Origin of the sequence: Rhodovulum sp. PH10 (assembly GCF_000293785.1) — a bacterium.
Taxonomy (GTDB): Bacteria; Pseudomonadota; Alphaproteobacteria; order Rhizobiales; family Xanthobacteraceae; genus Rhodoplanes.
Map to the genome: position 1 here is coordinate 1 of NZ_AKZI01000007.1, position 87320 is coordinate 87320.

The window sequence follows — 87320 nt, forward strand, 5'->3', positions numbered from 1 at the left end:
TCGCGCCGCAACGCAGCCCGCGTCCGAGTTTCCAAACGGGCTCTCAGGCCGCGGGCGGCCCCGCCGCCGGCGAGACGCACACGCCGAACGGGTGATCGTCGACGGCACACGCGGATGCCGCTCGGTGGTGCCCCGGTCGGGAGCGGCCGGGTCGGGAGCGGCCGGGTCGAGGGCGACCCGGTTGAGGACGAGCGGCACCGGTGGTAGGGAAGGCACCGCCCGCAGCCACCGAGGATTTTTCCGATGAAAGCCCGCGTCACCGTCACCCTGAAGTCCGGGGTCCTCGACCCGCAGGGCAAGGCGATCGAGGGCGCCCTCAAGGCGCTCGGCATCGAGGGCGTGGCGAGCGTGCGCCAGGGCAAGGTGTTCGACGTGGAGATCCCCGGCACCGACCGCCGCACCGCCGAGGCCGCCCTCTCGGAAGCCGCCGAGCGGCTGCTCGCCAACACCGTGATCGAGGATTACCGGGTCGAGTTCGTCTAGGAGACTCGTCTCCCCGGCCTCGCCCCTCTCCCGGACCACCCGCCGGCTCGTGAAAACGGGGCAGCACACCGTGCCGCCCCGTTCGTCGTCGCAAAGCCGTCGCCGGAAAAGCCGGTCAGCTGCTGTAGGGCCGCACGCTCTCGGCGACCGAATCGGCGATGTGCTCCTTGTCGATCACGCCGACCACCTGGCTCGGCCGCGGCCGGCTCTTGGCGGCGGCGACGATCGCCATCGGCGCCTTGTGCTTCCACATGCGGTCGACCACGTCGAACACCACGTCCTCCGGACGGGCGATGGTGAAGCCGCGCCGCCGCACCAGCTCGCCGAGCGTCACGCCGGTATAGGCGTCCTCGAGGCCACGCCGCAGCTCCGTGTTGACCCGCAGCACGCCGACCACGCGATCTCCGCGGGTGACGACGATGTGCTTCAAGCCCTCGTCGCAAGTGTCCCGCAAAAACTTGGCGAACGGCGTCTCGGCCGGCAGCAGCACGAAGTCCGCATCCATCACCTCGGAGGCGTGGCGCACCAGGAACATGTTGGCGTGCATCGCCTTCGGAATCGTGTGGCCGCGCCCCACCAGCTTGATCGTGTAGATGTTCTCGCGCGACAGCAGGCGCCTGATGCCGATGCTGACCGCCACCGCGACGATGATCGGCATGATCACCTCGTAGTCGCGGGTCATCTCGAAGATCATGGTGACGGCGGCCATCGCGGCGCCGGTCGCGCCGCCCACCATCGCCGCCATGCCGACCATCGCGCAGGTGACCGCGTCGACCCCCGGCACCGGGTGCACCAGCGTCACCAGCGCGCCGAACGCGCCGCCGAGCGTCGCCCCCATGAACAGCGACGGCGAGAAGATGCCGCCCGACGATCCCGACCCCAGGCTGACGCAGGTCGCGAACAGCTTGGCGAAGAACAAGAAGAGCAAGAAGCCGAAGCTCGCGCCGAGATTGTCGTTGAGCAGCGCCTGAATGGTGGCGTAGCCGACGCCCTGCACGTAGTAGTGCCCGGCGAGCTCGAACAGCGCATAGATCAGCACGCCGACCATCAGCATGCCGACGACGTGGCGGAGATACGGATTCTTCACCACCAGGAAGGCGTCCTCGGCCCACGACAGGCTGCGCACGAAGGCGGTGGCGCCGAGCCCGGCGAGGCCGCCCAGCACCGCGAACAGCAGGAGCGCGACCAAGGGCTCCGGGGTGTTGGTGGCCGAGAACGCCGCCGGCACGTCGAACGCCGGGCTCATGCCGAGGAAGAAGCGACCGACGAAGGTGGCGGTGCCGGTCGCCAGCGCCACCGGCAGAAAAGTGCGAGCGCTGACCTCCGGCATCATCAGCTCGATCGCGAACATCACGCCGCCGATCGGCGTGTTGAAGGTGGCGGCGATGCCGGCACCGGCGCCGGCCGCGACCAGCGTGATGCGCTGCCACGGCGGCATCGCCATCGACTGGCCGAAGGTGGAGCCGAGCGTCGCGCCGATCTGGATGATCGGCCCCTCGCGGCCGACCGCCGCGCCCGAGCCGATCGAGAAGGCCGAGGCGAGCGACTTGATCGCCGCCACCACCGGGCGGATTTTTCCTTCCTTGTAGTAGATGGCGTCCAAGACCTCGGGCACGCCGTGACCGCGCGCCTCGGGCGCAAACGTGGTCACCAGGAAGACGACGATCAGGCCGCCGATCACCGGCACCAGGATGATGAACGGTCCCCACGGGCTCGCCGGGGTGAACTGGTTGGCGTCGAAGGCGAAGGTGAAGGTGCCGAGAAAGAAGGCGTTGTGGATCACCGCGATCAGTGCGCGAAACACCACCGCGCCGACGCCGGTGACGGCGCCGACCACCACGGCGAGCAGAGAGAGGCCGAGCAGGCCCATGCGTTGGCGGGGAAGTCTCATCGGGGAAGGGTCTCTTATCGGGGGCGTGCTGTCGACTCCGGGGCGCCGCCTCGAAGCAGCGGCCCACCGGGCGGAACCGCGGGCGGTATAAGAAAGTTGCACCGCAAATGTAACCGCCTGGCGCGGTCGAGCTGCGATGCAGCAAATCATGGGTGGTACGGTCTCACCGCCCGCTGCGCGCGTATCGCGCCTTTCTCCGTGAACGGAGCCGATCGGCCGCGTGTGCACCGCGGCGACGGAGGTGCGCTGGCGCACCAAGTTCGGCTTGCGGGCGCGGCCCCCCCACACTAGACAGAGGGCCATGAAATCGGCCGTCCTCGTCTTTCCCGGCATCAATCGCGAGCGCGACATGGCGCGCGCGTTGCGCCTGTGTGCCGGCAGCGAGCCGGCGATGGTGTGGCACACCGAGACGTCGCTGCCGGACGGCACCGACCTCGTGGTGCTGCCGGGCGGCTTCTCCTATGGCGACTATCTGCGCTGCGGCGCGATCGCCGCGCGGGCGCCGATCATGGACGCCGTGCGGGCCTTCGCCGCAAACGGCGGGCTGGTGCTCGGCATCTGCAACGGCTTCCAGATCCTGTGCGAGAGCGGGCTTCTGCCGGGCGTGCTGATGCGCAATGCCGGGCTCAAGTTCATCTGCAAGGACGCCTATATCCGGGTCGAGCGGGCCGACACGCCGTTCACCTCCGGCTACACCACGGGTCAGGTGATCCGGGTGCCGGTGGCCCATGGCGAGGGCAACTACATGGCCGATTCGGAGACGATCGCCCGGCTCGAGGGCGAGCGGCGGATTCTCTTCCGCTACACCGCGCCGGACGGCGCGCTGTCGCCCGAATGGAACATGAACGGCTCGATCTATGCGATCGCCGGGATTCTCAACGAGCGCGGCAACGTGCTCGGCATGATGCCGCATCCCGAGAATCACGTGGAGCCGGAGATCGGCCTCACCGACGGCCGCGGCCTGTTCGCCGGGCTCGGCCACTGGCTCGACGGCGCGCACTGACGGCTTTTGCCGTTTTTCGCGAGAAGAGACTCACCAGCGCAGCATTTTCCGGCCGAGCGCGGCACCCGCCGCCGCGGTGAGCGCGGCCGCGAACGTGTACCAGGTGGCGACGAACAGGGGCGAGTCGTCCCGGCAGTGCAGCGCATAGAGCGCCGCCGCCGCTGCCGCGCTGAACAGGCCGGCCACCGCCCCGGCGAGCGCCGGCCGCAGCGGTGCGCCGTGCCGTAGAGCGAGGAGCGTGGCGGCGAGCAGCGGCGCGGCGAGCAGCGGCACCGCGGCGACGCACACCCCGGCGCTCGACCCGACGAGGCGCGGCACCCAGGCGGACGCCGGTACCGCCAAAAGCTCGCCGAGCACGGCGGCGACGAGCAGCGCCACCGCGGCGAGCAGCAGGCCGAGCGGCGGCCGCAACGCGGCGCCGGGGGTGGCGAGCCGCACCGCGAGCCAGCCGGCGGCGCCGGCGAACAGCAGCATCTCGACCGGCTTCAGCACGAACCGCACGGTCGCCAGCGCCTGGAAAAAGTCCGGGCGAAAGCCGAGCACGGCGAGAAAGATCGCGAACGAGACGAGGAGCCCGCCGAAAAACCACGGCGCGAGCGCCGAGCCCGGCAACCGCTCCCGCGTCGCCTGATCGGCCACCAGTCCCCGGATGAGATCGTCGGTCTTCATCGCCGCTCGTGTCCGCCCTTCGCCCGTGCCGCTGGCGCCTCCGCGCCGCCCCGAAAATCCTCGTCGGCCGCCTCGGCGAGCCGGGCGAGCCGGCGCAAGCCCCGATGCAGCGCCACCCGCACCGCCCCCGGGCTGGTGCCGAGCTTTTGCGCCGTCTCGGCGATTCCCGCCCCGTCGACCGTGATCGCCTCGACCGCCGCCCGCTCGGCCGCCGAGAGCTTCTGCAGCGCCCGCTCCACCTCGAAGCCGCGCGCCGCCGGCTCGGCCTCCGGCGCCGGCAAGACATCCGCCAGATCGTCGAGCGGCAAATCGGTGCGGCCGCCGCGCCGGCGCATCGCGTCGATCACCTTGTGGCGGGCGATCGCCTGCAGCCACGGACCGAACGGCCGCGTCTCGTCCCAGGTGTGCCGCTTGAGATGGACCGCCAGCAAGACCTCCTGGACGATGTCCTCGGTGTCGGCCGCCGCGAGGCCGGAGCGCCTCACGCGTGCGCGCAAAACACCGGCGATCGAGCGCAGGCAGCGGTCGTAGGCCGCCGCATCGCCCGCGTTCGCCGCCCGCATCAGCGCGGTCCAGTCGGTCTCGTGTCGGCTCACCCTTTGTCGGCTCACCCCTCCTGCCCCTTCGGCCGCGACCGTGCGATCGTTACAAGGGCGTCCGCAGGCGCCCCGCACGATAACCCGCCGCAGGCGAGCGGGACACGCACGTCCGCGGAGGCGCGTGTCCGGAAGCTCAGGCGGTTTGGCCGACGGCGGTTCGGGCGGTGGCGGCTTGGCCGGCGGCCGGGGCGGGCACCACGGCCGTCTGGGCGCGCAGAAGGGCGGCGCCGCGCGGGGTGAGGGCGAAGCCGGCCGAGCGCCATTTGAGATCGCTCTCCTCGAACCGCTCGGCGACGGTGATCTTTCGCGCCCGCATCAAGGTGCCGGCGTGGTCGACCACCAGCGGCTCGACCCAGCCGTGCAGCAGGCAGTAATAGCTCGCCGGTCCGCAGCCCTTCGGCCGGCGGTCGCCGGCGGCGACGGCCTCCAGGAACTTCAGCTCGCGGGCGGTCGGGTCGCGACGCTTGCGGCGGCGAGCGGGCGTACGGCGTTGGCGGACCTCGAACAGGAACGACATGGGTCGGCTCCGGACACGACGCGCCGGGGGACCTTGGCGGTCCCGACGGCGAGAGAAGAAGGGCGCCGGGTGGCGACGACTCTGTGCACACGAAGCCACCCGGCGCACGGCGTGGGCAGCGACACCCCACGCCGGAGTCTCTTGGTTTCCACCCGCTCGGGTGGGCGAAGGCCCGCATGCGGGCGAGCCGTGGCGATCAGCCGCCGCGGCGCTCGGCCTCGGCCTCCTGGCGCCAGCGCCGCGACTCGATCTCGACCTCCTCGATCAGCGCCTGCCGCTCGATCCACAGCAGCGCCCGCGGGGATTGCGCCGCGGCGACCGCGGCGCGGATGCTCGCCGCCGCCTCGGTCGGGACGCGGATGCCCGGCACGCCGCGGGCGGCCAGGCCGAGCGAGACGAGGTGGCCGAACGGCATCACCACGCCCCCGACCTTCACCAGAACTTCGGAGGCGGCCTCGACCTGCCGCTCGAGCCGGCGGCGACGGAATCCTTCGGGTGCGAGCGCGTCGCGCCACGCGGCGAGCGTGCGCAACCCGTTCGACAGGAGGCGGAAGATCGGCATGCCGTCGTCCTCGCTCGGTTTACGGCGGACGGCGGCAAATCCTTCGGTCGTCGTCCGATGCGGGTCCGGAAAGGCTTTCGGGGCGGCGATTCGTCGGGCCTTCGAAGCACCGCCGGGCGGGGTCCGCACGGGGTTTGCGCCGAGCCCGCTTCGGGTGCGAGAACGGGTCGACGGCGAAGCGCCGAAGACGCTGGGGCGACGGATCGTGGGGGACCTCGAAAAACCTCTCCGGTGGTTCGCTCTGGAAGAAGATGCTACATACCGACCGTATGTATGTCAATCGGGGGGCCCGATGAGACGCACCAAGCAGGGGGCGGAGGAGACGCGCGACTGCATCCTGGCTGTCGCCGAGCGGCTCTTTCTCGAGCACGGCGTGGTCGAGGTCTCGCTGGAGCAGATCGCCTGCGCCGCCGGCTTCACCCGTGGTGCCGTGCACTGGCACTTTCAGAACAAGCAGGGGCTGCTGCTGGCGCTGCTCGACCGCATGGGCGGACCGCTGGCCGAGCTGGAGAGCCAGCTCGAGGTCGACGAGACGCTCGATCCGCTGGAGGAGCTGTTGGCGACCACCGCCGCAAAACTCAGCGACCTGCAGATGGATCCCAAGCGCAAGCGGCTGGCGAGCTATCTCGTCAATTTCGCGATGGTGGAGGCGCCGGAGCGTCAGCACGACTTCGATCGGCGGCTGCGCAGCTCGCTGCGGGCGATTTTTCGCCAAGCGGAAAAGCGCGGGCGGCTCGCGCCGCACTGGCAGCCGGAGACGGCGGCGCTGGCCTTTTGCGGGATGATGCACGGCCTGGTCCACCAGTGGCTGACCGGCGAGACCGAGTTCGACGTGGCCGGCGACGTCGCGGCGGCGATGCGGGCGTTCGTGATCTCGCTCTCCGCCGGCAAGCCGCCCGGCTGAGACCGCTCGAAGCCGGCGGTCAGCGCAGCTCGCGGAGATCGCGCACCACCGTGCGCCGCACCGCGATGGCGTCGCGCCGGGCGGCCAGCGCCCCCTTCAGGAAGGTCGTCGCATTGTGCTTGCCGGCGCCGCCGAGCGAGCGCACCGCCTGCTCGGCGATCAGCCGCACCCGCTCGACCCGCGGATCGAGATGCACCGGCAAGGGCCCACCAACCGCGAGTGCATCCTGCCGGGCGGCGGCGAGCTGCTCGATCCGCCGATAGACGCCGTAGCCGGCATCGAAGCCGGTGCGCCGCTCCGGCAAGAGCCGCACGTGACGCGCCGCGCGGGTGAAGCCGAGCCGGGTGCGGCCACGCGAGCGGAGCTGGTCGAGCGCGCAGGCGAAGGCGACGACGTCGCCGCCGTCGGCCGCGGCCTGGATCCGGATCTGCCGCAGCGCCGCGATGCGCGCCCAGAAGATCGCGCCCATCAGGCTGCGCGCCCGGATCAGCGCGCGCAGCGCCGAGACGATGCGGGGCTCCCGCACGCCGGCCGGTACCGCGAGCGGCGCCGCCATCCCCGCCGTCACCGTCCCGGGCGCCACCATCCCGGGCGACATCGTCCCGGACGGGCGCGGGTCGTCGCCGTCGGTGGTGATCTTCACCACCCGGTGGACCAGATCGACCACGCCGACGACGTCCTGAAAATTCTCCGCCTCGGCGCGGGTGCGGTCGAGCCAGTCGGTGTCGAACACCACGCCTTCGGCCGTCACCACCACGATGTCGGCGTGCGGCGCGACCACGGCGAGCGCCGCCGGCACGAGATCGGCATCCGCCGCCGTCACCGGCTCGACCGAGGGCGCCGCGGCGAGCGCGGCAAAGGCGTGCTCGCGGCCCTTCGGCACCGCCAGCACCACCCGCGCCGGCGCCGGCGTCCAGGCCTCGATCGAGGCGAGCGTCGCCCGCACGAGCCGCGGGTCGCCGCGCGCGAGAAGCACGATGCCGAACAGCAGGCCACCCTCGGTCATGAAACGCCACGCTCACGGCCGGCGGCGAGCCGCCGCCAGGCGCCGACGAACACCGCGGCGACCGCCGCGGGCGCCGTCCGGGCGATCGCGTCGTCCACCCCCTCGAAGGAGAACGGACGGTTGTCCCAGGCCTGCGTCATCACATTGATCGCCATCGCCAGATGATAGACGCTGTCCGGCGGGTACAACAGGCCGCAGCGGCCATAGTCGACGATCTCGGTCGCCGCACCGGTGTCCGGCACGATCACGCTTTTGCGTGCGCGGAGGGCCGTGACGATGGTCGGAAGGACACGGTCGTCGGCACGCGGCACCACCAGAACGTCGATCGCCCGCACGAACTCGTCCGCCGTCGCCGCCGCGACGAAGGTCGCGCCGCTGCGCGTTTTCGCCCGCCCGGAAAGCGACTCGGGCGCGAGGTGGAGCGAGAAGGTGCCGGCCTGCCCGGTCAGCGCGACCGCCTGAAACAGCATGTCGAGCGCCGCCCCATCGGCCTCGGGATCGAAGAAGCCGAGCACCGGGCCGCTCTCGCGGCTCCGGCGGGGCGCGGCCGCGGCCGCAGCCGCGGGCCGGGCGCGCGGGATCGGCGGCGGGGCCACCACCGAGAAGCCGGCGCGGGAGAAGAAGCCGTGGCGAAAATGGCGGCCGAGATCGGCGCGGTTCGAGCCGACCACGCCGGCGACGTGCCGCGAGGCGATCCGCGCGTGCCAGTGCGCGAGGGTGCCGCGGGGACCGGAAAAGTCGGAGACCACCGGGACGCCAGGCCGGCCCGTACGCTCGCCGACCGCGCCGGCCGAGCCGACGAAATGCACGAGCGGCACCGCGGCGCGCGCCGCGTCGTCCCACACCGGCCCGAGATCGGCGGTGGCGCCGAACGTCTGCACCACGGCGGCGTGCTCCTGGGACACGATCAGCGCCAAGCGGTCGGCGTGGTTGCGGTAGCTCACCACCCCGGCGACGGCGCAGCCGGGGCTCGCGAAGCGCGCGTCGGCCACCACGTCGAGGTCGATCAGCACCGGCTCGATCCCGGCCTCGGCGAGCGCGCCGAGAAAGCCCGGCGCGCGATACGCCCCACACGATGCCGCAGCGGTGCTGCCGGCGAACACCAGGGCGGCCTTCATCCTCGGTCCTGCTCGGTTCGCGTGCTCGGGCGGCGTGACCCGCCGGAGCCGCGATCATAGCCGAACCGTCGGCCTCGGCCAGCCCGCAGGCGTCCGCCCCCCTTCGGGGCTCGGGGCGCGGATGCCGGCGGTGCCGGACCGGCCGGACCGGGGGCACCGCCGGCCCGACCGGCAGAAGCCTTCGCTCACTGGTCGATGACGAACCCGTCGGCGTGCGGCCGCATCGAGATCGGCTTGGACAGCGGCGGCCGGATCTTTTGGGCATCGGGCAGCAGGTTCATGCCGAGACCGGGACCGGCCGGAATGTCGACGAAGCCGTTCTTCGGCAGCGGCACGGCGTCGACGATGTTGCTGCCGAGATGGATCGGCAGCGACTCGAAGGTCCCGGCCTCGAACCCGGTCGAGTATTCCTGGATCGCGAAGTTCGGGATCGCCGCATCGAGCTGCAGGCAGGCGGCGAGGCCGATCGGCGACAGCGGGTTGTGCGGCACCACCTGGACGTTGTGGGCCTCCGCCATCGCCGCGACCTTGCGCGCCCCGGTGATGCCGCCGCACACGCACGGGTCGACCCGGGCGTACTCGGCGGTGTCGCGAGCCATGATCGCCTCGAACTCGTAGATCGTGGTGAACCGCTCGCCGGTGGCGATCGGCACCTGGATCTTGTCGGCGACGCGGGCCATGTGGGCGGCGCTCTCGGGCCGCACCGGGTCCTCGATGAACATCGGGTGATACTGCTCGATGCCGCGGGCGAACACGATGGCCTCCGCCGGGGTGAGGCGGCGATGCAGCTCGATCAGCAGGTCGACCCGGTCGTCGACCACCTCGCGCATCCGGCGGACATTGTCGATCGCGTCCCGCATCTTCTTGATGTGGGTCTTGAACCAGACCTTGTCGTTGCCCTCGTCGAGGAACGGGTTGAGATGGCCGAAGGCGGTGAAGCCGGCGTCCATCTTGCGCTTGCACTCCTCGAGGATCTTCTCGATCGAGCTCTCGTAGATGTGGCCGTAGATGCGCGCCTTGGAGCGCACCTTGCCGCCGAGCAGCTCGTAGATCGGAACGCCGAGCGCCTTGCCCTTGATGTCCCACAGGGCGATGTCGATCGCCGAGATGCCGGAATTGATCGCGATGCCCTGGAAGTAGCCGAAGCGGTGCATCACGTTCCAGTGGTGCTCGATCGCGAACGGGTCCTTGCCGGCCAGATACTCGCCGAACCGGACGATCGCCGCGGCCGACGCCTCGAGCTGGCCCCACGAGCCGCCTTCGCCGACGCCGACGATGCCCTCGTCGGTCTCCACGCGGGCGAACATGAACTGCCCGACGTGCAGGGGCTCCACCTTGGTGATTTTCATCGAAGTCTCCTCGGAAAGAACGAACCGGGTGCGTCCGCTCACCGGGCCGGGGCGGAGGCCGGCAGCGGGGCCGGCGGGGATCGGTCGGGCTCGTCGCCGACGTCGTGCATCGGCACGCCGCGGGTCTCCGGGCCGAGCAGCACGGCGACGCCGGTGATCACCGCGAGGGCGACGACGTACCAGGCGACGAGATGCGGCGAGCCGTTGCCGGCGGCGAGCAGGGCGACGGCGATCATCGGCGCGAGACCGCCGGCGATCGGCGAGGTCACCTCGCGGGCGAGCGCGAAGCCGGAGTAGCGCACCCGCGCCGGGAACATCTCCGCGAGCCACGGGCTCTGGGCCGACGTCATCATCGTCTTGGCGATCGAGGAGACGACGAACAGGCCGAGATAGATCAGCACCACGTTCCTGGTCTGCAGCAGGTAGAAGAACGGGAACACGGACAGGCCGGACAATAGCGCCCCGCCGATATAAACCGGCTTGCGGCCGATCTTGTCGGACAGCCAGCCGAAGCCCGGCACCGTCACGAACTGCGCCGTGGTCGAGAACATCAGCGCGGTGACGATCATGTCGCGCGGCAGGCCGAGCTGCTTGGTGACGTACACGATGACGAACGACTCGTAGACATAAGCGAGCGAGTTGTCGCCGAGCCGCGCGCCCCAGGCGCACAACAGCGGGCGCAGCGAGGTGCGGAAGACCTCCTTGACCGGCGCGCGGGCGCGCTTGTTGCGCTCCTTCAGCGCCCGGAACACCGGGGTCTCCTTCAGGGTGGTGCGGAAGATCATGCCGATCGCCACCACGACGGCGCTCAGCAGGAACGGGATGCGCCAGCCCCACTCCTCGAACTGCTCGTGCGACAGGAGCGACGACAGGCGGAAGGTGACGAGCGAGAGAAGCAGGCCGAGCGCCACGCCGATATAGGGCATCGCCCCGTAGAGGCCGCGGCGCTGCGGCGGCGCGTACTCGACCACCATCAGGACCGCGCCGGCATATTCGGCGCCGGAGCCGAGCCCCTGCAGGGCGCGCAGCACGCACAGGAGGATCGGCGCCCAGATGCCGACCGTCTCGTAGCTCGGCAACAGCCCCATCGCGGTGGTCGAGCCGCCCATCAGCAGGAGCGTCGTGATCAGCACGAACTTGCGGCCCATGCGGTCGCCGATGTGACCGAACACGACGCTGCCGATCGGCCGCACGAAGAAGCCGATGGCGAAGCTCGCGAACGCCAGCAGCGTGCCGGTGAGCTGATCGTAGGAGGGAAAGAACAGCTTGTTGAAGATGGTCGCCGCGGCGGTCGCGTAGAGATAGTAGTCGTACCATTCGACCGCGGTGCCGACGATGGCACTCAGCGTGGCGTTTCGGATCGCCCGGCTTACCTCGGGACTTCGAGGCGATGTCTGTTCCACAGCAACGTTCCCTTGTTCGACGGATGCCGCCAGAGCCAGTCTCGGGGGATTTGATCGTGCGTGTTACGATCGCGCCCGAGTCGAGGCGCGACCATCGTCGTCGTACCGTGCTTTCGAATGTTGAAGACGCGAAATACTTCCGCTATCCCTGTGAGGGACAGGCTACCCTTCCGGAATTACGTGTGTGTCGATGACGATTTCGCTTACGCCATTGTCGTTCCCTCGTTCTCGTTGTTTTGGAAACGATTCCGGAAACGTTTCCAACTTTCGAGCGCCCTCCCGCGTTTGTCAAGCGGTCGAGCAGAAAAAGCCGTGAGCAGGAAACCGACGGAACAGGGAACGGGGCGGCCGGGCATCCGCCAGGTCGCCGAGCTCGCCGGGGTGGGTATCGCCTCGGTGTCGCGGGTGCTGTCGGGACAGCCGGGCTCCAGCACGCAGCTCACCGAGCGCGTGCTCGAGGCGGCGCGCCAGCTCGGCTATGCCCCGAACGTCTTGGCGCAGAGCCTGAGGCGGCGCACCACCCAGTCGATCGGCTTCGTGTGCGCCGACATCACCAACCCGCTCCTGTCCTCGATCGTCGCCGGCGCCGAGAGCGCGCTGAGCTCGGCCGGCTACTCGGTGCTGGTGACGAACTCGGGCGGCGTCGCCGCCTACGAGGCCGAGCGGATCAAGGCGCTGCTGCAGCGCCAGGTCGACGGCCTGATCCTGCTGCCGGCGCTCGAGAACGATCCGGCGACCCTCGCCGCGCTGCGCTCCGCGACGGTGCCGATCGTCGTGATCGACCGCACGATGCCGGCCGATCTCGGCGCTCACGGCGTGCTGTCGGATCACGAGGCCGGGCTCGGCGAGGCGACGCGGCATCTGCTGCGGCTCGGCCACCGCCGGCTCGGCCTCGCGGTCGGCCGCCACGTCCGCCCGTCGCGCGAGCGCGTCCGCGGCGTCGAGGCCGGCTATCGGGCGCTCGGGCTCGAGCCGGACCTGATGGTCGATTCCGGCATGCTGTCGGTGGAGCACGGCGAGAACGCGATGGAACGCTTCCTGAGCGATCCGCGGCCGCCGACGGCCGTGCTGCTCGGCGGCATCCAGCTCCTCGAGGGCGCCTTGCGCGCGGTTCGCCGGCGCGGGCTCCGGCTCGGCGACCAGCTCTCGCTGGTGTGCTGCGACGACAGCCCGCTCAGCCGCTTCCACGACCCACCGGTCTCGACCGTGCACCGCGACACCGCCCTGCTCGGCCGCCGCGCGGCGGAAACGCTTCTGGCGCAGATCGAGCGCCCGGCCCCGAGCGAGCCGCTGGTGCTGCCGACCTGGTTCGAGGCGCGCGGAAGCTGCGGGCCGGCGCCCGCCGCGGCGGCTTCGACATCCGTGGCGGCGCCTCCGGCGCGGCGCCGCAGTCGCAAGCGCGCAGAAACCTGACGCGGCCGCACCGCCCTCGCCCGCGAAACGGCGGGGGAGACCGATGCGGCCGGGCGAGCCCGCTCAGAGCGCGGCGGCGACCGCCTTGCCGCACGCCGTGGTGTCGGCGTTGCCGCCGAGATCGCGGGTGCGCAGGGTCTTCTCGGCGAGCACGCGCTCGATCGCGGCGACGATGCCGGCCGCGGCCTCCCCCTCGCCGAGATGGTCGAGCATCATCGCGCCCGACCAGATCTGGCCGATCGGGTTGGCGATCCCCTGCCCGGCGATGTCCGGTGCCGAGCCGTGCACCGGCTCGAACACCGAGGGGAAGATGCGCTCCGGATTGATGTTGGCCGCCGCCGCGATGCCGATGGTGCCGGCGCAGGCCGGGCCGAGATCGGACAGGATGTCGCCGAACAGGTTGGAGCCCACCACCACGTCGAACCAGTCGGGATGCAGCACGAAATTGGCGGTGAGGATGTCGATGTGGAACTTGTCCCACCGCACCTCGGGATAGGCTTTGGCCATCTCGGCGACCCGCGAGTCCCAGAACGGCATGGTGATCGAGATGCCGTTCGACTTGGTGGCGGCGGTGAGGTGCTTCTTCGCGCGCTTCTGGGCGAGATCGAAGGCGTATCGCAGCACCCGGTCGACGCCGAGCCGGGTCATCACCGTCTCCTGCACCACCAGCTCGCGGTCGGTGCCGGCGAACATGGTGCCGCCGATCGAGGAGTACTCGCCCTCGGTGTTTTCGCGCACCACCACGAAATCGATGTCACCCGGCTTGCGGCCGGCCAGCGGGCACGGCACGCCGGGCAACAGCTTCACCGGGCGCAGATTGACGTACTGGTCGAACTCGCGGCGAAACATCAAGAGCGAGCCCCACAGCGACACGTGGTCCGGCACCTTGCTCGGCCAGCCGACCGCGCCGAAGAAGATCGCGTCGTGCGTGCCGATCTGCGCCTTCCAGTCCTCCGGCATCATGCGGCCGTGCTTCTCGTAATAATCGCACGAGGAGAAGTCGAACCAGTCGAACGTCACCTGGAAGCCGAAGCGCTCGGCCGCCTTCTCCAGCACCCGCACGCCCTCCGGCACCACCTCCTTGCCGATGCCGTCGCCGGGGATCACCGCGATCCGATACGTCCGTGCCATGCCGTCACCTCCGGCGCCGAGGGCGCCCGCTCTGCCGAAATCGTGGGGACATCACCGCGCGAGGATCGCGCCGAACCGGCGGCGCGGTGCCGAGAGGCGAAAGGGTCGATCCGACGTCCATCGCCGTCAAGCCGCACCGGCGCATGCCTGTTGACCTGGATCAAGGAAGCACGGCGGCCCCCTCCTAGTCTCACGTCGAGGTTGCATATCGCGACGACGGCCGGAACCGCCCACGGGGGCGCGGCCGACCAGCGGGCGAGCATTCGCCCGCGAGGATGGCGTCATGATCACCGCCCCGACCCTGACGATCTCGCCCGAGAAGGTGTGCTGGATCATCCTCGAGGCGCGCAAGTTCGACGTCCAGGACGAAGCCGGCGACGACGGCGAGGACGACGAGAGCTGGTCGGCGCTCGACATCCGGGCGAACGACCCGACGTTTCGCGAGCTGAAGAGCTTCATCACCTCGCTCAATCTCGACGAGCAGATCGACCTGGTGGCGCTGACCTGGCTCGGCCGCGGCGATGGCACGCTCGAGGATTTCGAGGATTTGCGCGCCGAGGCCGCCCGCGCCCACAGCCGGCACACCGCCGCCTACCTCCTGTCGAAGCCGCTGCTGCCCGACCATCTGGAGGACGCGCTGCAGCAGTTCGGCTGCACCTGCGACGACTACGACCTCGAGCGCTACTGAGCGGACCAGTCCGCGGGCTCGCCCGGCGGACGAGTCCGCCGGACCGGTCTGCCGCCATGGCGACCGGCCGGCGCGCCCGCTCCGGCAAAACAGTGCCGGGCGAGCGGCGAGCCTTGCGCCGGCGCCCGCCCCCGCGCAGATTCGCCGCTCCGCGAGTCGCCCGCCTCCCCGGCCGGCCGCGACCGCCACCACGGAGACGGCATGACGCAGGACGGCACGGCGGGCGAGACCGCGGGCGAGGGCACGGCGCAAACGACCGACGCCGGCGCGAAGCGTACCCCCCTCCATGCGCTGCACGTCCGGCTCGGCGCCCGCATGGTGCCGTTCGCCGGCTGGAGCATGCCGGTGCAGTATCCGCAAGGCATTCTCGCCGAGCACCGCCACACGCGGGCGAAAGCCGGCCTGTTCGACGTCTCGCACATGGGGCAGATCGCGCTGTGGCCACGCAGCGGCGGGGTCGAGGAGGCCGCGAAGGCGCTCGAGGCGCTGGTGCCGGCCGACCTCGTCGGGCTCGCGGCCGGGCGCCAGCGCTACGGCCTGCTGACCACGCCCGCAGGCGGCATTCTCGACGATTTGATGATCTCCAACCAGGGCGACCACCTGTATCTCGTGGTCAACGCGGCCTGCGCCGAGGCCGACCTCGCCCACCTCGACACGCATCTCGCAAAACAATGCCGGATCGAGCCGCGGCCGGACCGCGCGCTGCTCGCGCTGCAGGGACCCGAGGCCGCCGCCGTGCTCGGCGCGCTCGCCCCCGAGGTCGCGGCGATGCGCTTCATGGACGCGCGGGCGGTGACGATCGCCGGCATTCCGTCCCTCGTCTCGCGCTCCGGCTACACCGGCGAGGACGGCTACGAGATCGCCCTGCCGGCCGAGGCAGCCGAGAGTTTCGCTGAAACGCTGCTGAAGAACCCGCTTGTGGCGCCGGTCGGGCTCGGCGCGCGCGACAGCCTGCGGCTCGAGGCGGGGCTGTGCCTGTCCGGCACCGACATCGGCCCCGACACGACGCCGGTCGAGGCCGGGCTCGGCTGGAGCATCCAAAAAGTGCGGCGGACGGGCGGGCTGCGGGCCGGCGGCTTTCCCGGCGCCGAGACGATTTTCGCGCAGCTCGCCGAAGGCGCGCCGCGCGTGCGGGTCGGGCTGCGGCCGGAGGGGCGCGCGCCGGTGCGCGGCGGCGCGCCTCTGTTTCGCGACGAGACCGGCGGCGCGCCGGTCGGCAGCGTCACGTCCGGCGGCTTCGGGCCGACGGTCGAGGCGCCGGTCGCGATGGGCTACGTGACGACCGCCGATGCCGTCCCCGGCACGCGCCTGTTCGCCGAGGTGCGCGGCAAGCGGCTGCCGGTCGCCGTCGCGACGCTGCCGTTCGTGCCGCCCCGTTTCGTGCGCCCGTGAGGCCGGAGGAGACCCCAAAAATGCTGAAATTCACCAAGGACCACGAGTGGCTCCGCCTCGACGGCGAGGTCGCCACGGTCGGCATCACCGATCACGCCCAGGAGCAGCTCGGCGACCTCGTGTTCGTCGACCTACCGACCGTCGGCGCGACCTTCGAGCAGGGCGCGGCGGCGGCGGTGGTGGAGTCGGTCAAGGCCGCCTCCGACATCTATTGCCCGGTCGACGGCGAGGTGACCGAGGTCAACGAGGCGGTGGCGCAGGAGCCCGGCACCATCAACAGCGACCCGATGGCGGCCGGCTGGCTGTTCAAGCTGAAGATCGCCGACAAGTCCCAGCTCGACGGCCTGCTCGACGAGGCGGGCTACAAGGCCATCCTGGGCTGACGTTTTCGCGCGACGCCCCGCCACGGGACGGCGCAGCCCGCTGCTCGGAAAGGCTCAACGCGGGCGGCGGCGGCGCTCCGGCATCTGCTGGACGGCGATCTCGCTCTTGCGGAAGAAGCCGCGGTGCCCGCAGGCGCCACAGCCGAGCGAGAACTCGTCGGCGACCGCCTCCACCTTGTGGAACGGAATCTCGCCGCCGCAACGCGGGCAGCGGACGATCCCGCGCAGAAAGGTCGACCGCGCGGCTGTCGCGCTGCGCTCACGGAAGAACATCGGTCACGCCCGAAAAAAATCCGATCGGACGAGAGAAAAGGCCCGGTCGGACACCACCCCGCCTCGCCCCCCGGCTCGGCGAGGCCATAGAGACGACTTTCGGGCGTTGCGTAAAGCGTTTGCTCGAGAAAGCGTTAACGGCGGGCGTCGGGTTGCGCCGAAGCGAGCGGCCGCGGGCGCGGCAGCCAGCGGCCGTGCCTCCTCACGGGCGTGCGCGCGGCCGCGAGGCCGAGGTCACTGCAGCGAAGCGGTGCGCTGAAAAGTGACGGTGGAGAGAAACACCACGGCGCCGCCGGAGAAGCGATCGCTCGTCATGCCCGGATAGGGCTCGCCCGCAAACGTCATCATCACGCTGCCGGTCGGCTTCTCGAGCAGCCGCGAGATGGCGCCCCAGTCGGGCGCGCCATAGCCCGTGACGGTGAGCGAGCGCTGCAGGCTCGGCGCCAGCATCACGGCGCGCAGCCACGGATCGTCGAATTGCATGCCGGCCTTCACCGCCACCACGGCGGCGTGCGGGGCGGCGACCGCCGCGGCCGGCGTCTCGCTCTCGTCGGCATGGCCGAGCCGCGCCGTGGCCTTGCGCACCACCGTCACCGGGCCGGGAGCGGCCTGAGCGGGCGGGCGTGCCGCGTCGTCGGCGGACAGGCGGGCGCGGTCGACCAGCGAGCCCATCATCGAGGGACGCGCCGGCGCCTGTTGCGGGCGGCTGCGCGGCTCCACCGCATAAGCGAGGGCGAGCTCGAGCGGCACGCGGTCGGCGGCGTCGCGGGTACGGGTCCACGGCCCGACCGAGCCGGTGCTCGCGCCACCGTCGGCCGGCACGATCACCTCGTCGGCGGATGCGGTGCGGTAGGGCTGCGCCGAGGTCTCGCCGATCGCGGCCGGCGGGCGCGGCGGCTCGTTGCCGAGCGTCACCGGCGTCGCGCCGGCGGAGGCGAGCATCAGGCCGCCGGAAGCGGGCGCGTCTCCTGCCGCCTCGGTCGCGCCGGGCCGGCTCGGCGGCAGGGGCACGCGCGAGGCAACCCGAGTCTCGGCGACGCGGGTCTCGGCACGCGCCGGCCGAGAGGTCACGGGACGCGCCGGCTCGCGGGCATTGTCCTCGGCCTCCTCGGGATCGGACCCGCGGCTGCCGAACAGCGTGGCGAACAGGTTCTTGGCCGGCGCGGTGACGTTTTGGACCGGGTTTTGCGCGCCCGTGTCGGCGTCGGTGTCGACGCCGGCCGAGCGGGCGGCGGCGAGCGAGACCTGCGAGGGCGACGAGCCGCGCCGCGCAATGTCGGCGAGCGCGAGCTGATAATTCTTCATCGGCTTGCCGTCGGTCGGCACGTGCACGGTGCGGCCGTCCGGAAACACGCGGGCGAGCTGGTCGCGGGTCATGCGCGGCCAGTGGCGCACGCTGGCGACGTCGACATGGATGAACTGCGAGCCCGGGTAATAGCCGACGCCGCCCCGCTGCAGCCGCAACGCGGCGGCGCGCTGCACGTCGAGCGGCACGTTGCGCACCTTGAGGTCGATCGCCTTGCCGAGCGTGTGCTGGCTGTGCTTGGCGACGCCGCTCGAGCGGCTCCGCAGCATGCTGTTGGTGGCGGGCGCGCGATAGCCGCAGATGATGTCGATGCCGTCCTTGCCGTCGACCGCGCGATAGAGCTCCCACACCGCGTCGATCACCGCGGGGTCCATCCGGACCTCCTCGTTGCGGCGCCAGTCGCGCATCTCGTGGTTGATCTTGGCGAGCGCGGCCGGGTCGTAGCGGCCGTCGCGCTTGTAGGTGACGGTCAGCGTCTCGCCGGTGTGGGTGTGGTGAAAGGTCAGCGAGCGGGTGTCGCCGTTGGCTGCCGCGGTCTGCAGCGTCTGGCTGCCGAGCAGCAGGATCGCCGCCACGGCGCCGGCATGTCTGCCGGCCCGCAAGACTTTGCTCACGGCGAACGAAAACGATGCGGAGGGGCTTTGGCCGCGCGTCGGTGTCACGTTCACGATCCCTCGTTCGGACAAGACTTCGGCGTCCCGCCCGGACGGCGTCCGGGAAGGAGACCGTCGCGCCGCACACCCCCCCGGTGCGCGGCGCGACGTCGTGCTCGGCGTCTTTTACGGGATCGGTAAACGCAGACTGGCTGCCCCCTCTCCCCCATCACGAAGCCTTCACTAAACCGTGATCATGGCGAAAACAAGCCGACTGATGCGGCCGCGCCACGCCGGCGTAAAATATTGTTCGTCAACGATATTTTTACGGATTCGGGGATCCCGCCGCGACCCGTGCACGCGTCGGTCGCCGTTCCGACCGATGTGATCGCCTGACGATCACCGGCGGGCACGAAAAATGCTTTCCGGAAATCCCCCAAGCAATCCCGGCATCGAACGAAAAAGGCCGGGACATCCCCGGCCTTCTCGAACGCCTCGAATTTTCGCCGGCCGCCGCGGCCGTCAGCGGAACAGGTTGAAGAACGGGAAGATGCTGGTGCGCGGCGGCTCCGGCGGCGCCTGGAACACCTGGCGGCGCGGCCGCACCGACGCCTCGCGGCGCTGGACCGGCACGTCGGCGACCTTCCGTTCGTTGCCGTGCAGCACCGCCAGCACCTGCTTGTCGCGGCCGTAGACGTCGTCGCGCAGCTGCAGCTCGCCGTGCTCGTCGACGAACGCGGTCTGATAGGTCAGATGCACCGGGATCGGCTTCGGCAGGTTGATGTTTGTCTCGCCGCTTCCGTACATCTTGCGGATCCGCGCGGCCGTGTAGTTCTCCTTCGGCAGCGCGATCGAGAGCAGCACCTCGGCGTACTCGTCCGGGTCCTGCACCCGCATGCAGCCGTGGCTGTAGGCCCGCCGCGACTTCGAGAACAGATACTTGTCCGGCGTGTCGTGCTGGTAGACCAGGAACTTGTTGGGGAAGTTGAAGCGGATGCGGCCGAGCGCGTTGGCGGCGCCGGGCGGCTGCGAGACGTGCACCGAGCCGTCGCGGCGATAGGTGACCTTCAGCCCCATCCGTTCGAGCACGGTCGGGTCCTGCTGCAGCGCCGGCAGGTACTCGTTGTAGACGATCGACGGCGGCACGTTCCAGGTCGGGTTGACGGTGATGTACTTCATCGTCTCGCTGAGCAGCGGCGTCGCCTTGCTCGGCTTGCCGACCACGATGCGGGTCTTCCACTTCACCGCGCCGTGGTCGTAAACCTTCAGCGTGTAGTCCGGGATGTTGACCATCACGTACGCCTTGCCGAGATCGTGGTCGATCCAGCGCCAGCGTTCGAGATTGGCGACGATGATGTCGGCGGTGCGGGCGTCGCTCGGGCCGTTGATCGCCTCGATCGTGTTGCGGCCGACCAGCCCGTCCGGCCGCAGGCCGTGCTTCTTCTGGAACGCCTTCACCGCGTCGGCCAGCGCCGCGTCGTAGAGATTGCCCTCGCCGGTGACGCCGAGCCGCTTGCGCAAGCCCGGCACGCGCTCGTCCTCGGTGCCCTCGCGCATCAGCGGGCCGTCGGCCAGCGGCGGATCCTCGTCGGCGGTCTCGCCGCGCAGCGCGGCGAGCTTTGCCTTCAGCGCCTTGTAGGCCGGATGCTGCGGCAGATAGCCGGCGAGCGCCGCGCGGGCGTCGTCCGCGGTCGCGAGCTTGTCGAGCACCGCGTCGGCCGCCGGCGCCTTGGTCTCGTAGAGAATGTCGCCGGCGATCCGCGACCAGTGCACCCGCCCGACCGCCGCGTGGTGGGCATAGTCGAGCACCGCGGCATCGAGCGCCAGCTCGTAGGCGGCGACGTCCTCCGGCGTCGGGTTCGCGGCGAGCTGCGGCACCGGATAGTCGGCCGGGTCGAGGCCGTCGGCCGCCGCGCTCCTCAGCTGCGCCGCCACCGCCTTTGCCCGCGCGGAGACCACGCCGTCGGCGGTCCACAGCGGCGCGTCGTTGCGCGCGGCATAGAAGCTCTGCAGGGCCTCGCGCGTCTTGGTGTCGAACCGCCGGTCCTTCGACGCGAGCAGATCACGCAGCACCGGCCCGACCTTCTGGTCGAGCGTTTGCACCGGCGCGACGGCCTCGGGGATCGAGGCGGTGGTCGGCTCGGCCGCGGGCGCGGATTTTTTGGCGGTCTCGGGCGCCACGGCCGGCGTGCCCGGCGCGGGTTTCGTCGCGGCGGTGTCGGGAGTGGCGGTGTCGGGAGTGGCGGGTGCGCTCGGAGCCGATTCGGTCTTCGCCGTCTCGGGAGCCGCCGGTGCCGGCGTCGTCGCGGCGGTGTCCGGCGTGGCGGGCGCAGTCGGAGAAGGCTCGGTCTTCGCGGTCTCCGGGGCGGCCGGCTTGCTTTCCGGCTCGGTCTTCGCCGTGTCCGGCGTAGCGGGCGCGCTCGGAGCAGCCTTGGTCTCGGCCGTGGCCGGGGCAGCCGGAGCGGTCGGCGACGGCGCGGTCTCGGCGGCCTTGGTGTCGGCGGGTGCCACGTCGTTCGGGGTCACCACCACCGGGGCGGGCTGGACCGGCGGCACCGCATCATCGACCGAGACGGACGTCTTCTCGTCGGCGGCCTTTGCGGCCGACGAAGGATCCTTCGGCGCGGGCGCCTCGGGCGCCGCGGCCGTGTTCGGAGCAACGGCCTCGGAGGCGGCGGCCTTCGGGGCAGCGGGTTCCGCCGCCTCGGTGCTCAAGGCCGGGTCGGAGGAGACCGCCTCGGTCGCCCCCTCGGTGGAGCCCCTGGTCGATTCCGGCCCGGTCGAGACTGCGGTCGAGACCGCCCCGGTCGAGACCGTCGTGGTCGAGACCGGGGTCGAGACCGTGGCCGCATCGCCCGGTTCGGCACGGGCCGGCGCGACACCCAGGGTCAGAACGAGGGCGAGGGCCGTTCCGGCGAGCAGACGATCGAATCGCATGGGCGATCTCCTCACGAGGCTTTACGGGCACCACGGTCGAGCCGTCGGCACACGGACGGCTCCATCGGCCACGCACGGGGCCGACGCGGCGGCGGCCGTCGCACGCGGAGTTCCACGCCAGGCCACGCCAATCGCGAGAAAGCTAACCGAGACGGCCCGGCGCACGCTCGGCTTTTCGCGCATGGTGCGGTTGTTTTCGCGACCCCTGTCACCGCAGAGCCACGTCGGACGCCCCGTCTCGATCGGCGGGCGCCGGCCCGAGCGTCTCCAACTTGCGGTAAAGCGTCGACCGGCCGATCCGGAGTTTGCGAGCGACCTCGGTCATTTGGCCGCCATAGCGGGCGATCGCGAAGCGAATCGTGTCGGCCTCGATGTCCTCGAGCGGTCGCACGTTACCATCGGCATCGAGCAGCGGCAGCGTCGGCGGCGCCGGCGCCTCCTCCTCGATCGTCACCGCCCCCACCGTGATTCGCGGCGCCGCCACGACCGGCGCGGGAGCGGTAGCGGCGTCGGCGGGTTCCGCCGCGGGCACCCGCAGAGCGCCCTCGCCCCGCGCGACCGCGGCGGCGATCTGCGGAAACTCCGAGACGCCCAGCTCCTCGCCTTCGGCGAGCACCACGGCACGGAAGATCGCATTCTCGAGCTGGCGGACGTTTCCGGGCCACGGATAGGCGGTCAGCATCGCCACCGCCTCGGCCGACACCCGCCGCACCCGCCTCCCCTCCTCGGCGGCGAACCGCAGGAGAAAGTGGCGGACCAGATCGGGGATGTCTTCCGCGCGCGCCCGCAGCGGCGGCAGCGTGATCGGAAACACGTGCAGGCGATAGAACAGGTCCTCGCGAAAACGGCCGGCGCCGACATCGGCGATCAGATCCCTGTTGGTGGCCGACATCAGCCGCACGTCGACCTTCACCGGCTTTCGCCCGCCGACCGGCTCGACCTCGCTTTCCTGGATCGCCCGCAAAAGCTTCACCTGGGCGGCGGCCGGCAGCTCGCCCACCTCGTCGAGAAACAGCGTGCCGCCCGAGGCCTCGACGAATTTTCCGACGTGCTTCTCCGAGGCGCCGGTGAAGGCGCCCTTCTCGTGGCCGAACAGGATCGACTCGACCAGCGTCTCCGGCAGCGCGCCGCAATTCACCGCGACGAACGGCTTTGCCCGCCGCTCGCCGGAGCCATGAATGGCGCGGGCAAAGAGCTCCTTGCCGACGCCGGATTCGCCGCCGATCAGCACCGGGATGTGCGAGGCGGCCGCCTTCTCCGCCGCCCGCATCACGCTGCGCATCGCGGGGCTGCGGGTGATCACGTCCTTGAAGGTGAGGGTCCCGTCGCGGCTCCGCTTGATGCGCGACAGCTCGCCCTCGAGCGCGCGGGTGGCGAGCGCGTTGCGCAGCGACACCAGAAGCCGCTCCGGCCCGACCGGCTTCACCACGAAATCGACTGCCCCCGCCCGCATCGCCGAGACGACGTTGTCGATGCCGCCGTGCGCGGTCTGCACGATCACCGGCAGCGACAGGCCGGCATCGCGCAGTTTTGCCAGCACCCCGAGGCCGTCGAGGTCGGGCATCACGAGGTCGAGCACCACTGCGTCGACCGCCGGCGCGTCGGGATCGGCGAGCAGGGCCAGCGCGGCGTCGCCGCCGTCGGCAGTCGCCGGCACGAAGCCGAATTTCTCGACCATCGCCTCGAGCAGCCGCCGCTGGACGGGGTCGTCGTCGACGATGAGTACGCGCTCCGCCATCGCGGTTCCGGCCTGGTTACGACTGTCCCGATTTGGAGCATTAGTCCAGATCAGCCTTAACGGGCTGTTACCCCCGGCCGCGTTCGGCATGGGTCTCTCGCGGATCTCGCAGGGGAAGCGTATCTTGCTACCGTCGGAGCACGGCCGGGCCGGCTCCGACCGGGCGATGCGAGGAAAACGATGACGACTGCGCTGGTGATTCTCGTGCTGCTGGCCGTCGCCGGCTGGGTCGGCTGGGGCTTTCTCTCCCGCCGCGCGCTGCTGCCCTGCCCGGCCGCCTTCTCCTTCGTCGTCGAGCGCGACAACCCGCTGGCGAAATTCACCCGCGCCGCGCACGTGGTGGAGCGGCTGGCGCCGAAGCCGGGCGAAACAATCGCCGATATCGGCTGCGGGCCCGGCCGGGTGACGCTGCCGCTCGCCCGCGCGGTCGCCCCCGGCGGCGAGATTTTGGCGATCGACGTGCAGCCGGCGATGCTCGCAAAGCTCGAGGCGAAGGCGGCGCGGGAGGGCGTGGAAAACATCCGCCGGCTCGCCACCGACCTGCGGCAGGCGAAGCTCGAGCCGAACTCGCTCGACGGCGCGGTGATGGTGATGGCGCTCGGCGAGATCCCCGACAACGCCGCCGTGCTGCCGGCGCTCTACGCCGCGCTGAAGCCGGGCGGCCGGCTGGTGATCGCCGAGAGCACCTTCGATCCGCACTATGTCGCAATCCGCCGGCTGCGCGACATGGCGGACGCCGCGGGCTTTTCCGACCGCCGCTGCTTCGGCAACCTGTTCGGCTACAGCCTGCTGCTCGAAAAGCCGGCCGCGACCCGCTCCGCCGAGCTTCCCGAGCCCGGCCCCGGCCCGGCGGCCGCCTGAGCCGCGAGCGGCCGAGGGTCGCGCGGCTTTGCCATTCGGCGCCGCGATGCCTACCTTTGGCGGCGAACCCTGGTGGTCATCGCTGCAAAGGACATTTCCGCATGGCCGATTCGCCTGCCCGCACCGCTCCGAAGAAGACCGAGGCCGCGCTCGGTGCGCTGCCCGAATGGAATCTCGCCGACCTCTATCCGGCGATCGATTCTCCGGAGGTGCGGGGCGACCTCGCGCGGGCGCGTGCCGAGTGCATCGCCTTCGAGGAGAAGTACAAGGGCCGCCTCGCCGAGATGGCCGCCGCCGCCGATGCGGGCAAGACGCTCGCCGAGGCGGTCGAGGGGCTCGAGACGCTCGACGACCTGCTCGGCCGGCTGATCTCCTATGCGGGCCTCGTCCACGCCGGCGACACCACCGACCCGGTGCGCGCGAAGTTCTACGGCGACGTGCAGGAGCAGATCACCGCCGCCTCGTCGCATCTCCTGTTCTTCTCGCTCGAGCTGAACCGGATCGACGACGCGCTGCTCGAGACCGCGATGGGCGATCCCGCGCTCGGGCATTATCGGCCGTTCATCGAGGACGTGCGCAAGGAGAAGCCGTATCAGCTCGAGGACCGGGTCGAGCAGCTCTTCCACGAGAAGTCGGTGACCGGCTATGCCGCGTGGAACCGGCTGTTCGACGAGACGGTCGCCGGCCTGCGCTTCAAGGTCCAGGGCAAGACGCTGCCGCTCGAGCCCGCGCTGACGCTCCTGCAGAGCCCGAACGAGAAGACCCGCGCCGCCGCCGCGGGCGCGCTCGCGGACACCTTCGGACAGCATCTGCGGACGTTCACGCTGATCCTCAACACGCTCGCCAAGGACAAGGAGATCTCCGACCGCTGGCGCGGATTCGCCGACATCGCCGACTCGCGCCATCTCGCCAACCGGGTCGAGCGCGAGGTGGTGGAAGCGCTGGTGTCTGCCGTGCGCGCCGCCTATCCGCGGCTGTCGCATCGTTACTATGCCTTGAAGGCGAGATGGTTCGGCAAGGAGCGGCTGGCGCACTGGGACCGCAACGCGCCGCTGCCCAAGGTGCCGATGCGCACGATCCCCTGGGAGCAGGCGAAATCGTCGGTGCTGGAGGCGTACGGCGCGTTCTCACCGACGATGGCGGAGATCGCCGAGCGCTTCTTCGAGAACCGCTGGATCGACGCACCGACCCGCCCCGGCAAGGCGCCCGGCGCCTTCGCGCATCCGACCGTGCCGTCGGCGCACCCCTATGTGCTGGTGAACTATCAGGGCAAGCCGCGCGACGTGATGACGCTCGCCCACGAGCTCGGTCACGGCGTGCATCAGGTGCTCGCGGCGAAGAACGGCCCGCTGATGGCGCCGACCCCGCTGACGCTCGCCGAGACCGCCAGCGTCTTCGGCGAGATGCTGACGTTCCAAAAACTGCTCGCCGCCACCAAGGACCCGAAGCGCCGCCGCGCGATGCTCGCCGGAAAGGTGGAGGACATGCTGAACACGGTGGTGCGGCAGATCGCGTTCTACACCTTCGAGCGCGACATCCACACCGCCCGCCGCGAGGGCGAGCTGACCGCCGACCGGATCGGCGAGATCTGGATGAAGGTGCAGAGCGAGAGCCTGGGGCCGGCGATCGAGCTGTCGGCCGGCTACGAGACGTTCTGGACCTATATCGGCCACTTCGTCCACGCACCGTTCTACGTCTACGCCTATGCCTTCGGCGACTGCTTGGTGAACGCGCTGTACGCGGTCTATCAGAACGCCCACGAAGGGTTTTCCGAGCGCTATCTCGCGATGCTGGCGGCCGGCGGCACCAAGCCGCATGCCGAGCTTCTGGCCCCGTTCGGCCTCGACGCCCGCGACCCCGGTTTTTGGCAGGGCGGCCTCGGCCTGATCGCAAAAATGATCGACGAGCTGGAGGCGATGGAGCACTCTCCATGAGATGGCTTATCACGTCTTCGTCTCGCACGGCTGGCACGACCGGTGGATCGCGCGGCAGTTCGCCCGCGCAATCCGTCACGACGCCGGAGCGGAGCCGATCGTCGACATCTTCGACGTCAAGAAAGGGGACCGGATCGACGATCGCATTCGCGAGCTATTGCCGAAATGCGAGGAACTCGTCGCGCTGATCACGCCCTGGTCGGTCACGAGGAATTGGGTCTGGAACGAGATCGGCGCGGCATGGATCCTGGACAAGCGGATCGTCGCCGTCCTGTATGGTGTGACGCTGGCGGAGATCGACGTCGAGAAGGGCGGGCGGGCCTGCCTGACGTCGCGTAACGTGGTGCTCCTGGACGAGTTCGACGATTATGTCGCCGAGCTGGCCGAACGGGTGAAGGGAGTGTCGTGATGGGCGCGCATGTCTTCCTGTCCTACGCCTCGGCCGACCGTGCGCTCGCGGACGAGATCACCCGGTCTCTCGGGGAAGCCGGCCTGACGGTGACCCGCCCGGACACGATCGCTGCCCCGACCGACGGGCCGAGCCTCGATGCGCTGAAAACCGCCCTGACCAATGCCGACGTGATGATCGCGATCGTTCCGCCGACCGGGACGCCGGGCAGCAACAACGTGTCGTTCGAGGTCGGTGCCGCCGATGCGCTCGACAAGCCGGTGGTGGCCGTCACCAACGACGTGTCGGACGCCATCGATTTCGGCCGTTTTCAGCCGGTGTCGGCCAAAGATCTGCCCGACCTCGTGCGCCACGTCCGGGCACTGCTGAAGGGGCAGTGAGGCCCGGCCGAACCTCCCGCCTCACCCCACCGCGGCGGTGGAGGCGGCCAAGGCCTCGAACTCGGCCGGGCCGTAGCAGCGGCCGTGCGGATCGGTGATCTCGACCTCGACGACGCCCTCGGCCATCAGCTCGTGCGCCTTCTTGACGGCGGCCGTGGCGGTGTCGCGCTTCAGCGACAATGCCCCCGCGGTGTCCTTGCCGGTGACGATCCAACCCATCGCAGCTCTCCCGCCTTCCCCTCACCGGCCTTTTTCCCTCGAGGGGCGGCCGACCAAAAACGCACGATAGCCGATCCGCACCGCCGGGGCGACCCGGACGGCCGCGTATGCCCCCACCCCCGCACCGCGGCGATGCCCTGCGTCCCGCCGTTCGCCCGCCGCTTTCTCTACAGGCGTGAAAGTGCGCGTCGGGGACCGCCGGTACCGTCGTCTTGTGAGTCGGCAGCAGCCGGCGTAACCTGCGGTCGCAATCGCCGGCCGAAAGCTCTACCCCAGCGCGCACGCCGTGGCCCGGGCACACCGACCGGACGAACGAGCCGAACGCGCAAGCAGGAGCGGGTCGGCGAAAGCGGGGCAAAACGTCGCGAGCCGACGTGTGTCGCGTCGAGGCATCTCGCGCCGATACGGGTCGAGCCGGCGGGAGCCTCGGTGCCACGAGCCGACACCGACACGAGCCGCGCCGCCGCGAACCGAGCCGACACGAGCCGAGGTGACCCATGGGACCGCCGTTCTCCTCCGCGTTCCTGTTGCCGGTGCTGGCGGCGATGTCCGCCGGCGAGGCGACCGCCGCCTTTCTGCGCGAGCTCGCCGCCACCTCCGGCACCGCCCGCCGGCCGATGCCGGAGCTGCCCGACTGGGCGAGCCCCAACCGCGTGACGCTCGACCTGCCGTCGCTGCGGCTGCGTGATTTCTCGCAAGGCGCGTCCGGCCGGCCGACGGTGATTTGTGCGCCTTATGCGCTGCACGCCGGCACCGTCGCCGATTTCGCCCCGGGCCATAGTCTGGTCCAATCCTTGCGCGGCGCCGGGCGCAAAAACCTGCATGTCGTCGAGTGGCGCTCGGCGACGCCGTCGATGCGTCTCTTCTCCACCGACACCCTGCTCGCCGACCTCAATGTGGCGATCGACGAATTCGGCGAGCCGGTCGATCTGGTCGGGCTGTGCCAGGGCGGCTGGATGGCGCTCCTTTACGCGGCCCGCTTCCCCGAAAAGGTGCGGCGGCTGGTGATCGCCGGCGCGCCGCTCGACCTCACGGCCGGCGAGTCCGCGCTGTCGCAGGTCGCCAGGCGCACCCCGGTCTCGACCTTCGTCGAGCTGTTGCGGCTCGGCGGCGGGCGGTTGCTCGGGCAGATGGTGCTCGGCCTGTGGGGGCCGGCGCCGACGCCCACCGAGGCGCTGGAGCGCGACCTGCAGCTGCCGCCCGGCGACGAGCCGGTCCCGCTCGCCCCCCTCCTGCTCGCCCCGGAGGCGGAGGCGCTGCTGCGCCGCTTCCAGGACTGGTACGAGGTCACCGTCGACCTTCCCGGCGTGTACTATCTCGAGGTCGTCGAGTGGCTGTACAAGGAGAACCGCCTCGCCGAGAGCCGGTTCGTCGCGCTCGGCCGGCGGATCGATCTCGCGGCGGTGCGCCTGCCGGTGCTGCTGCTCGCCGGCGCCGACGACACCGTGGTGGTGCCGGCGCAAGTCTTCGCGATCGCCGGCAAGCTCGGCACGCCGGCGGAGGATCGCGCCATGCTGGTCGCGCCCGCGAGCCATCTCGGCCTGTTCATGGGACGGCGCACGCTCGCCGAGACGTGGCCGCAGGTGACCGCCTGGCTCGACCGGCCGGAGACGCCCGAGACCGCCCCCGCCCCGTGACCCGGCCCGGCGGCCCGGGCCTGTCCCTGGGCCCCTCCCTGGGCCTCCCCTCGGCCTCCCCTCGGCCCGCCCCCCAGGCTCGCCGGGACCGCCCGCACGCCGCGGGGCGCATGCCGCACGTCGCCGGATGCCCCGATCACGGCTCCGACACTGCGCCACGCACCGGTGGCGGCGGCGAAAAGGCCTTCCTATATCCAGGGCCCCGGTCGATGGATGCCATGGACGATCTCGAGAAAAACCGTTTCACCGCCCGAGCCCGCCGCTATGCGCGGGTCGGCGCCAATGTGGGCGGCGTCGCCGCCCGGATGGCCGCGACGCGCCTGATGGGCGCGAGCGACCGCGAGGCGAGCGCGGTCGAGCTCGCCGCCGCCCTCGGCAATCTCAAGGGCCCGATCATGAAGGTCGCCCAGCTGATGGCGACCATCCCGGACCTCTTGCCGCCCGAATACACCGCCGAGCTCGCCAAGCTGCAGAACGAGGCTCCGCCGATGGGCTGGGCGTTCGTCAAGCGGCGCATGCAGGCCGAGCTCGGCGCCGCGTGGGAGCAAAAATTCGCGAGCTTCGAGCACCATCCGGCCGCCGCCGCCTCGCTCGGCCAGGTGCATCGTGCGAAAGCCCATTCCGGCGCGGCGCTGGCCTGCAAGCTCCAATATGCCGACATGCAGTCGGCGGTGGAGGCCGACCTGCAGCAGCTCGGCTGGCTGTTCGCGATCCACCGGCGGATGGACCCGGCGATCGACACCAGCGAGATGCTGAAGGAGATCGCGTCGCGGGTGCGCGAGGAGCTGGACTACGAGCGCGAGGCCAAGCACGTCGCGCTCTACCGGACCGTGCTCGCCGACGCGCCCGAGATCCGCGTGCCGAACGTGTGGCCGGAGCTGTCGACCAAGCGGCTGATCACGCTCGACTGGCTCGAGGGGCGCAAGCTGCTCGAGTTCAAGAGCGCCGACATCGAGGTGCGCAACCGCCTCACCGCCGCGCTCTACCGCGCCTGGTGGTACCCGTTCAGCCGGTTCGGCGTGATCCACGGCGACCCGCATCTCGGCAACTACACCGCGTTCGCGGGCGACGACGGGGCGCCGGCCGGCATCAATTTGCTCGATTACGGCTGCATCCGCATCTTCCCGCCGGGCTTCGTCAGCGGCGTGGTCGACCTCTATCACGGCCTCCTGAAGAACGACCGCGACCTGATCGTCCAGGGCTACGAGGCGTGGGGCTTTCGCGGGCTCACCAACGAGCTGATCGACGTCCTGAACATCTGGGCGCGGTTCATCTTCGGTCCGGTGATGGAGGACCGCGTGCGCACCATCGCCGACGGGGTGAAGCCGGCCGAGTACGGCCGCCGCGAGGCGTTCGTGGTGCATCAGGCGCTGAAGGAGAAGGGCCCGGTCACGATCCCGCAGGAGTTCGTGTTCATGGACCGGGCGGCGATCGGCCTCGGCGGGGTGTTTTTGCACCTCCAGGCCAAGCTCAACTTCCACAATTTGTTCAACGAGGCGATCGAGCACTTCGCGGTCGAGGAGCTGGCCGAGCGCCAGCGGGCGGCACTCGCCGGTGTCGGCCTCAAGCCGCCGGTGCCTTCGGTGCGGCAATCGTGAGCGCAGCCGGGCCGGGCGCCGTACGGGTACCCGGACCACCGGCAGCCGGATAAGCAATCCCCCGCCTTGTACCTGTAGTGCCGGAGACATAGCATCGCCGGCCATGGCCGATCTTCTCGCTCCGACAGCCGCCCGTGCCGCGCCCGATCCGGTGGTCGCCGCGCCGGCTGAGCCGCCGGCTCCCGTGGCCGCCCTGAGCGGCGCCACGACGGCCGAGATCCAGCGCGTGCTCGCCGCCTTCGCCGAGCGGCGCCGCCGCGAAGGCTTTCGGATCGCCGGCGTGGTGGAGGAATCGGAAGGCTGCGCGGAAGGCTGCGAACGCCTGACGCTGCGCTGCCTCACCACCGGCGAGCGGGTGTCGATCAGCCAGAATCTCGGCCGAGAATCGACCGCCTGCAATCTCGATTCCTCCGGCCTCGCCGCCGCCTGCGGGCTGGTGCAAGCCGCGATCGCGGCGGGCGCCGATCTCGTGATCCTCTCGAAGTTCGGAAAGATCGAGGCGGACCGCCACGGCCTCACCGAGGCGTTTCAGGCGGCAATCGCCGCCGAGCTGCCGGTGGTGACCTCGGTCGCCCCCACGCTCGCCGAGCCGTGGGACGCCTTTGCCGGGCCGCTCGCGGTGGCGGTTTCGGCCGACGACGCCGCGCTCGAGGCGTGGTGGGACGCGCTTCGCGCCGCCGCGGGCTCGCCCCCGCCCGCGGTCGTCTGACCGATCGTCGTCTGACCGATCACCCGGCTGCGCCCGACACGCAGTCCGGCACCGCCGGCATCTCCGCATACCCCTCTTCCACCGGCGTCGCCGCCGGCGGGCGGCCGGAAAGCATCAGCGCGCCGCTCACCTCCGGACGATCGAGCAGCGCCGCCGCGGCCATGTGGATTCTTGCCGGATCGACGACCGGCACGGTGCGCGCCTCGTGGACGATCTTTGCCGGACGCGGCGACAGCACCACCAGGCGATCGGCGAGCCGCACCGCCTCGGTCACGTCGTGGGTGACGAACAGCACGGCGCGCCGCGTGCTCTCGACCGTCTCGCGCACGAGGTCCTGAAGATCGCGGCGAAGCCCGATGTCGAGCGCGGCGAACGGCTCGTCCATCAGCACGAGGTCGGGCTCGACCACGAGCGCGCGGGCGATCGCCACCCGGCTCTGCATGCCGCCCGACAGCGCGAGGGGCCGCTTCTCCATGTCCGCCGCCGCAAAGCCGAAGCGCGCGAGCAGCGCTTTTGCGCACGCGTCCCGCTCGGCCGGGGGCACCCCACGGGCGGCGAGCGCGAAGGCGACGTTCTCACGGGCACTCGACCAGGGCAGCAAGCGCGGCTCCTGAAACACCACGGCGGTGCGTGAAAAACCGTTGGCGACCCGCCCGGCATCCGGCCGCAACAGCCCGGCGGCGAGCCGCAGCAGCGTGGTCTTGCCGCAGCCGGAGCGGCCGAGCAGCACCACCACCTCGCCCGGCAAAACCTCGAGCGAGAAATTTTTCAGCACCGGCCCGTCGCCGAAGCCGAGCGAGATCTTGTCGAAGCGCAGCATCTCAGCCCGCCCCGACCGGACGGGCCGCAGCCGGCCGTGACGCTCCCTCGCCGCGCTCGGCGAGCCGGCGGCGGATCGGCGACAGCAAAATCCCGTCGAACACCAGGAGCAGCAGCACGACCAATAGGATCCATGCCATCGTCTCGGGCAGATCGAGATGGGCGCGCGCCTCCGCAATCGCCCCGCCGATCCCGGTGCCGCCGCCCAACACTTCCGCCATTACCGAGACCTTCCAGGCGAAGGCGAGCGCGGTCGCGAGCGCCGGCAAGAGGTGATCGAGCAGCTGCGGCAGCAGCAGCGCCCGCAACCTCAGCATTGGCGGCGCGCCATAGACCCGCGCCATTTCCGAGAGCTTCGGATCGCGGGCGCAAACGCCCTGGGCGGCGCCCGCGAACACGATCGGCATCGCCGTCACCAGCACCGTGAACGCGGGCGCCCCACCCTGTGGTCCGAACCACAGGAGCGCGAGCACCACCCAGGCGATCGGCGGCACGCCGAGCGTGATGGTCATCACCGGCCGCAGCGCCGCCCCGACCGGCCAAGACAGCCCGGCGAGCACGCCGAGCGCGGTGCCGAGCACGGCACCCGCCAAAAAACCGCCGAGGGCGTTGGCGACCGTCACCCGCAGCGCCGGCAGCGCGATGCCGTCGGCAAAGAGGCGGATCAGCGTGTCCGCCGCCTCGACCGGCGAGGGCAGCACGAACGGGCCGAACGCGCGGTGTCCCGCCTCCCAGGCGAGCGCCAGCGCGGCGAGCCCGGCGAGGCCGAGCAAGAGGCGGGCGACACGAGCGAGGCGGGACGGCGTCACGGGCGAAAAGCCGTCACAGATCGAGATAGTAGGCGTCGGGCGGCAGCTTGCCGCCGAGCGCGGCGGGCTGCAGATCGAGAATGGCGCCGTAGAAGGTCTCGAGCTCCGGCTTCATCGCCTTGGCCGACACCACGTCGATGTGGAAATGGTCGAGCGAGGCGACGAACACCGGCTGCTTGATGCCCATCTTCGCCTCGGCGAGTTTTGCCGCCTCCTGCCGGTTCGCCAGCACCCAGTCCTTTGCCGGTGCGAGGCCGGCACGCAGCGCGGCCAAAATCTCGGGCGACTCGTCGATCAGATCCTGGTGCAGCGCCACCACCGCCATCGGGATGCGCGGCTTGCCGAAATGCTTGCCCCACATCTCCTGCAGCGAAACGACGCGGCGCAGCGTGCGGCCCTCCTTCTCGGCCAGCATGATCGCCGCGGTGGCGGAGGGCTCGTGCAGGATCGCCGTCTGGGCGCGCCCGGAGGCGACCATCTGCGCCGCCTCCATCGCATTGCGGACATAGGTGATGGTCATGTCGGTGTCGGGGTCGAGCCCCTCGCGCTTGGCGATCGCGCGGAAGGTGAGGTCCGGCATGTCGTTGCGGAAGAAGCCGACCAGCGCCTTGCCGCGCAGGTCGGCAAAGCTCTTCACCGTGTCGTCGGCCGAGACGATCGACAGATGGCCCATGCTGATCACCGCGAGGGCGCGCATCGGCATGCCGCGATTGACGAGGTTCGCCGGCACGTGGCTCGGCGTGGTGATCAGGCGCGAGCGGCCCGACACCAGCCCGGCGCGCAGCTCGTCGGTGTCACGCCACAGGCGGAAGGTCGCGCCGGGCGCGGCGGCCGAAAGGCCGCCATTGTCGAGCAGCCGCACCAGCACGATGCTGGCGGCGTTCGGGGCGCACAGGATGTCGAGATTTCGGGCGGGCTCCGCCAGCAGGGGCGAGCCGAGCGCGGCGGCCGCGCCACCGGCGAGAAGACCTTCGAGGAGGGTGCGTCGGGAAAGGATCATGGAACGTCTCGTCGCGAGAAAAGGGGCGACGAGTTATATACACCATGATACAGGTTTGACCATCGCTTCCCGCCACCTCGGTGTTTCGCGCGCAGAGGCACGAGACACGGGACACGCGGGGGGCGCCCGCGTGTCCCGCGCGGCGCCTCAGGGTCTGCGCGTCGTCACACGCCGACCATCACGTCCGAGGCCTTGATGACCGCGTATGCGGTCTGGCCGACCTTCAAGCCCAGCTCGTCGACCGCCTCGTTGGTGATCGAGGAGGTGATGACGGCGCCACCGATGTCGATCCGCACATGGGAGGTGGTGGCGCCCTTGTGCACCTCGAGCACCTTTCCCTCGATCACGTTGCGCGCGGAAATCTTCATGGGCTCTCCTTCCGAGTCCCGCCGCCGGCACTGCGCCGGAGGCTTCCATGATGTGACGAGTCGTATATAGCACGTCGCGATACGTGCAGTCGCCCCGACCCTCGATACCTCTGACGGAGGTTTCATGCTCCCGTTTCTCACCGATTCCGCCCTCGATGCCCTGCTCGCCGACGACGTGCCGCTCGGCGATCTCACCACCCACGCGCTGGGCATCGGCGAGATGTCGGGCCGCATGACGTTCGATGCGCGGGCGCCGATGGTGCTGGCCGGCGCGGAGGACGCCGGGCGGCTTTTGGCGCGGGCGGGCTGCACGGTCGAGCTGTGGGCCTCCTCCGGCACGGCGCTGAAGGCGGGCGACGCGATCCTGTCGGCGCGCGGCACCGCGCTGTCGCTCCATCGCGGCTGGAAGGTCGCGCAGACGCTGATCGAGATCGCCTCCGGCATCGCCAGCGTGACCCGCGGCATCGTCGAGGCGGCGCGCGCGGTCGCGCCCGACGTCGCGGTCGCCTGCACGCGAAAGACGGTGCCTGGCGCAAAAGCGCTGTCGATCGGTGCGATCCTCGCCGGCGGCGCGGTGCCGCACCGGCTCGGCCTGTCGGAGACGGTGCTGGTGTTCGAGGAGCATCGCCGCTTTCTCGGCGACCTGTCGCCCGCCGCGGCGGTGGCGCAGCTGCATCGCGCGGTGCCGGAGAAGAAGGTGGTGGTCGAGGTCGCCGACGTCGCCGAAGGGCTTCTTTGGGCCGAGGCCGGCGCCGACGTGATCCAGGCGGAAAAATTCTCGCCGGAGGACATCGCCGCGCTGGTCGGCGCGCTGCGCGAGAAGGGGCTTTCCACGGTGGTCGCCGCGGCGGGTGGGATCAATCCCGACAATGCCGCGGATTATGCCGCGTCCGGCGCCCGCGTGCTGGTGACGTCGGCGCCCTACACGGCAAAGCCGCGCGACGTGCAGGTGCGCATCGCGCCGTTCGAGACCACCGCGCCGATCGGCTTCTTCGAGCGCGACAAGAAACCGGCGCAGGGCTGAAGATCGCCCGCGGCCTCCGTTGCCGGTCCGCCCCGTCGCCCGGCCCATCGTCGCCGGTCCCCGGATACGTGATTGTCGGGATCGCGTCGGGCGACACCGGAGGTCGCGGCGGTGGCGCGTTTCTGGCATGGTGGCGCGCCATGTCGCCCGACTCCGCCCCGTCTCAGACCAGCCCTGTCGCCTTCTCGACCACGCTGCACGCGCGGGTGCTGCGCCACGACCCCGACTGGGGCATGTCGACGCTCTATTTCGGCGACGGCGAATTGCGGGTGCCGATGGTGGCGGGGCCGATCGATTCCGGCGTCGCGGTGACGATCGACGCGCGCGACGTGTCGGTGGCGCTGTCGCGGCCGATGGACGTGTCGATCACCAATCGCCTGCCCGGGACCATCGTCGAGGTGGTGCATCTCGACGCGCCGTTCGCGCGCGTGCGGTTCGACCTCGGCACGACGCTGCTCGATGCGCTGGTGACCTGGGAATCGGTCGAGCGCCTCGCGCTCGAGCCCGGCCTGCGGGCCTGGGCGATGATCAAGTCCGTTGCGATCGGGAACGCGGCGGTTCGTCCGTCCGATCTGCCGACGCCGCGCCGCTGGCCCGTGGTGAGAAATCCGGGTCGAGCGCCGCGGTGAGCTCCTCCAGCGTGCGGGCGCCGCTCTTCCTCGCCTGCCGCTCGAGCGAGCGATAGAGCGCGATCAGCCGCTCGCCGAACGCCGTCAGCTCGGCCCCGCCGCCACGCCGGCCGGGGAACGTCTCCACCACCGGCGTCTCGAAGGTGTGGTTGAGCGCGTCCACCATCAGCCAGCATTTGCGATAGGACGAGCCGACCGCCCGGCTGGCGCCGAGGATCGAGCGCACCCGGCGGATGGTCTCCAGAAGCGCGATGTCCTCGGGATCGAGCCGGCCGCCGTTCGCAAAGCCGACGCGCAGCTCGACCGTGGTGGCGAGCGCTTCGACGGGCTCCGGCTTTGCGGTGGCGGTCATCGTCCAACAAAAGTCCGACGTTGCCTCGGGGGTTTCGAGGCGGAGGGTTTCGCGGCAGCCGCCCGAAGAAGTCGGCCCCGTGCGAAAGATCACGCCTCTCTTGCGTAGGCCAGAGCCTCGCCGGTGGCAAGCGCCGGGGCCGCGTCGTTGCGCGCCTGCACGGCGGCGAGCGCCGCCTCGGCGATGCGGCGAGGCCGCTCGTCGAGCCCGCGCCATTTGGCCGCCCGGCCGCGTGGATCGATCTCCAGGAGTTTCACGCCGGCCGGCACCTCCAGCCCGTCCCTCACCACCCCGCGCAAAATGCCGTCCATCGGCGCTGCGATCACCGTGCCATCGAGATGGCCGATCGGAAAGCCGACGAAGACGCGCGCGCCGATCTCCACCGGGCTGCGCCAGCGGCCCGGCACCTTCGCATAGACGAAGCGTTCGCCGCCCACCCCGCCGAGCCGGCTGTGCACGCCGTCGGCGGCGTCGGTGGTGCCGCGGGTGACCACGCGGCCCGACACCGCGGGCCGGGTCTCCACCGCGATGTCGCAGTTCGCCCACACGCGAAAGCCCGGCCCGAGGCCGACGGTGACGCGGGCGAGATGGCGCAGATCCGGCGTCACCGCATGCTTGTGCATGCGGGCATCGACCAGCACGTCGACCGGGGCGTGCACCATCAGGTCGAGCAGGCCGAGCCGGGTCACCGCCACCGTGTCGGGCACCGCCAGCACCGGCGCGAGGTCGATCCAATGGTCGGCGCGCCGGCCGGACACCTCCTCCACCGCGACCGCGTCGTCGTAGAGCGCGTCGTGAAACGCCATGCCGCGCCGGATCACCGGCGGGTGCGGGTCGTGCGCCAGCACCACGGCGTGGCCGGCGCGATGCAGGAGCACCGCGACCGCGGAGGCGATCTCGTTGGTGCCGAGCACCACGGCGAGGGGACGGCGGCCGAACCGCGCGATTTTGGTCATGGTCGGATCCTCGGGCGGGCGGGAGCGCCCCGGCGTTCTCGTTGGGAAGAGCAAGCCGCAGGCCAGAGGCGGAGGACGCCGCGGCGCGCCGTCGACGAGCTGCCGCCGGGCCGGTGTCACGGCGGACCGGTCGGCGCGAAGCGACGGTCGTTCAACGGCTTGTGTGGGATTTGTCGGCTTTGCGCCGGGCCGGCCCCTCGCCCCGGCCGGGCGCCGTCCGCGCGGAGGAATGGGCCCGGCCGCGCCGCCTGTGCTGTATCCTACATGATACAGCTTTCGGCCTGTCGCAGTTGCGACAGGATGTCGGATGACGGCCACGGCCTGCAGATCGGCCCATACCGCTCGATCCCATGTCACTCACGACGAGCGCCGCCCCACCCGCTCGTTCCCGCGTAAGCAGGAACCCAGCGTTTCTTTTCCCGGCCTGGGCGTTTCCGGGCCCCCGCTTTGCGCTCGGGACTGCACGCATCGCCTCGAATGCAAGCGTCCGTCATGCGCGGGCTTCGACCCGCGCATCCATCGAAATCAAAAAACGTCTTTGTTTTCGGTGTGATGGATCGCCGGGTCGCGGCCTAGGCCGGCCCGGCGACGACGGCGGAGACCTCGGCGGCCGCCGCGACTTCAACTGAATACTGCGAGACCGACGACACGCTCACGCGGTCGCGTCGAGCCCGGGCGGGGCGTCGTCGGCGAGCGCCGGCACGACCGGCGCCGGCGCCACCACCGGCGCCACCACGATCCCGGCGGCCTCGAGCGCGGCGCGGGTGGCGCGGGCGACCGTCACGCTGGTCGGCTCGTCGCCATGGATGCACAGCGTGTCGGCGGCGACCGCCACCCGCCGGCCGCCGACCGAGGTGACCGCCCCCTCGAGCACGATGCCGACCGCCTGCCGGCCCACCGCCTCCGGCTCGGTCAGCACGGCGCCCGGCATGGCGCGCGGCGCGAGCGTGCCGTCGTCTTGGTAGCGGCGGTCGGCAAAGGCTTCGCGGGCGACCCGCAAGCCCTGCTCCTCGCCCGCCCGGATCAGCGCCGAGCCGGCCAGCCCGACGAAGACCAGCGCGGGATCGACCGCCTTGACCGCCCGCGCGATCGCCGTCGCATAGGCCGGATCGACCGCCGCCATGTTGTAGAGCGCGCCGTGCGCCTTCACGTGCGTCACCGGGCGGCCGACGCCGTGGGCGATCGCCTGCAGCGCGCCGATCTGGTAGGCGACCATCGGCTCGATGTCGGCGGGCTTCATCTCGATGCGGCGACGGCCGAACCCCCACAGGTCGTTGAAGCCGGGATGCGCGCCGATCGCGACGCCGGCGGCCGCCGCGAGCCGGCACAGCCGCTGCATGGTGACCGGATCGCCGGCATGGAACCCGCAGGCGACGTTGGCCGAGGTGACGATCTCCATCAGCTCGGCGTCGTGGCCGATGTCCCAGGCGCCAAAGCCTTCGGCGACGTCGGCATTGAGGTCGATGCGGGGACCGGAAGCGGCGGGCAGAACGGGGGCCGGGCAAAACACCATGGACGGGTCCTTCTCCAGAGCGCGCGGACGCGAGGGCCGGGCGGGCTTGCCGAGCCGCGCCCGACGCCGCTAGATGAACGCGAGGCACCGGTGCTTGTCGAGAGCGCCCGGGGCTTTTCACGGCCCGCCTCGCCGCAACGGACCTGCATGAAAAACGTTTCAGAGACCGCCCCCGCTTTGGCCGTGATCGCTCCGGGGCCACGCACCACCCTGCAGGATCTCGGACGGGCCGGCTGGCAGCGGCTCGGCATTCCGGTGTCGGGCGCGCTCGATCCGGTGGCGCTCGCCGCGGCCAATCTTCTGGTCGGCAACCCGCCTGAGACCGGCGCGCTGGAGATCAGCTTCCTCGGGCCCACCTTGCGTGTCGAGGCGGAGAGCGTGCGGATCGCCTATGCCGGCGGCGCCGCCTCGCTCGAGCTTTTGTCGTCGTCGTCGTCGGACCCCGGTGCACCGGCACGACGGCTGCCGCCGCTCGCCAGCGTCCGCCTCGTGCGCGGCCAGACGATCCGCATCGGCGGGCTGACCGGCAGCACGGTCGGCTATCTTGCGGTCGAAGGCGGTTTTGCCGTCACGCCGTTTCTCGGCAGCGCCTCGACCTTGCCGCGCGCCGCGCTCGGCGGTTTTTCCGGCCGCCCGATCGCCGCCGGCGATTGCTTGGCGCTCGCCGCCGCGGATGCCCCGGAGCGGACCGAGCTGACGCTGCGGCACCTCGACCTCGCCGCCCCCGAACGCTGCCGGGTGATGCTCGGCCCGCAGGCCGACCATTTCACCCCCGAGGGCATCGAGACCTTTCTCTCGACACCGTGGGTGGTGTCGCCGGCGACCGACCGCATGGGCATGCGGCTCGAGGGGCCGGCGATCGCCCATCGTGGAACTGTCGACATCGTCACCGACGGCATTGCGCCGGGCACGGTGCAGGTGCCGGGCAGCGGCCTGCCGATCGTGCTCCTGGCCGACCGTCAGACCACCGGCGGCTACGCCAAGATCGCGACCGTCGTCTCGGCCGACCTGCCGGGGCTCGGCCGGCTCGCGCCCGGCGCCACCGTGCGCTTCGAGCGGGTCGACCGCGCGACCGCGGTCGCCGCGCGCCGCGCGCTGATCGCCACCATCGACGGACTGAAAGAGAGGCTGGTGGAGGCGGCCCCCGCCGATCTCGCCGCGCGGCTTTCGAGCGTCAATCTGATCGGCGGCTTTCTCGACATGTGCGCCGGCCCCGAGGAGAGCTGATGCGCGCCGCACGCTCGCGAACCGCACGCTCGCCCGAGCGGCGATCCCCGGCGACGTGATAAATATCTGTATCGTGCAATCGATACGAAGTTTCCCGGAGCTTCACACTCTCTTCACCTCGCCTGCACTTTCTCATCAAGGCGCGGCGCGATCTTCTCACGTCCGGCGCGACACGCGCTGCGTTGCGCAGCCGCAACCGAGCGGCCGCGGCGACCCGAGACGCCGCACTGCGGCGACGCCGGCCGGTGCATTTCGCGATGCGCGCTCGCCGCGCGAACCGCTGCAGCGCACGCATATTTCGGCATCGCACCCGCTTTTTGCATTGCACGCATTCGCAGCGAACTGATCAGAACACCGTCACGCAGTGCAGCGACCATCGTGCATTCGACGGCACAACACATGGTCCGCTGCGGCACAAGTTGTGACGAGGCTTTGAAAGTCCTGTAATACAATGCCTTTTTACAATGCGGGAGAACCCGCCGGACGGAGGCCTGCATTTGCGGAACCCCCGAGCCGTGATCTCACGGGTTGTCCGTACGTTAGAAAATATGCAGCTTGTGGTGATTGATCCTGTCGGCCGTCAGTCCGTCGAGGTCGCGCACCCAGGGTTCGGCACCACTCCGACGGCTCCACTCGTTCCGGCGCCGGGTGCCGGAGACATCGCACGACGAGGGCTCGCAGGGCCGGCCCCATCGCCGAGGTACAGCATGAAACCTTTCGGATACGTCGCGGCCAAGGATTGCGAGCACGCGGTCGCGCTGCTCGCCCAGTACGGCAAGGGCGCAAGAGTGCTCGCCGGTGGCACCGACCTGCTCGCCGATCTGAAGTTCTCGCCGCACCCGCCGCCCGAGGTGGTGGTCGACGTTTCGCGCGTGAAGGAGATGAAGGGCATCTCGCTGACCGACGCGGGTCTGCGGATCGGCGCCATCACCACCCACGGCGAGATCATCGAGTCCTCGGTGGTGCAGCAGGTGATGCCGGCGCTGGCCGATGCGGCGGGCGTGATCGGCGCTCACCAGACGCGCAATCTCGGCACGCTCGGCGGCAACCTGATGACCTGCGTGCCGTCGATGGATTCCGGGCCGACGCTGCTCGCCCTCGACGCGCAGGTGACGATCGCGGGCCCCGCCGGCCGGCGCACCATTCCGCTGTCCGAGCTGTTCGTCGGCCCGCGCCGCACCAGCCTGCAGCCGGGCGAGCTGCTGGTCGACGTGCTGGTCCCGAAGGAGAACCTGAACAAGCCGACCGGCTTCCAGAAGTTCGGCCTGCGCAAGGGCCAGGCGCTGGCGCTGGTGAACGCCGCCGCCAGCGCGTGGATGAACGACGGCCTGTTCTCCGAGCCGCGGATCGCGCTCGGCGCGGTGGCGCCGGTGGTCATCCGGGCCCCGAAGGCCGAGGCCTATCTCGCCGGCCGCCCGGTGTCCGAGGAGGCGATGGCCGAGGCCGGCCGCATCGCCGCCACCGAGGCGAAGCCGATCACCGACTTCCGCGCCAGCGCGGAGTATCGGCGCGACCTGGTCGCCGTGCTGGTCAAACGCTGCCTGGTGGCCGCCCTCGGGCGTGCGACGCCGAACCAAAAGGAGCTCGCATCGTGAATGTGACCCTCACCGTCAATGGCGAGACCCGGTCGGCCGAGGTGCCGCCGGAGACCACGTTGCTCGTGTTCCTGCGCGAGTATCTGAACCTCACCGGCGCCAAGACCGGGTGCGACATCGGCGACTGCGGCGCCTGCACCGTGATTCTCGACGGCAAGGCGGTGAACGCCTGCCTGATGCTGGCCGCCCAGGCGGACGGCCGCGACGTGATCACCATCGAGGGGCTGGCGACCCGCGAGGGCCTGCATCCGCTCCAGAAGGTGTTCGAGGAGACCGGCGCACTGCAATGCGGCTTCTGCGGCCCCGGCGTGATCCTCAGCGCCAAGGCGCTGCTCGACGAGAATCCCGCGCCGTCGAAGCAGGAGATCCGCAACGCTCTCGCCGGCAATCTGTGCCGCTGCACCGGCTACGTGAAGATGATCGACGGCATCCAGGAAGTCGCCGAGACGATGCGGTCGGTGCCGACCCCCGCCCTTCCCGCCGCGAGCAAAGGTGAGCAGAAGCATGGCTGACGTTCTCGACGTCCTCGAAAAAGACCACGTCGCGACCGAGTCCCTTCGCCGGAGCGACCAAGCCCTCCGCCTGCCGGTGGTGGCGCCGCCGACCTCGCTGCCGCTCGACCCGCCGCTGGTTCCGCAGGTCGGCGAGCAGACCCACGCGGTCGGCCTCCGGGCGCAGCGTCCCGACAGCCGCAATCACGGCCTCGGCCTGACCCGCTACATCGACGACATCGCCCTGCCGGGCATGCTGTACGCCAAGATCAAGCGGGCCGGCATCTCCTCCGCCCGCATCGTCCGGATGGACACCAGCAAGGCGGAAGCCATGCCGGGCGTCCATGCGGTGCTGCGCGGCAGCGAGATCCCGACCAACGTGTTCGGCACCTCGATCGTCGACCAACCGCTTCTGGCCGACCCGATCGTCCGCCAGGCCGGCGACGGCGTGGTGGCGGTCGCCGCGGTGACCGAGCAGATCGCGCAAGCCGCGATCGACGCCATCGAGATCGAGTACGAGCCGCTGCCGGGCGTCTACGACGCGCTCCAGGCGCTCGAGCCGGGCTCCCACAAGGTGCATGGCGGCGACACCAACGTCTATGCCAGGAAGGTGATCCGCCAGGGCGACGTCGAGAAGGGATTTGCCGAGTCCGACCGGATCTACGAGGGCCGCTACTACACGCCGGGCATCGAGCACGCCCCGATGGAGCCGTTCACCTCGATCGCCGACTGGGACGCCAACGGCCGCCTCACCGTGTACGCCTCGATCGGGCGCATCACGCTGGCGCGCGTCGATCTCTCCCGCACGCTCGGCATCCCGATCAGCCGCATCCGGGTGATCGGCACCGTGGTCGGCGGCAATTTCGGCGGCAAGAACGAGATCCGTCACGAGCCGGTGCTGGCGCTGCTCGCCAAGAAGGCGGGCCGCCCGGTGAAGGGCCGCTTCACGCGGGTCGAGGAGTTCATCGCCAGCACGATCCGGCACGCCTTCTACATGGACTACAAGACCGGCGTGACCACGGACGGCAAGATCATCGCCCGCAAGGTGCGCATGGTGCTGGACGGCGGCGCCTACTGCTCGTTCAGCGAGACCACGCTCGGCAAGGCGTGCATCCTGTCGACCGGCCCCTACGTGATCCCGAACACCCACATCGAGGGGCAGGTCGTCTACACCAACAAGACGACGGCCGGCTCGATGCGCGGGTTCGGTGCCCCGCAGGTGTGCTTCGCCTACGAATCGCAGATGGACGACATCGCCCGCGATCTCGGCATCGACCCGATCGAGCTGCGGATGAAGAACTTCTTCCGCGACGGCTCGATGACCTCGACGGGCCAGGTGCTGCACAGCGTGAAGGTGGCCGAGTCGCTGCAGAACGCCGTGAAGAAGTTCGGTTGGGAGGTGCGGTGATGAAGCATCGCGGACGTGGCTTGGCCAGCATGTGGTATCCGGTGGGCTTCACCGGATACGCCAATCCGAGCGGCGCGGTCGTCAAGATCAACGAGGACGGCACCGCGGTGGTGCTCACCGGCACGGTCGAGACCGGGCAGGGCTCGCTCGGCGTGATGGCGCAGATCGCCGCCGAGGCGCTCGGCATCGCCCCGAACGACATTCACGTCGTCTCCGGCGACACCGACACCTGCCCGATGGACACCGGCGCGATCGCCAGCCGCACCACCTACATCACCGGCAACGCGGTGCGGCTCGCCGCCGAGCGGGCACGGGAGATGCTGTTCGACGTGGCGGCCGGCATGCTGCGGGTGAAGCCGGACATGCTCGAGGCCAAGGATCACAAGATCCAGGTGAAGAGCTTCCCGTCGCGCAACGCGGCGATCGGCGACGTCGCCTACAAGGCCTACAACGACGTCGGCACCCCGCCGATCGGCTCGGCCATGTGGAACCCGCCGATGATCCCGATGGATCCGGAGACCGGCCAGGGCAAGCCGTTCGGCACCTACGTCTATGCGACGCAGATCGCCGAGGTCGACGTCGACGACGAGACCGGCGAGGTCGAGGTGCTGCGGGTGACCGCCTCGCACGACTGCGGCGTCGCCATCAACCCGATGCTGGTCGAAGGCCAGATCGACGGCGGCGTCCACATGGGGCTCGGCTTCGGGCTCTACGAGGAGATCCTGTTCGACAAGACCGGCAAGCAGATCAACTCGAACCTGACCAACTACATCATCCCGACCACGCTCGACATGCCCGACGTCGACGAGGACATCGTCGAGAATTACGACGAGACCGGGCCGTTCGGGGCGAAGGCGGTGGGCGAGCCGAGCCTGGTGCCGACCGCGGTCGCCATCACCAACGCGATCTACGACGCGGTCGGCGTGCGCATCACCGCGTTGCCGGCGACCTCCGAGCGCGTGCTCGCCGCCATCAAGGCGAAGCGGGCGGCCGAGCAGAAGCAGATTCCGGCCTGACCGGAACCGACATTCGAGGCCGCGTCAGACGGCCGCTCTCTCGACTGGCGGCGCCGTGCGAACGGCGCCGTTTTTTTGTTCCCTGCGTCGGTCGGATCGAAGCGCACTCGTCCGCCCGCTGGTACGCAGCGCCGCGGGGCGAGCGCGCAGCGCCAGGAGGGGGCGAGCGCCCCGCGTTCATCCGCGCGGCGCGTCGTCCTCGCGCGCGCCCGTCAGCGGCGCACCCGAGGCCTGCCCACCCGCGCCCTGTCCCCCGGCGGCCGGCGCGTCCGCCGCGCCGGCATCGAGGCGGCGCAGCATGTCGGCGAGGAGACCGTTGACGCGCCCGAGATAGTCGGCGAGCGCGGCGCGGTCGGCCGCCGCCCAGGAGGCGAACAGCGCGCCGATCCGCTCGATCCGCACCGCCCGCATCTCGGCGGCGCGGGCACGGCCCTCGGCGGTCGGCTCGATCAGCGCGCTGCGGCGGTCGGCCGGATGGGCGACCCGCTTCACCAGCCCCAACGCCTCCATCGCGGCGACCTGCCGGGTGACGGTGGAATCGTCGAGCGCCAGCCCGGTGGCGAGCGTGGTGATGCTCGCCGGCCCGTCCTCGAGGCGCAGCAGCAGGAGGTAATGGGCGCGCTCCATCGGATAGGTGCGCTTGCGATTGATCGCTTCCAGCGCCCGCGCGAGAAAGGCGAACTCCTGCTCGAGCGCGCCGACCACCTTGGCGTCGTCGTCCGTCATCGCACCTCCTCGCCTCCCGCCTGGCTACGGCGGGAGAGCCGCGGGCTCCGGCAGGTCCGGGCCGCCCCGGCGCGCGTCGCGCGCGCCCTCCGGTTGCCTCGGCGGTTTTCCTAACGTGCCGGGCGGAACATTTCCAGCACCGCCGGGCCGGACGCGGCGCGGCACCGGGCGGAAACGCGAACGGCCGGGGCGTGCCCCGGCCGTGGTACCGTGCGCGACGGCGAGCCGGCGCCTCAGCGCTTGAGCATCGCGCTGCCGTACAGGCCGGTCGGCTTGATCAGGAGGATCAGCAGCATGATGGCGAACGGCGCCATCTGGGCGAGCGGCGCGTAGATCAGCGAGCCGATCGACACCACCTGCCCGACCAGGAAGGCCGAGACGAAGGTGCCCTTGATGCTGCCGAGCCCGCCGATGATCACCACCATGAACACGAAGGCCAGAATCTCGAGCCCCATGTTCGGATCGACCATGATCAGCGGCGCGTTGAGGCCGCCGGCGAGGCCGGACATCGCGCCGGCGATCACGAAGGTGAGCGTGAACAGCCGGTAGACGTTGATGCCGAGACCCTCGACGTGCTCGACGTCCTCGATGCCGGCGCGGATCGCCTTGCCGATGATGGTCTTGTTGAGGAACAGCCAGATCCCCCAATAGACCGCGATCGCGATGGCGATCACCACCAGGCGATAGATCGGGATCTCGGTGCCGAGCAGATTGATCTGCGCCTCGATCGGCACCTCGACCGGCCGCGGCACCAGGCCCCAGATCGCCTTGATGACGCCGATGCCGCCGATCAGGATGCCGAACGACGTGATCATCGAGAAGGTGATGTCACGCGCATAGATGCGCAGGAACACGAAGCGCTCGATCAGGAACGCCGTGAGGCCCGACACCGCGACGCCGGCGAGCACCCCGATCCACACGTTCCCGACCAGCGAGGAGATCGTGTAGGTGAGATAGGCGCCGATCGCGTAGTACAGCAGCTGATCGAGGCTGATGATGCGCATCAGGCCGAAGCACAGCGACAGGCCGATCGCCATGAGGAAGAAGATGCTGCCCATGCTCAGGCCGAAAATGACGCCGGACAGCAGGAGGTGAGGATCGATCATCGGCTTTCGACTCCAGCATCGGTGGTGGCGGGACCGGCGACGGCGGCCGGCCGCTCGCGCGACACGAGGCGCTTCAGCAACGGCTCGAGCGAGCCCCAGATACCCTTCTCGCCGGCCAGCATGATGAAGACCAGCAGGAAACCGATCACGAGCTCCCAGTTGCCGATCGCCTGGCTGATGAGATCCTTCATGCCGGTGTAGGCGATCGCACCCACCAGCGGCCCGTAGAGCGAGCCGACGCCGCCGAGGATGGTGACCACCACCGGATCGGCCGCCCGCGCCGCGCTGGTCATCTCCGGGCTGACGAAGCCGAGATAGACGGCGTAGAGCGCGCCGGCGAGCGCAGTCGTGGTGTTGGCGATGACGAAGGCGAGCAGGCGGATGTGGAAGTTGTTGTAGCCGAGGAAGCGCACCTTGTCGTCGTTGATCTTGGCGGCGAGACAGCAGGCGCCGAAGATCGAGTCGTCGAGATACTTGTAGAGCGCCCACACCAGGAAGGCGACGAACAGCGCGAACACGTAGAAGCCGGCCGGCCTCGTGATGTCGATCACCGGCGTCGGATCCATGTTGGTGAGGAACCACAGCCCGTCGTCGCCGAACGTCCAGTCCGCCAGCACCTTCTGCATCATGAAGAAGACGATGATGGCGAGCGCCAGATTGACGAGAGCAAAATAGTCGCTGCGCAATCTGACGAACAGCGGCCCGACGATCGTCGAGATCACGACGCCCGCCAGGATGCCCATCAAAACGCCGACCAACGGGTTGGTGCCGACGTAATAGAGATAGAAGGCGGTGCCGTAGGCGCCGATCGCGAGATAAGCGGGCTGGCCGAACGAGATGAAGCCGACCCGGCCGAGCAGGAAGTTGCAGCCGATCACGTAGACCGCGAAGATGACGATCTCGTTGTTGAAGGGCAGCGGAAGAAAGATGCGGAGCACGATCAGCAGCCCGAAGGCCACCAGCAACCCCGACCACCATCTGAGGACGTTCATTGCGGGATCCCTCTCTCGATCGCCCGTGGGCACACGCCACGGCGGGCGATCGCCGGAACGACGGCATCCCGTCGCCCCTCGTACACGCGGGTTCTCCCGTCCGCGGCGGATCGCCGGCACTGCCGGCTGCCGTGCGGACGGCGGCATGATCGCGTCAGGGCGACCTCGGTCGCCGAGCCGCGACGGTCTAGAGGTACGGCTCGCATTCCTCCGGCGTGATCCGATCGCGCTCGGTGATCTCCGCCACCATCCGTCCCTCGTTGAGGGCGTAGATCTTGTCGGAGATGCCACAGATCATCGGCAGGTTCTGCTCGACGATGATCAGCGCCGCGGTCTTCGAGATCTCGCGGAACACGTCCTTGAGATGCGACACGATCGAGGGCGCGAGACCCTCGGTCGGCTCGTCGACCAGGAGGAGCTTCGGATTGCCGAGAATGGCCCGGCCGATCATCAGCATCTGCCGCTCGCCGCCGGACAGATAGCCCGCCTTGCGGTCCATCAGCACCTTGAGCTTGGGGAAGAAGACGAGAACCGGATCCCAATTGTAGTCGCCGGAGGCGTAGCTGCCGAGCTCGAGGTTCTCCCGCACCGTGAGGTCGGAGAAGACCTTCTTGTCCTGCGGCACGTATTTGACGCCCATGTTGGCGATCGCGAAGGCGGTGCGGCCGATCAGGTCGACCCCCTCCGACTCGATGGTGCCGGCCTTGGGGCGCAGAAACCCGGCGATGCTCTTGAGCAGCGTCGACTTGCCGGCGCCGTTGCGGCCGACGCAGCCGACCACCTGGCGCTCCTCGACGGCGATCGAGATGTCGAACAGCACCTTCGATTCGCCGTAGGCGGCGTCGAGCCCGTTGACGGTGAGGACGTTCTTGCTCATGACGCGGCCGCTCCCGCTTCCTCGGCAGGTGTGGCGATCTGCCAGTAGCTCTTTCTCACCTCCGGATGCCGCAGGCATTCCTCGCACGGGCCTTCGGCGATCACCCGGCCCTCGTGCATCACCGTGAGGCGCTGCAGGAAGTCCTGGACGTGCGACAGCTTGTGCTCGACGATCAGGATCGTCTGGCGGCCGACATGCGCCCGCAGCACCTTGAGCAGCATCTGGATCTCGGACTCGGCGAGACCGGCGAGCGGCTCGTCGAGCAGCAGCAGCGACGGATCGGCCAGAATCGACATCGCGATCTCGAGCCGGCGCTTCTCGCCGAGGCTCAGGTTCTTCACGATTCTGTCACGAATGTCCTTCAGATCGAAGGTCTCGAGGATCTCGACGATCTTCGGATCGTTGCGGTGCCGCTTGCAGGTGTTCAGGAACAGCGACAGCAGCGACGGCTTCTTGTGGGCGCGGAAGAAGGAGAGTACCAAGTTGTCGACGACGCTCAGGCTGTCGAACGTCGCAGTGAGCTGGAAGGTGCGCATCATCCCGAGATCGACCCGCTTTTCGGGCGGCATCCGGGTGACGTCTTCCCCCTTGTAGAACACCTTGCCCTCTTCCGGCGGATAGAGGCCGGTGAGGATGTTGAAGAAGGTGGTCTTGCCGGCGCCGTTCGAGCCGATGATTCCCGCAACGTCGAACTCGCGCAGGACGAAGTTCACGTTGTTGACGGCGACGAGCCCATGAAACCGCTTGGTGACGCCTTCCGCCCTGATGATCTCAGCGCGCGGGTCCGTGTTCACGATGTCCCCCGTTTCTGATCACGGCCGGCGCACGCACGAGACGTGCGCCGGAGCGAGGAGAGAGGCGGGAAGCACCCGTCGTAACGATCTGATGACGAGACTTCCCGCCGTTGCGTCGCGCGGCTGATCAGTAGCCGAGCTCCTTCAGAGGCGGCAGGACTTCGTTTCCGCCCATGGCCCCCTCGACCGTGAAGAGGTCCCATTCGTTCTTCTGCTCGGCCGCACCCTTGCCCTTCACGAGGAAGGCCGCGTACTTGAAATCGGCCTGGTGGTCTTCACGCCACTTCGCCGGGCCCTTGACCGAGTCGAACTTGCCGCCGTCGGCCATCAGCGCCGCCGACACCTTGTCGGCATCGAACGACTTGGCATGCTCGTAGCCGCGGAACATCTCCATGTAGGCGATGTAGGCGATCGCCGCATAGGCGTCCGGCGGATAGCCGTACTTGTCGCGGAACAGCTTGGTGAACTGCGCCGCAGATTCCGCCACGGCCTTGTCCTCGAAACCGGACAGGTCGTAGTAGAAGTAGTGCATCGCGTAGACGCCCTCGAGGGCGGCCGGCGGCAGGCCCTTCGCCACCACGTTCGTGATGAACGCGTTGAAGATGGTCATCTCCTTGTTGAGGCCCATCTGCGAGGCCTGCTTGAGGAGCGCGACCGAGTCGGCGGCGAACTGGGCGGCGATGAAGACGTCGGGCTTGGCGGCCTTGACCTTCTGCAGGATGGTGGTGAAGTCCGAGGTGCCGAGCGAGGCCTCGTCGTAACCGACGATCTGCGCGCCGTACTCCTTGGCGGCGGCATAGACGCCGTCACGGATGTCCCAGCCCCACGAGTCGGAGCGGGCGAGGAAGAAGATCTTCTTCTTGCCGAGCTTCTTCACCGCGGCGGTGCCGGCCATGTAGCCGACCGTCCAGGGCGAGTAGGCGGCGGCGAAGGTCGAGCCGGCGATCTTGCCCTTGGTGAACGCTTCCTTCGCCTGCACGCAGACGGGGAAGTAGGGGAGCGGCTGACGCGACACGATCGCGTTGATCGCGTAGGCGAGCGGCGCCCAGGTCTGGCCGCCGACGCCCTTGACGCCCTCGGACAGCATGTAGCGGAAACGACGAACGCCGACATCGAGCTTGGACTCGTCGTCGGCGACCACACCCTCGACCTTGACCTTGCCCCACGGCATGTCGAGGCCACCTTTTTGATTGACGACGTCGACGGCGAGGAGCGCGCCCTGCTTCTGCGTCTCGGCGACCGCGGCGAACGGACCGGTGAGCGGCAGCAGGATTCCGACCTTCACGTCACTCGGACCGGACGACTGCGCCGGAGCGACGCCGGTTCCGAGAACACTGCAAAGCGCGGATATAGCCAGCAGACCCCATAGCCTCTTCATTTCGATTCCTCTCGGTGGACGATTGGGAGGTGGCGAACAGGGGGATTTTAAGGCCTTCTTCTTTCAATGGCAGCCCGAACCGGGCTTCGATCGTCCGCAATCGCGAGATATGCGGCAGTTTCTTTTTGGCTCGCTGCGTCGAGGCGCCGTTGCTCGTCGACCGGCACGTCGGGAGAACGAGCGTCGTCCCGGCGAGCGAGCGCCGGGCAGTCGATACGAGAAGGGAGTGAGGCCGGGCGGCCCCACTCCCCTCCGCGAAGATCAGACCTGGATCGACGGATGGTGCATGCCGGGGCGGCTGTAGTTGCCGACCGCCTCTTCCATGTGCTCCATCAGCGTGAACACGACCGGGCCGTCCGGACCGACCAGCACGTTCTCCTCGAGGCGCGTGGTCTGCTCGAGCAGCGGATGGCCGGCGAAGGTCTCGATCGCGAAGTACATGTTCTCCTTGATCTCGGCCGGCTGGCTGAGCGAGTAGGCGCGCGAGATCCACATGCCCTCGTAGAGGGTGATGCCGATCGAGTGGGCGAACTGCTGCAGGGTGACGGTGCCGTAGGTGTCGTCGTCGTATTCCGGGAATTTCGCGGCGACGTCGGCGGTCGAGTTGCCGGGCTTCAGCATCTCGATGCCGGCATACATGGAGTCGTAGGTCTGCTTGTAGAGATCGATCTCCTTCTGCGTCATCTTCGCCGCGCACTTGAAGCAGCGCACGTAGTCGATGAAGTAGCCGGACGGACCCACCGCGTTGATGTCGATGATGACGAGGTCACCCTGGCGGATGATCTTGTCGGTCGCCCACCGGCGATACGGCGAGGTGTTGCCGCCCGACGCCACGATGATGTCGTAGATGATCTCGCAGCCGAGGCGCAGCATCAGCTCGTGCACCTTGGCCTCGATCTGGCGCTCGGTGACGCCCGGCTTCAGCCACTCGTGCTTGATGTGCCACATCGCGGCGTCGCCGATGGTCGACGACTGCTTCAGGAGCTCGATCTCGTCGATCGTCTTGACGACGCGGGCGGCGGACATCGCCGGCCAGCCGTTGACGATGTTGATGTTGAACTTCCGGAAGGCGTCGAGCGACGGCATGTCGAGATTGTCGATGCCGACCTTCTCCTTCTCGACGCCGTACTCCTTGAGCACCTCGTAGATCGAGGCGACCATGCGCTCGGCCATGTAGGGAACGGCCGACTCGGCCCACTGCCAGGTCATCGCCGGGCGGATGCCGTCGCGCATCATCAGACCCGGGTCGTTGTTCGGGTCGATCTTGCGCTCCTTGGCGCCGGCGGCGATCGCGGCCGAGCCCTTCAGGCCTTCCGCGATGTTCGAGCCGCGCGTCTTGTGCATCCACGGCAGGTCGATGCGGGCGCACTGCATGTCGGAGCCGGCGGTCTCGAACAGGATCGGATCGCCGCCGCGCGGCAGCACCGCGTAACGGATGTTGATGTTGTACTTCCAGTTCCCCTGATAGGAGCCGGTGATGTAGCGGATGTTGGCGCCGGCATAGAGGACGAGGGCGCCGAGATCGTGGATCTCCATCTGCTCGCGCGCCTTCTCGAGACGCTGGCGACGGAGCCGCTCGTAATCGACGCGATACTGCCAATCACAGCCCTGGGCCGCATACACCCGGCGCGGCAGCTGATGATGCGGCTTGCCGAGAAATGCGTGGTCAAGTTCATAGCTCATGGAGCGCTCCTCGTTGGACCGACTTCGAGAGGAAGTGAGAAGAGAAACCCGTGTTGAGGGGGATGGCGAAGGAAGCCCGAACGCAAGTGATCCGAGCGGCGGCGATTATAGCGGGGCTCGGAGGGGAGGGAAGCGAACGGCGATGACCTCCGGACGGTGCTGCCCTGCAAATTTGGACGACGACCGCGCGACGAGCACGCATGGCTGAAGCGCGACGGCACGCGAGCACGCCGAACGCAGGTGCGAGACGAATCGTCTCGAACGGTTCACGAACCCTTGCCGCACAGTGACGAACCCTCGTGCCGCAGTGCGAACGAGGCATGCGGGTATGGCAAGGCGGCGCGCGCCGTACGCGTCGAGGCATGACGCCGGCGCGGGCCGGCTGGCATCTCGGCGGAGACGACGTTACAGTTCGCCGGCGCGGGTGAACGTCGCCGACGTTCCAACCAACAAACTGACACCGCAGGACGGTGCGATGACACGGATCCGCAGCGACCAGAGCGCGCGCGGCAAGCGCCGGAACGGCGCGGGCGGCGACGCAGCGGACGCGAGCGCACAGGAGGCGAGCGTGCCGGCCGCCGCTGTGGTGTCCCGCGCCGCACGGCCGCACGCCGGCGCACGGGCGGCGAAGGGCGCCGCGCACAAGACGCAGGAGAAGAAGACGCAGCAGAAGGCGCCGTCCGCCTCCAAGGTGTCGTCGCTGTCCGACCGCGCCTACCAGGAGATCAAGGATCTCATTCTCACGCTGTTCTTCCTGCCGGGGCAGTATCTGAACGAGGCGGCGATCTGCGACCTGCTCGATCTCGGCCGCACACCGGTGCATCAGGCGCTGCAGCTCCTGCAGGTCGAGGGTTTGGTCGAGGTGGTGCCGCGCAAGGGCGTGATCGTCAGGCCCGATTCGGTCGGCGAGGTGATCGCCATTCTGGACGCGCGGATTCTGGTCGAGGTCGAGCTGGTGCGGCGTGCGGTCGCGCATGCGACCCGCGACGACGTCGCGGAGCTCGGGGCGATTCTCGACAAGACCAATCGGCGTCACGGCGGTGGCTCGATCGACGCGTTCGTGGAGTCGGACCGCGCCTTCCACGTGAAGGTCGCGGCGATGTCGAAGAACGCCATTCTGGCCGATTTCGTCCGGCTGATGCACGAGCGCTCGACGCGGTTCTGGTATCTGCATTTGTGGCAGACGATCGACCTGTTCGCCGCCACCCGCGAGCATCGCTCGATCCTCGAGGCGATCGAGGCGCACGATGCCGAGCGCGCCGCCCGCGCGATGCGCAAGCACATCGACAGCCTTCGCGAGCGCCTCCAGCACATCAATCGTCACGCTCCGGCCCGCACCGCTCGCCCGGCCGCGGCTCACCCCGGCCGCGCCCGTTGACCGCCCCGCCGCGCAGTCTCGCCGGCGCGGATTCGACGTTACCGGCGGAGTGTTGGTCGCGGGTTGTGCCGAACGGTCGCTTTCGAGAAAATTGCCGGCCCGCCCCGCGGACGTTCCGGAAACCCTTTCGCCCGCGACGACACGAGGGCTCGAAACACCCGTTCGACGTCTCGCGCGGCCCGAAGCCGACCGGCCGATCCCGCCGACCTTTATCCGGGCCGAGTATCCGGCGTGATCGACGCTGGTATTTTACATGGGATCCGTAGTGAAAGGTCCACCCTGGGCCGGGGTACGGCCGGGTGTGGCAAACGCCCGGCGACCGGCGGCGTCTCTCGTCGTGCACCGAACGACGTCCGGGTGGCGCAGGCGCAGCGCAGGGCGGCCCGAATGCGCCCCCTCCCCCTTGCTGCGGCGGGCGGAAGCCGGCTAGACCCCGTGCGAGAGCTTTCGGCCGAAAACCTCGCCCGGCGCGAAACGCGCAGCCCGGCGACGGTCTCGACCCACCGAAACACCGCCGCGATCATGCGAGACATGCAAAACGCTCCGTTCGATCAGATCCGCTTCCGCGAGGCGCTCGGCCGCTTCCCGACCGGCGTCGCCGTGGTGACGGCGTGCGCCGCCGACGGCGAACCGATCGGCATGACGATCAACTCGTTCAGCTCGGTCTCGCTCGATCCGCCGCTGGTGCTGTTCAGCATCGCGCGTCGTGCCAAGAGCTTCGCTGCCTGGCAGGCGGTCTCGCATTATGCCGTGAACGTGTTGGCCGAGGACCAGGAGGCTTTGTCGAACCGCTTCGCCAAGGCGGGCCCGGATCGCTTCGCGGACCTCGCGGTCGAGGCCGGCCCGCACGGCCTGCCGCTGTTTCGCGGCGCGCTCGCAGTGCTCGTCTGCGAGGCCCATGCCCGCTACGACGGCGGCGACCACGAGATCTTTCTCGGCCGCGTCACCGCGCTGTCGACCGCCGAGCCTGCCGGCGGCGCACCCCTGGTGTTCTTCTCCGGCCGCTACCGCCGGCTCGCCGCCAGCGGCCAAGCCCATGTCGCACCAGGCGATTCGTTGTCTCCGCGGGGCATTCGGCGGAGCGCTGCGGACGGCGAGAGCGGCGGATCGGCGCCTGCGACATCTTGACAGGCACGGGGCTCGCTCCCCATCTCGACACAGTGTGTATTTACAGGAGAGTCGCTGCCCCCTGACGGGAGAGACCGGCCTCGCCGGCGCCGAAGGAGCAACCGCCCCGGAAACTCTCAGGCAAAAGGACCGTCACGGGACGTGAATCTGGAAAGAGGCGCGGCCGACCCGGAGCATATCGGGCGACCTCGTCCGCCGACGGGATAACACTCTCAGGCACCAAGACAGATGGGGCGCCGAGACGAGCCGAGCTTGTCGGGAGGCGCCCGTGTCGACATTCGACACAAGGTCGAAATCCCTTTCCAGGCGAAGCCACGCCGCTCCGAAGGCGCCGGCCGTGTGCGGTCCGCGCCCCTCCGGGACGATCGTCTCGGCCATCCATGTCCGGTCCGCCGCCCGCGCGGCGCCGAGCCCCGGCACGCCGTTGCCGGTGCGCGGTCGCCTGCGCCGTGCCGTTTCCCGTCAGGAGAGCCCATGAACGCCCCCGTCCGCACCCAGACCGAGACCCCAGCGACCGATTTCGCCCGCCGCCATGTCGGGCCGAGCCCGCGCGACGTCGAGGTGATGGTGGAAGCCGTCGGCGCCAAAAACCTCGAGGCGTTGATCGGCGAGGTGATCCCGCCGTCGATCCGGCTCGCCCGGCCGCTCGCGCTGCCCGCCGCGCTGTCGGAGACCGAGGCGCTCGCCCGCATGCGCGAGATCGCCGCGCAGAACCAGGTGTTCGTCTCGCTGATCGGCCAGGGTTATCACGGCACCGTGCTGCCGCCGGTGATCCAGCGCAACGTGCTGGAAAACCCCGCCTGGTACACCGCCTACACGCCCTATCAGCCGGAGATCTCCCAGGGTCGGCTCGAAGCCTTGATGACGTTTCAGACGATGGTGGCCGATCTCACCGGCCTGCCGATCGCCAACGCCTCGCTGCTCGACGAGGCGACCGCCGCCGCCGAGGCGATGACGCTGGCGCGGCGCGCCGCAAAGTCCAAGGCCGCCGGCTTCTTCGTCGACCGCAACGTCCATCCGCAGACGCTCGCGGTGCTGGAGACCCGCGCCGCGCCCCTCGGCATTTCTCTGGTGGTCGGTGACCCGGACAAAAACCTCGAGCCGGAGGCCGTGTTCGGCGCCCTCCTCCAGTATCCCGACACTTTTGGCGCGGTGCGCGACCCACGCGCCGTGATCGAGAAAGTCCATGCCGCCGGCGGCATCGCCGTGATGGCGGCGGACCCGCTGGCGCTGGTGCTGCTCGTCCCGCCCGGCGAGCTCGGCTGCGACGTCGCGATCGGCTCCACCCAGCGGTTCGGCGTCCCGATGGGGTTCGGCGGGCCGCACGCGGCCTACATGGCGGTCCGCAAGGGTTTGGAGCGCACCATGCCCGGCCGGCTGGTCGGGCTGTCGGTCGATTCGCGTGGTAACCCCGCCTATCGGCTCGCGCTGCAGACCCGCGAGCAGCACATCCGCCGCGAGAAGGCGACCTCCAACATCTGCACCGCCCAGGTCCTGCTCGCCGTGATCGCGGCGATGTACGCGGTCCATCACGGCCCCGAGGGCTTGATCGAGATCGCCCGCCGGGTGCACCGCCACGCCGCCGTGCTCGCCGCCGGCCTTCGCCGGCTCGGCGTCACCCCGCTGGCCGGGGCGATCTTCGACACCGTGACCGTGCCGGTCGGCGACCGTCAGGCCGACATTCTTTCTCGCGCGCGCGAGGCACGCATCAATCTGCGCGAGATCCCGGCAGGCATCGCCGGGCCGGAGGCGGCGATCGGCATCGCGCTCGACGAGACCACCGGCGAGGCGGTGATCGAGGCCGTGTGGCGCGCCTTTTCCGGCGGCGGCGCGCTGCGCTACGACGAGGTGGCCGGCACCGCCGACCCGCGGCTGCCGCCTGGCCTCGTGCGGACCTCGGCCTTCCTCGAGCACCCGGTGTTCCACAAGTACCGCAGCGAGACCGAGATGATGCGGTACCTGCGCAAGCTCTCCGACCGCGACCTCGCGCTCGACCGGGCGATGATCCCGCTCGGCTCCTGCACGATGAAGCTCAACGCCACGGCCGAGATGATGCCGATCACCTGGCCGGAATTCTCCTCGCTGCACCCGTTCGTCCCGGCCGAGCAGGCAAAGGGCTACGCCCTCCTCGCCGACGAGCTGTCGCGCATGCTGGCGGAGATCACCGGCTACGACGCGGTGTCGCTGCAGCCCAATGCCGGCTCGCAGGGCGAGTATGCCGGCCTTCTGGCGATCCGCGCCTACCACGCCTCGCGCGGCGAGGAGCACCGCACCGTCTGCCTGATCCCGGCCTCGGCGCACGGTACCAACCCGGCCTCCGCCACCATGGCCGGCATGACCGTGGTGGTGGTCGGCTGCGACCGCGACGGCAATATCGACCTCGCCGATCTGCGCGCGAAAGCGGCCGCGCACGCGGAAAAGCTCGCCTGCGCGATGATCACCTATCCTTCGACCCACGGCGTGTTCGAGGAGGCGATCCGCGAGATGTGCGAGACCGTCCATGCGAACGGCGGGCAGGTCTATCTCGACGGCGCCAATCTCAACGCCCAGGTCGGGCTCGCCCGGCTCGGCGACTATGGCGGCGACGTCAGCCACATCAATCTGCACAAGACCTTCTGCATCCCGCACGGCGGTGGCGGGCCCGGCATGGGACCGATCGGCGTGAAGGCGCATCTCGCGCCGTTCCTGCCGGGTGACGCCTCCCGTCCGGGAGCAACCGGCGCGGTGTCGGCGGCACCGCTCGGCTCGGCATCGATCCTGCCGATCTCCACCATGTACGTCCTGATGATGGGCGAGGCGGGTCTGCGGCGGGCGACCGAGGTGGCGATCCTCTCGGCGAACTACGTGGCGAAGCGCCTCGCGCCCTATTTCCCGGTGCTCTACCGCAACGGCAAGGGCCGGGTCGCGCACGAATGCATCGTCGATCCGCGCGCCCTGAAGGAGAGCACCGGGACGACCGTCGACGACATCGCCAAGCGCTTGATCGATTACGGCTTCCACGCGCCGACCGTGTCGTTCCCGGTGGCCGGCACGCTGATGATCGAGCCGACCGAGTCGGAATCGAAGGCCGAGCTCGACCGCTTCGTCGCGGCGATGATCGCGATCCGCAAAGAAATTTCGGCGATCGAGGAGGGGCGGATGGAGGTCGGCGCCTCGCCGCTCCGGCACGCCCCGCACACCGTGCACGACCTCGCCGACGACGACTGGTCGCGCCCCTACAAGCGCGCCGAAGGCTGCTTCCCGGACGGGGTCGACCGGCTCGACAAGTATTTTGCCCCGGTGAACCGGATCGATGCCGTTTATGGCGACCGCCACCTCGTGTGTGCGTGCCCGCCGGTTTCGGCTTACGGGGGATGATCGGCGAGCGGCGGAATACGGCGCTTCGCGCCTGTTCCGCCCTACTGCTTCGACTCCTGCCGCCGCCTCGTTGAACGAACCTCCATCCGTCCTCACCCTGAGGGTCGCCGAAGGCGGCGTCTCGAAGGGCGAGGACGGCCCCCGCGTCACGGCCTCATGGTTCGAGACGCGCTCCTGCGGAGCGCTCCTCACCATGAGGTCGGGCATCCATTCGGATGCGCGGCGGTCTCACGCCCGCAAAACGCCGCCGGTTCGCTTCGAAACCTCGGCGACGATCTTTCCGGCCACCGCCTCGATCTCCTGGTCGGTGAGGGTTTTTTCACGCGGCTGCAGGGTGACCGCCACCGCGATCGACTTCTTGCCGGCCTCGATGTTCTTGCCCTCGTAGACGTCGAACACCGACACGCCCGCGATCAGCTTGCGGTCGACGCCCTGCGCCGCCTTCACCAGGTCGGCCGCCTTCACGCCGTGATCGACGATGAAGGCGAAATCGCGCGTCACCGGCTGGAACGCCGACAATTCGAGCGCCGCCTTCGCCCTTGTGGCCTTGGCTTTCGGCTCGGGGATGCGGTCGAGCAAAATCTCGAAGGCGACCAAGGGCCCATCGAGATCGAGCGCGTGCAGCGTGCGGGGATGCAGCTCGCCGAACCAGCCGATTGTCAGCTTCGGGCCGATCTGCAGCGTGCCGGAGCGGCCGGGATGGAGCCACGACGGCCCGTCCGCCACCACCTGCACGCCGGCCGGCGCGCCGACCGCCGCGAGCAGCGAGGAGACGTCGGCCTTGACGTCGAACACGTCGGCCGGCGCCGCCCCCGCCCGCCAGTCGCGGCCGACCGCCTCGGGCTTTGCCAGCGCCCGGCGCACACCGGCGGCGGCGATCATCTGATCCTCCGGCCGGTCGCCGAGAAACACCTGCCCGACCTCGAACAACGCGACGTCGGAAAGGCCGCGCCGGGCGTTGCGCTGCACGGCCTCCAAAAGGCCGGGCACCAGGCTCGGCCGCATGTCGGACAATTCCGCCGCGATCGGGTTGGCGAGCGCGAGCGACGGCTGCCCGCCGCCGAACATCTCCGCCTCGCCCTTGGAGATGAACGACCATGTCACCGCCTCCACCAGCCCGCGCGCGGCGAGCGCGCGCTTCGACCGGCGGGTGCGCTTCTGGATCGTGGTGAGCACCGGCTTGCGGCCGCGGTCGTCGCGCGGAAAGGGGGTCAGCGGCACCCGGTCGACCCCGACGATGCGCACCACCTCCTCGACCAGATCGGCGACGCCGTCGACGTCCGGCCGCCAAGACGGCACCGCCACCTTGAGTGCCTTCTGGGTGCCGGCGACGAAGAAGCCGAGTTTCGTCAGGATCCGCTTCACCTCGGGGAACGGCACGTCGAGCCCGGCGAGGCGCGGCAAGGCCTCCAGCGGGAACTCGATCACCTTGTCCGGGATCGGCGGAGTGCCGACCACCACCGCCTCCGACGGGGTGCCGCCGCACATCTCGGTCACCCATTGGGTGGCGAGATCGAGCCCCGGCGCCATGAAGGCGGGGTCGACGCCGCGCTCGAAGCGGTAGCGCGCATCGGTGACGATGCCGAGCCGGCGGCCGGTGCGGGCGATGTTGATCTCGTCCCACAGCGCCGACTCGATCAGCACGTCGGTGGTGTTCTCGTCGCAGCCCGACAGTTCGCCGCCCATGATGCCCGCGAGCGACTCGACCCCCGCCTCGTCGGCGATCACGCACATCGTGTCGTCGAGATTGTAGGTCTTTCCGTCGAGCGCGAGCAGCGTCTCGCCGAGCCGGCCGCGCCGCACCGTGAGGTTCCCCTTCACCTTGGCGGCGTCGAACACGTGCAGCGGGCGGCCGCGGTCGAACGTCATGTAATTGGTGATGTCGACCAGCGCGTTGATCGGGCGCAGCCCGATCGCCCGCAGCCGGCGCTGCATCCAGTCCGGCGACGGGCCGTTCTTCACGCCGCGCACGAGGCGCAGCGCGAAGGCCGGGCACAGCGAGGGGGTGTCGCCGAAATCGAGCGACACGCTCACCGGGCACGGGAAGGCGCCCTTGACCGGCGGGATCGGCGCGCTCTTGAGTGTGCCGATGTCGGCCGCCGCGAGGTCGCGGGCGATGCCGGACACGCCGGTGCAGTCGGCCCGGTTGGGCGTGAGATTGATGTCGATCACCGGATCGGCGAGATGTGCCCACTCGGCGTAGCGGGCGCCGACCGGCGCGTCGGCCGGCAGCTCGATGATGCCGTCGTGATCGTCGGAGAGGCCGAGCTCGGCCTCCGAGCACAGCATGCCGCGGCTCTCGACGCCGCGGATGCTGCCGACCGCGAGCGTGATGTTCTTGGCCGGAATGTAGGTGCCGGGCGGCGAGAAGACGCCCTTCATGCCGGCATGCGCGTTCGGCGCGCCGCACACCACCTGCACCGGCTTGCCGTCACCCGCCGGGCCGAGATCGACCATGCAGACGCGCAAGCGGTCGGCGTTCGGGTGCTGCTCGGCCGAGATCACGTGCGCGATCACGAAGGGGGCGAGCAGCTTGCCCTTGTCCTCCACCTCCTCGACCTCGAGGCCGATCATGGTGAGTTTTTCGACGATCGCTTCCAGCGAGGCGTCGGTGTCGAGATGCTCTTGGAGCCAGGAGAGGGTGAATTTCATGATGTACGAGCCTTGACGAGCAGCGCGGCAGCAAGCGCTCGGCGGTGAGAGTCTTCCAGCTTGTTCAGGACGACGATGGCGGCGGCGGCCTGTTCCACGAGAGCTTCGGTGTCGGCGAAGTACTTCCCGAACGGTGCCGGGCCATAGTCGGCTTGCTCTCGCTCCTTCTGGAGAAGCACGAACGCCACTCCGAAATTCGCGACTTCGGCGGGAAAGGCCGACAGCTCCTTCGAGCTCGTCAGAACGGCCTTGGCGCCCGTGTGGGTCACGCCCCTGTAGACCCGCTCCCAAGCCTGGGACTTGTGATGGATGCTACCGATGACGGTGTCGGCGCAAAGACGACACAACGCATGGAAGACGGCGTAGTACGCACTGCTCACGGCGCGACGCATGAACGCTTCGCGCGGCCGCTTTCCGGTGCGCCGGCAGAGATCCCTCGCAACCGTCAGAAGCCTGTCCTCGAGATCGAGCGCGCTCATTCGGGCGCGCCCTCCTCGTCGTAGCCCGTCGCCTCGTCCTCCGGACGATGGGTGAGATAAGGAAAGCGCTCCTCGCCCGCGTTCTGGAGCTCCCGCCGCAAGATCGCCAGCGTCCGGTTGAGCACCTCCCCGCTCGGAAGTGCGGAGCCGGACTTGTACGTCGCGGTCATGAAGAGCGCATCGTCCTCGTCTTGGTCCTTGCCGGTCGAGACGACCACGTCGTCGAAACCGTAAGCGGCGAGCTGTGCGGACAAGGTCTTCCGAGTGAGCTTCTTGACGTCGTCGAGAGTCATCGAAGTCTCCTTGCCCTCACCCGCTCAGGCCACCCGCGAGTGTCGGAAAGTCGAGCGGGCGAAAACCGTAATGGTCGAGCCAGCGGACGTCGGCCTCGAAGAAGGCGCGCAGATCCGGCATGCCGTATTTCAGCATGGCGATGCGGTCGATGCCCATGCCCCAGGCGAATCCCTGGTACTCCGCCGGGTCGATGCCGCAGTTCTTCAGCACGTTCGGATGCACCATGCCGCAGCCGAGGATTTCCAGCCAGTCCTCGCCCTCGCCGAACCGGATCTCGCCCTTGTCGCGCCGACACTGGATGTCGACCTCGAGCGACGGCTCGGTGAACGGGAAGAACGACGGCCGGAACCGCATCTTCACCTGGTCGACCTCGAAGAACGCCTTGCAGAACTCCGCGAGAATCCACTTCAGGTGCCCGAGATGCGAGCCCTTGTCTATGACGAGGCCCTCGACCTGATGGAACATCGGCGTGTGGGTCTGATCGCTGTCGCAGCGATAGGTGCGGCCCGGACAGATCACCCGGATCGGCGGCGCCTTTCCGAGCATCGTGCGCACCTGCACCGGCGAGGTGTGGGTGCGCAGCAGCAGCCGCGAGCCGTCCTCCTTCTCGGGGAAGAAGAACGTGTCGTGCATGTCGCGGGCCGGATGGCCGACGGGAAAGTTCAGCTTGGTGAAGTTGTAGTCGTCGGTCTCGATGTCGGGACCTTCGGCGACCTCGAAGCCCATGTCGGCGAAGATCGCGGTGAGCTCGTCGACCACCTGGCTGATCGGATGGATGCGGCCGCGCTCGAGCGGCCCGTCGGCGACCGGCAGCGAGACGTCGACCGTCTCGGTGGCGAGCCGCGCGTCGAGCGCCGCGTCGCGCAGCGCGGTGCGGCGGGCGCCGAGCGCCTCGCCGACCTTCTCCTTGAGGCCGTTGATCAGCGGCCCCTGAACCTTGCGCTCCTCCGGCGACATTTTTCCGAGGGTGGCGAGCAGCGCCGACACCGCCCCCTTCTTGCCGAGCGCCGCGACGCGCACCGCCTCGAGGGCCGGCTCGTCGCCGGCGGCGGCGATGTCGGCGAGGAGGCGGCCTTCCAGTTCCGTGATGTCGGACATGCCCTCACCCGAACGCATTCGGGGTCGCCCGCCTGCGCGGACGACCCGGTCGAACCCTCGTGCCGTCGATCGTGGCGTCAGGCCGCGAGCGCGGCCTTGGCCTTCTCGACGATCGCCTGGAACGCCGCCGGCTGGCTGATCGCGAGATCGGACAGCACCTTGCGGTCGACCGTGATGCCGGCGCGGGCGAGGCCCGCGATGAAGGTCGAGTAGTTGATCTCGAACGGCCGGACCGCCGCGTTGAGCCGCTGGATCCACAGCGCACGGAAGGTGCGCTTCTTCCGCTTGCGGTCACGATAGGCGTATTGGTTGGCCTTCTCGACCGCCTGCTTGGCGACCCGGATGGTATTCTTCCGCCGGCCGTAATAGCCCTTGGCGGCCTTGAAGACTTTCTTGTGCTTGGCGTGCGCGGTGACGCCCCGTTTGACGCGGGCCATGGCTGATCTCCTGAAACCAATTGGCGAGAGAGGAAGGTCGCGTCGGTCGACGCGGCCGGTTCGGCGATCAGCCGTTGGGCATCCAATACTTCTTGATGTTGTCGCCGTCGGTCTTGAACAGCACGGTCATGCCGCGATGCTCGCGGATCTGCTTGGTGGACCGCTTGATCATCCCGTGGCGCTTACCGGACTGCTGGAATTTCACCTTGCCGGTGCCGGTGATCTTGAAGCGCTTTTTTGCGCCCGACTTGGTCTTCATCTTGGGCATTTGGCTCGTCTCCTGGCCGATCGCGACCGCCGAGCCGCGAGGCTCCTCGGTCCGCCGGGCCGTCTGGTTGAATGAGCGCACCCGAACGGGCGCGACGCCGCCACGGCAGCCCATTTTCGGCCGGGCGACGGAGGGGGCTGGTTATGGCAGAGGTGGCCCGCAATGGCAACTGCGGACGCTTCGGACACGTCCGAGGCGGCGGCTCGCCACATCCGGCCTCCGGTCGTCCGGGCTCAGCGAGCCCGATGCGGGCCGAGCGTGCCGGAACCGGTCTCTCGCGACCGGTCGGGCGCGACGGGGCTGTCGCGGCGGGTCGGGGCCGGCGGCCGACGCCCAAACCGGCCGCCCGGGGGCAGGCGGCCTTCGTCTCCGGGCGACGGAAGCGATCGCGGGACGGGCGACGCTCACCGCGGCGCCAGCACCATCACCATCTGGCGACCTTCCATCTTGGCGTCCTGCTCGACCTTGGCGAGCTCGGAGGTGTCGCCTTTGACCCGGTTCAGCAATTGGAAGCCGAGCTCCTGGTGGGCCATCTCGCGTCCGCGGAAGCGGAGCGTGACCTTCACCTTGTCGCCGTCTTCGAAGAACCGGATCATGGCGCGCATCTTCACGTCGTAATCGTGATCGTCGATCATCGGCCGGAACTTGACCTCCTTGACCTCGACGATCTTCTGCCGCTTGCGCGCCTCGGCCTGCTTCTTCTGCTCCTGGTACTTGAACTTCCCGTAATCGAGCATCTTGCAGACGGGCGGGCTGGCATTGGGCGCGATCTCGACCAGGTCGAGCCCGGCCTCGTGCGCCATGCGCAAGGCGTCGGGCGTGGCCACGGTGCCGAGATTGGCGCCGTCCTTGTCGATCAGATGAACCTCACGGATGCGAATCTCCTCGTTCACGCGCGGCCCGTCCTTCTGGACGGGGGGCGGGGCTCTCATGGGGCGGCGAATGGCTGCAAACTCCTCTGTTGTTGCAAGGGTACTCGGCAAGGGTGCTCGGTCTGTCCCGGACCTACCGGCCCGGTGCGGCCGCGCGAGGCCACGATCCGCTGCGGTGCAATGAACGGCAGCGGCGCCCGGTCGGCTCGCGCGAGGGATCAATAGAATTGGGACGATCGGGTTTCAAGTCAACGGCGTCGCGTCGACGCGCCTTTATCGTCGGGCTCACGACGGCATGCCGGCTGCCGGTGGCCGGCCAGCCGACCCGGCCGAGGCCCCGGCGGTGACGCGGGCATAGGCCGCGAGCGTCTGCTCGACGGTGCGGGCGCGGTCGAAGGCGCCGAGCACCCTCGCCCGCGCGCGCTGGCCCATCGCGTGGCGGAGCGGCTCCGGCAGCGCCAGCACGCGCACCAAGGCGGCTGCGAGCGCGGCATCGTCGCCCGCCCGGCAGCGCAGCGCGGTCGCGCGGTCCTCCTCGCTCGCGGACAGCACCGGCACGAGGTCGGGGCCGGCGGCGAGATCGGAGGCGATCACCGGACGGGCCATCGCCATCGCCTCGGCGAGCGGGCGGAAGATGCCCTCGAGCTGGACCGACGGGCAGACGACGACGCTCGCGGCGGCGAGGCTCGCCGCCGCGTCGGTGCCCGGACCGGTGATCCGCACGATGTCGGCGGTGCCGGACGACAGCACGAGGTCCCACAACTCGCCGGAATAGCGCGAGCGGCCGCCGTCCTCGCCGTCCAGCACGAAGACGACGTCGGAAATGCCGCTCTCCTTCAGCCGGCGGGCCGCTCCGACCGCGACGTGCTGGCCGTGGCGGCGCAGAATCCGGCCCGGCACCAGCACCACCCGGGTCGCCGGCCGCACGCCCCAGGCGGCGCGCACCACCGCGACGCGCTCTGGCGCGATGCCGGCCGGGTCGAAGCCGTCGAGGTCGAGCAGCGGATGGATCACCGCGAGGCGATCCGGCGGCACGTGGTGGCGCTCGGCGACCAGCTCGGCGATCCGCTCGCTCGCCGCGATCACCACGTCGCCCCGCGCCATCACCCCGTTGTACCAGTGCTTCAAGAGGTTCTGGTCGCGGAAGCCGGTGTGGCAGGTGGCGAGAAACGGCTTTCCGGTGGTGCGGGCGGCGAGCCACGCACTCCAGCCCGGCGCGCGGCCGTGCGCATGCACGACGTCGCAGCCGCGCGACACGATCAGCCGGCGCAACGCCACCGCGTTGCGGGCGATCACCGCCGGATTGCGGGTCGCGGTGTCGAGCGACACGACCTCGCCGCCCTGCTCGGCAACCAGATGCGCGAGCCGCCCGCCGCGCGCCGCGACGATCGGCCGGTGGCCGGCCTCGGCGAGAATTTTGGCGAGACCGACCGCGCCCTCGTCGGCCGCCCCGAGATCGAGGGTCGGCACGGTGATCAGCACGGTGAGCGGACGATCGGGGCGGAGCACGGGACGTGAGCCGGCGGGCGCGACCTGCGCGACCGGAGCCGGAACCGCGACGCCGGCCTCCTGCGCACGCGATCCACGGGACGCCCCCAGAGCTTCCGGCAACCACCACCTCCCTCGCCGCCGCCCGCCGCCGCGAGCGGCACCGCGAACGGCGCGGCGGCCCGTGTCGAGCGCCGGCCCGGTATAGACCGTGCCATTTGGGGCGGCAATATTGGCTCCCGAATCGGCCGCGAGCCGCCCACAGGCGGGCACCGGCCCGCGGAAAATCGTGGTGGTGCGGGTCGCGGCCGGGCGTGGAGGCAGGAAGAGATGAACGAGATCGTCGAGACGCTCACCGTGGGCGAGGGCCAAAAAACGCACCGGATCGCCGTGCGTCGCCGCGAGGGCGCGGGGCCGGGCCTCGTCTGGCTCGGCGGCTTCAAGTCGGACATGAGCGGCACCAAGGCGCAGGCGCTCGACGGGTGGGCCGAAAAGGCCGGCCGGGCCTTCGTGCGGTTCGACTATTCGGGGCACGGCGAATCGGACGGGCGGTTCGAGGACGGCACCATCGGTGCATGGCTCGACGACGCGATCGCGGTGGTGACCGCCCGCTGCCATGGCCCGCAGATTTTCGTCGGCTCCTCGATGGGCGGCTGGCTCGCGCTCCTGCTGACGCGCGCGCTGGCGAGGCGGGCGGCGGCGGGTGCGCTGCCGCCGGAGGCGCCCTCGGTCGCGGGCCTGTTGCTGATCGCCCCGGCGGTCGACTTCACCGAAGTCTTGATGTGGGAAAAGTTTCCGCAAAAGGTGAAAGACGAGATCACGGCGAAGGGTTTTTGGCAGCTCCCCTCCGAATATGCCGACGAGCCGACCGTCATCACCAGGCGGCTGATCGAGGAGGGCAGAAACCACCTGCTGCTCGGCGATTTGATCGAGACCGGCTGCCCGGTGCGCATTCTTCAGGGCGTGCAGGATCCGGACGTGCCGTGGCAGCACGCGGTCGACCTCACCTCCCGCCTCGCCCAGGACGACGTGGTGCTGACGCTGATCAAGGACGGCGACCACCGCCTCTCCCGCCCCGAGGACATTTCGCGAATGCTGCGGGCGGTGGAGGAGATGCCGCTCGGCGGGTGAGCCGGCGCGGCGCGACCAGACCGAACCCGTAATTGCCGGCCATGCACCATCTCTGCATCGAAAAGCTCGAGCGGCTGACGCCCCGGATGCACGGCGAAGCCGTGGCGCTGTGCACGGCGGCCTACGAGCAGCCGTTCGAGCCTCACTTCGAGGAGCTGAAGGACGCCGGCGCGGTCCATCTGCTCGGCCGGCACGACGGACGGCTGGTCACCCATCTCGCCTGGGTCGAGCGCCGCCTGCAGACGCGGGACGGCCTCACGCTGCGAACCGCCTATGTCGAGGCGGTCGCGACCCTGCCGGAGATGCAGCGACGCGGCTGGGCCTCGGCCCTGCTCCGCCGGTTCGTCGATCATGTCGGCGACTTCCAGGTGGCGGCGCTGTCGCCCTCGGACGCCGCCTTCTATGCCCGGCTCGGCTGGGAGCCTTGGCGCGGCCCGCTGTTTCAGCGGCGCGGCGACCGCTGGGAGCCGACCCCCGACGAGGAGATGATGATCCATCGTCTCCCCGCCACGCCGGCGCTCGCACTCGATGCACCGATCAGCGTCGAGTGGCGGCCGGGCGAGGTGTGGTGAGGCGAGGTGTGGTGAGAATCGGCGGCGGCGAGAGGTCGCCGCCGTCGCTGCCGAAACGTCCGTGACCTCGTGGCCGGCCGGCGCCCTTGCGGGCCACCGTCCGGCCGGACGAGAGCGCCTCAGTGCCGGAAATGGCGCAGGCCGGTGAGCACCATGGCGACGCCGTGGTCGTCGGCGGCCTTGATCACCTGGTCGTCGCGGATCGAGCCGCCCGGCTGGATCACGGCGGTGGCGCCGGCGCGAATCGACACCAGAAGCGCGTCCGGGAACGGGTAGAACGCGTCGGAGGCGACCACCGAGCCCTTGGTGAGCGGGGCCGGCAGCTCGGCGAGGCGGGCGGCGTCCTCGGCCTTGCGCACCGCGATCGCCGCCGAATCGACCCGGCTCATCTGCCCGGCGCCGATGCCGACCGTCATGCGGTCCTTGGCATAGACCACGGCGTTCGACTTGACGTGCTTGGCGACCCGGAAGGCGAAGGTGAGGTCGGCGAGCTCGGCCTCGGTCGGCTGGCGCTTCGACACCACCTTCAGCACGAGATCGTCGGCCACCGCATTGTCGCGCGACTGCACCAGGAAGCCGCCGGCGACGGTGCGCATGGTGGTGCCGCGCTTCCTCGGATCGGGCAGCCCGCCGGCCACCATCAGGCGGAGGTTCTTCTTGGTGCGGACGATCTCGATCGCCTCGTCGGTCGCGTCGGGAGCGATGATCACCTCGGTGAAGATGCCGGTGATCATCCGCGCGGCCTCGGCGTCGAGCGTGCGGTTGACCGCGACGATGCCGCCGAAGGCGGAGTCCTGGTCGCACAGGAGCGCCTTGCGGTAGGCCTCGCCGAGCGTCTCGCCCTCGGCGACGCCGCACGGATTGGCGTGCTTGATGATGGCGCAGGCGGCGGTCCGCTTCGGATCGAACTCGGCGACGCACTCGAAGGCCGCGTCGGTGTCGTTGATGTTGTTGTAGGAGAGCTGCTTGCCCTGCAGCTGGCGGGCGGTGGCGACGCCGTAGCGCACCTCGGCGCTGCGATAGAAGGCCGCCGTCTGGTGCGGGTTCTCGCCGTAGCGCATCACCTGGATCAGCTTGCCGCCGAACGCGCTGTAGGTCGGCGCCGGGTCGTCGAGCTTGTCGGCGAACCAGCCGGAGATCGCCGCGTCGTAGGCGGCGGTGCGGCCGAACGCCTTGGCGGCGAGCTTCTTGCGCAGCGACGGCGTGGTGGCGCCGCCGTGCGCGGCCATCTCCGTGACGATCGTGCGGTAGTCTTCCGGGTCGACCACCACGGTGACGTCGCCGTGGTTCTTGGCCGCCGCCCGCACCATCGCCGGGCCGCCGATGTCGATGTTCTCGACGCAGGTCTCGAAGTCGGCACCCTTCTGGACGGTCTGCTCGAACGGATAGAGATTCACCACCAGAAGGTCGATCGGCTCGATGCCGTGCGCCTCCATCGACCCGGTGTGCTCGGCATTGTCGCGGATCGCCAGAAGCCCGCCATGCACCTTGGGATGCAGGGTCTTCAGGCGGCCGTCCATCATCTCGGGAAAGCCGGTGAGGTCGGCGACGTCGCGCACGGCGAGGCCCGCCTCGGCGAGCGCCGCCTTGGTGCCGCCGGTCGACACCAGCTCGACGCCGTGGCGCGCGAGCTCGCGGGCGAAGTCGACCAGGCCGGACTTGTCGGAAACGGAAAGGAGAGCACGGCGAATGCGGCGCGGTTGTTCTGTCATCGATGACTATCGTTACGGTTGACGGGGTCGGCGGCATCATGGGCCGCGACGTCCGTATTGGCTAGTGGTCCGCGTCCGACATTCGCATGCCGTCGCAACGAAGACGGGGGGCGGCCGTCGGGCTCGCGCGGCCAGCGGGCGTCACGATGTCCCGTGGGCGCGCCGGGCTCGACGAGAGCACGGCCGCGAGGCGAGCGCGGCGCGACTGCCGCGTCCGCTCCCTAGCGCGTTTTCCCGCCCGGAGAAACTGCGCTGCATCAAGAACCGTCGCCAACGCCGGCGGATTCTTTGCGCCGGCGCCGGTGCCCGCCCCCCGCCGGCGCGGACGCGCCCTGCCCCGCCGGGCGACCCGGACCGCCTCCGGACGCCCGGCCGGGCGCTCGAACCACCGGGCGCCCGGCCGGGCAAGCCCGCTTCAATGCGACAGCAGGCTGCAGATCGGGCTGTCGGCGATCAGCCCGCGGGTGACGCCGCCAAAAATCCACTCGCCGAGCCGGCTGTGGCCGTAGCCACCGGCGACGATCAGGTCGATCCGCTCCTCGCGGGCGATCCTGATCAGCTCGCCCGCGGTCGAGCTCGCCCCCTGCACGACGATGCCGGCCCCGGTCGAGATGCGGTGACGGGCGAGGTGGCGCTCGACGTCGTCGATGTCGTCCTGGGCGATGTCCTCCATCCCCGCGTCGCACACCTCGACGACCATCACCCGCTCGGCCTCGTGCAGGAACGGCAGCGCGTCGACCAGCGCCCGGCGGGCCTCCCGCGTGTCCTTCCAGGCGATCATCACCCGGGTCGGATCGAGCACGCCGAGCCCGCGCGGCACCACCAGCACCGGGCGGCCGGCCCGCAGGATGACGCTGCCGGGGTCGAGCGCGCGGAACGGATCGGTGGGTGCGGGATCGGTGCCGATCACGATCAGGTCGGCCGCCCGCGCGGCGCGTGCCACCACCTCGATCGGGTGGTCGGGCGAGGCGCGCCACTCGACCCGCCGGTTGGTCGGGCCGACAAGATTGCGGAAATGCTCGCCGAGCCGGCCGAGCTCGGCGGTCACCGTCATGGTCTCGTCCTCGGTCGGCCCGAGATCGAGCACCATGCCTTCGTTGGCGTAGATCGGCGCCGGCGCCTGGCCGGTGACGCCGATCAGGGTGGAGTGGAACCGCTCGCCGAGCGACGCGGCGAGGCGCACACGGGCGTCGGAGCCTTCGTCGGCCCCGACATGGACCATCACGGTGGCGTAGGACATGGCTCGCTCCTCGTCGTGACCGGCGAGCGCCTTCTCCGTCCCCGTTCCGTGCCCGGCCTCACGCCTTCCCCGAGGCGCATCGTGTCGCAGGCTTTTCTTTCTCTCTCCCGGCGCCGGTCGGACCGCAGCCGGGAGCCGAATTCATCACGCGTGCAAGCGCTTGAGCGCGGCGCGGTCGCACAGCACGATGCGCCGGCAGGTCGGCACCGCGATCGCGCCGTTGCCCTCGAGCTGGGTCAGCGTGCGCGAGATCGTCTCGATTGTCAGCCCGAGATAATCGGCGATGTCCTGGCGCGACATCGGCAGCTCGACCACGTCGCCGGTGCCCATCCGCTCGGCCATCTCCAGGAGGAAGCAGGCGACCCGCTCCTGCGCGCTGCGGATCAGCACCAGCATGTGGGTCTGCACCCGCTCCAGCTCGTGCGCCGTCAGCCGCCACATCAGGTGGGTGGTCTGGTGGTCGGTGCGGGCGAGCGACAGAAGCGCGGTCCGCTTGATCACCAGAAAGATCGAGCGGCCGACCGACTCGGCCGAGCAGTGGTGGGTGTCGGTCGCTTCCAGGCCGAACACCTCGCCCGGCAGGTAGAAGGCGCTGATCTGGCGGCGGCCGTCGTCGAGCACCTTGTAGGTGCGCGCTGCCCCCGCCACCACCTTGAAGACATAGTGGGTCGGCTCGCCCTCGCCGAAGATTTCCGCGTTGCGGGCATAGCTCATCCGCACGCCGAGCGTGTCGAGCGCCGAGATGTCGATGCCGTGCGGCTCCGGTGCCCATCGGTCCAGCGGTTTTGCGGGATGGGTCGCGCTCAGGGTCCTGGCATTCTGCATCAACATGGTCGACACGCGGCTCCGCCGAGGGGGCAGGATGCGATACGATCAACGTAAGCGGCGCGCCGCCACGGTAAATCCGGGGCGTCTCCCTAAGGGGCATCCCGGAGGGTGCAGCATCCAGGCACCTCGACACGGGCAGCGGCCGGAGCGGGCGTCTGCCGGCGGTGCCGCGGCACCTTCGGCGTGCAGGAGAGCGAGCCATGGTCGAGATCGACGTCGGGGCCTCCGGGCTCGGCAGCGGGCCGGCACGCCCGGCCGGGCGGCCGCTCGCCTGGTACGCCTTCGCGGTCGGGCTGCCGCTCGCCGCCCACCTGCTGCACGCCGGCGTGTCGCCGGCGGCCTCGGCGCCCGCCGACCTCCTCTACATGGTGCCGCCGGTGCTGGTCGCCGGCGCGCTCGGCGGGCTCGGGCCGGGGCTGGTCGCCACCGCCATGGCGCTCCTGCTGCACGCGGCCGAGCTTCGCACCGGCACCGCCAACGACGGCACCCTCGCCGGCGTCGCGGTGTTCGCGCTGATCGGCTGCGGCATGGCCGGCTTCGGCCAGTGGCTGCGCGTCACCCGCGACGAGGCCGCCGCCCGCACCCGCAGCGTCACCGCCCGCGAGGCGCATCTGCGCTCGGTGCTCGGCAGCGTGCCGGACGCGGTGATCATCATCGACGAGCACGGCGTGGTGCAGGAGTTCAGCGCGGCGGCCGAGCGGCTGTTCGGCTATCCGGCATCGGAGGTGATCGGCCACAATGTCCGCATGCTGATGCCGGCGCCCTACAGCGATGCCCACGACCGCCACATCGGCCGCTACCTCGCCACCGGCGAGCGCCACATCATCGGCATCGGCCGGGTCGCGGTCGGCGAGCGCAAGGACGGCTCGACCTTCCCGATCGCGCTGACCGTCGCCGAGATGCGCTCGGAGGGGCGGCGCTTCTTCACCGGCTTCGTGCGCGACCTCACCGAGCGGCAGGAGACCGAGGCGCGCCTGCAGCAGCTGCAGTCCGAGCTGGTGCACGTCTCCCGCCTCACCGCGATGGGCGAGATGGCCTCCGCCCTCGCCCACGAGCTCAACCAGCCGCTCTCGGCGATCGCCAACTATCTCGCCGGCTGCCGCCGCCTGCTCGCCAAGGACGCCGCCGCCATGGACCGGGTGCCGCCGGAGACCGACGAGCGGCTCGACATGGTGCGCGAGGCGGTCGACGCCTCGGTCGAGCAGTCGCTGCGGGCGGGCCAGATCATCCGCCGGCTGCGCGACTTCGTCGCCAATCGCGAGCCCGAGAAGCGGATCGAGAACTTGAAGACGCTGATCGAGGAGACGAGCGCCCTCGCCCTGGTCGGCGCCAAGGAGAGCGGCGTGCGGGTGCGGCTCGCACTCGACCCGGCGATCGACCGGGTGTTCGTCGACAAGGTGCAGATCCAGCAGGTGCTGCTCAACCTGATGCGCAACGCCATCGAGGCGATGGAGGAGGTGCCGCGCGGCACGCTCACCGTCGCCACGGTCGCCGGGCCGAACGGCAGCGTGCAGGTCGAGGTGGCCGACACCGGGCCCGGCATCGCGCCCGAGATGGCCGGCCAGCTGTTTCGCCCGTTCGCCACCACCAAGGCGTACGGGATGGGCATCGGCCTGTCGATCTCGCGCACCATCATCGAGGGTCACGACGGGAAGATCTGGGCCGAGCCGAACCCTGGCGGCGGTGCCGTCTTCCGGTTTACACTGCCCGCCGTGAGCAACGAGGACGATCTCGGCGATGTCGGCTGAGCCGGTGGTGCACGTCATCGACGACGACGAGTCGGTTCGCCGCTCGCTCGATTTCCTCCTGCGCGCCGCCGGCATGACGACGCGAAGCTGGGAGAGCGCCGTCGCCTTCCTCGCCGCGCTGCCCGAGGTCGCCGGCGGCTGCGTCGTCACCGACGTGAAGATGCCGGAGGTGAGCGGCGTCGACCTGTTGCGGCGGCTGAAGGCGATGGATCTGCGCATTCCGGTGGTGGTCATCACCGGGCACGCCGACGTGCCGATGGCGGTCGAGGCGATGAAGAGCGGCGCGGTCGACTTTCTGGAAAAACCGTTCGACGACGAGGTGCTGCTCGCCTCGGTGCGCAGCGCGCTCGCCACCGCCGAGAGCCGGGCCGAGCGCGAGAGCGAAAAGCTCGCGCTGCGCGAGCGGATCGCCAGCCTGTCGGGCCGGGAGCACGAGGTGTTGGAGGGGCTGGTCGCCGGCAAGCCGAACAAGGTGATCGCCTACGACCTCGGCATCAGCCCGCGCACGGTCGAGATCTACCGCGCCAACGTGATGACCAAGATGCACGCCGTCAGCCTCTCGGAGCTGGTGCGCATGACGCTGATCGCCGGCGTCGACCCGGCCGACACGCCAAAGCCGCGCTCCGAGCCGCGCGCCGAGCGCGGCGGCTGATTCTTTCAGCGCCTCGTTCACGGGTCTACGCCCCACACGCAGCCACCGTTTCCCTGCACCGTCTCCCCCGCCCCGGCCGCATGAACCGCGGCACCGTCGCACGGCTCCAATCGGGGCATGCGACACCGGTCGCGGCCCCGGCGCTTGCCGTCCGGCATCGGCGTCGCCACACTCGGGCCGGGCTCGGAAGCACGGGAGCGCTTTTTGATGATCTTCGGCGGACTGGACGTCTTCATCGTCGTCGTGGTGCTGCTCGCCATCCTGACGATCTTTCTCGGGGTGAAGACCGTGCCGCAGGGTTTCGCCTGGACGGTCGAGCGGTTCGGGCGCTACACGCGCCTGCTCACGCCGGGGCTCAACCTGATCGTCCCGTTCGTCGATCGGATCGGGCGCAAGATCAACGTGATGGAGCAGGTGCTCGACGTCCCGCAGCAGGACGTGATCACCAAGGACAACGCCACCGTCACGGTCGACGGGGTCGCCTTCTATCAGGTGTTCGACGCGGTCCGGGCGAGCTACGAGGTGGCCGAGCTCGACCTCGCGATCGTCAAGCTGACCATGACCAACATCCGCTCGGTGATGGGCGCGATGGATCTCGACCAGGTGCTGTCGCATCGCGACGAGATCAACACCCGCCTGCTGCGGGTGGTCGACGCCGCGGTGTCGGCCTGGGGCATCAAGGTCAACCGCATCGAGATCAAGGACATCTTCCCGCCCGCCGATCTCGTCAACGCGATGGGCCGGCAGATGAAGGCCGAGCGCGAGAAGCGCGCCGACATCCTCACCGCCGAGGGCCAGCGCCAGTCGGAGATTCTCCGCGCGGAAGGCGCCAAGCAGGCGCAGATCCTGGAGGCAGAGGGCCGCCGCGAGGCCGCCTTCCGCGACGCCGAGGCGCGCGAGCGGCTCGCGCAGGCCGAGGCCAAGGCGACCGAGATGGTGAGCGAGGCGGTCGCCCGCGGCGACATGGCGGCGCTCAACTACTTCATCGCGGAAAAGTACCTGAAGGCGTTCGCCGAGCTCGCCCGCGCGCCGAACCAGAAGGTGGTGATGCTGCCGATCGAGACCACCAACGTGCTCGGCTCGCTCGCCGGCATCGCCGAGATCGCCAAATCGACCTTTTCCGACAAGTCGACCTTTGCCGACCACCCGCCGGGCGGCGGCGGGCGCGGTGGCCCCGGCGGAGGCGGTCCTGCCGGCGGCACGCCGCGGCCGCAAACCCGGCCGACCACGCCGCTCACCGGCCCGGCCGGCACCGGCATGTCCGGCTCCTCCGGGGCATCGAGCGGCCCGAGTGGTGCGGGCGGGACGAATGCCCCGCAAACCCCGTTCTCGTCGCCGTTCCAGACCAACCGGTGAGCCATGTCGATCCTGTCCGGCTTCGTCTCGCTCGGGCCGTGGGGGTGGCTCACCGCGGCGGCGGTGCTGCTGATCGCCGAGATCGTGGTGCCGGGGATCTTTCTCCTGTGGCTCGGCATCGCCGCGCTGCTGGTCGGGCTGATCTCGTTTCTGGTGGACTGGGGCTGGCAGCTCCAGCTGATCGCCTTCGCCGTGTTCTCGGTGGTGGCGATCCCGTTGTGGCGCCGATTGGCGCGCGAGACGCCGACCGATCGGCCGTTTCTCAACCGCCGGCTCGAGGCGCTGGTCGGCCGGGTTTTCACGCTGGAGAAGCCGATCGTCGACGGCGCCGGCACCATCACGGTGGACGACACCGTGTGGCGGGTCACCGGGCCGGACGCGCCGGCCGGCAGCCGCGTCACGGTCGCCGCGGTCGACGGCGTGACGATCCGGGTCGAGCGGGCCGAGCGGCCCGAGGGCTGACGAAAGGCGCGGCTCTCACGCCGCCCGCACGCTGGCGAGAAACGTCTCCACCTCGTGGCGCAGCCGCTCGCTCTCGCCGGCGAGCGTTTCGGCGGCATCCGCCACCGCCTGCGAGCCGGCGCCGGTCTCCTCCGCGCTCCGGCTCACCGCGGCGATGCTGGACGACACCTCCTCCGAGCCCGCCGCGGCGCTGCGGACGCTTCGCGAGATCTCCGCGGTCGCCGCGCCCTGCCGCTCGACCGCCGCGGCGATCGCCGCCGCGGTCTCGGCGATCTCGCCGATGGTGCCGGAGATCTCGCCGATCGCCGCGACCGAGTCGTGGGTCGCCTGCTGCATGCCGGAAATCTGCGTCGCGATCTCGCCGGTCGCCTTTGCGGTCTGGCCGGCGAGCGCCTTGACCTCGCTCGCCACCACCGCGAACCCCTTGCCGGCGGCGCCGGCCCTGGCCGCCTCGATGGTCGCGTTGAGAGCCAACAAGTTGGTCTGCTCGGCGATCGCGGTGATCAGCTTGACGACGTCGCCGATTCGCGCGGCCGCCTGCGACAGCGCGCCGACCCGCGCGTCGGTCGCCTCGACCTGCTTCACCGCCCGGTCGGCGATCCGGTGCGAGGCCTGCACCTGCCGGCCGATCTCGTCGATCGAGGACGCCATCTCGTCGGTCGCGCCGGCGACCGCCCCGACATTCGCCGAGGTCTCGCCGGAGGCGACGGCGACCGACTGCGACATCGCCCGCGTCCGCTCGGCGGTCTCGGTGAGCCGGCCGGCGGTCGCCTCGAGCTCGGTCGCGGTGCCGCCGATCCGCACCAAGACCTCGACCACCGCCGCCTCGAGCCGATCGGCCAGCGCCAGGGTGGCGGCCTTGCGCTCGGCCGCCGCCGCCCGCTCCGCCTCCTCCCGCTCGCGGGCCTCCCGCCGCTCCCGCGCGGCGACGTGCTCGCGCATCGCCGCGGTCGCCCGTGCGATCCGCCCGACCTCGTCGAAGCGCGCGGCGCCCGGGACCGCGATGTCGAGCTCGCCCTCGGCCATCCGCCCGAGCGCCCCGGCGAGACGGCGCAGCGGCCGGGCGACGATCAGCCAGGACACCAGCGCCGCCAGCAGCACCGCGCCCATCGTGCCGAGCCCGAGCACCAGCCACGCGTCGCGCAGCGCCTTCGCCTGCTGGGTCTCGGCGGAGGCGAGCAGCGTCTTGGTCTCGCCGCCGAGAATGTTGATCAGCCGGTACATTTTTGCGGTGGTCGCGTCGAACGCGGCGTCGAACCGCAGATCGAGGATGGTCTCGGCCTCGCCGCGCTTGCCCGCCAGCACCGCCTTGCGGACGCCGGTCGCGAGCCCGCGCAGATCGTCGAGCGCCGTGACGATCGCCTCGACCTCCTCGCCGAGATCGGGGAAGGCGGCGACCACGTTGGCGAGCGAGTTCTTGGCCGCGGCGTATTGCGTGTCGATGTCGCTGCCGGCCTCGCGGGCGACGTCGCGATCGACCGCGGCGACCGTCTTGTAGGTCGCGAGCCCCATGGCGGCCATCGCGCTCTTCGCCTCGCCGAGCGCGACACGGGCCGGCGACACGCTGAGCGCCACCGTGCGGTTCACCTCGGCGAGCGCATCGACGCTGCGCAGGCAGAACCAGTTCGCCAGCATCGACAGGCCGGCGAGCACGACGATCAGCGCGACCGATTTGAGAACGATGCCGGGATGCAGAAGCGCACGGGCGGCGGCGAGCGGCAGGTCGCGCCAGCGGCGGCGGGGACCGGCCGACGCCCGGCGGCGGCCGATCGTAAGACGCGGGAGAACCATCGAAACCTTCGCAAACGAACAGGTGACGACGGAACACCTAGCCGGGGCGTCTTAACCGCACATGACGGCGCGCGGACGTGGTGAACACACCGTGCGACCGACCGCGCGGGGCGGTGTCACGCCGCCCGCACGCTCGCCAGGAATTTCTGCACCTCGAGCCGCAGATGATTGCTCTCGCCGGCGAGCTGGGAGGCGGCGGTGAGCACCTCGTCGGACGCCGCACCGGTCTCCTGCGCGCCGCGGCTCACCTCGCCGATGCTGGCCGAGACCTCGGTGGTGCCGGCGGCGGCGCGCTGGATGTTGCGCGAGATCTCGCCGGTCGCGGCGCCCTGCTGCTCGACCGCCGCGGCGATCGCCGAGGCGATCTCGGCGATCTTGCCGATGGTGCCGGAGATCTCGGCGATCGCCGCGACCGAGTCCTGGGTCGCCGACTGCATGCCGGCGATCTGGGCGGAGATGTCGCCGGTCGCCTTCGCCGTCTGGGCGGCGAGCGCCTTCACCTCCTGCGCCACCACGGCGAAGCCCTTGCCGGCCTCGCCGGCCCGCGCCGCCTCGATCGTGGCGTTCAGGGCCAACAAGTTGGTCTGCTCGGCGATCGCCGTGATCAGCTCGAGAACGTCGCCGATCCGCGCCGCCGCCTTCGACAGCTCGCCGACCCGCGCATCGGTGCGGCCGGCCTGCCGCACCGCCTCGTCGGCGATCCGGCTCGACGCCTGCACCTGGCGGCTGATCTCGCCGACCGAGGAGGCCATCTCGTTGGTCGCGGCCGCGACCGCCTGGACGTTGGTCGAAGCCTCCTCGGAGGCCGCGCTCACCGCGCCGGACATCGACTGGGTGGTCGATGCGGTCTGGCTCAAGGTGGTCGCGGTCGCCTCGAGCTCGGTCGCCGCCGACGACACCGAGCCGATGATGCCGCCGACCGCCGCCTCGAAGGAATCGGCGAGCCGGTACATGTCGGCCTTGCGCTGCGCCGCCGCCGCCTTCTCCTGCTCGGCCTGCGCCGCCGCCTCGCGGCGCGACTTCTCCACCGCCTGGACCTTGAAGGCTTCGACTGCGCGGGCGATGTCGCCCACCTCGTCGGCCCGCGAAAGCCCCGGCAGCACCACCTCGAAATCGCCGGAGGCGAGCTTCTGCATGCCGCCGGTGAGCGCGACCATCGGCCGCGACACCGCCCGCCCGATCAGGAAGGCGAGCGCGCCGACGCCGAGCGTCACCAGCACGATCGCGAGCTGCAGCATGAACTGGGTCGAGGCCTGGGTCGCGGTTTCCGCCTCGTCGCTTCGGCGGCGCGCCGCATCGACCGCCTTGTGAATCGCGTCGAACCGCGGCTCGATCGCGGCGAAGGTCTCGGACACCGCCTTCTGGTCGGCCGCGACCCGCTCGGCCGCCGCCATCCACGCGAAGAAGTTGGTCTCGTAGGCGGCGAGCTTGGCGGCGATGTCGTCCTTGGCGGCATCGCCGAGATCGGCGGCGGCGAGCGCGCTGCGGAACTCGGCGAGCCGCTTCTTCATCTCCTCGCCGTAGCGCGGACTGCCGCGCAGCATGAAGTCCTTCTCGTGCCGCCGCATCATCAGCATGGTGATGGCGAGGCCGGGCTGGTCGACCGATTTCAGCGTGCTCTCGATCGAATGGACGGCGTTGCGCAACACGCCCTCGAGGCCGGCGTTCTCGTCGAGGCCGAGGGTGGTGCGGTCGCGCACCAGCGTGTCGAACCGCTGCTTGTAGTCCTCGAAGTTCCTGCGCACCGCGGCGACGTCCGACGCGAACGAGCCGCCGACCGTGGCGGCGGCCGGCTCGAGCGCCTTCAGCGCGTCGGCCGTCTCGGCCGTCAGCGCGTCGTGCCGCTTCACCAGCGCCGGGTCCTTGCGCAGCAGAAAATCCTTCTCGGTGCGGCGCAGCTCGAGCATCCCGATCAGCGCCGCGTCGGACCGGCGCTCCACCGCGCGCGCCTGCTCGGCGGTGAGACGGTAGCGCGACTGCTCGGCATCCCCGTAGAGATACAGCGCACCGACCACGAACAGCCCACCGATGCCGAGCGCACCGAGCCCGGCGATCTTGTGGGTCAAACGCATCCGAAAAGCCATCGAGAGAACTCCGTGGGCCCCGCGCCGGTCGACGCGGGTGCCGAATCTCCAGGGACGGGGGTGGGCCGCGATCGCGGCGGAACGCTGCGCCGGCGAGGGCAAGTCCGGTCCGGCGTCGTGACAATCCGTGAACGCAACCCACCCGTTCCGCCGTCTCGATCCTCGTGGTTTCGTCTGAAGAGAGATTTAATTGTCACGGATCGCAGGATACGTCCTATTGCGGAGCGGGGCCGCCCCCGCGCCGCCGCGGTCATGCCGCGGCACGCGAGGCCCGCACGGCGGCCGGCGTCTTGACGAGACGGTCGGCACGGCGCTCGGGGCCGGCATAGTTCGGGTCGTCCGCCTCGCGGCGATCCATCGGGCCGGTGCGCACGTTCATCAGGAAGCGTGCGACCTCGTCCTTCAGCTTGTTTCCCTCGACCGCCAGCATGCCCGCCGACGAGCGCACCTGCTCGGAGGCGGCCTCGGTGGCGTTGGCGCCGCGGCTCACCTCGCCGATGCTCTCCGCCACGCGCGCCGTGCCCTGCGAGGCGTGCTGGATGTTGCGGGCCACCTCGGAGGTCGCTGCGCCCTGCTGCTCCACCGCCGCGGCGATCGCCGCGGCGATCTCCGAGATGCGGCCGATCGTGCCGCCGATCTCCTTGATCGCGCCGACCGAGTCCTGGGTCGCCGCCTGCATGCCGGAAATCTGGGTCGCGATCTCACCCGTCGCTTTCGCGGTCTGGGCGGCGAGCGCCTTGACCTCCTGCGCCACCACCGCGAACCCCTTGCCGGCCTCGCCGGCCCTGGCCGCTTCGATCGTGGCGTTCAGGGCCAACAAGTTGGTCTGCTCGGCGATCGCGGTGATCAGCTGCACCACGTCGCCGATCCGCGACGCGGCCTGCGACAGCTCGGCGATCCGCCCGTCGGTGCGCTCGGCCTGCTTGACCGCCTCGCCGGCGATCCGGGTCGATTCCTGCACCTGCCGGCTGATCTCGTTGACCGAGGAGGTCATCTCGTTGGTGGCGGAGGCGACGTTCTGCACGTTGGTCGAGGCCTCCTCGGAGGCTTCCGCGACGGTCGAGGAGAGCCTCTGCGTGCCCTCGGCCGTCTTGGTGAGCGAGCCCGCCGCGCTCTCCAGCTCGGTCGCCGCCGCCGACACCGTCTCGATGATCTCGCCGACCGCCGCCTCGAAGGAGTCGGCGATGCGGTGCACGGCCGCCTGCCGCTCCTTGGCGGCGCGCTCGTCGGCGGCGCGCTGGTCGGCCTCCATCGCGGCGAGGCGCATCAGATTGTCCTTGAAGGTCTGCGCCGCGCGGGCGTTGTCGCCGACCTCGTCGCGCCGCGTGACATAGGGGATGTGGACCTCCTTGTCGCCGCCGGCGATCTTCACCAGGACCTCGCCGATCCGCACGATCGGTCGCGAGATCGAGCGGCCGATCAGCCACGACAGGAGGACGCCCGCCAGCACGCAGGCGATGCCGGCGATGCCGACGAACGACATGGTCCCGGAGATCGTGTCGGAGGTCGCGTCCTGGATGACGCCCTGCTCGGCGGCGGCGGCGTCGCGGATCTCGGTGGTGTCCTTGGCGATCGCCTCGGCGCGGCGCGGCATCTCCACGTCGACCTGCGTTCCGATCCGGTCGTCGAGCGCCATGTACTTCTTGAACCCGTCGAAATACGCCGCCGCATCCTTGCGGATGTCGTCGACGATGCGGACGATCTGCGGATCGGTGTCGCGACCGAGCGCGGTGAGCGCGGCCTGCAGGTTGGCATAGTCCTGGTCGGCGCGCTTCTCGGCCTCGGTCTCGATCCGGCCGAACGCCTTGCTGACGTTCAGGCGAATCAGCAGGAAGCTGCGCATCACCTTTCCGGCGAGCGCGCTCGCACCGGACTCGGAGGGACGCGCATCGGCGAGCTCCAGCAGCGTGCCGAGCTGCTTCGTCACCCGGCCGCCGACCGGCCCGAGCACCGTGCGGCGGATCTCGGACTGCTCGTGCTTGAGCGGCACGATGCTCTCGAAGCTGGCGGAATACTCGTCGTAGGCGCCGGCGATCCGCTGGAGGGTGGCCACGCGCGCGGGCGTCTCGAGCGCGGAGATCACCTCGCCGATGGTCTTCCGCAGCTGCCGCTGACGCTCCACCACCGGGTCGGAGTCCTGCTCGACGGTCGCCAGCGTGTACTCGTTGGTCATCCGCCGGACGTCGGCGAAGCCGCGATCGACCTTGCGCACCAGCGTGGCCTCGTCGACGCTCTGCACGAAGTGGGAGAAGCCGTCGTCGATCGTCCCCAGGCTGTGGTAGGACGCCGCGGCGATCGCCGCCATGATCACCAACACGCAGGCGAAGCCGAGCATGATTTTCGTGCCGATCGCCCGATCGGCATAAATCGCCCGCAACCCCCGCGGATCCACGACGCCCGCCCCATGCACCGACCCGTTCATGCGATTTCTCCCGCAGCAGTGACGGCCCGACCGGCGCCGCGGAGGCATGCGGGAACGCTCCGGCTCCCGCGTCGGGCGGGAGTCGCCGAGCCGTTCGTCCGAATGCACGCGATGCCGATCGCAACCGGATCGTGCATTCCATTCAGCGGCAATACGCCTAAATGGAAGTTAAACGGGCCTTCGGTGAGGACGATTACGTAGGTTTTTCCGGTACTTAAAAACCTCCGTAGAATCATGGAAACCTATTGAGCCCCGCTTCTTTCACCGAGCGAAAATTCGGTCGACAAAGCTCCCGCCGGGTGCCGGCGGCAACCGCGAATCGGCGTCGAAGGCGCGCACGAAAAAGCGGGCCGCGCTCGCGCGCGACCCGCGTCTGTCTCGCCTCGAGCGGCGCCGATGTTTCGGGACGCCGAAATCAGGCGGCGCGGACGCTGTCCAGGAAGCGGGCGACCTCGAGCTTCAGGCGGTTGCTCTCGCCCGAAAGCGCCTGCGCCGACGACAGCACCTGCGCCGAGGCCGAGCCGGTCTCGCCGGTGCCGCGCTCGACCTCGGCGATGGTGCGCGCGACCTCGCTGGTGCCGTTGGCTGCCTGCTGGACGTTGCGGGCGATCTCGTGGGTCGCCGCCCCCTGCTGCTCGATCGCCGCGGCGATCGACGAGGAGATCTCGGAGATGCGGCCGATGGTGCCGCCGATCTCCTTGATCGCCGCGACCGACTCGCCGGTGGCCGCCTGCATGCCGGTGATCTGGGTCGCGATGTCGCCGGTCGCCTTCGCCGTCTGGGCGGCGAGCTGCTTCACCTCCTGCGCCACCACGGCAAAACCCTTGCCGGCCTCGCCGGCCCTGGCCGCCTCGATGGTCGCGTTCAAGGCGAGCAAGTTGGTCTGGCCGGCGATCGCGGTGATCAGCTCGACCACGTCGCCGATCCGGGCGGCCGCCTGCGACAGCGCGACGATGCGGCCGTCGGTCTTCTCCGCCTGGGCGACCGCCTCGCCGGCGATGCGGGTCGACTCGTTCACCTGGCGCGAGATCTCGGCGATCGAGGAGGTCATCTCGTCGGTCGCCGAGGCGACCCCCTGAACGTTGCTCGAGGCCTGGCTGGAGGCGGCGGCGACCTCGGTCGACAGCATGCGGGTGGTCTCGGCGGTGCCGGTGAGGGTGCCGGCGGCGGCCTCGAGTTCGGTCGCGGCGGACGACACCGTCTCGACGATGTGGCCGACCGCCCGCTCGAAATCGTCGGCGAGCTTGCGCATCGCCGCGCGCCGCTCCTCGGCGGAGCTCGCCTCGGTGGCGACGCGCTCGGCCTCGGCCGCCTGGATGTGCACCAGGTTCTCGCGGAAGGCCTCGGCGGCGCGGGCGTTGTCGCCGACCTCGTCGCGCCGCGCGACATAGGGGATGTCGACCGCCTGGTTGCCGCGCGACAGCTCGCGCAGCACGCCGGTGATGCGACGGATCGGCTTGGCGATGCCGCGCCCGACCAGGAAGGCGAGCAGCCCGCCGAGCAGCACGGTCGCGAGGCCCATCGCCTGCTGCATGGTGATGGCGGTCGTCACGGTGGCGGCGGTGGTGGCGTTGGCGGCGGTGAACTCCGCATTCAGCTCGCGCTGCAGGCTCGCCACCATCGCCTGCAGCCTGACGATCAGCGGCACCATCTCGTAGTCGAACATCGCGTTGCGCCGGTCGGTGCCGGCGACCACGCGCTCGAAGCTCTCGGCATAGGCGGAGAGCGCCTCCTCGATCGGCGCGATCGCGGTCAAGACGTCGACCGGCAGGTCGCCCTGCTGGATCGCGGTGAGCGCGGCGCGCGCGCCGGCGAGGCTCTTGCGGAATTTCGCCGCACCGTTGGCGTCGCGGTTGGCGATGGTGCGCCAGTTGTCGACCCTGACGGTCTGCATGTGCTTCTCGAGCCCGGCGAGCGCGAGCGCCAGCGACTGGCTGTCGCTGCCGCGCGCCGCCGCGATCATCCGCGAGGTGGCGGCCACCAGGGCGTCGCCGCCACCGGTGAGCGCCATGCGCTCGCCGGCGATCTCCTGGCCTTGCGCGACCAGCGCCTCGCGGTGCTTCTGAAACTCGCCGATGCCCGCCTCGATCTCGCGCAGCACCGCGCGACGCTCGTCGGACAGCGACGCCTTCACCGCCGTCTCGATCAGCCCGACCGAGCGCTGGGCGGCCTCGGTGCCCTGCTGGATCGCCATGTCGGAGTTGTCGGCCCGCACCTGCAGGGCGGCGCGCCGCATCACCTCGAGCTCGTGCTCGAGGCCGAGCATGCGGATGGTCGCGTCCGACAGGACGCCCATCGCATCGGAGGCCCCCTCGATTCGCAGCAGGGCGTAGCTGGTGTAGCCGGCGAGCGCGACGGCGAACGCGAGCGGGATCGCGAAGCCGGCATAAATCCGGCCCGCGAGACGAAGCGATGGCAAACGCATTGGGAAACTTCCGGGATTGTCGAACGACGGTCCCAGTACGGCGGCGCACTTAAGAGGGCGTGAACGAATTCCCCGGCCTTTGCCTCGCAACCCGCCCATGCGCGCCGGACGCGGGCACCGGCGGGCGCTGGCGCATCGTGAAAAATTTTTCCCCGCTCAGGCGGCCCGGACGGTGCCGAGGAAGTCGGCGACCTTCTCCTTCAGTCGCGTGCTCTCGCCGGCGAGCGCGCGCGCCGAGGCGAGCACCCGGGCGGAGGCCGAGCCGGTGTCGCCGGCGCCGCGGCTCACCTCGCCGATGGTCGTCGCGACCTGGGCGGTGCCGCGCGCGGCCTGCTCGACGTTGCGGGCGATCTCGGAGGTCGCCGCCCCCTGCTGCTCGATCGCCGCGGCGATCGAGGCGGAGATGTCCGACAGGCGACCGATGGTGCCGCCGATCTCCTTGATGGCCGCGACCGAGTCGTGGGTGGCGGACTGCATGCCGGTGATCTGGGCGGCGATCTCGCCGGTCGCCTTGGAGGTCTGGGTGGCGAGCGCCTTGACCTCGCTCGCGACCACCGCGAAGCCCTTGCCGGCCTCGCCGGCCCGCGCCGCCTCGATGGTCGCGTTGAGGGCCAGCAAGTTGGTCTGCTCGGCGATCGCGGTGATCAGCTGGACGACGTCGCCGATCCGGGCGGCCGCCTGCGACAGCTCGGTCACCCGCCCGTCGGTCCGCTCGGCCTGGGCGACCGCCTCCCGGGCGATCCGGCTCGAGTCGTGCACCTGGCGGCTGATCTCCTGCACCGAGGCGGTCATCTCGTTGCTGGCGGAGGCGACGCTCTGCACGTTGCCGGAGGCCTGCTCGGAAGCGGCGGCGACCTCGGTCGAAAGCTGCTGGGTGGTGTCGGCGGTGTGCGACAGCGTGCCGGCCGCGGCCTCGAGCTCGGCCGATGCCGCCGACACCGTCTCGACGATCTCGCCGACCGCCGCCTCGAACTCGCCGGCGAGGGCGTGCATCGCCTGCTTGCGCTCGGCCGCCGCCTTCTCCTCCAGCGCCGCCTGCTCGGCCTTCATCGCCTCGATGCGCAACAGGTTGTCCTTGAAGGTCTGCGCCGCGCGGGCATTGTCGCCGACCTCGTCGCGGCGCTCGACATAGGGCACCACCACGCCGGTGTCGCCGGCGGCGAGATCGACCAGCACGGCGGTGATGCGGCGGATCGGGCGGGCGATCGAGCGGCCGATCAGGACGGCGAGCAGCCCGCCGAGCAGCAGCGCCACGGCGACCAGAACCTGCTGCACCCGGGTGGTGGTGGCGACGGTGACGTCCGAGGCCTGCTGGGCGGCGATGCGGTCGCGGTTGAGCGAGCCTTGAGCGTCGGCGACCGCCTCCTGGATGGCGACGATCTCCGGCACCATCTCCTCGAAATAGAGCTGGTCGCTCTTGGTGAAGGTGCCGGCGACGTGCTCGAAGCCGGCGGCGAAGGCGGCCAGCGTGGCGTTGACCGAGGTGAGCGCGGCCATCGTCGCGGGCGGGATGTCGGCCTGCTCGAGCATGGCGCTCGCCTCGTAGGCCGCCTGGATGCCGTGATGGAACGCATCCGCCGCCTCGGGCACGCGGGTGGCGACGAACCACCAGATGTCGCGCCGCACCCGGTGCAGGTTCTTCTCGAGCTCGGCGACCGCAAGCGCGACCTCCGGATCGGCGCGGGTGGCCTTGGCCATCGTGGCGAACGCCGCGTCGAGCGCGGCGCCACCGGCGTCGAGCTTCTTGCGCTCGGCCAGCAGATCCTTGCCGAGCACGGTCAGCTCCTGCCACTTCTCGGCGAACGAATCGAGCGCGACGGCGGACGCCTCGTAGATCTCGCGCCGCTCGACCGAGGTGGACACCGTCACCGCCTCCCGCACCAGCTTGGACACGCGGGCGAGCAGCGCGTTGGCATCGGTCTCGGCCTCGGTGGAATCGTCGAACTTGTAGCGCAGCGTGGCGCGGCGCAGCGCCTCCAGGTCCTTGCCGATGTGCAGCGTGCGGATGTCGCTCTCCGACAGCGCGCTCATCGTGTCGACGCTCGACTTGACGGTGACGAGGCCCCAAGTGCCGAACGCCGCGAGACCGACGGCGAACAGCAGCAGCACCCCGAAGCCGGAATAGATTCGAGTCGACAAGCGGAACTGTGGACGGCGCATGATGATCGATTCCCGGTTTGCTGCAGTTCTACCCGGTGGGGACTTAACAAGATCGCAACCGGCGGCACCGCCGTACCGAATCAGGGTGATTACCTAGCGAAATCGCACGACACGGTGAAAAGCCACGGCCGGAATCGTACGCGGCGACTTTCCCGCGCGACGGGGATTTGCGAATTGTGACGAAGATTGGCGACTCCGTACGGAATCATACTTAGAGCAACGATCGAACCCCGCATTCACCCGAAGCGACCAAGAGGGCGAGCCGCTCGGGCGGCTCGTCGGCCGAGTCGCAACCGGCGACCGATCCTTCCCTTCGTCCGGCCCGGTACGGTTGTGGCGACCGTCCCTGCTTCTGTCCGATTTACTACCGAACGGTTAGCCAGATCATGCAAAAAATGCTTCAATCTAGTGGAGTGTAGTTACGTAAGAACTTAAAGGTACTTGTCAAATCGAGCAGCGTTAGAATAATTCGAGCGGCTTGCTCGGGCACATCCCTGCCTCCCGACGAAGAAGCTGAGTTGATGATCTATAATCTCGGACCACAGAGTTCACCCCCCGCGGGCGGGAGCGTGGACCGGTCTCCACCTTCGCACGAGTGGTCCATCGCGGCTTTCGAGCGCCCGTTCGGCGACGCCGCGGTGCATGCCGTGATCCTCGACGGCAGCGGCGTCATCCTCGCCGTGAACGAAGGATGGAAGAAATTCGCCGATCGCGCGAGCCTCGACCTGCCCGACCACGGCGTCGGCCAGAACTACCTCCAGCACTGCGCCTTCGCGGACGCGCAGTCGGCTCACATCATCGGCGCCGTCACCCAGCTCCTGCGCGGGCGCGCCGACGCCGTGTCGTTCTTCTATCCGTGCCACGGACCGGACGAGCCGCGCTGGTTCCTGCTGCTCGGCTTTCCGTATCGCGTCGGCGAGGCGCGCGCGGTGCTGCTGCACGTCGAGATCACCCGCATGATGCCGGACAAGCGCGACCCGGTGATCCTCAAGGACGAGGTGGCGAGCGCGTCGGTCGATGCGCGGCTCGAGCGGGTGATGGAGAAGATCGAGCGGTCGCTGCGGGCCAACGCGGCCGCCGCCAAGCCGCCGGAGCCGGACGAGCCGCCGGTAGACGGCGCCGGTCCGGCCGGTCCCGCCGCCATGCCCGGCGAGCCGAAGGCGATCGGCCTGCCGGTCGCCCTCAGCCGGCGCCAGCGCGAGGTCCTCGAGCTGATGGCGAAAGGCTTGAGCAACATCGAGATCGGCCGCCGCCTGGCGATCTCGCCGAACACCGTGAAGATCCACGTCTCCGGCATCCTCGCCCGGCTCGGCGTGCCGAACCGCGCCCAGGCGATCCACTGGACGCTCACCCGTTTGCGCGACGAGCGCTGAGAGCCCGTTTGGGAACTCCGACGGGGCTGCGCCGGAGCCGCTTTC

Annotated in this window: 77 protein-coding genes and 2 riboswitches; of the genes, 31 read left to right on the forward strand and 46 right to left on the reverse strand. The window is 70.0% G+C overall.

Annotated elements, in window-relative coordinates:
- The first annotated feature begins 243 nt into the window (after positions 1-243).
- The gene (purS, locus tag A33M_RS00800) at positions 244-483 is read left to right on the forward strand and encodes a phosphoribosylformylglycinamidine synthase subunit PurS (RefSeq protein ID WP_008382491.1); all 240 of its coding nucleotides are present in this window, start codon (positions 244-246) and stop codon (positions 481-483) included.
- A gap of 115 nt (positions 484-598) precedes the next feature.
- Here the strand turns inward: purS and A33M_RS00805 are convergent, their stop codons facing one another.
- Positions 599-2374, reverse strand: coding sequence for a chloride channel protein (locus A33M_RS00805; RefSeq protein WP_040618766.1), 1776 nt, complete (start codon positions 2372-2374; stop codon positions 599-601).
- 301 nt (positions 2375-2675) lie between these two features.
- On the opposite strand from A33M_RS00805, the gene purQ reads away from it, so the two are divergent.
- Complete coding sequence (gene purQ, locus A33M_RS00810) at positions 2676-3377, forward strand: phosphoribosylformylglycinamidine synthase subunit PurQ (protein WP_008382495.1); 702 nt, start codon at positions 2676-2678, stop codon at positions 3375-3377.
- A 30-nt stretch (positions 3378-3407) separates the two neighbouring features.
- On the opposite strand, the gene A33M_RS00815 is transcribed toward purQ, so the two are convergent.
- From A33M_RS00815 to A33M_RS00830, 4 genes are all read right to left on the reverse strand, one after another.
- Positions 3408-4046: an NrsF family protein gene (locus tag A33M_RS00815; protein ID WP_008382496.1), complete on the reverse strand. Its 639-nt coding sequence runs from the start codon at positions 4044-4046 to the stop codon at positions 3408-3410.
- Positions 4043-4642 carry a sigma-70 family RNA polymerase sigma factor gene (locus A33M_RS00820; RefSeq protein WP_008382497.1) on the reverse strand — a complete coding sequence of 200 codons (600 nt, stop codon included), beginning with the start codon at positions 4640-4642 and terminating at the stop codon, positions 4043-4045. Before A33M_RS00820 ends, A33M_RS00815 begins: the two co-directional genes overlap by 4 nt.
- A 136-nt stretch (positions 4643-4778) precedes the next feature.
- Positions 4779-5162, reverse strand: coding sequence for a hypothetical protein (locus tag A33M_RS00825; protein WP_008382498.1), 384 nt, complete (start codon positions 5160-5162; stop codon positions 4779-4781).
- Positions 5163-5358: 196 nt separating this feature from the next.
- A complete protein-coding gene (locus A33M_RS00830) occupies positions 5359-5724 on the reverse strand; it encodes a hypothetical protein (protein WP_008382499.1) in 366 nt (121 codons plus the stop codon).
- 292 nt (positions 5725-6016) lie between these two features.
- Here A33M_RS00830 and A33M_RS25185 point away from each other — a divergent pair, with 292 nt between their 5' ends.
- Positions 6017-6628, forward strand: a complete 612-nt coding sequence (locus tag A33M_RS25185) for a TetR family transcriptional regulator (RefSeq protein WP_008382500.1) — start codon at positions 6017-6019, stop codon at positions 6626-6628.
- Between the two features lie 19 nt (positions 6629-6647).
- Here A33M_RS25185 and A33M_RS00840 read toward each other — a convergent pair whose 3' ends face one another.
- The 4 genes from A33M_RS00840 to A33M_RS00855 form a co-directional block, all read right to left on the reverse strand.
- Positions 6648-7634 carry a hypothetical protein gene (locus A33M_RS00840; protein WP_008382501.1) on the reverse strand — a complete coding sequence of 329 codons (987 nt, stop codon included), beginning with the start codon at positions 7632-7634 and terminating at the stop codon, positions 6648-6650.
- Positions 7631-8752 (reverse strand): glycosyltransferase family 1 protein, encoded by a 1122-nt coding sequence (locus A33M_RS00845; RefSeq protein ID WP_008382502.1) that lies wholly within the window; start codon positions 8750-8752, stop codon positions 7631-7633. The genes A33M_RS00840 and A33M_RS00845 overlap by 4 nt, the downstream gene beginning before the upstream one ends.
- 185 nt (positions 8753-8937) lie before the next feature.
- Positions 8938-10101, reverse strand: a complete 1164-nt coding sequence (locus A33M_RS00850; RefSeq protein WP_008382503.1) for an enolase C-terminal domain-like protein — start codon at positions 10099-10101, stop codon at positions 8938-8940.
- 38 nt (positions 10102-10139) lie between these two features.
- Positions 10140-11504 (reverse strand): MFS transporter, encoded by a 1365-nt coding sequence (locus A33M_RS00855; RefSeq protein WP_008382504.1) that lies wholly within the window; start codon positions 11502-11504, stop codon positions 10140-10142.
- A gap of 312 nt (positions 11505-11816) precedes the next feature.
- Here A33M_RS00855 and A33M_RS00860 point away from each other — a divergent pair, with 312 nt between their 5' ends.
- Positions 11817-12917 carry a LacI family DNA-binding transcriptional regulator gene (locus A33M_RS00860; RefSeq protein WP_192814075.1) on the forward strand — a complete coding sequence of 367 codons (1101 nt, stop codon included), beginning with the start codon at positions 11817-11819 and terminating at the stop codon, positions 12915-12917.
- 63 nt (positions 12918-12980) lie between these two features.
- Here A33M_RS00860 and A33M_RS00865 read toward each other — a convergent pair whose 3' ends face one another.
- Complete coding sequence (locus tag A33M_RS00865; RefSeq protein WP_008382506.1) at positions 12981-14048, reverse strand: tartrate dehydrogenase; 1068 nt, start codon at positions 14046-14048, stop codon at positions 12981-12983.
- Between the two features lie 283 nt (positions 14049-14331).
- On the opposite strand from A33M_RS00865, the gene A33M_RS00870 reads away from it, so the two are divergent.
- The 3 genes from A33M_RS00870 to gcvH all read left to right on the forward strand — a co-directional run bounded on the left by A33M_RS00870 (position 14332) and on the right by gcvH (position 16511).
- Positions 14332-14736 (forward strand): DUF3775 domain-containing protein, encoded by a 405-nt coding sequence (locus A33M_RS00870; protein ID WP_008382507.1) that lies wholly within the window; start codon positions 14332-14334, stop codon positions 14734-14736.
- Between the two features lie 201 nt (positions 14737-14937).
- Positions 14938-16128: a glycine cleavage system aminomethyltransferase GcvT gene (gene gcvT, locus A33M_RS00875; protein WP_008382508.1), complete on the forward strand. Its 1191-nt coding sequence runs from the start codon at positions 14938-14940 to the stop codon at positions 16126-16128.
- A gap of 20 nt (positions 16129-16148) precedes the next feature.
- Complete coding sequence (gene gcvH / locus A33M_RS00880; protein ID WP_008382509.1) at positions 16149-16511, forward strand: glycine cleavage system protein GcvH; 363 nt, start codon at positions 16149-16151, stop codon at positions 16509-16511.
- Between the two features lie 54 nt (positions 16512-16565).
- Here gcvH and A33M_RS00885 read toward each other — a convergent pair whose 3' ends face one another.
- The 4 genes from A33M_RS00885 to A33M_RS00900 form a co-directional block, all read right to left on the reverse strand.
- Positions 16566-16784, reverse strand: coding sequence for a hypothetical protein (locus A33M_RS00885; protein ID WP_008382510.1), 219 nt, complete (start codon positions 16782-16784; stop codon positions 16566-16568).
- A gap of 234 nt (positions 16785-17018) precedes the next feature.
- Positions 17019-18704 carry a DUF882 domain-containing protein gene (locus A33M_RS00890; RefSeq protein ID WP_040618784.1) on the reverse strand — a complete coding sequence of 562 codons (1686 nt, stop codon included), beginning with the start codon at positions 18702-18704 and terminating at the stop codon, positions 17019-17021.
- Between the two features lie 501 nt (positions 18705-19205).
- Positions 19206-21620, reverse strand: coding sequence for a L,D-transpeptidase family protein (locus tag A33M_RS00895; RefSeq protein ID WP_008382514.1), 2415 nt, complete (start codon positions 21618-21620; stop codon positions 19206-19208).
- Between the two features lie 208 nt (positions 21621-21828).
- Positions 21829-23358: a sigma-54-dependent transcriptional regulator gene (locus A33M_RS00900; protein WP_008382515.1), complete on the reverse strand. Its 1530-nt coding sequence runs from the start codon at positions 23356-23358 to the stop codon at positions 21829-21831.
- Between the two features lie 180 nt (positions 23359-23538).
- Between A33M_RS00900 and A33M_RS00905 the strand changes: the two genes are divergently transcribed.
- The 4 genes from A33M_RS00905 to A33M_RS00920 all read left to right on the forward strand — a co-directional run bounded on the left by A33M_RS00905 (position 23539) and on the right by A33M_RS00920 (position 26942).
- A complete protein-coding gene (locus A33M_RS00905) occupies positions 23539-24219 on the forward strand; it encodes a class I SAM-dependent methyltransferase (protein WP_008382516.1) in 681 nt (226 codons plus the stop codon).
- 101 nt (positions 24220-24320) lie between these two features.
- Entirely contained in the window at positions 24321-26153 is a 1833-nt protein-coding gene (locus A33M_RS00910) for a M3 family oligoendopeptidase (protein WP_008382517.1), read from the forward strand.
- Position 26154: 1 nt separating this feature from the next.
- Positions 26155-26562: a toll/interleukin-1 receptor domain-containing protein gene (locus A33M_RS00915; RefSeq protein ID WP_008382518.1), complete on the forward strand. Its 408-nt coding sequence runs from the start codon at positions 26155-26157 to the stop codon at positions 26560-26562.
- Positions 26562-26942, forward strand: a complete 381-nt coding sequence (locus A33M_RS00920) for a toll/interleukin-1 receptor domain-containing protein (RefSeq protein WP_008382519.1) — start codon at positions 26562-26564, stop codon at positions 26940-26942. The genes A33M_RS00915 and A33M_RS00920 overlap by 1 nt, the downstream gene beginning before the upstream one ends.
- 21 nt (positions 26943-26963) lie before the next feature.
- Here A33M_RS00920 and A33M_RS00925 read toward each other — a convergent pair whose 3' ends face one another.
- On the reverse strand, positions 26964-27161 hold the full coding sequence (locus A33M_RS00925) for a hypothetical protein (protein WP_008382520.1): 198 nt from the start codon (positions 27159-27161) through the stop codon (positions 26964-26966).
- Positions 27162-27658: 497 nt separating this feature from the next.
- On the opposite strand from A33M_RS00925, the gene A33M_RS00930 reads away from it, so the two are divergent.
- The 3 genes from A33M_RS00930 (at position 27659) to A33M_RS00940 (ending at position 31105) form a co-directional block, all read left to right on the forward strand.
- Positions 27659-28798, forward strand: a complete 1140-nt coding sequence (locus A33M_RS00930) for an alpha/beta fold hydrolase (RefSeq protein ID WP_008382522.1) — start codon at positions 27659-27661, stop codon at positions 28796-28798.
- Positions 28799-29016: 218 nt separating this feature from the next.
- Positions 29017-30396 carry an ABC1 kinase family protein gene (locus A33M_RS00935; RefSeq protein ID WP_008382523.1) on the forward strand — a complete coding sequence of 460 codons (1380 nt, stop codon included), beginning with the start codon at positions 29017-29019 and terminating at the stop codon, positions 30394-30396.
- Positions 30397-30580: 184 nt separating this feature from the next.
- A complete protein-coding gene (locus A33M_RS00940) occupies positions 30581-31105 on the forward strand; it encodes a DUF2478 domain-containing protein (protein ID WP_202801745.1) in 525 nt (174 codons plus the stop codon).
- Between the two features lie 19 nt (positions 31106-31124).
- On the opposite strand, the gene A33M_RS00945 is transcribed toward A33M_RS00940, so the two are convergent.
- The 4 genes from A33M_RS00945 to A33M_RS00960 form a co-directional block, all read right to left on the reverse strand.
- Complete coding sequence (locus tag A33M_RS00945) at positions 31125-31925, reverse strand: ABC transporter ATP-binding protein (protein ID WP_008382525.1); 801 nt, start codon at positions 31923-31925, stop codon at positions 31125-31127.
- Between the two features lies 1 nt (position 31926).
- Positions 31927-32733, reverse strand: coding sequence for an ABC transporter permease (locus tag A33M_RS00950; RefSeq protein ID WP_008382526.1), 807 nt, complete (start codon positions 32731-32733; stop codon positions 31927-31929).
- 13 nt (positions 32734-32746) lie between these two features.
- Positions 32747-33733 carry an ABC transporter substrate-binding protein gene (locus A33M_RS00955; protein ID WP_008382527.1) on the reverse strand — a complete coding sequence of 329 codons (987 nt, stop codon included), beginning with the start codon at positions 33731-33733 and terminating at the stop codon, positions 32747-32749.
- 164 nt (positions 33734-33897) lie between these two features.
- Positions 33898-34101 carry a TOBE domain-containing protein gene (locus tag A33M_RS00960; RefSeq protein ID WP_008382528.1) on the reverse strand — a complete coding sequence of 68 codons (204 nt, stop codon included), beginning with the start codon at positions 34099-34101 and terminating at the stop codon, positions 33898-33900.
- A 124-nt stretch (positions 34102-34225) separates the two neighbouring features.
- Between A33M_RS00960 and modD the strand changes: the two genes are divergently transcribed.
- Complete coding sequence (gene modD, locus A33M_RS00965) at positions 34226-35125, forward strand: ModD protein (protein WP_008382529.1); 900 nt, start codon at positions 34226-34228, stop codon at positions 35123-35125.
- A 140-nt stretch (positions 35126-35265) separates the two neighbouring features.
- Positions 35266-35754, forward strand: coding sequence for a TOBE domain-containing protein (locus tag A33M_RS00970; RefSeq protein WP_040618792.1), 489 nt, complete (start codon positions 35266-35268; stop codon positions 35752-35754).
- Here A33M_RS00970 and A33M_RS00975 read toward each other — a convergent pair.
- The 3 genes from A33M_RS00975 to A33M_RS00985 all read right to left on the reverse strand — a co-directional run bounded on the left by A33M_RS00975 (position 35654) and on the right by A33M_RS00985 (position 38575).
- Complete coding sequence (locus A33M_RS00975; RefSeq protein WP_008382530.1) at positions 35654-36106, reverse strand: winged helix-turn-helix domain-containing protein; 453 nt, start codon at positions 36104-36106, stop codon at positions 35654-35656. The genes A33M_RS00970 and A33M_RS00975 overlap by 101 nt on opposite strands.
- Positions 36107-36195: 89 nt before the next feature.
- A complete protein-coding gene (locus A33M_RS00980; RefSeq protein WP_008382531.1) occupies positions 36196-37062 on the reverse strand; it encodes a xanthine dehydrogenase in 867 nt (288 codons plus the stop codon).
- A gap of 652 nt (positions 37063-37714) precedes the next feature.
- Positions 37715-38575 (reverse strand): LamB/YcsF family protein, encoded by an 861-nt coding sequence (locus A33M_RS00985; protein ID WP_008382532.1) that lies wholly within the window; start codon positions 38573-38575, stop codon positions 37715-37717.
- 147 nt (positions 38576-38722) lie between these two features.
- Between A33M_RS00985 and A33M_RS00990 the strand changes: the two genes are divergently transcribed.
- Positions 38723-39802 (forward strand): biotin-dependent carboxyltransferase family protein, encoded by a 1080-nt coding sequence (locus A33M_RS00990; RefSeq protein ID WP_040618771.1) that lies wholly within the window; start codon positions 38723-38725, stop codon positions 39800-39802.
- A 113-nt stretch (positions 39803-39915) separates the two neighbouring features.
- On the opposite strand, the gene A33M_RS23610 is transcribed toward A33M_RS00990, so the two are convergent.
- The gene (locus tag A33M_RS23610) at positions 39916-40179 is read right to left on the reverse strand and encodes a hypothetical protein (RefSeq protein ID WP_157223276.1); all 264 of its coding nucleotides are present in this window, start codon (positions 40177-40179) and stop codon (positions 39916-39918) included.
- Between the two features lie 330 nt (positions 40180-40509).
- Here A33M_RS23610 and A33M_RS00995 point away from each other — a divergent pair, with 330 nt between their 5' ends.
- From A33M_RS00995 to A33M_RS25290, 4 genes are read left to right on the forward strand one after another with little or no spacing between them, the layout of a single operon-like run.
- Positions 40510-41397 carry an FAD binding domain-containing protein gene (locus tag A33M_RS00995; protein WP_008382534.1) on the forward strand — a complete coding sequence of 296 codons (888 nt, stop codon included), beginning with the start codon at positions 40510-40512 and terminating at the stop codon, positions 41395-41397.
- The gene (locus tag A33M_RS01000; RefSeq protein ID WP_008382535.1) at positions 41394-41909 is read left to right on the forward strand and encodes a (2Fe-2S)-binding protein; all 516 of its coding nucleotides are present in this window, start codon (positions 41394-41396) and stop codon (positions 41907-41909) included. Before A33M_RS00995 ends, A33M_RS01000 begins: the two co-directional genes overlap by 4 nt.
- Entirely contained in the window at positions 41902-43296 is a 1395-nt protein-coding gene (locus A33M_RS25285) for a molybdopterin cofactor-binding domain-containing protein (RefSeq protein WP_052026790.1), read from the forward strand. The genes A33M_RS01000 and A33M_RS25285 overlap by 8 nt, the downstream gene beginning before the upstream one ends.
- A gap of 20 nt (positions 43297-43316) precedes the next feature.
- Positions 43317-44312: a xanthine dehydrogenase family protein molybdopterin-binding subunit gene (locus tag A33M_RS25290; protein ID WP_337459996.1), complete on the forward strand. Its 996-nt coding sequence runs from the start codon at positions 43317-43319 to the stop codon at positions 44310-44312.
- Positions 44313-44489: 177 nt separating this feature from the next.
- Here the strand turns inward: A33M_RS25290 and A33M_RS21980 are convergent, their stop codons facing one another.
- The 7 genes from A33M_RS21980 to A33M_RS01045 all read right to left on the reverse strand — a co-directional run bounded on the left by A33M_RS21980 (position 44490) and on the right by A33M_RS01045 (position 51868).
- Positions 44490-45038: a MarR family winged helix-turn-helix transcriptional regulator gene (locus A33M_RS21980; protein WP_008382538.1), complete on the reverse strand. Its 549-nt coding sequence runs from the start codon at positions 45036-45038 to the stop codon at positions 44490-44492.
- A 233-nt stretch (positions 45039-45271) separates the two neighbouring features.
- Positions 45272-46144 (reverse strand): branched-chain amino acid ABC transporter permease, encoded by an 873-nt coding sequence (locus tag A33M_RS21985; protein ID WP_008382539.1) that lies wholly within the window; start codon positions 46142-46144, stop codon positions 45272-45274.
- A complete protein-coding gene (locus tag A33M_RS01025) occupies positions 46141-47136 on the reverse strand; it encodes a branched-chain amino acid ABC transporter permease (RefSeq protein ID WP_040618775.1) in 996 nt (331 codons plus the stop codon). The genes A33M_RS21985 and A33M_RS01025 overlap by 4 nt, the downstream gene beginning before the upstream one ends.
- 187 nt (positions 47137-47323) lie before the next feature.
- Complete coding sequence (locus A33M_RS01030; RefSeq protein ID WP_008382541.1) at positions 47324-48013, reverse strand: ABC transporter ATP-binding protein; 690 nt, start codon at positions 48011-48013, stop codon at positions 47324-47326.
- Entirely contained in the window at positions 48010-48807 is a 798-nt protein-coding gene (locus A33M_RS01035; protein ID WP_008382542.1) for an ABC transporter ATP-binding protein, read from the reverse strand. The genes A33M_RS01030 and A33M_RS01035 overlap by 4 nt, the downstream gene beginning before the upstream one ends.
- 127 nt (positions 48808-48934) lie before the next feature.
- The gene (locus tag A33M_RS01040) at positions 48935-50092 is read right to left on the reverse strand and encodes an ABC transporter substrate-binding protein (RefSeq protein WP_008382543.1); all 1158 of its coding nucleotides are present in this window, start codon (positions 50090-50092) and stop codon (positions 48935-48937) included.
- A 354-nt stretch (positions 50093-50446) separates the two neighbouring features.
- Positions 50447-51868, reverse strand: coding sequence for a M24 family metallopeptidase (locus tag A33M_RS01045; protein ID WP_008382545.1), 1422 nt, complete (start codon positions 51866-51868; stop codon positions 50447-50449).
- Between the two features lie 475 nt (positions 51869-52343).
- Between A33M_RS01045 and A33M_RS01050 the strand changes: the two genes are divergently transcribed.
- The 3 genes from A33M_RS01050 (at position 52344) to gcvP (ending at position 57731) form a co-directional block, all read left to right on the forward strand.
- The gene (locus A33M_RS01050; RefSeq protein WP_192814076.1) at positions 52344-53246 is read left to right on the forward strand and encodes a GntR family transcriptional regulator; all 903 of its coding nucleotides are present in this window, start codon (positions 52344-52346) and stop codon (positions 53244-53246) included.
- 531 nt (positions 53247-53777) lie between these two features.
- Positions 53778-54374 carry a flavin reductase family protein gene (locus A33M_RS01055; protein WP_083850243.1) on the forward strand — a complete coding sequence of 199 codons (597 nt, stop codon included), beginning with the start codon at positions 53778-53780 and terminating at the stop codon, positions 54372-54374.
- A gap of 55 nt (positions 54375-54429) precedes the next feature.
- A riboswitch (glycine riboswitch) is annotated at positions 54430-54516 on the forward strand.
- 3 nt (positions 54517-54519) lie between these two features.
- Positions 54520-54604, forward strand: a riboswitch (glycine riboswitch).
- Between the two features lie 244 nt (positions 54605-54848).
- A complete protein-coding gene (gcvP, locus tag A33M_RS01060; protein WP_008382550.1) occupies positions 54849-57731 on the forward strand; it encodes an aminomethyl-transferring glycine dehydrogenase in 2883 nt (960 codons plus the stop codon).
- Positions 57732-57959: 228 nt separating this feature from the next.
- On the opposite strand, the gene pheT is transcribed toward gcvP, so the two are convergent.
- The 8 genes from pheT to A33M_RS01100 form a co-directional block, all read right to left on the reverse strand.
- Positions 57960-60383 (reverse strand): phenylalanine--tRNA ligase subunit beta, encoded by a 2424-nt coding sequence (gene pheT, locus A33M_RS01065; RefSeq protein WP_008382551.1) that lies wholly within the window; start codon positions 60381-60383, stop codon positions 57960-57962.
- On the reverse strand, positions 60380-60862 hold the full coding sequence (locus A33M_RS01070) for a hypothetical protein (protein ID WP_008382552.1): 483 nt from the start codon (positions 60860-60862) through the stop codon (positions 60380-60382). The genes pheT and A33M_RS01070 overlap by 4 nt, the downstream gene beginning before the upstream one ends.
- Entirely contained in the window at positions 60859-61155 is a 297-nt protein-coding gene (locus tag A33M_RS01075; protein WP_008382553.1) for a hypothetical protein, read from the reverse strand. The genes A33M_RS01070 and A33M_RS01075 overlap by 4 nt, the downstream gene beginning before the upstream one ends.
- A gap of 16 nt (positions 61156-61171) precedes the next feature.
- Positions 61172-62254 (reverse strand): phenylalanine--tRNA ligase subunit alpha, encoded by a 1083-nt coding sequence (pheS, locus tag A33M_RS01080; RefSeq protein WP_040618776.1) that lies wholly within the window; start codon positions 62252-62254, stop codon positions 61172-61174.
- A gap of 77 nt (positions 62255-62331) precedes the next feature.
- Positions 62332-62691, reverse strand: coding sequence for a 50S ribosomal protein L20 (gene rplT, locus A33M_RS01085; protein WP_008382556.1), 360 nt, complete (start codon positions 62689-62691; stop codon positions 62332-62334).
- Positions 62692-62758: 67 nt separating this feature from the next.
- Positions 62759-62959 (reverse strand): 50S ribosomal protein L35, encoded by a 201-nt coding sequence (rpmI, locus tag A33M_RS01090; RefSeq protein WP_008382557.1) that lies wholly within the window; start codon positions 62957-62959, stop codon positions 62759-62761.
- A gap of 404 nt (positions 62960-63363) precedes the next feature.
- Positions 63364-63891 (reverse strand): translation initiation factor IF-3, encoded by a 528-nt coding sequence (infC, locus tag A33M_RS01095; protein WP_040618777.1) that lies wholly within the window; start codon positions 63889-63891, stop codon positions 63364-63366.
- 225 nt (positions 63892-64116) lie between these two features.
- A complete protein-coding gene (locus A33M_RS01100; RefSeq protein ID WP_192814077.1) occupies positions 64117-65340 on the reverse strand; it encodes a glycosyltransferase in 1224 nt (407 codons plus the stop codon).
- 309 nt (positions 65341-65649) lie between these two features.
- Between A33M_RS01100 and A33M_RS01105 the strand changes: the two genes are divergently transcribed.
- A complete protein-coding gene (locus A33M_RS01105; protein WP_008382562.1) occupies positions 65650-66450 on the forward strand; it encodes an alpha/beta hydrolase in 801 nt (266 codons plus the stop codon).
- A gap of 41 nt (positions 66451-66491) precedes the next feature.
- A complete protein-coding gene (locus A33M_RS01110; protein WP_008382563.1) occupies positions 66492-67022 on the forward strand; it encodes a GNAT family N-acetyltransferase in 531 nt (176 codons plus the stop codon).
- A 119-nt stretch (positions 67023-67141) separates the two neighbouring features.
- Here A33M_RS01110 and purH read toward each other — a convergent pair whose 3' ends face one another.
- The 3 genes from purH to A33M_RS01125 form a co-directional block, all read right to left on the reverse strand.
- Positions 67142-68734, reverse strand: a complete 1593-nt coding sequence (gene purH, locus A33M_RS01115) for a bifunctional phosphoribosylaminoimidazolecarboxamide formyltransferase/IMP cyclohydrolase (RefSeq protein WP_008382564.1) — start codon at positions 68732-68734, stop codon at positions 67142-67144.
- Positions 68735-69149: 415 nt separating this feature from the next.
- Positions 69150-69974: a universal stress protein gene (locus tag A33M_RS01120; RefSeq protein ID WP_008382565.1), complete on the reverse strand. Its 825-nt coding sequence runs from the start codon at positions 69972-69974 to the stop codon at positions 69150-69152.
- Positions 69975-70118: 144 nt separating this feature from the next.
- The gene (locus A33M_RS01125; RefSeq protein ID WP_157223278.1) at positions 70119-70805 is read right to left on the reverse strand and encodes a helix-turn-helix domain-containing protein; all 687 of its coding nucleotides are present in this window, start codon (positions 70803-70805) and stop codon (positions 70119-70121) included.
- A 197-nt stretch (positions 70806-71002) separates the two neighbouring features.
- Between A33M_RS01125 and A33M_RS01130 the strand changes: the two genes are divergently transcribed.
- The 4 genes from A33M_RS01130 to A33M_RS01145 all read left to right on the forward strand — a co-directional run bounded on the left by A33M_RS01130 (position 71003) and on the right by A33M_RS01145 (position 75020).
- Positions 71003-72550 (forward strand): two-component system sensor histidine kinase NtrB, encoded by a 1548-nt coding sequence (locus A33M_RS01130; protein WP_008382567.1) that lies wholly within the window; start codon positions 71003-71005, stop codon positions 72548-72550.
- On the forward strand, positions 72540-73202 hold the full coding sequence (gene fixJ, locus A33M_RS01135; protein ID WP_040618778.1) for a response regulator FixJ: 663 nt from the start codon (positions 72540-72542) through the stop codon (positions 73200-73202). The genes A33M_RS01130 and fixJ overlap by 11 nt, the downstream gene beginning before the upstream one ends.
- A 207-nt stretch (positions 73203-73409) precedes the next feature.
- Positions 73410-74558, forward strand: coding sequence for an SPFH domain-containing protein (locus tag A33M_RS01140; protein WP_083850240.1), 1149 nt, complete (start codon positions 73410-73412; stop codon positions 74556-74558).
- A gap of 3 nt (positions 74559-74561) precedes the next feature.
- On the forward strand, positions 74562-75020 hold the full coding sequence (locus A33M_RS01145; protein ID WP_008382571.1) for an NfeD family protein: 459 nt from the start codon (positions 74562-74564) through the stop codon (positions 75018-75020).
- A gap of 15 nt (positions 75021-75035) precedes the next feature.
- Here A33M_RS01145 and A33M_RS01150 read toward each other — a convergent pair whose 3' ends face one another.
- From A33M_RS01150 to A33M_RS01170, 5 genes are all read right to left on the reverse strand, one after another.
- Complete coding sequence (locus A33M_RS01150; protein WP_008382573.1) at positions 75036-76811, reverse strand: methyl-accepting chemotaxis protein; 1776 nt, start codon at positions 76809-76811, stop codon at positions 75036-75038.
- A 116-nt stretch (positions 76812-76927) separates the two neighbouring features.
- Positions 76928-78895, reverse strand: coding sequence for a methyl-accepting chemotaxis protein (locus tag A33M_RS01155; protein ID WP_040618779.1), 1968 nt, complete (start codon positions 78893-78895; stop codon positions 76928-76930).
- 250 nt (positions 78896-79145) lie between these two features.
- Positions 79146-81317 (reverse strand): methyl-accepting chemotaxis protein, encoded by a 2172-nt coding sequence (locus A33M_RS01160; RefSeq protein ID WP_052026793.1) that lies wholly within the window; start codon positions 81315-81317, stop codon positions 79146-79148.
- A gap of 415 nt (positions 81318-81732) precedes the next feature.
- The gene (locus A33M_RS01165) at positions 81733-83742 is read right to left on the reverse strand and encodes a methyl-accepting chemotaxis protein (protein ID WP_008382578.1); all 2010 of its coding nucleotides are present in this window, start codon (positions 83740-83742) and stop codon (positions 81733-81735) included.
- A gap of 156 nt (positions 83743-83898) precedes the next feature.
- Positions 83899-85902, reverse strand: coding sequence for a methyl-accepting chemotaxis protein (locus A33M_RS01170; RefSeq protein ID WP_008382580.1), 2004 nt, complete (start codon positions 85900-85902; stop codon positions 83899-83901).
- A 569-nt stretch (positions 85903-86471) separates the two neighbouring features.
- On the opposite strand from A33M_RS01170, the gene A33M_RS24760 reads away from it, so the two are divergent.
- Entirely contained in the window at positions 86472-87275 is an 804-nt protein-coding gene (locus tag A33M_RS24760; protein ID WP_052026794.1) for a helix-turn-helix transcriptional regulator, read from the forward strand.
- The last annotated feature ends 45 nt before the right edge of the window (positions 87276-87320 follow it).

Excerpts from the sequence above, each read along its gene's own strand:
- purS (WP_008382491.1), top strand. The coding sequence starts at position 244 with ATGAAAGCCCGCGTCACCGTCACCCTGAAGTCCGGGGTCCTCGACCCG.
- A33M_RS00805 (WP_040618766.1), bottom strand. The coding sequence starts at position 2,374 with ATGAGACTTCCCCGCCAACGCATGGGCCTGCTCGGCCTCTCTCTGCTC.
- purQ (WP_008382495.1), top strand. The coding sequence starts at position 2,676 with ATGAAATCGGCCGTCCTCGTCTTTCCCGGCATCAATCGCGAGCGCGAC.
- A33M_RS00815 (WP_008382496.1), bottom strand. The coding sequence starts at position 4,046 with ATGAAGACCGACGATCTCATCCGGGGACTGGTGGCCGATCAGGCGACG.
- A33M_RS00825 (WP_008382498.1), bottom strand. The coding sequence starts at position 5,162 with ATGTCGTTCCTGTTCGAGGTCCGCCAACGCCGTACGCCCGCTCGCCGC.
- A33M_RS00830 (WP_008382499.1), bottom strand. The coding sequence starts at position 5,724 with ATGCCGATCTTCCGCCTCCTGTCGAACGGGTTGCGCACGCTCGCCGCG.
- A33M_RS25185 (WP_008382500.1), top strand. The coding sequence starts at position 6,017 with ATGAGACGCACCAAGCAGGGGGCGGAGGAGACGCGCGACTGCATCCTG.
- A33M_RS00840 (WP_008382501.1), bottom strand. The coding sequence starts at position 7,634 with ATGACCGAGGGTGGCCTGCTGTTCGGCATCGTGCTTCTCGCGCGCGGC.
- A33M_RS00845 (WP_008382502.1), bottom strand. The coding sequence starts at position 8,752 with ATGAAGGCCGCCCTGGTGTTCGCCGGCAGCACCGCTGCGGCATCGTGT.
- A33M_RS00850 (WP_008382503.1), bottom strand. The coding sequence starts at position 10,101 with ATGAAAATCACCAAGGTGGAGCCCCTGCACGTCGGGCAGTTCATGTTC.
- A33M_RS00865 (WP_008382506.1), bottom strand. The coding sequence starts at position 14,048 with ATGGCACGGACGTATCGGATCGCGGTGATCCCCGGCGACGGCATCGGC.
- A33M_RS00870 (WP_008382507.1), top strand. The coding sequence starts at position 14,332 with ATGATCACCGCCCCGACCCTGACGATCTCGCCCGAGAAGGTGTGCTGG.
- gcvT (WP_008382508.1), top strand. The coding sequence starts at position 14,938 with ATGACGCAGGACGGCACGGCGGGCGAGACCGCGGGCGAGGGCACGGCG.
- gcvH (WP_008382509.1), top strand. The coding sequence starts at position 16,149 with ATGCTGAAATTCACCAAGGACCACGAGTGGCTCCGCCTCGACGGCGAG.
- A33M_RS00885 (WP_008382510.1), bottom strand. The coding sequence starts at position 16,784 with ATGTTCTTCCGTGAGCGCAGCGCGACAGCCGCGCGGTCGACCTTTCTG.
- A33M_RS00895 (WP_008382514.1), bottom strand. The coding sequence starts at position 21,620 with ATGCGATTCGATCGTCTGCTCGCCGGAACGGCCCTCGCCCTCGTTCTG.
- A33M_RS00900 (WP_008382515.1), bottom strand. The coding sequence starts at position 23,358 with ATGGCGGAGCGCGTACTCATCGTCGACGACGACCCCGTCCAGCGGCGG.
- A33M_RS00905 (WP_008382516.1), top strand. The coding sequence starts at position 23,539 with ATGACGACTGCGCTGGTGATTCTCGTGCTGCTGGCCGTCGCCGGCTGG.
- A33M_RS00910 (WP_008382517.1), top strand. The coding sequence starts at position 24,321 with ATGGCCGATTCGCCTGCCCGCACCGCTCCGAAGAAGACCGAGGCCGCG.
- A33M_RS00915 (WP_008382518.1), top strand. The coding sequence starts at position 26,155 with ATGGCTTATCACGTCTTCGTCTCGCACGGCTGGCACGACCGGTGGATC.
- A33M_RS00920 (WP_008382519.1), top strand. The coding sequence starts at position 26,562 with ATGGGCGCGCATGTCTTCCTGTCCTACGCCTCGGCCGACCGTGCGCTC.
- A33M_RS00925 (WP_008382520.1), bottom strand. The coding sequence starts at position 27,161 with ATGGGTTGGATCGTCACCGGCAAGGACACCGCGGGGGCATTGTCGCTG.
- A33M_RS00930 (WP_008382522.1), top strand. The coding sequence starts at position 27,659 with ATGGGACCGCCGTTCTCCTCCGCGTTCCTGTTGCCGGTGCTGGCGGCG.
- A33M_RS00935 (WP_008382523.1), top strand. The coding sequence starts at position 29,017 with ATGGACGATCTCGAGAAAAACCGTTTCACCGCCCGAGCCCGCCGCTAT.
- A33M_RS00945 (WP_008382525.1), bottom strand. The coding sequence starts at position 31,925 with ATGCTGCGCTTCGACAAGATCTCGCTCGGCTTCGGCGACGGGCCGGTG.
- A33M_RS00955 (WP_008382527.1), bottom strand. The coding sequence starts at position 33,733 with ATGATCCTTTCCCGACGCACCCTCCTCGAAGGTCTTCTCGCCGGTGGC.
- A33M_RS00960 (WP_008382528.1), bottom strand. The coding sequence starts at position 34,101 with ATGAAGATTTCCGCGCGCAACGTGATCGAGGGAAAGGTGCTCGAGGTG.
- modD (WP_008382529.1), top strand. The coding sequence starts at position 34,226 with ATGCTCCCGTTTCTCACCGATTCCGCCCTCGATGCCCTGCTCGCCGAC.
- A33M_RS00970 (WP_040618792.1), top strand. The coding sequence starts at position 35,266 with ATGTCGCCCGACTCCGCCCCGTCTCAGACCAGCCCTGTCGCCTTCTCG.
- A33M_RS00975 (WP_008382530.1), bottom strand. The coding sequence starts at position 36,106 with ATGACCGCCACCGCAAAGCCGGAGCCCGTCGAAGCGCTCGCCACCACG.
- A33M_RS00980 (WP_008382531.1), bottom strand. The coding sequence starts at position 37,062 with ATGACCAAAATCGCGCGGTTCGGCCGCCGTCCCCTCGCCGTGGTGCTC.
- A33M_RS00985 (WP_008382532.1), bottom strand. The coding sequence starts at position 38,575 with ATGGTGTTTTGCCCGGCCCCCGTTCTGCCCGCCGCTTCCGGTCCCCGC.
- A33M_RS00990 (WP_040618771.1), top strand. The coding sequence starts at position 38,723 with ATGAAAAACGTTTCAGAGACCGCCCCCGCTTTGGCCGTGATCGCTCCG.
- A33M_RS23610 (WP_157223276.1), bottom strand. The coding sequence starts at position 40,179 with ATGGTCGCTGCACTGCGTGACGGTGTTCTGATCAGTTCGCTGCGAATG.
- A33M_RS00995 (WP_008382534.1), top strand. The coding sequence starts at position 40,510 with ATGAAACCTTTCGGATACGTCGCGGCCAAGGATTGCGAGCACGCGGTC.
- A33M_RS25285 (WP_052026790.1), top strand. The coding sequence starts at position 41,902 with ATGGCTGACGTTCTCGACGTCCTCGAAAAAGACCACGTCGCGACCGAG.
- A33M_RS21980 (WP_008382538.1), bottom strand. The coding sequence starts at position 45,038 with ATGACGGACGACGACGCCAAGGTGGTCGGCGCGCTCGAGCAGGAGTTC.
- A33M_RS21985 (WP_008382539.1), bottom strand. The coding sequence starts at position 46,144 with ATGATCGATCCTCACCTCCTGCTGTCCGGCGTCATTTTCGGCCTGAGC.
- A33M_RS01025 (WP_040618775.1), bottom strand. The coding sequence starts at position 47,136 with ATGAACGTCCTCAGATGGTGGTCGGGGTTGCTGGTGGCCTTCGGGCTG.
- A33M_RS01030 (WP_008382541.1), bottom strand. The coding sequence starts at position 48,013 with ATGAGCAAGAACGTCCTCACCGTCAACGGGCTCGACGCCGCCTACGGC.
- A33M_RS01045 (WP_008382545.1), bottom strand. The coding sequence starts at position 51,868 with ATGAGCTATGAACTTGACCACGCATTTCTCGGCAAGCCGCATCATCAG.
- A33M_RS01050 (WP_192814076.1), top strand. The coding sequence starts at position 52,344 with ATGACACGGATCCGCAGCGACCAGAGCGCGCGCGGCAAGCGCCGGAAC.
- A33M_RS01055 (WP_083850243.1), top strand. The coding sequence starts at position 53,778 with ATGCAAAACGCTCCGTTCGATCAGATCCGCTTCCGCGAGGCGCTCGGC.
- gcvP (WP_008382550.1), top strand. The coding sequence starts at position 54,849 with ATGAACGCCCCCGTCCGCACCCAGACCGAGACCCCAGCGACCGATTTC.
- pheT (WP_008382551.1), bottom strand. The coding sequence starts at position 60,383 with ATGAAATTCACCCTCTCCTGGCTCCAAGAGCATCTCGACACCGACGCC.
- A33M_RS01070 (WP_008382552.1), bottom strand. The coding sequence starts at position 60,862 with ATGAGCGCGCTCGATCTCGAGGACAGGCTTCTGACGGTTGCGAGGGAT.
- A33M_RS01075 (WP_008382553.1), bottom strand. The coding sequence starts at position 61,155 with ATGACTCTCGACGACGTCAAGAAGCTCACTCGGAAGACCTTGTCCGCA.
- pheS (WP_040618776.1), bottom strand. The coding sequence starts at position 62,254 with ATGTCCGACATCACGGAACTGGAAGGCCGCCTCCTCGCCGACATCGCC.
- rplT (WP_008382556.1), bottom strand. The coding sequence starts at position 62,691 with ATGGCCCGCGTCAAACGGGGCGTCACCGCGCACGCCAAGCACAAGAAA.
- rpmI (WP_008382557.1), bottom strand. The coding sequence starts at position 62,959 with ATGCCCAAGATGAAGACCAAGTCGGGCGCAAAAAAGCGCTTCAAGATC.
- infC (WP_040618777.1), bottom strand. The coding sequence starts at position 63,891 with ATGAGAGCCCCGCCCCCCGTCCAGAAGGACGGGCCGCGCGTGAACGAG.
- A33M_RS01105 (WP_008382562.1), top strand. The coding sequence starts at position 65,650 with ATGAACGAGATCGTCGAGACGCTCACCGTGGGCGAGGGCCAAAAAACG.
- A33M_RS01110 (WP_008382563.1), top strand. The coding sequence starts at position 66,492 with ATGCACCATCTCTGCATCGAAAAGCTCGAGCGGCTGACGCCCCGGATG.
- purH (WP_008382564.1), bottom strand. The coding sequence starts at position 68,734 with ATGACAGAACAACCGCGCCGCATTCGCCGTGCTCTCCTTTCCGTTTCC.
- A33M_RS01120 (WP_008382565.1), bottom strand. The coding sequence starts at position 69,974 with ATGTCCTACGCCACCGTGATGGTCCATGTCGGGGCCGACGAAGGCTCC.
- A33M_RS01125 (WP_157223278.1), bottom strand. The coding sequence starts at position 70,805 with ATGTTGATGCAGAATGCCAGGACCCTGAGCGCGACCCATCCCGCAAAA.
- A33M_RS01130 (WP_008382567.1), top strand. The coding sequence starts at position 71,003 with ATGGTCGAGATCGACGTCGGGGCCTCCGGGCTCGGCAGCGGGCCGGCA.
- fixJ (WP_040618778.1), top strand. The coding sequence starts at position 72,540 with ATGTCGGCTGAGCCGGTGGTGCACGTCATCGACGACGACGAGTCGGTT.
- A33M_RS01140 (WP_083850240.1), top strand. The coding sequence starts at position 73,410 with ATGATCTTCGGCGGACTGGACGTCTTCATCGTCGTCGTGGTGCTGCTC.
- A33M_RS01145 (WP_008382571.1), top strand. The coding sequence starts at position 74,562 with ATGTCGATCCTGTCCGGCTTCGTCTCGCTCGGGCCGTGGGGGTGGCTC.
- A33M_RS01150 (WP_008382573.1), bottom strand. The coding sequence starts at position 76,811 with ATGGTTCTCCCGCGTCTTACGATCGGCCGCCGCCGGGCGTCGGCCGGT.
- A33M_RS01155 (WP_040618779.1), bottom strand. The coding sequence starts at position 78,895 with ATGGCTTTTCGGATGCGTTTGACCCACAAGATCGCCGGGCTCGGTGCG.
- A33M_RS01160 (WP_052026793.1), bottom strand. The coding sequence starts at position 81,317 with ATGAACGGGTCGGTGCATGGGGCGGGCGTCGTGGATCCGCGGGGGTTG.
- A33M_RS01165 (WP_008382578.1), bottom strand. The coding sequence starts at position 83,742 with ATGCGTTTGCCATCGCTTCGTCTCGCGGGCCGGATTTATGCCGGCTTC.
- A33M_RS01170 (WP_008382580.1), bottom strand. The coding sequence starts at position 85,902 with ATGCGCCGTCCACAGTTCCGCTTGTCGACTCGAATCTATTCCGGCTTC.